Source organism: Halopseudomonas salina, from assembly GCF_008641105.1.
Map to the genome: position 1 here is coordinate 1 of NZ_VTTI01000007.1, position 115343 is coordinate 115343.

The window sequence follows — 115343 nt, forward strand, 5'->3', positions numbered from 1 at the left end:
TATCTGCACCAAGGTCAAAATGGTTTCCCGCGTTCGCGAGAATGACGAGGGAGACGGCGAGAACGGCGGGGGGTACGGCAAGAATGACGAGGGGGACGGCGAGAATGGCGAGAGGTCAGGCCCCCGCGTTAGCGGGGGCCTCTCCTTGCCGTATCACCCCTCCGCAATCAACTCCCGCAACACAAAGTGCAATATCCCACCAGCCTTGAAGTAGTCGATCTCGTTGCGTGTATCTATCCGGCACAACACGTCAAACTCGACCTTCTCGCCACCCTCTTTGGTGGCGACCATCTTCAGGGTCTGGCCGGGCTTGAGGTCGTCGTTGATGCCCAGAATATCCACTTTCTCATGCCCATCCAGCCCCAGCGGCCCAACGCCTTGGCCATCCTTGAACTGCAGCGGCAGCACGCCCATGCCGACCAGATTCGAGCGGTGGATGCGTTCGAAGCTTTCCGCGATCACGGCTTTCACGCCCAGCAGATTGGTGCCCTTGGCGGCCCAGTCGCGGCTGGAGCCGGTGCCGTATTCCTTGCCGGCAAACACCACCAGCGGCGTGTTGTCCTGCTGGTAGCGCATGGCCGCGTCGTAAATTGCCATGCGCTCGCCAGTGGGCACGTGAATGGTGTCGCCGCCCTCTTCGCCGCCCATCATCCGGTTGCGGATACGGATATTGGCGAAGGTGCCGCGCATCATTATCTCGTGATTGCCGCGACGTGAGCCGTAGGAGTTGAAATCCTCTGGCTCAACGCCCAGCTCCTGCAGATAACGCCCTGCCGGTGAACTGCCCTTGATGTTGCCCGCCGGGGAGATATGGTCGGTGGTGATCGAGTCGCCGAATACCGCCAGCACACTCGCCTGATCGACCGGCTCGAGGGGCTGCAGGGGTTGGTCTATCTGCTCGAAATAGGGTGGATTCTTCACGTAGGTGGACTCGTCCAGCCACTTGTAGGTAGCACCTTCGGCCACACTGATCGACTGCCAGTGCGCATCACCGCTGAACACGTCGGCATAACGCTCGCGATACATCGAGTCCTCGACCATCGCCACGGCCTCGGCGATCTCGGCGTTGCTCGGCCACAAATCCTTGAGGTAGACGGGCTTGTTGTCGTTGTCCAGACCCAGCGGTTCCTCAAGAAGATTCATGCGCGTATTACCCGCCAGTGCATAAGCCACCACCAGCGGCGGCGAAGCCAGCCAGTTGGCTTTGACCTGGGGATGCACGCGACCTTCAAAGTTGCGGTTACCGGACAGCACTGCCGACACCACCAGGTCATGCTCGGTCACTGCCAGCGCGACTTCCGGCGGCAACGGGCCCGAGTTACCGATACAGGTGGTGCAGCCATAACCCACCAGGTTGAAACCCAAGGCATTCAGCGGCTCGGTCAGGCCGGCCTTTTCCAGATAATCGGTCACTACCTTGGAGCCCGGCGCCAGCGACGTCTTGACCCAGGGCTTGCGCATTACGCCCCGCTCGACCGCCTTCTTTGCCAGCAGCCCCGCCGCCATCATCACACTGGGGTTGGACGTGTTGGTGCAGGAGGTAATCGCCGCAATCACCACAGCGCCGTGACTGATCTCATGCTCTTCGCCATCAATGGTGATGCTCGCGCCTGTGCTAGGGCCGCCCACGGCAACCCCACCGCCACCTTCGGTTTCCAGGCGCGATTGGGCTTCATCAGCAGGTCGCAATACCAGATCCATCAGTTTGTCGAAGGCTGAATGCACCTCACCCAGGGCCACGCGGTCCTGCGGGCGACGGGGGCCGGCCAAGCTGGGCTCGACGGTGTTCAGATCCAGCTCCAGGCTGGCGGTAAACTCAGGCTCGGCACCGGGCTCGCGCCACATGCCCTGGGCCTTGGCGTAGGCCTCCACGCGGGCGACGATCTCATCCGTGCGGCCGGTCAGACGCAGATAACGGATGGTTTCATCATCGATCGGAAAGAAGCCACAGGTAGCGCCATATTCCGGCGCCATGTTGGCAATGGTCGCGCGGTCGGCCAGGGGCAGATCGGCCAGGCCGTCGCCATAGAACTCCACAAACTTGCCGACCACACCCTGTGCGCGCAGCATCTGGGTCACGGTCAGCACCAGGTCGGTTGCGGTCATGCCTTCGCGCATCTTGCCGCTGAGCTTGAAGCCCACCACCTCGGGAATCAGCATCGACACCGGCTGGCCGAGCATTGCGGCCTCTGCCTCGATACCACCGACACCCCAGCCCAGCACACCCAGGCCGTTGATCATGGTGGTGTGCGAATCGGTGCCCACCAGCGTATCTGGATAAGCCCACTGCTCGCCATTCACCTCACTGGCCCACACGCTCTGGCCCAGATACTCCAGGTTCACCTGGTGACAGATGCCAGTACCCGGTGGTACCACACGGAAGTTGTCAAACGCCTTCTGGCCCCAGCGCAAAAACTCGTAGCGCTCGCCGTTACGCTGCATTTCGATTTCGACGTTCTCTTCAAACGCCTCAGGGTCACCAAAGTGATCGACCATCACCGAGTGGTCAATCACCAGATCCACCGGCGACAAAGGATTGATCCGTTGCGGATCGCCGCCGGCCCGCGCCACGGCATCACGCATGGCCGCCAGGTCGACAACAGCCGGCACACCGGTGAAGTCCTGCATTAGCACCCGCGCCGGACGATACTGGATCTCGCGATCAGAACTGCGGGTCTTCAGCCAGTCCGCCACGGCATGAATGTCATCGGGGGTAACGGTGACGCCGTCTTCGTGGCGCAACAGGTTTTCCAGCAGCACCTTCAGCGACACCGGCAGCCGGGTCAGATCACCGAGCTGCTCCGCCGCCTTGGGCAGCGAATGATAATGGTAGGTGGTATCGCCTACCTGCAGGGTATCGCGGGTGTTCAAACTGTTACCCGAGCTCTTGGCTTCAGACATTACATGACCTCCGTTGAGCGCGTCCGCAAATGGCAGACCGCTTTCTTTGCTATGCTTCTACCCTAGATGGCTCAAGTAAGAGACGCAAACTTGAGCCCCGCTGATTGTGCGTTATCTTTAAAGAAAACAGTCGCTGCGTCGATAACACCTATATACACCCAAGCATAGCCAAAATAAGCCCGCAAAGGGCACTCGCTCGTACCAGGACAGCCAACCATGCGTAACAACCAGCCCGTCACCCAGCGTGAAAAAACCTTCAGCGCCGACCAGAGGTTGATCTCCACCACCGACCTCAAGGGCAAGATCACCTATTGCAACGAAGCCTTTGTGGCCGTCAGCGGCTATGAACACGAGGAACTCATCGGCAGCCCGCACAATATGGTTCGCCACCCAGACACCCCCGCCGCCGTGTTCGCGCATATGTGGGCCGACATCAGTGCTGGCAGAAGCTGGATGGGGATCGTCAAGAATCGTTGCAAGAATGGTGATCACTACTGGGTCAACGCCTTTGTCACACCCATCTGGGAAGGCGGCAAGGCAGTCGGCTACGAGTCCGTGCGGGTAAAGACCACAGCCAATCAGGTACAACGTGCCGAAGCCTTATACCGCCGCCTGAATAAGGGCAAAAGCGCCACCACGCCAGACCTTGCCGGTATGGCAGCGGACGTTATCCCGGTGGTGGTCATTGCCGCTGCGGCCGGTGTTGCGGGCCTGATGTTTGGCGGTTGGGGCGTTGTTGCTGCTGCGGCCGTAGCCATACCCGCGGCATTCGCCCTGCGCGCCTGGTACGACCAGCACCTGCAACGGCTTCTCAAGGTGGCCGACAACAGCATTACCGATCCCCTGCTGGCCGTCATGTATACGCCCTACAAGGGCGCCCTTGGCCAGCTCGAGATGGCCCTGCACAGCCAGCAGGCGCGCCTGCAGACCTGTCTCACACGCGTGCTGGACAGCGCCGAGCACCTGGGCACACAGGCCCGGGAAGCGAGTCAATTGGCCGAGCAGAGTCATAGCGGCATCAACCAGCAGCGCTCGGAAACAGACATGGTGGCCACGGCGATCAACGAGATGGCCTCCGCCACCCAGGAAGTTTCCAGCAATGCCCAGCGCACCGCAGATGCTACGCGCGATGCAAACAACCTGGCCGAGGTCGGCAAATCAGTCGTCGCCAAAACCCGCGAGGCCATCGAAATCCTCTCCGAGTCGGTCAGCTCCGCCGCGAGCGTATCCTCACAGCTGGCCAGCGACACCCAGGAAATCGGCAAGGTAGTGGATGTCATCAAGGGCATTGCCGAGCAGACCAACCTGCTCGCCCTCAACGCCGCCATCGAAGCCGCACGGGCCGGTGAACAGGGCCGCGGCTTTGCGGTAGTGGCCGATGAGGTACGCGCCCTGGCCAGCCGCACCGCTGACTCGACCGGTCAGATTCACAGCCTGATTGAAAACCTGCAGACCGCCGCCAAACGCGCAGTCGACGCCATGCGTGCCGGACACGAGCAGGCCGATCACGGGGTAACGCAGGTTATCGAAGCAGACGAAGCCCTGGATGGCATCCGCGAAGCCATCGGGCGTATCAACGACATGACCGACCAGATCGCCAGCGCCGCAGAAGAACAAAGCTCTGTAGCCGAGGAGATCAACCGCAACGTCACCAACATAGCCGGCCTGTCCGACAACAACGCCACCCAGGCCCAGCGCAGCGCCTACCTGAGCGGCGAACTGGCCCATACCGCCGAGCGTCAGACGGCATTAGTGGAGCGATTCAGCAAACGTTGAGGGCGCTGCCATAAGCGCGCTGCGGTGATAGACTCCCTGCTTTGCATACATATCAAGGGAAATCACCATGTGCGGAATCGTCGGCGCTATTGCTCAGCGGAACATCACTCCAATCCTGATGGAGGGGCTGCGCCGGCTCGAGTACCGCGGCTATGATTCCGCAGGGATAGCAGTGCTTACTGACGACGGTAGCGACAAGCATGGATCAATGCTGCGAGTGCGCGCCGTCGGCAAGGTCGTGGAGCTCGAGAACGCCTTGGCGGCCACACCGGCCCATGGCCATCTCGGCATCGCCCACACCCGCTGGGCCACCCACGGCAAGCCCGCTGAACGCAATGCCCACCCGCATATTTCCGGCAGTCTGGCAGTAGTACACAACGGCATCATCGAAAACCACGGCCCGCTGCGCAAGAAGCTGGTTGCCCTGGGCTATGAATTCGTTTCAGAAACCGATACCGAAGTGGTAGCCCATCTGGTCGCCCACTACTACAGCGAAACCCAGGATCTTCTAGGCGCTTTCCGCACCGCCCTGAATGAACTGCACGGCGCTTATGCTCTGGCAATGATCCATGAAGACCAGCCGCAAACACTTTACTGCGCCCGCATGGGCAGCCCGCTGGTAATCGGTGAAGGCAGTGGCGAGCACTACGTTGCATCCGACCCCCTGGCACTGCTGCAAGTTACCGACCGATTCCGTTACCTCGAAGAGGGCGATCATGCCCGCCTGACCAACACGCAATGCGAGATCTGGGACCGTGATAACAATACGGCTGTTCGCCCGGTAAAACGCTACGAACATGCCGCATTCAGCATGGAAAAGGGTGAATATCGGCACTTTATGCTCAAGGAAATTTTCGAGCAGCCTCAAGCCATCAGCGACACCCTTAGCGGCATACTGGCTAAAGATCACGTGCTCACAGCCATCCTGGGGCCGGACGCCGAAACCCGTTTGCACGAGATAGAGAATATTCACATTGTTGCCTGCGGTACCAGTTATCACGCCGGTCTGGTCGCGCGCTACTGGATCGAAGAGCAGGCTGACATGCCATGCAGCGTTGAAGTAGCCAGCGAATACCGCTACCGCACCGTTGTCGTACCCAAAAATACCTTGCTGATCACCATCTCTCAATCCGGCGAGACCGCCGACACCCTGGCCGCCCTGCGGTTTGCCAAGGATCAGGGCTACCTGGCTACCCTCGCCATCTGCAACGTGGCCGGCAGCTCACTGGTACGCGAGGCCGACTGGCGCCTGCTGACCCACGCTGGCCCGGAGATCGGCGTTGCCTCCACCAAGGCCTTCACCACGCAACTGGTCGCGCTATTGTGGCTGACTACCGCCCTCGCCCAGGTGCGCGGCAAGGACCCGGAGAGAATCGCCAGCAATGTTGCCGCGCTGCGTAAGCTGCCGCAGATAATCGAACAGGCCCTGTTGCTGGAATCACGTATTACTACCCTGGCAGAACGATTCGCAACCAAACACCACGCCCTCTTCCTCGGCCGCGGCACGCATTACCCGATCGCCATGGAAGGCGCGCTCAAGCTCAAGGAAATCTCCTACATCCACGCCGAAGCCTACGCCGCCGGCGAGCTCAAACACGGCCCCCTGGCCCTGGTGGATGAAGACATGCCCGTGGTCAGCGTCGCCCCCAGTGATGCCCTGCTGGAAAAACTCAAGTCCAACCTGGAAGAAGTCAGCGCCCGCGGCGGCCAGCTTATTACCTTCGCGTGTGAGACCGTCGACCAGAGTGAAGACAACAACCACGAAATGATCAGCCTGCCCTGGGTAGAAGACTGCATCTCCCCGATCCTCTACACCATCCCCCTGCAACTGCTGAGCTACCACGTGGCGCTGGTCAAGGGCACAGACGTAGACAAACCACGGAACCTGGCGAAGTCGGTGACTGTGGAGTAAGAAGGGAAAAGGCTGAAACCCGCTTTTTAAAACAATGGATCCCCGCGTTCGCGAGGATGACGGTGGAGGGAGAAAGCGTCATTCCTGCCCCCAACGTCATTCCCGCGAACGCGGGAAACCATTTTGACCTTCGCCCCTAATCAATGGGGTCTATCAATGGGGTCAGTCATTGATCCGCCAATAAATATTCCGGCAAGCGCCCATTGATCAAACGACTCTGACCCCATTGATCGCATTGATCGTTGATCGGATCGCTGACCCCATTGATCGCGCCTCCGCGAGGATGACGACTTCTCCCCCCCCACGTCATCCCCGCGAAGGCGGGGATCCATTTTGACCTTCTAAGTCAGTGGCCACTAACTCTTGCTATAACCCTGCGGATTACTCGATTGCCAGTGCCAGGAATCAGCACACATGGCTTCCAGGCCCAGCCTGGCTTGCCAGCCCAGTTCATCTGCTGCTAACGCCGGATCGGCATAACAGCTGGCAACGTCACCGGGTCGCCGGTCCACGATCTTGTAGGCCAGCTCCTTGCCGCAGGCTTTTTCAAACGCCTTGAGCATATCCAGTACCGAATAACCAATCCCGGTGCCCAGGTTGAAGGCTTTGATGCCGGGCTTGTTTTCCAGCCAACGCAAAGCCTGCAGGTGGCCGTCGGCCAGATCCTGTACGTGGATGTAATCGCGCACGCCGGTACCATCGGGCGTTGGATAATCACCGCCAAATACACTCAAATACTCACGACGACCAACAGCCACCTGGGCAATGTATGGCATCAGATTATTGGGGATATCAGATGGGTCTTCACCAATCATGCCGCTGGGATGAGCTCCAACCGGATTGAAATAACGCAGCAGGGCGATGTTCCAGTCCGCATCAGACACATGCAGATCACCCAGCATCTCTTCGATCATCAGCTTGGAGCGGCCATAGGGATTGGTCGCGCTGGTCGGAAAGTCCTCACGGATCGGCAGGCTTGCCGGGTCCCCGTAAACGGTTGCAGAAGAGCTGAACACGATGTTCTTCACACCCGCGCGCTGCATCGCCTCGCACAACACAACTGTGCCGCTGACGTTATTACGGTAATAGCGCATGGGCTGCGCCACCGACTCGCCAACAGCCTTGAGACCGGCAAAGTGGATCACCGCATCAATGCTGTGGCCAGCAAAGACCTCATCCAGCAGCGCAGCATCACTGATATCACCCGTCACATAGGGCACAGCCTGACCGGAGATTTGCTCCACACGGCGCAGCGCCTCCGGGGAGCTATTGCTGAAGTTGTCCAGCACGATGACCTTGTAGCCTGCCTCAAGCAGCTTGATACAGGTGTGGGTGCCGATGTAACCGGCACCGCCGGTTACAAGGATGGTCTGTTGCATTCCTGGCATGGTTGGCCTTCCTGAGTGCGTGTGCCAGAGAGTATAGCGAGCAAGCAGTTCTCTGTGCACCCAATGCTCAACCCCGCTTTCTCAAGAGCTAAATGGATCCCCGCCTTCGCGAGGATGACGGGAGTTTGAGAGCGCGGCGTTCGCGAGGATGACTGGGAGAGGTTCTCGAGAATGACCAGCCTCTCATCTAATGCCCGCCCTCCTCCCGCATCATCGTCAGAATCTGCCGCTCCATCGCAGCATATTCCGGGTGGCTGCGCAGATCTTCCCGGGTGTTGACGCTATCACTGGATTTGAAGGGTGGATGCAGAATGGTTTTTACCCGCCCCGGATGGCGCGAAAGAAAAACGATCTGGTCACCCAACAGCAACGCCTCCTCCACATCATGGGTCACCATCACCACGGTCATGCGTTCCTTGCGGATCACATCCAGCAGTAGCTCCTGCATCTGCCAGCGGGTTTCGGCATCCAGCGCGCCAAAGGGTTCGTCCATCAGCAACACCTTGGGCGTATTCGCCAAAGCCCGAGCCAGGGCAACGCGCTGGCGCATGCCCCCGGATAGCTGGTGCGGATACACATCGGCAAAGGCGCTCAACCCCACCCGCTCCAGAAAGTAATCCACGGTGCCTTCCTGCATGGCCAACACATCCCCATTGACGCGCAGCCCATAAGCAACGTTGTCGCGTACTTTCAACCACGGGAACGAGGTATAACCCTGAAAGACCATACCTCTGTCCCGGTGCGGTCCGCGCACGATCTCGCCATCCAGGCTTACCTGCCCGCTGGACGGGCGCTCCAGCCCGGCCATCATGCGCAACACCGTCGACTTGCCGCAACCGGATGGACCCAGCAGCACGCAGACTTGCCGCGCCGGCACGTCAAAGCTCACCCCTTCCACAGCCACCACCTGGCGGCCATGGTCGGAGAACACCTTACCCAGCTCGCGTACCTGCAAACCCTGCTGATTCACGTCCAGCTGCATGGCAGTCGCGCTCATTTTGCCTCCAGAGCCGCCTTCAGCGGAGCCAACTCCACGCCGGTAGTCCAGTCGTGCTTGCCATCAGCCAGCCCAAACTTCTGCCACCAGGCGTTGGTGGTATCCCAGTGCTCCACAATCTGGCCATTGGTCATACCCAGGGGCAAGTCACCTTCGGCCACACCCATGAAACGGCTCGCCTGCTCAAGATCAAAGACCATGATGCCGCCCTTGTAGATCTCGCCATCGGAGCCGATCACCATCTCCACATCGCTCACATCAAACTGGATCGCCTCGGCAATAATGCGATTACCTTCCTCGGGATTGGCCTTCCAGAAATCCACCGCCTTGAAGTAGGCCTCCATCGCCAGATTCGCCGCCTCGGGACGCTCGCTCAAAAATCCCGAGCTCATATACATGCCGTCGCCCAACAGCGCAGTACTGATCCAATCACCCTGGCTGGAATGGGCTACAACGCGGGCACCGGGCATATTCGCCAGCAGTTGGCTGCCGAAGGGTTCCCAGAGCTCAACGGCACTGACGCTGCCGCCAAGCATCGCGCCCACGGCCTCATCCATGATCACATTGACGAACTCCACCTGGTCGATGGCCACGCCGTTCTGTTCCAACCAGATACCCATGAAGATCTGTGTAAGACCGCCTTCCATCACCGCAATCTTTTTGCCGATCAAATCCTTGGCGCCGTCGATGCCAGGAGCAAGAATGATCTTGTCGGTGCCGTAGGAAGGGTTGGTGTAAGTCACCAGTTTGACCGGCACATCCTTGTCCACCGCGATCGGGCCGTACTCGACCGTGCTTGAAGTGATGTCCAACTGCCCGGCGCTCATCAGCGCAAAGCTTTCGTAAGGATCCTCGATAATGCTGATGTTCAGATCCAGTTCCGGCACCAGGTTCTTTTCCTTGGCGATAAACCAGAAGCCATAACCCGGCCAGGAGAACAGCGACACATTGACCTGTTCCTTGGCCTGCACCACCCCCGCCGCACACATCAGCGCCGCGCCCAGCACACAGCCCTTGGCTGCCTTGCTCCAGTCACTCAATTGCATGGTCGTTCTCCTAGATGAAAAAATCGTTGCCCCCAAAACCAAAACCAAAACCAAACCCAAACCCAAACCCAAAATGGATCCCCGCCTTCGCGAGGATGACGGGCTTCTGGGACCGTCGAGTTCCACCTCGATGAGCGCGCCCTCCCGGCTATCCCCCCCGCTGCCGCAAATACGGAAACATCAACCAGTGCAGCCCCCTGAAGGCCAGATCACACAAGAGGCCCAGTACCCCGATCACCACAATCCCCGCCATGATGTCGTCCACATGCACAAAGCGCCGGGCGCGCATCATCATCGCGCCGATGCCATCAGTGGCCGCAACAATCTCGGCGATCACCAGGTAGGTCCAGCTCACCGCCAGCATCTGCCGGCAGGTGTCAACAATCCCCGGCATCGCAGCCGGCATCACCACCGTCCAGAGAATCACCCGACGCGGCGCACCCAGAGTCTTGGAGGTCTCGATAAAATCCGTCGGCACCTGGCGCACCACATCACTGATCAAAGTAATCAGAAACCACACTACCCCGAGTATCAGTAACGCCACCTTCTGCTCATCCCCAGTCCCCAGCCACATCAGCAGCAGGGGGATAAACGCCGGCGCCGGCAAATAACGAAAGGCCGACACCAGGGGGTTGAAGAATGCGGCTATCAGCGGGAAGGCACCCATCAACACCCCAAGCGGCAAGGCAATAGCCAAGGCAACCGCAAAGCTGATCGCAATACGCCGCAAACTGCTCCACACATCCGCAATAAATCCGCGTTCCAGAAACAACTCGCGCAGCGCCTCCAGAACCTGCAAGGGCCCGGGAAAAAGCGGGCTTGGCGTACCTTTACCGGTGGCCGCTACATGCCAGAGCAGCATCAGACTGGCCCAGGCTACCACCCCCAGCGTCAGTTTCAGACCGGGCGTCACCGGCTGCTTGAAATCGAATCTCTCACTCACCGCAGCCAAAAGCTCCCGCATCAAATCCCCCTCAAAATGCCGTCAGAAACGACAGGGCATTCACGCCCACTGCTTGCCCGTCACGCACACTCTCACGCACGTCGACAGTGCCGTACTCTTCCGCAAGCACCCGCTCTACCCGATGCTGATGAAAGCTCTTCAACTGCCCCCACACACCCAACTGCTGCGGACAATTACCGCTGTAAATCTGCTGATGAAACGCCGGCAGCCGGTACCAGGCCATGTTCGGCTTGGTGTGGTGGGCATTGTGATAGGAGAAATTCAGCGCCAGCAGATTGACCCAGGGCCAGCGCTCGGAGAGCAGGTTGCTGTAGGTATTGGTCTCCTCGTATTCCCTATTGCCCTTGTAAGGCGGCTTCTGGTCCGGCGTATCCAGCGTGTAGAAAATCTCATAGTTGTGCTGAAAGCTGTCCATAAAGCGCAGAAAAGTCAGAAACAGGCAGTACGCCAAGGCATAGCCCAGAGCAGCCCAGGGCGCGAACCACAGCACCAGCGCAAACAGACTGAAACGCACCAGCGTGACCCGAATCACCCGCCCGCGCTGGGCACGCTTGCTCTCATAGATGAAGGGCGCGGCGATCAGCATCCCGTGCATCAACAACTCCACCGCCGGGATGTAGCACCACTCCAGCGCCCGCACCGCCTTGTGCAGACGCGGGCGCTGCAGCAACCAGGCGCGATAGTCGAACGCCACCGGCTCGCAGTTATCCACGTGATGGCGCATATGCTTGTAGCGCATGTCCTCGTAGGTGCCGTAGTTCGACCCCGTGATCACATTCATCCAGCGTCCGAGCCAGGTGTTGTGCTCCACCTTACGGCATAGCGCGTTATGCCCGCAGTCGTGCAGCAAATAGGCGGCAATCACCATGCCATGCGCCACCGCCAGAATCCCCAGCGGCACACTCCACCAGGCCTGCAACAACAACAGCGCCCAGCCACCGACGTAGGTCAGCAGCACGTAACCGATAGCCAGCGTATTTGGCACCATGCCCTCGTCCCGCCAGATACTCTTGTAAATCTGCATTACCAATGCCTCCTGTTGAAAATGTGTGAGCCGTCACTCCCTCGTGTTCACCGTCATTCCCGCGCACGCGGGAATCCATTTTGACCTTGCCCGGCTACGCGCACTGCAACCCACCAATGCACAAACCCGCTGCTTTACACCCTCAATGGATCCCCGCGTTCGCGAGGATGACGTTTGTTTGAGAGCGCGGTGCATTGGGTAAAGCCGCCGCACTCCTCCACACACCCCGTCCTTCCCGCGCACGCGGGAATCCCTTTTGACTTTTCCCCGTTGCGCGCACTGCGACCCACTCATGCACAAACCCGCTGCTTTACACCCTCAATGGATCCCCGCGTTCGCGAGGATGACGTTTGTTTGGGAGCGCGGTGCATTGGGTAAAGCCACCGCACTCCTCCACACACCCCGTCATTCCCGCGCACGCGGGAATCCATTTTGACTTTTCCCCGTTGCGCGCACTGCGACCCACTAATGCACAAACCCGCTGCTTTACACCCTCAATGGATCCCCGCGTTCGCGAGGATGACGGGGTGGGGGGATCCCCGCGTTCGCGAGGATGACGGGGAGTGGAAATCCGAAAACCGATCCCGCTGCCGCAATCCCACCCAACGATTCATCTCCCACAGATCCGCAATCGGCATACCGGTAAACGGCAGCTTGTGCAGGTACCCGTCCGGGCCGAATTCAGGGGTCATTGTCGTCACCTCGTAACCGCGGCGCGCCTGCGCCTCCCAGATCGCGTCCCAGCAGCGCTCGTGGGACACAAGTGCCTCTGCGTACTCAGGCGCTCGCGGATGCGGCACCTGCGGCCCCTGGTCGTAGCCCACCCGGCTGTGAATGTGGTGCGCCTGCTCGGCCACCTCGATAATGGTGTCCATCTCGCTGTCCATCAGCCGCTCACACACCACCACCCAATGACTGAAGTCACAGGTAATGCGCAGCTCCGGCAGCGCACGCAACACATCACGGGTTACCCAGGGATTAAAAAAGGAACGACCACGGTGGGTCTCGAAGCTGCACAGCACGCCATGCCGCTCAGCAAGGGCATGTGCCCGGCGAAAGAAATCGATCTGCACGTCCAGCGGCCAGGCATCGCAGCCGCCCATCACATTGCAGAAGCGGGGCTTGAGTAGCAGGCTGCGCTCGATCTTGGCCTCGAGCGAGGCCAGGTGATCCTCCGGCGTGGCGTGACGGTCTGGTACATAGCTACCCGTAGTGCAGATCTCGGCCACATAATCCAGGTTGTGGGCGGCGAGCACGCTGGCGAAAGCATCCAGCGCTGCATCGTCCTGCGGCGCCGGCGCCTCGATCCCGGCAAATCCGGCATCCACCGCAAGCAAAGCGGCTTCCTCCACACTACCGTCGTGCCCCCACAGGGTCTTGAACAGATCCAACCGCATAGTGCTGCTCCTGGCAATCTAAGATGCCAGAAACAAAGCAATCGTCATGCCATATAGGTGCAACTTTGCATAGGTTACTGTTTTACATGCCAATCGACATGTATAAACCCCGCAGCCTATTACGCAAGGGCCTGAACTCGTGCACCAGAGCAGAGCAGAGCGCCCCAATACGCACCCGATGATTGCGCCCAACACCGCAATCAAGCCTAATAAGGCAAACCGGAAAGCAGGCCCCAGCATGACCAAACGCTACACCATCGCCCACCGCACCAGAGCGGCCCAGGCTATTTTCGCCATCGACAGCTTCTGGGCTCAGACCTTCGCCGACACAGGACTCAGCGACCTGAACTATTGCGACCTCTTTACCCAGATGTGGCTGCAACGCAAAGAGGCACCGCCAGCCAAGACCGACCTCTACAACCTGATGCCCAATATCAGCCGCCGCACCGCCGTCAAATACGTGCAGAACGCCATAGACCGCGGCATGCTAGCCGAACAGGAATCCACCACCGACCGCCGCCTGCGCCTGGTCACCCTCACCCCTGCTGCGGCGAGCAAGGTTGAACGCTTTCTGGATCACACTTGTAGTAGTTTCAGTGAGGTGGGGAAGTAAGGCGCAGACAAGGCGGGCTTTAACCGTTTTGGGACCAAGCACGCACCATGTAATTATTTTGGATAAATATTAATGGTAGGAGCGGCCGCCTGGCCGCGAAGCAGCATGCACGGGCCCAACCCTTCCCGGCGGGGCCGCCGGTCCTACCATGTGCGCAGAGCAGCGCTAATAGCGCCGCTTGATGTCGCGGTAAAAGTTCTCATGTAAACCTAAGGCCATGAGCTCTAGAACGAGGGCGCCATCATCAAAGCTGTATCCCAGTAACGTCAGTTGCCTGTCCATCTTGAATTTATAGACACGCAGGAAAGAGAGGTCTCCCTTTTTCTGCTCCCCCAAATCGGGGTCAGCCATCAGAACTCTGACGGCCTCGTCGAGATCTTCTTTCTGATTAGCTTTAAGCTTTTTTACTGCTCGCTTGAAGGTCGGAGTCTGTATAACCCCCGTGGCTTTAACCAAAATCGTACGGCTCTAGCTTACCGGCTTCCCGTTCTGCTTTTGCAATGATGGCCTGCTTGACAAACTCATATGGTAGATCAGGATTGTCCTCCATCATTTCACCGATCTTCGCCCAATGTTCAATTTGCTTGGGCGGCGTTCGGTTAAACGCTTTAGCCATGATAGTTGCTTTCTCAACAAGGTCTTGATCCAAGCGTATGCTGCGGGTAGTCATTCCAATACCCTCCTAATGGACGTCTTCGACTATAGCGAAACATCACAAATGAGGCAAAAAGCTACAATTGAGGCAAGAGGCTACAATTGTGACAGAGCATCCTGACCCTTCCCGGCGGGGCCGCCTCGTCAAGCGCGCTCTTCTGCAACACTTTGGCCGAGATGGAACTCGGCCCTCCCAGATGCGCGCCCCTGGGACCGTCGAGTTCCACCTCGATGAGCGTGCTTTCCTCCAACACCGCAGCCCAAGATGAATCCCCGTCATCCTCGCGAACGCGGGGATCCATTTAGACCTTAACGAGGGTCTAAATCCCCCCAATCGCCTCAACCAACTTCGCCGTCTCCCGCTCCATCAACCCCTGGTCACCACGGCTCTCAACATTCAACCGAATAACCGGCTCGGTATTCGACGCCCGCAAGTTAAACCGCCAGTCCGCAAAACACACACTCACCCCATCAGTATGATCCACATCCAGCGCATCCGGCGCATACCGCGCCTCGATCGCCTTCAACACAGTAGGCGCGTCACTCACGGTCAGGTTGATCTCACCCGAAGACGGAAAGCGTGCAATCCGCTCATCCACCAACTCGGACATCGGCTTGCCCTTCACACACAGCAGCTCTGCCACCAAAAGCCAGGGAATCATCCCACTGTCGCAGTAGGCAAAATTACGGAAGTAATGGTGCGCACTCATCTCGCCACCGTACGCGGCATCCTCCTCGCGCATACGCTGCTTGATAAACGCATGCCCAGCCTTGGTCTGCACCGCCACCCCGCCGTTCTCTTCCACCTGCTCAACGGTATTCCATACCAAGCGAGGGTCATGAACGATCTTGGCGCCGGCTTCTTTCTGCAAGAAGGCCTCAGCCAGCAGACCAACGATGTAATACCCCTCAATAAACCGGCCCTGCTCATCAAACAAAAAGCACCGGTCAAAATCCCCATCCCAGGCAATGCCCATATCCGCACCGTGCTTCAACACCGCATCACTGGTCAGACTGCGGTTCTCGATCAGGATCGGATTGGGTATACCGTTAGGGAAAGTGCCATCCGGCTCGTGGCAGATCTTGATCATTTCCACCGGAATCTGCAGCCGCTTGAATGCCGCTTCCAGCGCATCAATAGCCGGGCCTGCCGCACCGTTACCCGCGTTCATCAGTAGCTTGAGCGGCGTGAAATTGGCAGGCTCGATATAGCCCATCAAGTGTTCGACGTAATCAGCGCGGGTGTCCACACGCTTGTAGGCACCGCGCTTGTCTTCGGGCACCGACGGATCACGACCATCCACCAGATCGAAACTCATGCCCTCGGCGAGCGTACGAATTTCCTTCAGACCGGTATCAGCCGAGATCGGTCGCGAACCCTCGCGTACCAGTTTCAAGCCGTTGTAGTCGATGGGATTGTGGGAAGCCGTCACCTCAACACCACCATCTACGCCCAGGTGGAAGGTAGCGAAGTACACCTCCTCAGTCCCGGCCAGGCCCAGATCCAATACATCAACGCCCTCATCACGCAGGCCATTGGTCAGAGCCGTCTTCAACGCCTCCGAACTTGCCCGCACATCGCCACCCAGTACGATCTGCTTAGGCTTGAGCCACTGGGCAAAGGCCCGGGCGATACGGTAGGACACGTTCTCGTCCAGTTGCGTGCCCAATTGGCCACGGATGTCATAGGCTTTGAAACAGGTGATCTCAGACATAAAATTCCATATTAAATTGATTGAAATCCTTTGCGCCGCATTGGCGCTCCCAGCAGGGCGCAAGTGTAACATTCTCCCGCCCCGGTAAAACGCACCCCAAAATCACAATGGATTCCCGCCTTCGCGGGAATGACGTGGTGGGGCCGGGCTCCCGCGCCCCCCTGCCAACCGTCATCCCCGCCACTACCCTCGTCATCCTCGCGAACGCGAGGATCCATTTTCGCGGTGCCTCGGGCAAGCACCGAAACCAACCGCAAACCCCGAAAGGTCAAAATGGATTCCCGCCTGCGCGGGAATGACGGGGTGTGGGGCGGATTCCCGCCTGCGCGGGAATGACGGGAGGGGGCGGGAATGACGTTCGAGTAGAGTCGTCATCCCCGCGACGACCTCGTCATCCCCGCCACTACCCCGTCATCCTCGCGAACGCGGGGATCCATTTTGATCTCGGTTTAATCCGTCATCCTCGCGAACGCGGGGAACCATTTTGACCTTGGGTCACCCCCGCAAAATCCTCTCCACCAACCCCGCAGTAGACCCGTCCGTCGCCCCACACTCCGCCCCGCGTAATCGCGCAAGCGTATCCACCGCAATCTTCTTGCCCATCTCCACCCCCCACTGGTCAAAGGGGTTGATGTCCCAGATCACCGACTGCACAAACACCTTGTGCTCATACAAGGCAATCAGCGCACCCATACTGCGCGGAGTCAGCTCATCCAGCAGCAGCGTCGAGCTCGGTTGATTACCGCGATACCGCTTCTCTGCCGGCATACTCTCGGCATCCACCAACGCAGCATCCCCCAACGCCAACAACCGCGACTGCGCCAGACAATTAGCCAACGCCAACTCATGCTGCGCCACCAACTCAGGCGCCGCAGCGTTATGGCGTTTTTCCAGGTACCGCCGGGCCGGCATGATGAAATCACAGGTCACCGCCTCGGTCCCCTGGTGCAGCAACTGATAAAACGCATGCTGCGCATTGGGCCCCACGTTGCCCCATACAATCGGACAGGTCGCCCACTGCACCTTTTCACCCGAGCGCGTCACGCTCTTGCCATTGGACTCCATCTCCAACTGCTCAAGGTAATTGGGCAGTTCCTTCATCCGCCCGTCATAGGGCAGGATCGCGTGGGCGTTAATACCCAGCACATTGGTATTCCACACCCCCACCATACCCATCAGCACCGGCAGGTTCTCCAGCCAGGGTGCCGACTTGAAATGTTCATCCATCTCATGGGCGCCCGCGAGCAACTCCCTGAAGCCGTCCATGCCAATACTCAACGCAATCGGCAGGCCAATGGTCGACCAGAGCGAGTAGCGACCACCCACCCAGTCCCATAACTTCATCTGGTTTTGCTCGGCCACACCCCACTCGGTCATCTTGGCCACGGCAGAAGATACCGCCACAAAATGACAATCCAGCAATCCCTCCCGATTACCCAGTTCACGTTGCAGCCAGTGCCGCGCCGTCTCCGCATTGCTCAGGGTATCGATGGTAGAGAAGGACTTGGACGAAATCACAAACAGCGTCGAATGCGCACTCACCCGCCGCAGCAGCTGGGAAAGCTGGCTGCCATCCATCGTCGAGGCAAAATGCACCCGTAATGGCGATGCGGTCTGTTTACGCGAATCAGTCAAGGCTTCGGTCATCATCAGCGGCCCCAGGTCAGAGCCGCCCACACCAATATTGATGACATCGGTAACCACCTCCCCCGTCGCCCCCCGCCACTGCCCCGCTCTTATCTGATTCACAATGGCTTCCATACGGTCCAGCTCCGCATGCACCTGTGCCGCCACATCAACGCCGTCAACGTCACACTCAGCGCCAACCGGCAAACGCAACGCCCAGTGCATAGCTGCGCGCCCTTCGCTATCGTTCACCCGCTCACCGCCAAACAGCCTGGCAATCCAGCTATCCAGCCGCTGCTCCCTGGCCACATCCATCAAATAGCCAAGAGTCTGCTCTTCAATACGCTGCTTGGAGATATCCAGCACCAGGGGGCCACACTCACGGGTCAACCGCTTAAAGCGTCGCGAGTCGGCAGCAAAGATGTCAGCCAGATGCTTACCGCACATCGCATCGCCATGCGCTAACAAAGCCTGCCAGCTCTGCGACATCCCCGCCCGGTCCTGCATATCGACAATCATCAGCGCCGCCCTATGCCGTAATACTCAAACCCGCACTCCTTTATAAAGGCGGGCTCCCATACATTGCGGCCGTCCAGCAGTACCGGGGTATTCATCACTGCCTTGAGTCGAGCCAGGTCAGGGCTCCAGTAGGCCTTCCATTCGGTCACCAGCATCAGGGCGTCAGCACCATCCGCTGCTTCATAAGGATCGTCATGCAGCACCAGGTCATCACGCTCGCCCGCCCACTCGGCCAGCGCCGGCAATGCACGGGGGTCATGCACATGCACCTCCACACCCTGGGCCCAGAGCGCCTCGAGCAGTTTCAGTGAGGGCGCGTTATCGATACGGGTGGAGGTCGGCTTGAATGCCACGCCCCACATCGCCACCTTGCGGCCGCGCAAATGGGTGCCGTAGCGCTCCCACAACTTGCGAAACAGCACCTCTTTCTGGCGCTCATTGATCTGCAACACCTGATCCAGCAACTGCGGCTGCATGCCGCTGTGCTGCAGGGTACTCGCCAAACTCATCACATCACGGGAAAAGGCCTGCCCGCCAAAACCGCAACCAGGGTACAAGTAGGCATCGCCAATACGCTTGTCCGCACCCATACCCTGGCGCACCCGGTCGATATCCACATTCAGGTTATCCGCCAGGTTGGCCATATCGTTCATATAGCTCAAACGCGTTGCCAACATCCCGTTGATGGCCAACTTGGTAAACTCCGCTTCCCGCGGTTGCATCAGCATGATCGCGTTGCGGCGCCGATTGAACGGCCGCAAAAGCTCAGAGACGAGATTGCGTGCCCAATCAACGTCCGTACCCAACAACCAGCGATCCGCACGCATAAATCCGGCAATAGCATCACCTTCCGTCAGCAGGTCCGGCAGGCTGACCGCCGCACAGGTATTTTGCCCGCCAGCGCAACGGGCTTGCAGGCTAGCCTGCAATGCCTCGGTACTGCCCACAGGAAAGGTAGACTGATTGACTACCAACCAGTCACGACCTGCGTTCAGTGGCAGCTGTTGAATAATGCCGTGGGCCTCGTGCAGAAGGTCCGGACTCAATGCCAGCCAGACAACAGCGCTGCGCTCGCCGGGCAGATCAGTGATGCCCGCAAAATCCAGGCGCTTTGCCTGCACCTGTTCAGCGATCATGGCGGCCAGGCCAGGCTCGCGATAAGGGCAATTCCCTGTCCTGAGTCCGTCCGCCATTTGTGCATCTGCAAGGTGCAGTCGCACAGTATTACCGCTGGAAGCCAAAGCCGCAGCGCTAACCAGTGCACAAAGGGTGTCGCCGTAAACATCAAGATTCATTGTCAGCACCTGCAAAAAACGTGATGCCCGTCCCGGAATACCGTACTAGAGCTTCCTATCTGACCCCCGACGAAAAAACAGTTCCCTCTAAAAACCCACCCTATTACGGCAAGTTAGGCAAGTCATCCAAATTTCATCTTAACTCGGCACCCTATGTCGGCGTAGAATATGCATTGCATCACGTGACACGACAATCTGGCAGCCCGTTTTCAGGAAATCGACACTAAATCCTGGGGCGGTAGCGTGTCTGAAGCACCATTTATGTGCGCGTTATAGTCTTGACCGCACAGCGAACGACCACTACATTCAAAGCGCTACAGGCATGAAAGCGCCGCAACGCAGAGCCCGATTTCATACATGTTCAAATCCATCCTTGTTGTATGCGTTGGCAACATATGCCGTAGCCCCATGGCCGAAGCCATGCTGCTCGAGCAATGCCGTACCAAAGGCATCAAGGTCGCTTCTGCAGGTGTCGGCGCTCTGGTCGGCAAACCCATGGATGCCACAGCCCTGGAGATTCTTCAGGAAAACGGCCTGGACCACCCCACCCACCAGGCCCGTCAGTTAACACGCGAAATAGCACACCAATACGATTTAATCCTGACCATGGAGCCGCGCCATGTGCACGATATTCTGCGCATCGCACCCGAGGCGCGCGGCAAAACCTTTCTGCTCGGCAAATGGCAATCAGACAAGCCCATACCCGACCCATACCGTCAACAACGACCCGCTTTCGAGCACGTATACAAACTGATCAGCGAAGGCACTGCCAGCTGGTCAAAGCACCTGTAACCTCATTCCATATTGATCGACTGCCAAAGGGCCTACATGCAAAACAATACACCCCCGGTTCAAGACCACCGCGATGATGACGAGATTGACCTGCTCACCCTGCTGGGAGCCTTGATAGACGGCAAGTGGATAATAATAGGCTTCACGGTCCTGTTCGCAATCATTGGCGTGGCCTATGCCCTGCTGGCCACACCCATCTACCAGGCCAACGCTCTGCTGCAGATAGAAGAAAAGTCGCCCAGCATGACCGGCTTGAGTGAAATCTCAGAGATGTTCGGCAGCACACCTGTAGCCGTCACTGAAATTGAGCTGCTCAAGTCCCGCACCGTCATTGGCCAGGCAGTAGAGAACCTCAAGCTCGATATCGTCGCTGAGCCCAAATACTTCCCCGGCATTGGCAACTGGGCAGCCCGCCGCTACCAGCGCAATGAGGCTAACGAAGTCGCAGAGCCTTGGCTCGGCCTGGACTCCTTTGCCTGGGGTGGTGAAGAGCTGGATATCTTCCAACTGGAAGTACCACCCGGCTATCTGGGCAAAACCCTGATTCTCACCGCACAGGAAGCAGGCACCTTTACCCTTCAAGATCAGGACGGTGTGCTGCTGATAGAGGGCAACACCCTGGAGCAGATTGACCGGGACGGCTTCAAGATTCAGGTGCAGGCCCTGGTAGCCCGCCCGGGCACCGAGTTTCTGATTACCAAGCACCGCATGCTCAACAGCATCATCTCCTATCAACAAGAACTGGGCGCAAGCGAAAAAGGCAAGGATTCCGGCATTATCAGCCTGAGCATGCAGCATGAAAGCCCCGCCCAGGCCACACGCATCCTGAATGAAGTCAGCCGCCTGTACGTACTCCAGAACGTAGCCCGCAACTCGGCCGAGGCAGCCCAAAGCCTGGAGTTTATCCGCGAACAGCTCCCCGTCGTACGCCAGGAGCTGGAACGCTATGAACAAGCATTGAACGAATACCAGATCAGCACCCAGTCCGTAGACATCACCATCGAGACACAGGCCATACTCGACCAGATCGTCGAGCTCGACACCATGATCTCCGAACTCAATCTGCGCCGCGCCGAGATGGAGCGCCGCTTCACCCGTGAGCACCCCAACTACCAGGCCATGCTGGTACAGATGCAGCAATTGGAGCGCCAAAAGGCAGACCTGGAAGCACGCGTTGGCGACCTTCCCTCCACCCAGCAGGAGCTGCTTCGCCTCAAACGTGACGTAGCCGTAACCACGGAAATTTACACCGCCCTGCTCAACAGCTCACAGGAGCTGGACGTATTGCGGGCAGGCACAGTCGGCAACGTGCGCATCATCGATGAAGCAGCAGCCAATGTGGAAGAGCCCGTCAAGCCCAAGAAGGCATTGATCGCTATTGTCGCCACCCTGCTCGGCGGCTTTATCGGCGTCGCTCTGGTGCTACTGCGCCACGCTATGAACCGCGGCGTGGAAGACCCGGACGTGATCGAAAACCTTGGCTTGCCGGTATATGCAGCAATCCCCTTCAGCAAAGATCAGGAAGTGCTGGAGAAATACACTAAAGGCCGTAACCGCGATGCCTATAGCGGCTCCTTGCTATTGGCCATTAGCAACCCCGCAGACCTGTCCGTAGAGTCCCTGCGCAGCCTGCGTACCAGCCTGCACTTCGCGCGGCTGGAGGCCAAGAACAACATCCTGATGATCTCAGGCCCAAGTCCATCGGTGGGCAAATCATTCGTATCGGTAAACCTGGCAGCCATCATCGCCCAGGCCGGCCAAAAGGTACTGTTGATCGACGGCGACATGCGCAAAGGCTATCTGAACAAGATGTTCCGCATGGCTCCAGAGAACGGCCTGTCTGAACTGCTCTCCGCCCGCATCACCAGCAACGATGCGATCCACAGCACCGAGGTGGAAAACCTGTTCGTGGTACCACGCGGCCAGATCCCACCAAATCCATCAGAACTATTGATGCACGCCAACTTCAGCAGCTTCCTGGATAACGTCAAGGATGAGTACGACATGATCATCATCGACACCCCGCCGATACTGGCCGTGACCGACGCTGCCATCGTTGGCCGCCAGGTGGGCATGTCATTGATCGTCACCCGTTTTGGCCTCAACTCCGCCAAGGAAATAGAAGTAACCAAGCGCCGCTTTGAGCAGAACGACATCCAGCTCAAGGGCGCCATTTTCAACGCCGTGGAAAAGAAAGCCAGCGCCTATGGTTACGGCAATTACGGTTACTACAATTACGAATACAAGTCCGACAAGAGTTGAGATCTTTAACAGGGCTAGCAGGTGCTAGCTCTGTTACTTTTCATGATGCATCCCTGCAGAAGTAGCTTGGCCATTCTCCTCCTTCCAAGACAACCCCATTCTGTAACTATCTGGTAACCAGCTATGAAAATCGCAGTCGCAGGCACAGGCTACGTAGGCCTGTCCAATGCCGTACTACTAGCCCAGCATAACGAAGTCATCGCACTGGATATCGTCCAGGAAAAGGTCGATCTGATCAACCAGAAAAGTTCCCCAATAGCGGATGCGGAAATAGAAGACTATCTCGCTAACAAGACTTTGAATCTCAAAGCAACGACCAACAAAGCTGAAGCCTTCGACGGTGCGCAATTTGTTATCGTAGCAACTCCTACAGATTACGATCCTGAAACTAATTACTTCAATACCAAAAGCGTGGAAGCAGTTATTGCCGACGTAACGGCGATAAATCCGAATGCCACCATTGTGATTAAATCAACCGTACCAGTTGGCTATACCAAAGCTCTAAAAGAACAGCTAAACAATCCGAATATCATCTTCTCGCCTGAGTTCCTACGTGAGGGCAAAGCGCTTTATGACAACCTGTACCCCTCAAGAATTATCGTAGGAGAACAAAGTGAGCGGGCTCAGATCTTTGCCAACATGCTTAAGCAAGGCGCCTTGAAAACAGGCCCGCAAATACTGCTGACGAACTCAACTGAGGCTGAAGCCATCAAATTGTTTGCCAATACCTATCTAGCTATGCGGGTAGCCTATTTCAATGAATTGGACACTTATGCAGAAAGCCATGGTTTGGATACCCGTCAGATCATAGAAGGTGTGTGCTTGGACCAACGGATAGGTAGCCACTATAACAACCCATCATTTGGTTATGGCGGGTATTGCCTGCCGAAAGATACCAAGCAGTTGCTAGCGAACTATGCTGATGTACCTAGCACTATGATCAAAGCAATCGTAGAGGCTAACACAACGAGAAAAGACTTCATTGCCAACGCCATTATTAAACGAAAACCTAAAGTCGTAGGCATTTATCGCTTGGTAATGAAAAGCGGTTCAGATAATTTCAGGGCCTCCGCGATACAAGGTGTAATGAAACGCATAAAAGCCAAAGGCATAGAAGTAATTGTATTCGAACCATCACTTGAAGAAGATAATTTCTATAACTCTAGGGTTATTAATGACCTGGCATTATTCAAACAAGAAAGCGACATTATTCTGGCTAACCGCATACAATCCGAGCTAGAAGACGTAAAAGAGAAAATCTACACCCGGGACCTTTTCGGCAACGATTAGTTTTCGTTTAAAAATGATCTGCCCTAAATTGCTACTCCCAAGCATGGATAACTATTATGATTATCGAACCCAACAAGGATGTCGTCTGGCATCAGTACAAGGTCAACAAAGACCAGCGCTCCGACCAGAAGCGCCAACAACCCTGCATCATCTGGTTTACCGGGCTCAGTGGGTCGGGTAAATCCACCCTGGCCAACGCCGTAGAACAGAAATTGTTCGAACTCAACCACCATACCTACCTGCTGGACGGTGATAATGTTCGTCACGGCCTGAACAAGGATCTCGGCTTCAGCGATCAGGACCGTCAGGAAAACATCCGCCGTATCGGCGAGTTGGCGGGGCTTTTCGTTGATTCCGGCCTGCTGGTATTAGCCGCGTTTATCTCTCCATTCCGCGCTGAACGTCGCCTAGTACGCGAGTTGGTGCAACCAGGCGAGTTCATCGAAGTACACGTGGCCACACCGCTCAGTGCATGCGAACAGCGCGATCCCAAGGGCCTGTACAAGAAAGCCCGCGCCGGTGAAATCCGAAACTTCACTGGGATCGACTCGGACTATGAAGCTCCAGAAAACGCGGAGATCATAATCGACACATCCACACAGAGCCTCGAAGACTCTGTCAGCCAGATCATCGGCTATCTCAAGGCAAAGCAGATACTGAAGGAGGCCTGAGATGGAACCCCGATATGACGTATTCAACGGCGATGCTGACGGTATCTGTGCATTGCTTCAATTGAGACTCGCAAACCCGGTGCACAGTTCCCTGGTAACGGGAGTAAAACGAGATATCGAGCTACTCCAGCAAGTACCAACAGATACCCCTGCCACGGTCACGGCGCTCGATATCAGCCTGGATAAAAACCGGAATGCAGTCGACGCTCTGCTAACAGCAGGCAGCACTGTTTTTTACTGCGATCACCACCACCCTGGGGATTCGCTGCCGGATCACCCCAATTTCACGGGTTTGATTGATACCAATGCCGCCACCTGCACAAGCCTGCTGATCGATCAGCACCTGAAGGGTCAGTTTCACAACTGGGCTATCACGGCAGCCTTCGGCGACAACCTCAACTCGGTTGCCAGTAAACTGGCCGTTGAGGCAGGCCTGGATGAGCAGCAGACTGAAGGCCTGAAACAACTGGGCATCTGCATCAATTACAACGGCTATGGCTCTAGCCTGCAGGACCTGCACTTTCACCCTGCCGACCTGTACCAGGCGCTATTGGCATACCCTGACCCACTCCAACTATTGGTAGACAAGCCCGCCGCCTGGCAAAAGCTGAGTGACGGGTACCGGGAAGACATGGCAAAGGGTCTCGGAACGCCTGCACTACACCATTGCGAGCAGGCAATTGTGGTGCAACTGCCAGACGAGCCATGGGCAAGACGCGTAAGCGGCGTACTTGGCAATGATCTTGCTAATCAATATCCGGAACAGGCATGTGCAGTCGTAACCAATGCTGAGCCAGGCTTTTATCTGATAAGCATTCGCGCGCCCCTGAACAATCGCACAGGCGCCGATGAATTAGCGCGCCAGTTCCCTTCCGGCGGTGGCCGCAAGGCTGCAGCCGGCATCAACAAATTACCTAGCGATCAGTTGGACACATTTATCCAGGCCATGGTCCGGCAATGGCAGAAACAATGAATGAGGAAACTATCATGACCCTGACACCACCCCGTCGGACCCACCTGAAACAGCTGGAAGCCGAATCCATTCATATCATCCGTGAAGTAGCCGCCGAGTTCGATAACCCGGTCATGCTTTACTCCATAGGTAAAGACAGCGCAGTGATGTTGCACTTGGCGCTGAAGGCCTTTGCACCCGGCAAACCACCCTTCCCGCTTCTACACGTGGACACCACCTGGAAGTTCAAGGAAATGATCAGCTTCCGCGATCAACTGGCGGAAAACCTGGGCCTGAAACTGATTGTGCACATAAACCAGGAAGGCCTGGAGCAAGGCGTCGGCCCCTTCACCCACGGCAGTGCAAAGCATACTGATGTGATGAAGACCCAGTCACTCAAGCAAGCATTGAACAAATACGGTTTTGATGCCGCCTTTGGCGGAGCAAGACGTGACGAAGAAAAATCCCGGGCAAAGGAACGCGTGTATTCCTTCCGCGACAAATTCCATCGCTGGGATCCAAAGAACCAGCGGCCAGAGCTCTGGAATATCTATAACGGCAAGGTCAACAAGGGCGAATCCATCCGCGTATTCCCCTTGTCCAACTGGACCGAACTGGACATCTGGCAGTACATATACAAGGAGAAGATCGATATCGTCCCCCTATATTTCGCCAAGGAACGCCCCGTAGTGGAACACGACGGCACACTCATCATGGTTGATGACGAGCGTATGCCGATAGGCCCCGATGACAAGGTAGAAATGAAGTCTGTTCGCTTTCGCACCCTTGGTTGCTATCCCTTGACTGGAGCAGTCGAATCCACCGCATCCACCCTGCCCGAAATCATCCAGGAAATGCTGCTAACCCGCACATCTGAGCGCCAGGGGCGCGTCATCGATCACGATGGCGCAGGCTCCATGGAAGAAAAGAAACGCCAGGGTTATTTCTAAAAGCCAGCACAGTCATTAAGGAACATGTTATGTCTCATCAAAGCGAATTGATCTCCACCGATATCGAAGCCTACCTTAACCAGCACGAAAACAAGGACATGCTGCGTTTTCTAACCTGCGGCAACGTCGACGACGGCAAGTCCACCCTGATAGGGCGACTACTGTTCGATACCAACCTGATTTACGAAGATACATTGGCAGCAATGCACAAGGACAACGACCGGGTAGGCAACGCAGGCGAGGCCCTGGACCTAGCCCTGCTGGTCGATGGTCTGCAATCCGAGCGTGAACAAGGCATCACCATTGACGTAGCTTACCGCTACTTCTCTACCGAAAAGCGCAAGTTCATCATTGCAGATTGCCCTGGGCACGAGCAGTACACGCGCAACATGGCTACTGGCGCATCCACCTGTGACCTGGCTATCATCCTGATTGATGCCCGCCGTGGCGTACAGACTCAGACCCGCCGCCACAGCTTTATCGCTTCCCTACTGGGCATAAAGCACATTGTGGTCGCCATTAACAAAATGGACCTGAAAGAGTACTCGCGCGAAGTATTCGATAACATCCGCTTTGAATACCAGCAGCTGGCTGACAAGCTGAATCTGCACAATGTGCATTTCGTACCTGTCTCCGCCTTGAACGGTGACAACGTAGTCAACCGCAGCGAGCACATGCCCTGGTACGAGGGCCCAACGCTGATGGAAATCCTGGAAAGCGTGGAACTAGTAGAAGACGAGAACCTGACTGATCTCCGCTTCCCTGTTCAATACGTGAATCGACCCAATCTGGATTTCCGTGGGTTTTGCGGCACCTTGGCAAGTGGTGTTCTACGCCATGGCGATACCGTCATGACGCTGCCTTCTCGAAAGACAAGCAAAGTGAAAAGCATCATCACTTACGAAGGCGAACTACAAGAAGCCTTTCCTGGTGACGCAATAACGGTGACACTGGAAGACGAAATAGACGTTTCACGCGGGGACACACTGGTAGACCCGGCAACACCGGCTGTTGTTGGGAAAGCCTTTAGTGCCCACGTTGTGTGGATGAGTGAAAAACCGCTCATCACAGGAAAGGAATACGGTTTCAAGCTCGGCACCAAAGTAACAACGGGCTATTTCACTAATATTCAACATGAAATAGACGTCAATACACTTGATACAATTCCAGGAACATCCTCCCTCGATCTAAACTCAATTGGCCAAGTTGATATAGAACTTACTGAAGATGCAGTTTTTGATAGGTACTGTAAACTCCCAAACACCGGTGCATTTGCTATCATTGATACGCTTACTAATGTAACCGTTGGTGCAGGTATGATATTGAGCCCCAAACCTTCTAAAAACGAAATAAGTCACCCCCAAAAGAGCTACAACCAAGCAGAAAAGAATTTGAATCGCTTTATCAGAGAAAATTATCCCGAGTGGGAATGCCGTGAAATATAGTTTAAGCAAGGCGCTCTTGTTGACACTTCTTGCACGAGCATTATCAGCGATTGGCTCGATAACACTTGGTATATTGCTAGCTCGGCTTTATGGCGCGCCAGGCTTTGGTATTTTTGCATTAGCACAAAGTGTGATACTCGGAGCCGCCATGATTGCAAGAAGCGGAACAAATAACGCACTAATGAAATATGCCGCTCAAACGACTAACAACGCTGAGTCCATTATCTACTTGAAATGGGGCATAAAAAGAACGGCAATCCCTACAACCCTTATAACAGCAATCGTATATCTCAGTGCGACTCAAATCGAGAAACTATCATCTTTAGGCGGTGTTGGCGAAGTAATCAGAGCCATGGCATTATCAACGCCACCACTGACATTGTGTTTCGTCCTTTCAGGGTTTTTAAAAGGGCTTAGGCGCCCTGTCGCAGCAAGCATGCTAGAGAACGGTGCAATATCACTTGTTGCAACCGCAACAATTTTATGTGGTTGGTTGATATGGGGTATTTCAATAGAGGGAGCTGCTACTGCTTTCACGCTATCAACCTTTTTAGTACTATGTTACGGCTGCATTGCATTATACCTAGTATTGAAAAATACAAACAAAGAGGTACAGACAAAAATAGCACCAGTTAAAGAGCTAAACAAAGTTTCAAAGAACTTCATGGCTTTGAATCTAACACAGCTATTTCAACAAGTGGGCACGATAGTAATTGCCGGGATTCTCGTGAACGACCAAGAACTTGGATTATTCAGATCCGCAGAGCGGATAGCAATGAGTATCGGGATGATATTGATCGCCATAAACGCTATATACCCACCAAGATTTGCCACCACGCATAACTTAAAAAACTATAAAGCGCTAAAGTCACTGGTCCTGAAAAGCGCCCTCAGTGGTGTATTTTTAGCAACACCGATATACTTGATAATTATCATCTACGGAAGGGATATATTAGCTCTTTTTGGACCGGAGTTTGGAGCAGCATATCCGGTTTTGTTAATCCTCGCCACAGCTCAGTTCTTCAACGTCGCAACTGGATCCATTGGGTTTCTGCTAAACATGACCGGGCACGACAATCTAATGAAGAACGCAGCAATTATTTTGGTTCTTGTTGGATTACCATCTTATACACTACTAACGATGGGATTCGGGATTTATGGTAGCGCTATCGGCTTAGCAGGAGTAATAGTCGGACAAAACCTACTTAGCTTAGCCCTTATCTTCATTAAGCGAAAATCTATATTTGGAAACTGACAGATGTTTTTTCAAAATGCTTTTATCCGAAAGTTACTAATTTATTCCTACACATTAAAGACTCGACGAAAATTTACACCGGGAATGCCAAAGATTTTCCTAAATAGCATTCCTAAATCCGGCACACACCTAGTTACTGGCTTATTATCCAGCACACCAGGCCTCATCAACAGCGGCTCACACCTTGAAACAAGACTTGTAAATAAGAGATCCGAAGGTAACGCTCACAAAAATGAAAAATTTGATATAGACGAATCAATCTTCCAAAAACAAGTATGTAAGTTGAATGAGGGCCACTTTTTTAGTGCTCACCTACCTTATGACCCTTTAATTTGCGGCATAACAAAACAAAACAATGTTTCCACGATATTTTTAGCCCGCCATCCCGGCGCAATAATAATATCTGAGTATCACTATATAGTTAACTTGAAGCGCCATTTCTTACATCCCACATTAACAACGCAATTCAATTCCAGTAAAGACCAGATAGAAGCTCTAGCGACAGGCTTTGAATACTTGCATAATGGTACAAAATACCGACAACCATCATTCGAAGAACGAATGGCTCGCTTCAAAGACTGGAGAACAGAAGAGTCAACTTTCTATGTTCAATACGAAGAACTTATGAATGACCAAAAAAGTGTGCTTGCGGGAAATGATTCCGTAATTCTTCTTAATCTCTTTTCTCACATCGGCATGGTGGCAGATCAACACGAGATAGCAAAGATTATATCCGAATCAGTTAATAGAAAGTCGTTTACCAAACGCAAAGGGAATATATCTGGCTGGAAAAGCGAACTCGAACTATTAGCCCCGGACTCTTCTGTCGTAGAGAAAAGCATAAACCAATCAGCTACTTTATTAGGATACTAAGCACTCTAATGTTACCTCATAAGAAGTCGAGCGCACAGGTATCGTCAAGCCATTCAAAAAGAAATATGAATTTGCGCTTGATAGCACTTATATACCCAAATATTATAATATCATTATTTTTTCTGTTACTTTACACCCTAAGTAATGAGGAAGGATATTTATTCTGCTCGATTTCTTTTCTATGTCTCTGCGCATTTCTTCCGTCACAACTAAACAATAGAAAGATCGATGTCTTTGAACCAATTAATCTCATATATTTTGCAGTTTTTCTAGGGACCGCAGCCAGATCGTTACTTGTTACATTACAAGGAAGCGAAAAATTCGATTATTTAACCGAGGGCTTTTCCTTCAGCACAATTCTAGGTTTTAGCCCATTCCTTTTTTTAGGACTTCTCAGCTTAAATTTAGGATACTCGTTTCATAACAAAAGAATACCAATAGAAAGACTATTTCTTTTAAAACGAAAAATAAGCACAAATAAAATTCATGCAATTTTTCCTGTTGCGATATTTATTTCAGCAACAGGAAGCTTTCTATACCTAAAGACAATAAATCTCGACCTTAGTGATTTAACATCAATTTCAAACAAAAGAGCCATAGAGGTTGATGATGGCACTTACAGCGCATATGGTCATCTAAAGTTTCTTGCTTCTTTTGCAGAAGTGGCATTATATCTGGTGCTAGCGAGTGGACTAACAATGCTCAAACGCTCGCATAAGCTCTCAAACCAAATAATGATTTACACAGCATTCGCCTTCGCATTTATTACCCCTTTCGTATCAAGCTCCAGAATGGACATTATGCTAGTAGGCATTAACTGCTTAATTATTATCTATTATGCGAAAAATCGCTCTTTACCAAAAAAGGTATTGATAGGCACACTTGTATTTTCTGTTTCTATTGCTTCAGGAATGGGATATCTACGTGCAACAGCGCAAGGTAATGATGCATCAACTTATACCGACCCTATTCAGTCAACTGTAGGGTCAGGTAACTTCGTTGACTTAGCGCGAACCTCGATCATTATCGCTAACGTGCCTGAAAAAATGGATTATCTTTATGGTACATCCTTAATTTCTTGGATTACAGCCCCTATACCCAGAGTAATATGGCCAGAGAAGCCAAACGTCAGCCTAGGCCCTTCAGTGCGAAGTGAAATCTATGGCCTACCAACACTCAACAATGGTTTCCCCCCTGGAATTGTAGCTGAGGGATATATGAATTTTGGTTATATTGGCCTTATTATACTTCCTTTTCTTTTTGGCTCCATTCAAAAACTTTTGTATATGACCTTTAGAAATATAATAATTTCCAACCCTATTGCGCTGTTGATTTACATAAGCTTTCTATGGCGTTTTTCGTTCGGAGCAATCGGCCTGAATTTTTCACAAGCATTAGTTCAAGTAGCTACTGACATCGTCGTCATGGGCACACTATTGATACTCACAACATCCTCGGCGAGAAAAGCAAATCTGCAGAAGGCAAAGTCATTATGATAGACTTTTTAGTAATAGGTTCAATGAAAAGCGGTACTACCACACTCCATTCTGACCTTGCAACCATTGATGGGATTTACTCTCCAGCCAACAAAGAGCCCATGATATTTAATTCAGATAAAATCATGTCAAAGTCTGGCAAAAGACAGTATGAACAACTTTTTGGCGGCGCAGCACCTAATGATCTTAAAGGAGAATTCTCAACTACTTACACTATGCTTCCCAAATTCCCCGGCGTGGTAAATCGCGTGTTGTCTGTAATCGGTCCGGAGTTAAAAATAATATACTTGGTTAGAGACCCAATTGAGAGAGCACGCTCACATATCTACCACGACTTGCTCGCAGGACGCGTAAAGGGCAACATAAACGATTTAGCTAATGCCGAAACACGCTTCTGTGATGTCAGTAAATATCACTTCCAGCTTACTCCGTGGATAGAAGCGTTTGGTTATGAAAATATTAAAGTCATTCAATTCGAAAAATATATAAATTCGCGTTTAGAAACAACTTTAGACATAGCTTCTTTTCTGGGCTTAAAGTCACCAAATATATCCATTGACACCAACACCAAGTTAAACGTTTCATCCGAGAAGCTAGTTCCAATATCTTGGGTTGGCGCCATTGTAAGCAACAGAGATTGGTATAAAAATCTGGTCAAGCCATTACTTCCGGTCCAAGTCAGATCGCAACTCAAGTCTCTTTTAGCCCGGAAATCAAAAATCGATCCGGGCACATTTTCAAGCAATACTGAAACTAAGATTTTTGAACAAATTCATGACGACATCGAAAGGTTTCGCTTAGAGTGGGACATCGACATATCTTTATGGCAAACCTACAGCCGGCTTTTATCGAAATGAAAATTCTACACATAATAGAAAATTTTGATGATCGATATGGTGGGCCTGCTAAATCTATTCCGGAGCTTATACACTCCCTGCCTCATCGTACATCTTCTATGGTTACTAGCACTTTTCTCCGAGGGGACAAGCGCAATTCCCGGGCAAGACAGTTTCGCATACCTGTCCTATATTCCCGGGGAACAAAATTTCACAATTTTTATTTATCTTGTCGTTTTTACAAAACCCTCAAAGAAGCTCATATGGAAAACCATTTTGATTTAATTCATTTCCATTCCATCTGGTCTTTTCCAACCCTTGTGGGTTTTTTGTTTGCAAGGCTACATAAAATTCCGTATGTCATCTCGCCACGCTCAAGCCTGTTTCAGCAGTCTTTAGTTAAAAATCGGTTATTTAAAATAGTATTGCGGAAGATTTTTATTGATAGATTCCTGAAACAAGCCAAGGCTGTCCACGTCACATCGGAACAGGAAGCCAATGATTTCTCCTTACTTAAGCTTAATAATAATATAGAACTAATATCCAACGGTGTTTCTTCGGCAGAATTCATACCTCTAATTGAGAAACGTGCAGCACAACAAGCGCTCGGCCTATCAAGCTCACACAGATACATACTTTTTCTTTCGAGGATTGAAGCTCGGAAACAATTAGATCTACTGTTTATTGCTTATGAGAAAGCAGCACTTCCGAAAGAGTGGAAATTATTAATTTGCGGCACGGGAGAAACAAATTACGTTCAGACCCTAGTAGATTTGGCCGAAAATCTCAGGATTTCTGATCGAGTCATTTTTTGTGGGCATCTTGGTCTTGAAGCGCGCTTGATGGCCTATTGGGCATCAGAACTGTTTGTTCTTCCTAGCAAGTTTGAGAACTTTGGTATGGCAATAGCCGAAGCAATGGCTGCTCATTTGCCTGTAATTGTCTCCACTAATACACCGTGGAAAGACATTCAGAAAAAAAATTGTGGTTGGGTTATGGAGCCTACAGTAGATAAGCTTAAGGAAGCTCTGACCATCGCTTGCAATACGCCTAGCGCTGACCTTAAGAAAATGGGTGCAAACGCAGCTCAAATTATAATCTCTACCTACGACTGGTCTCAGTCTGGCGTGAAAACCACGGAGTCGTATGAAAACATTCTATACAAAAATTAAGCCATTCATTCGCCGGCACGGTCTCATACTCTCAATCTTTCGCTTACCCTTAAGATTTTTCCTTAAACTTGGAGATCGTATTAATACCCTTAGATGGCGGTTTTTAATCAAAAACATTGGTGAAGGGAGTGTAATACAACTCGGTGTAAAAATTGAAAATCCGATGCGCGTGCGCATCGGACGAAATTGTTTTCTTACTAAGGGCTGTGCACTCACCTCAGAAACAGCTATAGGGGTTTTAACCTTGAGTGAAGGGGTACAGATCAATAGCAATACCCGGATAGATCATACCGGTGATCTTCTGATTGGAGCCGGCGTATTAATTTCAGAAAACTGCGTAATTTATACTCATTCGCACGGTTATAATCCGCGTTCAGAACCTATTGCCATGCCTAAAATTATAGGTCCTGGTGTTTGGGTGGGATCGCAGTCAATCATATTAGAAAATTGTCAGCTTGTCTCTGCCAACAGTATTATCGCTGCCGGCAGTGTACTTACCAAAAGCTGCACTGACCGTGGTATTTATGGCGGCGTTCCCGCAAAATTAATTAAACGCTTAAACGAATAACTGGAGTTTCCATGATGAGCAACAAAGCATTAATAACAGGCATTACTGGCCAAGACGGTTCTTATTTGGCAGAATTCCTAATTGCAAAAGGTTATGAGGTTCATGGTATCAAAAGACGCGCATCGTCTTTTAACACACAGCGTGTGGACCATATTTATCAAGACCCACATGTCGATAATCAAAACTTTATTCTTCATTACGGTGATTTAACCGATTCTTCCAATTTAACAAGAATTATTCAAGAAATTCAGCCTGACGAGATTTATAACTTAGGCGCCCAGTCTCATGTGGCGGTAAGTTTTGATTCACCGGAATATACGGCTGATGTAGACGCGATGGGTACTTTGCGCATTCTGGAAGCCATCAGGCTGCTGGGCCTGGAAAAGAAAACACGCTTTTATCAAGCGTCTACTTCCGAACTTTATGGGCTTGTCCAAGAAACCCCTCAGAGAGAAACCACTCCTTTCTACCCTCGATCACCTTACGCAGTAGCTAAACTTTATGCTTATTGGATTACTGTAAACTATCGAGAAGCTTATGGCATGTATGCTTGCAATGGTATCTTGTTTAATCACGAGTCCCCACGCAGGGGCGAAACTTTTGTTACTCGTAAAATTACGCGTGGTTTGGCTAACATATCTCAGGGCCTAGAAAGCTGTTTGTTCATGGGCAATCTTGATGCCCTCCGTGATTGGGGACATGCGAAGGACTACGTTCGTATGCAGTGGATGATGCTGCAGCAGGACAAACCTGAGGATTTTGTTATAGCGACTGGCGTTCAGTATTCAGTACGTGAGTTTATTCGTTGGTCAGCTGCAGAGATCGGCGTGACCTTGAGATTTGAAGGCAAAGGACTAGACGAGATCGCTGTAGTCGAATCCATTACGGGAGACAATGCACCTGCGATCAAGGTCGGTGATGTTTTGGTCCGGATCGACCCACGTTACTTCCGGCCAGCTGAGGTCGAAACACTTCTCGGCGACCCGACGAAAGCTAAAGAAAAGCTGGGCTGGACTCCAGAGATCAGTGTGCAAGAAATGTGCGCGGAAATGGTACGGGAAGACCTGAAGGTAGCACAACGTCATGCCTTGTTGAAGCAGCATGGACACGAGTTGCCGGTGTCAATGGAGAATTGAAATGCAGCATGACAAGACATCAAGGGTATTTGTAGCCGGGCACCGGGGGATGGTTGGGTCAGCCATCGTCCGTCGTTTGCTCTCTGATGGCTACATCAACGTAATTACCGCTGGTCGCGATGAGCTTGATTTACTGGATCAAGGAGCGGTGCACTCCTTTTTCCAGGAGAATGAATTTGATCAGGTGTATTTGGCGGCCGCAAAGGTAGGGGGCATCCAAGCCAACAACACATTGCCTGCGGAATTCATCTACGAGAACCTGATGATTCAAGCCAATATTATCCATGCAGCTCACAGCCATGACATACAAAAGCTGCTATTTCTCGGTTCCTCCTGTATCTATCCAAAGCTTGCCGAGCAACCTATGCGCGAAGACGCCTTGTTAACGGGTGCCCTTGAGCCCACTAACGAGCCCTACGCGATAGCGAAGATTGCCGGTATCAAGCTCTGCGAAAGCTACAACCGCCAATATGGTCGTGACTACCGCAGTGTGATGCCCACCAATCTGTATGGTCCCAACGACAATTACCATCCCGACAACAGCCATGTGATCCCCGCTTTGCTCCGGCGTTTTCATGAGGCCTGCAAACGGGGCGACTCTGAAGTGGTTATCTGGGGCAGTGGTACCCCTATGCGCGAATTTCTCCATGTCGACGATATGGCGGCGGCTTCGGTGTATGTCATGAATCTGGATAACCAGACCTATCAGGCCAACACCAAACCTATGCTCAGCCATATCAATGTAGGTACTGGACAGGATTGCACTATCAAGCAGTTGGCGGAAACTGTGGCGAAGGTTACGGGTTTCAAAGGCGCGTTAACGTTTGACAGCTCCAAACCTGACGGCGCACCAAGAAAGCTTATGGACGTGTCACGACTGAAGTCCCTCGGCTGGGAGTCAAGCATCGAACTTGAGGAAGGCTTGAACAACGCATACGAGTGGTTCGTCGACAATGCTGCGAACGCACGGTCGCATTGATGAATATTGTTCTGTATGGCATCAACTATAGTCCTGAGCTAACCGGCATCGGTAAGTACTCCGGTGAAATGGGAGAATGGTTGCAGCGTTCTGGCCACCAAGTCAGCGTTATTACAGCTCCTCCGTACTACCCTGAGTGGAGAGTCAAGGAAGGTTTTACCGGTTCGAGATGGCATCAGGCAGATGAAAATGGCGTAAGAGTCACCCGATGCCCGCTTTACGTGCCCAGAGAGGTGAACTCCCTCAAACGCCTACTTCATTTATCCAGCTTTGCCTTGAGCTCTTTATTTCCATTGATAGCGCAACTCAGAAATAAACCCGATCTGGTCATTCTGGTTGCCCCTACGTTATTTTGCGCGCCGGGGGCTTGGTTGCTGTCGAAGTTAAGCGGCGCGACCTCTGTGCTGCATATCCAGGATTACGAAGTAGACGCCCTTTTTGGGCTGGGCCTAGCCAAACCAGGCATACTCAAGCGGTTTGCCTATGCCACCGAGCGCTTCCTTTTGCGTCGCTTCGACTATCTATCCACGATTTCCAGCGGCATGCTCAAGCGTGCCAAAGAAAAGGGGGTACCAGAGAACCGCCTGGTATTTTTCCCCAATTGGTCTGAAACTCACCGGTTCAAAGACATTCGTCCCTGCCCAGATTTGCTCCGCAAACTGGGTGTACCTGACGGCAGAAGGGTCCTGCTCTACTCAGGGAATATGGGTGATAAGCAAGGATTGGAACAGCTCATCGATGCAGCGGAGCGATTGCAAGGGAATGAAGATATGTTCTTCTTGCTTGTAGGTGAAGGCTCAGGCAAGCAACGCTTGCTTGAAAAAGCCAAGGGCTTGCAACTTGCGAACGTGGCGTTCGCTCCGTTACAACCTTACGAAGACCTCCCGGTCTTGCTGGCTTCTGCAGATGTACACCTGGTTGTACAGAAACGTGGTGCGGCTGATGCTGTGCTGCCGTCTAAATTAACGAATATCCTCGCAGTTGGCGGCAATGCTGTTATCACTGCTGACTCTGACACAACCCTTGGGCTGCTATGTCTAGACCATCCCGGCATTGCGGTTTGCATTGAGCCGGAGTCTGTAGACGCCTTGCTTACTGGCATCAACCAGGCCATGAAGATGCCTGCGAGGAATGCTATAGCCCAATCGTATGCCTCTGAGTATTTAGACAAGGAGAGTATTCTTCAACGCTTCATTGAGGAGGTTTCTTCTGATGTGGCTGCCAGATGACACATTTCGAACTGTAATAGCTAGCACTCCATTGTTCTCAATGGACCTGATCATCAGGAATCCAGAAGGTCGTTTGCTGCTGGGCAAACGAACCAACCGGCCAGCTCAAGGCTTCTGGTTTGTGCCCGGTGGTCGCGTAATGAAAAACGAAACTCTGGACACAGCTTTTGGGCGCTTGACCCAAACAGAACTCGGTGTGGTTATCCCTCGTAGTTCAGCAAGCCTGCTCGACCTCTATGAGCACTTCTACGATGATTGTGTTTTTGGTGAGGCTCCGGACACTCACTATGTAGTAGCAGGATACCTATTGGACCTTGCTGATCAGTCGCTGCTTGATTTACCGAAATCTCAACACAATGAATTCAAATGGTGGTCGCCGTCGGAGATGATCAACGACAACAGCGTGCACCAACACAGTCGGGATTACTTGGCTGCCCTGGCAAAGCACCCCAAAAAAGGATTATGAACATGTTGCAACCCGTTATCATGGCCGGCGGTTCCGGTTCACGTCTGTGGCCTCTATCACGCCAATTAAACCCCAAACAATTTCTCCGGCTTACCAGCGAAAAAGTCTCCATGCTGCAGCAGACCGTACAACGGTTAGAGAACATTGAAATCAGCCTACCTCTTCTTATCTGCAACGAGGAGCATCGTTTTCTGGCAGCTGAGCAGTTGAGGCAAATCGGCTATAAAAACGCTTCCATCATACTTGAGCCCGTGGGACGCAACACGGCCCCGGCTATTGCGTTGGCCGCATTACAACTGACCGCCAAGGGCGAGAACCCACTTATGCTGGTATTGGCTGCTGATCACCTCATCAGTGACACTGCTGCCTTTCACCAGAGTATTGAGCAAGCACTCCCGTTAGCTGAGAGCGGAAAATTGGTCACTTTCGGGATCGTCCCAACCAAAGCCGAAACCGGCTACGGCTATATTGAGCAGGGCGAAAGCTTGGGCAATCACGGCTATACCGTTGCCCGTTTCGTGGAGAAGCCAAACCTGGAAACGGCTGAGGAGTATCTGGCGAGCGGTAAGTTCTTCTGGAATAGTGGAATGTTCATGTTCAAGGCGCAGCGCTACCTTGATGAACTAAAAGCATTTCAGCCCGATATTCTGGAAGCATGCACTAGGGCCATGGACACGCCTTCACACGATCTCGACTTTACTCGTGTCAATGCAGAAGCTTTCGCAGCATGTCCCGACGATTCTATTGACTATGCAGTAATGGAAAGGACTGCTGACGCAGCCATGGTAAGCCTTGACGCAGGCTGGAGCGATATCGGCAGTTGGTCTGCGCTGTGGGAAGTCAGCGAGAAAGACAGCCATGGCAACAGTACTGTCGGCGATGTTATGACGTCGGATACTACCAATTCGCTCATTCGTTCTGAGAACCGTTTGATCGCTACTGTGGGTGTTAGTGACCTAGTCATTGTCGAAACCAAAGACGCCCTGCTGGTCGCTCACAAAGACCGCGTGCAGGATGTGAAAAAGATAGTTGAACGCATCAAGGCTGAGGGTAGACACGAGCACGCCAATCATCGCGAGGTCTATCGCCCATGGGGCGTCTATGATTCCATCGACAGCGGTCATCGCTATCAGGTCAAACGCATCACAGTAAAGCCTAGCGCTAAGCTTTCAGTTCAGATGCACCACCACCGCGCCGAACACTGGATTGTAGTGAGTGGCACTGCAAAGGTGACAAATGGCGAAAAGTCCTATCTCGTCACTGAGAATCAGTCCACTTACATACCCATAGGACAAGTGCACTCACTGGAAAATCCGGGAGTAATTGATCTTGAGCTAATAGAAGTGCAGTCGGGATCCTACCTCGGAGAAGATGATATTGTGCGATTCGAAGATATTTATGGGCGAAATTAAAAACTTAAAAAGCAGGCCTTAAACTTTATTAATTCTGTTTAATGACAACACAAGAGCAACGGCTATACATCCATCCTGAATGATTATACTTTTATTCTCGGTTGCAATATCTAATATTAAAAGTTCTTTATACCTCTTTTAGGCGTTAAGTTAACGGAGTCTCGACATTGGAATTGGACGCCATTTTTACCCTGATCACGGTTGGGGTGGTACTTGTTTCGCTTGCAGCAACACGCATCCCGGCTGACCTCATTCTGATGGGCGCGCTGGCTTTTCTGGTCATCAGCGGGATTCTCAGCGCCCCACAAGCTCTGGCGGGCTTTGCAAACACCGGGGTCATTACTATTGCTACGCTGTACGTAGTTGCCGCCGGACTCAAGGAGACGGGTGCCGTTCAATGGGTGGCATCACGACTGCTGGGGCAGCCGAAATCTGTACGCGGGGCGCAGGTCCGGATGCTACTGCCCACGGGTCTTCTCAGTGCCTTCATGAACAATACAACCGTTGTGGCCATGTTCATTCCTGCCATTCAGGACTGGGCTGCACGGCTGCGTATTTCACCTTCCAAGCTATTACTGCCACTCAGCTACGCCACCATTCTGGGCGGCACCTGCACGCTGATCGGTACCAGTACCAACCTGGTGGTTGATGGACTGCTGCAGAGCAAAACAGGAACGCACCTGGGGCTGTTTGAACTGGCCTGGCTGGGGGTGCCGCTGTTGGGTATAGGGGTTACTTTCCTGGTCCTTTTTGCTGACCGGCTTCTGCCCAATCGTGGTGGTGTAACAGAGCAGCTGGAGCAGGTGCGGGAATATGGCGTAGAAGTCGAAGTGGAATCGCCCGGACCGCTTGTTGGCAAGACCATAGCCCAGGCAGGCTTGCGCAGCCTGACTTACGGCTATCTGACCGAGATTGATCGCCAGGGTCGGCTTATTACCGCAGTAGAACCTGACCGTACGCTGCAAGCCGGTGACAAGCTGTATTTTATTGGCGCACCCGAGTGCGCTACCGAGCTTAGACGCATTCAGGGCTTGAAACCCGCCAATGGTAGTGTTCACAAGCTGGCCATCGCCAACCACCAGCGTTGCATTGTCGAAGTGGTCTTGGGCTCCGAGTTTCCTGCCCTGAACAAGACAGTGCGCGAATCGAAATTCCGCACTCGATTCAATGCGGTGATCCTGTCCGTTTCCCGAGAGGGTAACAGGATCCCCGGCAAACTCGGCGATATCCAATTCCGGGTAGGCGACACCTTGTTGCTGGAAGCCAGCCAGCAGTTTGCCGAACAATACCGATTCCGCAGGGACTTTCTGTTGGTCAGTGCCCTAAACGACTCTACTCCGCCCGACTTCCGCAAGGCGCCTCTGGCCCTAGGCATATTGTTGTCGATGGTACTGATCAGCGCGTTTAGTCTGCTCCCCATCATGGAAGCTGCTTTTATTGCGGCCGGCGCCATGGTGGCTACGCGCTGTATCACCGCCGGGAAGGCCAGGCGTTACATCGATCTGCCAGTACTCATAGTGATAGCAGCCTCGTTTGCGCTTGGCAACGCCATGACGGTGACCGGAGCAGCTCAGTCGATTGCGGGGCTGATCGTCTCAAGCGATAACATATCCCCTTGGCTGGCGCTGGCAGGCATTTACGCTTTAACGGTCTTCTTCACCGAGATAATTACCAATAACGCAGCTGCTGTGCTGATGTTTCCAATCGCCATGGCGGTGGCTGAACTTCTGGGAGTCAATTATCTCCCCTTCGTCATCGCTATCATGTTCGCCGCTTCTGCCAGCTTTATCACGCCACTGGGCTATCAGACCAATTTGATGGTTTATGGCCCAGGCCGCTACAAATTTACCGACTACCTGAGAATTGGCGTTCCGTTAAGCGCACTGATTGGAACTTCATCTGTAATATTGATTCCGTTCATTTGGTCGTTTTGAATTACACAAAAGCACGTTGGTCTTCTGGTCTGTTGATCATTCAATCCTGAATGCTCAGCCCGTATTGAGGGTATTCACTAAAATGCTGAACCGTGATAACGGTATAATCCGTTCAAATGAGCCTTTTCTGGCGGTCTTGCATCGGTGGCTGGACCTCTTTGTAATCGGTGCGGCCTTCCTCGCCGCCCTGTTGTGGCAAGGCACCCGGCAGCATCAAGATCACTGGATCAGCCTACTGGTCACATTGTTTCTGTTTTATCTAATCAACGACTTCAGCCGGCTCTACGGCTCCTGGCGTGGTGAGCACAGTCTGGTTGAGTTACGTAAGGTGGCTGGCAACTGGGCTGCGGCCTTCGCCGGTATGTTCGTAGCGGACTATTTCATCTTCCAAAACAGCCGGCTGCCGGATACCGACCGTATCCTGTGGTTTGTGCTCGGTTTGGCTGGGTTGCTGAGCTATCGGATCTTTTTCCGGGTGGCCATGCGCAGACTTCGTGCCAAGGGCTATAACACCCGTACTGTGGCCATCGCCGGAGCTGGTGAGCTTGGCCAGCGGCTGGCTGACAATATCATCGCCAGCCCATGGATGGGGCTCAATCTGGTCGGCTTTTACGATGATAAGTCAAATGATCCCGTGCGGTTGACCACCCATGAGCAGGATGTCGCTATAAGAGGCACTATGCAGGCCCTGGTGCGCGATGCAAGAGCTGGCATGATCGACAAGGTGTATATCACCCTGCCCATGCGCGCGGAGGAGAAGATCCGCCGCCTGCTTGATGAGCTCAGTGATACTACGGCTTCTGTATACCTGATACCTGACGTGTTTGTATTTGATCTGCTGCACGCTCGCAGTGAAAGTATTAACGGGCTGCCCAGTATCAGCATTTTTGATACGCCCATGGATGGATCGAACCGTATTATCAAGCGGATTGAGGACATCGTTTTGTCGCTGATCATTCTGGCGATTATTGCGGTGCCGATGCTGTTTATTGGATTCTGTGTGCGAATGACGTCCCGCGGGCCGGCGTTGTTCAAGCAGCAGCGCTACGGTATTGATGGCAAGCCGATTGAAGTCTGGAAATTTCGTAGCATGAAGGTGATGGAAAACGGCGCTAAGGTAATACAAGCGACCCAGGGGGATGCTCGGATTACGCCTTTTGGGGCTTTTTTGCGGCGTACTTCCTTGGATGAATTACCGCAGTTTTTGAATGTGTTGCGGGGTGAGATGTCGATTGTGGGGCCAAGACCGCATGCGGTGGCGCACAATGAGGAGTATCGGAAGTTGATCAGTGGTTACATGCTGAGGCACAAGGTAAAGCCAGGTATTACCGGGTGGGCTCAGGTGAATGGCTGGCGTGGTGAGACGGATACGCTGGACAAGATGCGTAAGCGGGTTGAGTGCGACCTGGATTATATAAGGCACTGGTCGTTGTTGTTGGATTTGAAGATTGTGTTTATGACGATTTTTAAGGGGTTTATTAATAAGAATGCTTATTGAGGGTGAGGGTCAAGGTCTAGATCAAGGTCAAGGTCAAGGTCAAGGTCAAAATGGATCCCCGCGTTCGCGAGGATGACGATTTCCTTCCACCACCTGGTCATTCCCGCGCCTCCTCGTCATTCCGGCCCCTCCCCGTCATTCCCGCGAACGCGGGAATCCATCTTTGGGCTTCAACAAAAGCGGGTTTCAGCCTTATTCAGGTGGAGCGCGGTTTCTGCGCCAAGGTCAAAATGGATTCCCGCGTGCGCGGGAATGACGGGGTGGTGGGGGGAAATGGCCGAGCGCATGCTCGGCTTTTGCGTTTGGGCTTACTGATTCTTGATGAAGTCGATCAGGCCGTTGGTGGAGCTGTCGAGGGGGTATTCGGGTTTGGCTTCGTTGCGGATGACGCCGAGGGTTTCGGTGGCGATCTTTTTGCCCATTTCTACGCCCCACTGGTCGAAGGGGTTGATGCCCCAGATGACAGATTGGGCGAATACCTTGTGCTCGTAGGCGGCGATCATGGCGCCCAGGCTGAAGGGGCTGAGCTCTTTCAGCAGGATGGTAGAGCTGGGTTGGTTGCCGCGGTAGCGTTTGTAGTCCGGTAGCTCGCCTTCGCCCTTCAGGGCATCCTCACCCAGGGCAAGCAAACGGGACTGGGCAAGGCAGTTGGCGAGGGCCAGTTCGTGTTGGCGCACCAGCTCTTCCGAATCGCTGTTGTGCATGGCCTCATGGTAACGCAAGGCCGGAGCGATAAAGTCGCAGGTCACCACCTCTGTGCCCTGGTGCAGCAACTGATAGAACGCATGCTGAGCGTTAGGGCCTACTTCACCCCATAAAACCGGGCAGGTGTGGGTCTGCACCATCTGGCCGTCGCGGGTGACGGATTTGCCATTGGATTCCATTTCCAGCTGTTCAAGGTAGGCCGGGAGTTTCTCCAGTCGGCCGTCGTAGGGCAGGATCGCCTGAGCGTTGATGTTCAGGCAGTTGGTATTCCAGATACCTATCAGTGCCATCAGCACCGGTATATTGTTTTGCCAGGGAGCGCTGCGGAAGTGGTTATCCATCAGGTGCGCCCCGGCCAGCAACTGATTGAAGCCGATCATGCCAATACGCAACGCGACCGGTAAACCGATACAGGACCAAAGTGAGTACCGGCCGCCTACCCAGTCCCATATCTGCAGTTGATTTTCCGGGTGAATACCCCAGTCGTTCATTTTCTGCTGGGCAGAAGACACACCAATGAAATGGCAGTGCATCAGCTCATCGCCGCCACCCAGGCTGCGCTCCAACCACACCTTGGCGGTGTTGGCGTTATACAGGGTATCCACAGTGGTGAAGGATTTGGACGAGACGATAAACAGGGTATTCTGTGGCTTGAGCAGCTTGAGCAACTGAGCCAGCTGACTGCCGTCCATAGAGGAAGCAAAATGGATACCCAGGGGCTTGTCACGTATCAGCGTGGAGTCGTTAAGAGCACGGCTAACCATCAGAGGGCCGAGGTCTGAGCCCCCTACCCCGATATTGACCACGTCGGTAATCACCTCACCGGTCATACCGCGCCATTGGCCATTATGAATCTTGCGGACCATGCCGCCCATTTTCTCCAGCTGGGACTGCACACTTGAGAACACGCCTGGCGCTGGATCCTGCAGAGCGGTATCGGCAGGTACGCGCAGCGCCCAGTGCATGGCTGCGCGGTTTTCTGTGCAGTTGATGGGCTCGGCACTGAACAACCGCTCTATCCACTCTTTGAGGTCGCAGGCATCGGCCAGTGAGCCGAGTTTTGCGAGTGCTGAGTTATCGAGGCGCTGCTTGCTGTAATCCAGCAGCATAGGCCCGTGCTTGACGTTCAGTCGTTTGAATCGTTCAGGGTCAGCACTGAACATCTCTGCCAGATGAGTATCCTGCAGGCGTTTGGCCTCGTCAGCCAGTTCGGCCCAGGCTTGCTGAATCGCCGCGTTGCCGGTATCCGGTATCGCTTTGAATGCATTCATCGCCCGACTCCATAATAGGTAAATCCGTATTCCCGCACCGTGGCAGGGTCGTAGACATTTCGACCATCCAGAATAACGGGTGTTCGCATAATTCGCTTGAGCCGTTCGAAATCAGGGCTGCCATATTGTGGCCAATGAGTGAGCACCATCAAACCGTCGACGCCTTCTGCCGCCGTGTAGGGATTGCTGGCGCTAACCAGGTCGGCACGGCTGCCGTAATGTTCGAGAAGCGCAGGGATGGCCTCAGGATCATGGATCTGTACCCGTGCGCCCTGGGCCCAGAGTGCCTCGAGCACGCGTAGCACCGGTGCATTGTCAATTCGGCCAGTGCCTGGCTTGAAGGCCGCGCCCCAGATGCCGATGGTGCGTCCTTGCAGGTCAGTGCGGTAATGCTTCCAGAGCTTGCGAAACAGCAGGTCCTTCTGCCGTTCGTTGATCTCCAATACTTCGTTAAGCAACTCGGAACCGACACCACTGGCTTTTAACGTATCGACCAGGTTGACCACGTTGCTGGCAAAGCCCGGCCCACCAAATCCGACCCCGGGATATAGATAGGCCGGCCCGATACGTGGATCGGCCGCCACGCCCTGGCGCACGTGCTCGATATCCACACCCAGGGAGTCGGCCAGATTGGCCATGTCGTTCATGAAACTGATGCGGGTAACCAGCATGCCGGTGATCGTGAGCTTGGTAAATTCGGCTTCACGCTCTGTCATGACCAGGAAACGATCAACTTCACGACTGAAGGGCCGGTAAATCTCCTTGACCTTGAGTTCTGCGTGGCCATCGCTGCACCCCAGTATGATTTGTGCCGGTTTGCGCAGGCCGTCGATAGCTGAACCTTCCTGCAGGAAATCGGGCAGGCAGACAACAGCGCTGGGATTATCTGGTGTTTCCAATTTGATACGTGACTGCAACAGCTCCGTGAAGCCCACCGGGAACGGTGACTGATTGATGATCAACCAGCGTCGGTCAGGTTTCTGGGTCAGTCGCTGGACGATATTCTCCGCTGCGCTTTCTTCGCCGGTATTCAGGGCTAGGAACACCGCTCGGCTATTTTCGTCCGGCAAGGTACTGAACTCGGAAAAGCTCAGGCGCCCGGCGGTGTGCTCGCCACTGATCAGCTTGCGCAGGCCCGGCTCGCTGTAGGCCGCGTGATTGGCCAATACGCGTTCGCGCACGCGGCCATAGGGTAGGCTTAGTGTCACGTCGTGGCCGACGGACGCCAGGCCGGCAGCTGTGACCAGCGCGCACAGGGTATCTCCGTATACGTCCAGATGCATGACAGTAGAGCTCCCGTTAACGGTGCGCGCGGATCAGTTGGGCAAACTCGTCACCCACCTGAGGATGGCGCAGCGCGTAGGCCAGAGTGGCCTGCAGATAGCCGATCTTGCTGCCGCAGTCGTAGGTTTTGCCCTGCATGCGGTAAGCATCTACCGGCTGCTCGCGCATCAGCGCGGCGATGGCGTCGGTCAATTGAATCTCGTTGCCGGCCCCCGGCTGGGTGGTTGCCAGCAGATCAAAAATACGGGCGGGCAGAACATAACGGCCAACCACGGCCAGGTCCGAAGGGGCATCGGCCTGCTTGGGCTTTTCTACCACACCGGTCATGGTGCAGCTCTGGCCGGCTGCAGGCGGCTTGCCGTCCAGCGCTACCACACCGTATTGCGAGACCTTGTCCATCGGTACCTGTTCGACCATGATCTGCGCGTGCTGGGTTGCACCAAAATTGCGCACCATGGTGGCCAGGTCTGGTTCACTACCGGCGGGCTGGTAGTAATCATCAACCAACACGTCAGGCAGCATTACTGCGAATGGCGAATCGCCAACGACTTCTCGTGCGCACAATACGGCATGGCCCAGACCGAGGGGTTTGCCCTGGCGCACGCTGATCACCCGAACGTCTGCTGGCAAGATCGAACGCAGCACCTTGAGAAGCTCGTCCTTGCCGCGATTGGCCAATTCGGTTTCAAGTTCGTAGTGGACGTCGAAGTGATCTTCAATCGCTCGTTTGGCCGAGTGATTGACCAGCACTATCTCCTTGATGCCGGCTGCTATGGCTTCATTCACCACATACTGAATCACCGGCTTATCCACCACGGTGATCATTTCCTTGGGAATAGCCTTGCTCGCGGGCAGAAAACGGGTGCCTAGACCGGCAACGGGGAGGATGGCTTTTCTTACTGACATTGTGCAGACCTATTGATAAATATAAGGTTTTTAATACATTTTGCAGTTTACATCAGCCAGTTCTGGTCAGACGTTCCATTGGCTCTATGGCATGCAATGGCACTTTCATGTGCTGCTGGCGATGTAACAGGTTTAATAGCAACACAGCACGTTCCATGCCATCTTGCCGGGTAAAGATGGCTTCCAGCTCGTTGAAGGGCCCTTTCACAATGCGCACACGATCACCTGGTTGCAGGATTGGCTTGATAGGTAAGCCCTCGCTGCGCGTTTTGATTGCATGGATGATTTCCGGCGCTACCGTGGTGGGCTGGTGGTCAAATCCAACCAGGCGCAAAACTCCGCGGGTGGAGCGAATGGAGTACCAGTTGTCCGAGATATAGCTCAGATGAATGAACATGTAGCCTGGAAAAAGAGACTCTTCGATACGAACCCGCTTGCCGTGACGCAGGCGCTCAACCGTATGGACCGGTCTATAGCAGGTAAAGTTCTGGTTTTTCAGATTCAGCTCTGCCCGCTCGTCTTGCCGAGCCTTGCACTGAATCAGATACCACTGGGAAACGTTGCGTTTAGGGGCTGGCATCCTGTCCTGCTTGCCGCTTAGACGGCGTTAGTGATTGGGGCAAAGAATGGAGGCGGATCGATCCTGATTCAGCAATCCAAGCGGGATGATGATAATGGGTCGTATGTGACACTTACAAGACTTGACACACAAATGAGAGCGTATAAAACCGAAAGGGTTCAACTCGGACTGCTCGGTCAAGGCACATTTACCACAAGTGTCTTTCCGGCCGAGACAGCGCGTGCCTTGAGCAGCGCGGCCAAGGTGGATTTGGCGTCTTCATCTCCATGCACCAGGCGCACCTCTTCAGGCCAGTGGCGCATATTGGTGATAAAACCAATCAGCCCTGCCTGATCGGCGTGGGCTGAGTAGCCACCCAGAGTGTAGATACCTGCTTTGATGTCATAGCGTTCTCCGTCCAGCTCTACATAACCGCCCTGGGGACCGTATTGCTGAATGATGCTGCCGGGGGTGCCGCGGGCCTGGTAGCCGACGAATACGACGTTGTGCCGTGGATCGTTGAGCATGGCTTTGAGGTAATTGATGACGCGGCCGGCGTTGCACATGCCGCTGCTGGTGATGACGATGGCGGGTTGTCTGGTTTGGGCCAGGCGGTTGACCATGGATTGGTGTTGGGCGTGGGTTTCGACTGTGAGGAGTTGTTCGAAGCCCAGGGGTTGGCGGCCGCTGGTGACACGCTTCAGGGCTTCGGCGTTCCAGTAGGGCGTTAGTTGGCGGTAGAGTTTGGTGAAGCGGGTGGCCAGGGGGGCGTCGAGGATTATCGGGATGTTTTGCCAGGTTTTTTGGCGGGTGCTGGTGATGATGTCTTCGAGTTCGTAGAGGAGCTCCTGGGTGCGACCTATGCTGAAGGCGGGGATTATAACTGTGCCGCCGTCTTGTAGGGCTTGTTCTATTACTTTTTGGAAACGGGCGCGTCTTGTGCGGCGGTTTTCGTGGAGACGGTTACCGTAGGTACTTTCGAGTACCACAACATCTGCTTTGTAAGGTGACTTTGGGGCGGGAAGCATCGGGGCGTGGGGTGCGCCGAGGTCGCCGGAGAATACGATGCGGCGGGTGCGGTTTTGCTGTGGGTAGCTTATGTCGAATTCCACGTAGGCAGAGCCGAGAATATGGCCGGCGCGTTGAAAGCGAATTCGGCAGACAAGATCTTCGCGCTCAATCAGGGTGACCCAGGTTTTATAGGGGTGGCCTTGGAGTCTGGGCTGTACCATCTCAATAAAGCGGGTGGCCAGGCGCTTGTCACGCTTGATACCTACCAGAAAAGCATCCTCCAATACCGTCGGCATCAGCATGGCTGATGGCTCGGTGCAGTGAATATCGCCCTTGTACCCTGCACCAAGCAGCCATGGGATACGCCCTATGTGATCGATGTGCACATGGGTAGCAACAAGCGCCCTGACGCTGGTCAGATCGAATTCGACTGCCAGGTTGTGCGCATCTGCGCCGTTACCGGAGCTCTCGCCGCCCTGAAAGAGCCCGCAATCAATCAGCAGGCTGTCCTGAGGGGTTAACCATAACTGGTGACAGGAGCCAGTAACGCCCTGCACTGCTCCATGGTGCTGTATGTGGGGGTATTGGGTATTCATATGCATTCCTTTGCAAATTCACTTGCTTTTTGAACGGCTATTGCCTTAACTGTGCCGCATACTAATCACATTGATCACAAATTGACGTGATCGAGCGCACACTTTTTGCTTGCACTTTCAAGCAAGGTATTGCCAGCAGGGTTTCCATTAACGGAGATCTGCGTATAATCGAATTTGAATTGCAAATCCGGGAGAATTAAATTATGAAAAAACAAATTTTTGCTCTGGTAACTAGTGGCCTGTTACTCGCTTCTGCGGGTGCCTTTGCTCAAACCCCAACAGGTGAAGCACCTGGCGCAAGCGCCAATGCTGGCCAAGGCGCTGGTAGCGGTGCTGGTGCAGCGCCAGGCGCAGCGCCCGGTGTTGGTACAGGCGGCGCAGCAGCAGGCGCAGGTGCAGCTGGCGGCCTTGGAGTTGGTACCCTAGCAGTTGGTGTAGCTGTTGCAGGGGCTGCAGCTGCTGCAGCTGCTGATGATGGCGGCGGCTCTACTGGTACCACCGGTACTACCGGCACTAACTGATAGAGTTTGTTGTCAGTGATGGAAGCCACCTGAAACATTGTTTTAGGTGGCTTTTTTATGTTCGATTCCGAAAATTCAAATAAAGACTCCATACGATGACCAGATTCCCGCTAGTCGCTTTGGGCGCTTCTGTACTACTTTTGCAGGCGTGCATGTTTTCCCCCGGTATGCACATGGACACGGACCGTTTGATCAGCGATGACTCAGCTGAAGACAGCATGGTAGAGATGGTGCAGATAACACCAAAGCTGATTGCCCAGGATCAGGCCAGCAATGCGGAAAAAACGATGATTCCACCTGAGCTGCTTTCCTATGAGCCAGAGAATTATCGCATTGGACCGAATGACGCTCTATTTATCACAGTCTGGGATCACCCTGAACTGACCACTCCTGGCGGCCCACAGCAAACAGAAGCGGCGAACGCCCGCGTCGTTCGTGACGATGGCACACTGTTTTATCCTTTTGTGGGTAACGTAGAGGTAGCAGGCCTTACGCTTGAGGAACTGCGAGAAATCATCACCAAGCGCTTGGCCCGCTACATCGAACAACCCCAGGTCGACGTCAATGTGCTGGGATATAACAGCCAGAAAATCGATATCAGCGGCGCATTTGTGAATCCGGGTTTTTTGCCAGTCGACTCAACTCAGCTCACATTATTGCAAGCTGTGGGACTCGCACAGATCGACCAGCAGCGTGCCGACCTATCCAATCTAGTATTGGTGCGTGACGGAGTCACTTACACTCTGGACTACGACCGCCTGAGCAGCAACGATAGCCGCATCGGTCAGATTTATCTGCGCGCCGGTGACAAGCTGCACATGGGCTTGAACGATAACCGTAAGATCTTTGTCATGGGTGAAGTAAGTGCACCTGAAGCCATCCCATACCGCACCAGCCGTATGACGCTGACCGAAGTGCTGGGTTCAGTTGGTGGCCCCCTGCCCACATCGGCTAGCGGCAAGGATGTGTATGTGATCCGTGGTGTCGAGAACCTCGCAACCGATAAAGCCACTGTTTTCCAGCTTAATGCTAAATCGCCCTCTGCCTTCATTCTGGCTAATCAGTTTGAAATGCAGCCACAGGATGTGGTGTTTGTTGGCGCTGCCGAGATCACACGCTGGAACCGTTTCATCAGCCAGTTGTTCCCCTCAGCTAACATCTTGCGCACCTCTGTGCTGATCAACGAAGACATCGGCAGCAACGATAACTGAGCAAGGGACTGGCCACGTAGTGAATAACCTCTTTCGTTTGGGCGCTAGCTGCCTGACGGCACTGTTGCTGTCAGGCTGTAACTCGCTGATGACCGATTCCTATGAGTCGATCAAGCTGGCAGTCAGTGGCCCTGAACCGCTGGTTACTGCCGAGTACGTCAATACTCTGGATCGACCTGGCTTGGTGGTTCAACTGGTGCAATCTGAAGCGCTACTCATCAGAGCCGCTGAAAGCCAGGGCACTGCCGAGTGGCACGGACTTGAGCAGATGCTGGTGACCCAGAACGGCCGAGTGATTCAGGCTGCGGGCCTGCCCGATGGGAGTGACGTACTGGCGCCAATGATGGCCGCTGATCCATTTCGCGGCGATCTTCGTACTATTGGGCAAGTCGAAGTTGTGCGGACCGTGGATTACCCGGATCGGTTTTTGACCGGCATTCCGCAAATCGCGTCCTATGAGTTGGGCCCAGAGGAAGCCATTCAGGTAATGGGCAGGGAAATTCAACTGCAACGCCTGGATGAAAACATAAGCATGCCTGCACTGGATTTCACCGCTACCAATTACTACTGGTTTGACCCTGCCACGGGCAAGGTAATAGCCAGCGTGCAACATGTTGCGCCAGGCCTGCCCCCCATGCGACTGACTGAAGTGCGTCCGGCGGGGTTTCAGGAATGAATCGTTCTTTTTTGAGTTTGGGGTGTTTTCTTCTTTTCAGTATTTTTTCAGTTCATGCTCTGGCTCAAACAGCAGGCAATAGTGAAGCTAGGGCCGCACTGCCTGACGAAAACAGGATAGTGGTGCAGATTGACGGTCAGGTGCTCAACCCCGGCACATTTGCGTTTCCGATGGGTGCTCGGCTGAGCCAGGCTGCTGCTACCGGCCAGGTGAGTGCCAATGCCTGGTTTCTGGGCGCCGCCCTTTTACGCAAAGACGCAGTAGAAGACCAGGTGCGACTCAAGGCTGGCGTTCTATTTGAATTGCAGGTCAACGCAGTACATGCCAAGGCAGAGGGTAACGCTCCCTTGCTGGAGCTGGCCGAGCGCCTGCATGCCCTGGTAGAGCCCATGCCTGTTACTGGCCGCGTAGTGGCTGAAATGAATCCCCTCGCTCAACTACTGCCGCAGAATAACCAATTACTGCGTGACGGTGATCAGTTGCGCTATCCGCGGCGCCCCGATCAAATTCGCGTGATAGGCGCGGTAAAACGCGAATGCGTCTTGCCTTATGTACCCGGCGAACAACCCGTTGCTTACCTGGAGAGCTGCCCGCGACATGATATGGCTGATCCCAGTCTTGTGTATTTAGTGCAGCCGGATGGAAGTGTCAGCAAGGCCTCCGTCGCCTACTGGAACGCCCAACCTGCCAATTTGGCTGTCGGGGGAATCGTTTTTGTACCGTTGCAACGGAATATCCTCTCGCCGGAAGCGACGGGCCTGAATGAAGATTTCACCGCACTGCTCGCAACACAGTATCAATTGGGAGGCCGCTTTGATGAGTAAAGCTGCTGCTTCCTCCCTTGTAGCATCACTGAGTATGGCCTGCCTTATCTTGCCAGCTCAGGCGCTCGCGGATCGTTACAGCACCACACAGCATGACTTTGGCGGTGTAGGCTTGTTGCAGACGCCGACAGCCCGTATGGCGCCCGTGGGTGAGTTTAGTTTTAATGCCAACAGAACATCACCCTACAGCCGTTACAGCGTTTCAGTACAACCGTTTTCATGGCTTGAAGGCACTATACGTTATATGGCAATCAGCAATAGGGAATACGCCGTATCTACTACTGGACAGAGCTATAAAGATAAGGCCGTAGATGTAAAGGTCCGACTACTGCAGGAAAACTATTGGTTACCTGACGTGGCCTTTGGTATGCGTGACGTCGGCGGTACCGGTTTGTTCGCCAGTGAGTACTTTGTCGCTAACAAGCGATTCTACGACCTCGACTTCAGTCTCGGTTTTGCTTGGGGCTACATCGGCAACCGCGGTGACGTGACCAACCCGCTGGCGATTTTGGGTGGTAACTTCAACGAGCGCCCCGGTCGAACCTCGGATCAAGTGGGTGATTTTAACCAGGATGCCTATTTCAAAGGCCGCCCAGGTATATTCGGTGGCGTTGAATACCAGACTCCCTGGGAACCCTTGCGACTGAAGCTCGAGCTCGACGGTAACGACTATCAATCTGAACCTCAAGAAAACAATCAGGCCCAAGACTCACCTATTAACATAGGTGCAGTCTACAAATACAGCGACGGCATCTCCTTTACTGCAGGCTGGGAGCGCGGTAATACCGCGATGATCGGTATTACCCTGCGTACCAACCTGTCTGATGCCTTGACGCCTAAAACACTGGATCCAGAGGTAGAACCGCGGCAAGCACTCCCCGCTGGTGTGAGCGCCAAAACCATAGACTGGGCTAATGTCAGCGATCGTTTGCGCGAGAATGCCGGCTTTGAAGTAGAAACCATTGAAGAAAAGAATGGCGAGCTGATCGTTACCGGTGAGCAAAAGGTTTTCCGTAACGAAGCCCAGGGCCTGGGCCGGGCCAGCCGGATTCTGGATAACAGCGCAGGCGAAGGCACCTATGACTGGTACACCCTGGTCAACAAGCCCCGCGGCATGGCGGTGACCGAGACCAGCATCGACGCGGGCAAGTTGCGCGATCTGCGTGATAACCGGATTGATGACGCTGAAATGCGCCGTTCCGTGGTAAATGCCACGCCAAGCGTTCTGAACACCGAGCTTCTGCACACCGAGCCTCTGGACAAGTTTACCTACGGCGTTTCCCTAGGCTATAACCAGAACGTGGGTGGACCTGACGGCTTTATTCTGTATCAGTTCCTGGCGCGTCTCACCAGTGAGTACCGCTTCAGTCGCAACCAGTGGATTCACACCAGCGTGGCTGCCAACTTGCTGGATAACTTCGACAAGTTCCGCTACGACGCCCCAAGCCAGTTGCCGCGGGTGCGTACCAATATCCGTGAATACCTGACCAGCTCGGATGTGGTGATCGAAAGTCTGCAATACACCCACACCAAGCGTCTTGACCGTGATCTGTATGCGTCTGCCTATGCGGGCATGCTGGAAAGTATGTTCGGCGGTGTGGGTGGTGAGCTGCTGTTCCGGCCGCATAACGATAACTGGGCTGTGGGTGTGGATGTGAACTGGGTGCGCCAGCGTGGCTTCAAGCAGGATCTGAGCTTCCGCGATTATTCCACCTTGACCGGCCACGTGACCGGCTATGTGCAGACCAGTTTCTACGATGTGCTGGCCAAGGGCAGCGTGGGCCGCTATCTGGCTGGTGATTACGGTGCAACGCTGGACCTATCGCGGCGCTACAAGAACGGTATTTCCGTGGGTGCCTGGGTAACGCGTACCAACGTGTCGGCTGAAGAGTTTGGTGAGGGTAGCTTCGACAAGGGCGTGTACTTCTCCTTCCCGTTCGATGCGTTCTTTGCCCGCTCGTCCAAGTCCAGCGGTACCATCGCCTGGAACCCCCTGACCCGTGACGGTGGCGCCCGCCTGGCGCGACGCTACCAGCTGTATGACATGACCCGTTCCGCTGACATGAGCCGTTTCAACGACGGCTACGACAGCCTGAGGGATTGACCGTGCTGATATGTGGGTAAGACTTATGCGCCAATGGGCGCGGTATCGCACGGTGTTCAAGGTTATATTTTTTACGGTACTCGGCCTGGGCATCTACCTGGGCATGAGCCCCACCCCGCCCCCGGCAACCGCTGGTTGGCACTCGTATTTCTATCACGCCGGTGGCCTATTCGCCTGCACGGTCCTCAACTTCCTCGCCTTCCCCAGGTGGTATTGGTGGGTGCGTGGACTGTTGATGTTTATGGTGGGTGTGGCTGTGGAATATGTGCAGAGTTTTCATCCGACGCGGTCGGCTGATATTACTGACATTTATGCCAATACGGCTGGGGTGGTTGTGGGGTTGGTGATGGTTTGGTTGTTTCAGTTGTGGCGTGGATCGCGCCGTCCCGCTCAGTAAGGCACAAACCCGCTTTTTTGAAACCCACAATGGATCCCCGCGTTCGCGAGGATGACAACCACTACCCGTCATTCCCGCGTCCTACCACGTTATTCCCACCCCCTCCCCGTCATTCCCGCGAAGGCGGGAATCCATTTTGACTTTAAAAAGCGGGTTTGAGCATTTGCACTCAGCTACGCTTCTTCGGCGGTGCCAATCCATCTGACGTTGTCACCACCTGCCCCTGGGGCGTGGCGGGTTTGCGTTTGGCGGCGGGTTTGCCGGTTTTGGGGCGTTTTTTGCCGTCTTTTTTCTTGTCGTCTTTCTTTTTCTTGCTACCCACCGGCTTACCCGAGGCTTTGGTTTTCTTCGGGCCTTTGTAGTTGCCGACCAGCTCCTTGATGGTGCGGCGCTCGAACTGCCTGCGCAGGTAGCGCTCGATGCTGCACATCAGGTTCCATTCGTGGGGTGCTACCAGGGAGATGGCGATACCTTCGGCCCCTGCCCTGCCGGTGCGGCCGATGCGGTGCAGGTAATCGTCGCCACTGCGCGGCATGTCAAAGTTGATGACCAGGTCCAGCTCGTCGATGTCCAGTCCGCGGGCCGCGACGTCGGTGGCGACCAGGACGCCTACATGACCCTGCTTGAGGCGCTCTATGGCCAGCTTGCGGTCTTTCTGGTCTTTCTCGCCGTGCAGCACGTATACACGCAGGTCCATGGCTCTTAGAACGCCGTTGAGGCGGTCAGCCATGATGCGGGTGTTGGTGAAGACGATGGCTTTGCCGGGGCTTTCATTAACCAACAGCCACTTGAGCAGCGCTTCCTTGTGGGCCTGGTCGTCAGCGGCGATAACCTGCTGGGTGATGGCTGGGGTGTCGTCGCGTACGGTATTGAGCTGTAACAGACGTGGTGTGCGCTGCACCTCTTCAACTACACGCCGCAGTGCTGCACTGCCCTTGGTGGCGGAGAACAGCAGCGTCTGTCGCTCCGGCGGGCAGGCGTTGGCGAGTTTCATCACGTCTTCGGTAAAGCCCATGTCGAGCATGCGGTCTGCTTCGTCGAGGACCAGTACCTGGATATCGGACAGGATCAAGCTCCCGGCGGCCAGGTGCTCGAGGGCGCGGCCGGGGGTGGCGATGATGATGTCGGGGTTCTTGCGCATCTTGGCGGATTGGACCTTGAAGTCTTCGCCACCGGTGATGAGTTCAGCCTTGATAAAGGTGAACTTGGCGAATTTCTGCACTTCGCTGATGATCTGCCGCGCGAGTTCACGCGTGGGCAGCAAGATCAACGCCCGCGGCGCCATGGCCTGGCTGTCGTCGGTCATCAGGCGCTGCAGAAGAGGCACTACAAATGCCGCTGTCTTGCCACTGCCGGTCTGGGCAATCACATGCAGGTCATCACCCGCAATCGCAGGCGGAATGGCTGCCTGTTGAACCTCGGTGGGTTTGTCGAAAGACAGTTCTTCGATGCCTTTGAGCAGACGTTCGTGCAGGGCAAATTCGCTAAACAAGGATGCTTCCCTCTGGTACGGCAGTAATCGGATTTGATGGTGGGTAGTGTAACACTAGACAGACATCGTCATCCTCGAACCTCTTAGACAACGTCATCCTCGCGAAGGCGGGGATCCATTTTGGGTTTAAAAAGCGGGTTTCAGCATTTTGTGTGCGGGTTTGCGAGCCAGAACCCAAGGTCAAAATGGGTTCCCGCGTGCGCGGGAATGACGCCCCCCCTTTCGTCATCCTCGCGTACGCGTGGATCCATTTTGGGTTTCAAGCAAGCGGGTTTCAGCATTATGTGTGCGGGTTCGCGGGCCAGAACCCAAGGTCAAAATGGGTTCCCGCCTTCGCGGGAATGACGCCCCCCCTTCGTCATCCTCGCGAAGGCGGGGATCCATTTTGGGTTTAAAAAGCGGGTTTCAGCATTATTTGGGCGAAAAGCTTGCATAAAAAAAGGGACATCCGAAGATGTCCCTTAAATCCCAAACAACTACTTGAGCAGCTTTACACCTTAACGAATACCCGAGGAGCGCAGGGCTGCCGGGGTAAACTGGTTGTAGCTTGGCTCGAAGTCGAACTGCGGTGCAGAGACTTCTTCGGTGTACATGCCCAGGGCGATGTAGCGACCGGCCAGCAGGTCATACAGGGTCTCGATGGAGTAACCCGGGATCTTCTCGTTGTAGTTGAAGGCGATATGGCCCTCGCCTACACGCCAGAGCGTGCCACGACCGTCGTAGTGATCAGCCAGGTTGATCATCCACGAGTCTTCGTCCATGAAGAAGTTACGCTGGGCGTAGATGTGGCGTTGGCCGGCTTTCACGTTGCCCTGAACTTCCCACACGCGGTGCAGCTCGAAGCGGGTGTGTTCGGGGTTGATGTGGCCTGCTTTCAGCACATCGTCATAGCTGACGTCACGCTGGGTCATCTTGTAGCTGTTGTAAGGTACAAAGACTTCCTTCTTGCCAATCATTTTCCAGTCATAACGGTCAGGTGCGCCGTTGTACATGGCGAAGTTGTCAGATGTACGCATACCATCCGATGCAGTACCCGGGCCGTCATAAGCTACCTGAGGTGCGCGACGTACGCGACGCTGGCCGGCGTTGTAAACCCACGCCATGCGTGGCTCTTTCAACTGGTCCAGGGTGTCGTGTACCAGCAGTACGTTACCTGCCAGACGCGAAGGTGCATTTACACGCTGCTTGAAGAACAGCAGGGTGTTGGGGATGCTCGCTTCGTCTACGTCATCCATCAGCTGCGGGTAACCCACTTCCTCTTCGAGCTTGATGAGGGTGTAGGAACCGTTGGTCTGCGGCATGGCCTGCATGTACCAGCGCTTGATGTTTACGCGATAGCGGGTGTTGTGGTTCCAGACGACTTCCGCACCCGACTTTGGAATCGGGAAGGCAAAGGTGCCGTGGGAGAAGTTGTCCAGACCGTCACCACCGTTTACCAGCTTAGCTTGACCGGCGGTCTGCTTGACCTGGTCGTAGACGCTTTGCGGGTAGCCTACAGAGCGGTGTGTCTCGTACACCGGCATCTGGAAGGTTTCCGGGTAGCGCTCGAACATGGCGATATGGCCAGGGGTCAGATTATCGCGGTACTGCTGGTAGTTCTGCGCGGTAATCACGAACTGCGGCTGTTCGTTGGCGTAAGGATCCGACGAGAAGTTATCGGGCAGATCCTGACCTGCGTCCGAACCGATACCGCCAGTCCACTCAGGGATGGTGCCCGCTGCGTTACCAGCCTTTTCAGCGCCAATCGGAGTCAGGTTGTTGCCCAGTTGATTGATTTCGTCCTGCGTCAGGCTTTGTGCCATGACGCTGGTTGCCAGAAGGCTCAAAGCCAGTCCGCCGGCACTCAATAGAGTTTTTTGCATACGCATCATTATTTTATCTCTCCAGTTGCCAGTCTTAGAACGTTACGCTAACGCTAGCCGATACAAAGTCACGATCAACGCTGGTGTTGTACTTGCCATCGAAGAAATCGGTGTAGCCGAGGCTGGCAGAGTACTTGTTGGCGTAATCGGCATTCAGGGTGAAGTTGATAGCCTTGGCGCCCTCGTTGAAGTTAGGGCCCCAACCTTGAACGTCGTGTGACCAGCTCAATGTCGGTGTCAGGTTGACGCCGGCAAATACGTTGGAGTAGTTGAGTGCCGCACGTGCACGGTAGCCCCAGGAGCTGCTCGAGTAGAAGCCATCGCTTTCGCACCAGCTTGCACCACGACCGGTGTTTTGCGAGAAACAGGAGCCATCAGCAACAGGAGACTGACCGAACACCGAGTCACGACCGTAGAAAGTAGAACCGTCTGCGTCGCTCAAACTCTCGATGTAGTTGTAACCAACTTCACCCACCAACGAGAGACGGCTGGCGCCGAGAACCCGCTCGATAAAGTGAATGGCCGTGACCTGAGCCTGATAGATACCATTGCGATCGTAACCCTGGATGTAGTCACCAGCCGCGTAGGTCTCGTTAGGACGACCAATGAAGGCGCCTGAGCCGGTGAGAGCCGCGACGCTCATGCTGCCGGAAGTGACCTGCATGGGCTGATTCGGGCGATAGCTGACCTCACCACTAACGGCCGTGCCGCTAATGTTGGTCGCAAAGCTCAAACCATAAATACGAATGTCTTCGGGATATTCAAAGAAATAACCCGCACCGCCGGCAAGACCGCCAATACCGACAAGAGGCCCCTGGGTGTTGCTATAAATCGGCGCGCGACTATGAATGTTCATAGCGTAGAAGCCGAATTCGGTGTCGTTCAGCTCTGCTGCGTAATAACGAAACGCCAGGCCGTACTGACCGCTATCGCTTGCATCACGATCTTTGCCGTCACGGGCAATGATACGACCGTTAAGGGTTGGATCACCCTGGGGCGAGTCAGAGCCACCTACTACAAGACGGTCGTTACAACCGGTAGCCAGCGTATCTGCACCAAAGAATGTGCCGCAGTTATCGATTGCGAAGGGAGCCCACTTGAGCTGGTAGAAAGCTTCAAGGGAAAGGTTGTCGGTCAGGCCCTGGGAGACGTACAGCATCTCGACCGGGAGCAGACCTTCCTTGATTTCAGCGCCGGGACGACGGAAAGCAGCCACGTCCACCGGGTTGATTGCGTTAACCGAATTCTGGATGAATGTACTCTCACCCCAGCTAACCACCTGGCGACCCAGGCGAACGTTACCCGGCGTGTTGCCGATGGTGTAGTTGTGATAAACGAACGCATCCAGCAGTGCTGTACCAGCACCCTTGACCAGCGGTGGACGACCGTCATCATCTACATTGTAGAATTCCTGACTGCCGTCTTTGATCTCGGCGTCGTACCAGTATTTGCCACGGAAGAACGCACCGGAATCACCGTAGGACAGTTCCAGGTCATGAACGCCGCGGAAGATCTTTGAGAAAACATCGCCTGCTTCATAATTCAAGCGACCGTCGTCTGAGGTTCGAGCTGCACCTTGACCGCCTTGATTCTCACCATCAATGACGGTGCCGACGTGGATAAATCGCTTGTCTGCGCTTTGCGTAGACATACTCGCGCCGATAGAAAGCTGCGAGTCAAACTGCGCCTGAACGTCACCAATATTGAAAGCTACTGCACCTGCTGAACCCGAGAAGCTGGCCAGACCGATTGCCAGAGGCAACGCTGCGAGCGACCAAGCATGCATTTTTTTTGTCATTGTGCTGCTCCGTTAGATTGAATCATGGATACCAGCTAGCCCGGAGGTGTCTGGCATCGGAGACAAGTCTGTCACGGAGAATGAATTTGATTTGTCCGAAAAGGACTAATTCTTGGCCCCAAGGGGACATTCATTCAATGAATGTCCTTTATTAACCGCATGCAATTATCTGTTCCATTCTTTTGCATAATCGGTCTATTTGGCTTATGTTGACGATAGAAAGACCCAGAGTGAGACAAAAAATACAAGAATAAAACTGAGAGACTCTCCCGCATGAACCAGATCCTCCATCCGCTACCCTGTGAGCGGCTGCAAGAACGGGCATTTTGGGCTCAGGGCATAGGCCAGACCCTCGCAAAAGAATATGGCAAGTCTACTGACGACTTACCCGATGACCTGCAGCAGTACTTCGAACCGACAGACCTCAGCTCGGTGCAAATCAGCCAGACTGATATGAACCGCCTGTGGCATGCCGCTGGCAATCTTGCTCAGGACGATTGTTTTGGCCTCAAAATGGGACAGAACTATCGCTCCAATACCCTCAAGGTACTGGGCCTGGCCGCCGTTTCCAGTGCCACTGTGGGCGATGCTCTGCAGCGAGTGATTCGTTTTTTCTCCGTGTTCAGTACTCAGGTTCAGCTGTATTCGGTGGAAGACGATCAGCACATAACCGTCTATTTTCAGCCCCGCGGCACCCCACATCCGATGCACATGGAAGCCCTGTTGTCCCATTGCAAGCACATATGGGATGCACTGGGGCCGGCTACCAGCTCGATGGTGCTGGAAACCCGCTTGATTGGGGACCATGAACGGACACGCACGACCTGCGAAAACATCTTTGGCAAGCGTATCCGACCGGGCAGCAAACGGGTGGCCGTCAAGTTCAACAGACACATGATGAACACGCCCCTGCCCGCCGCTGATGCTTTTCTGGTCAAGCGTCTGGATGCGACGCTGGAGGATATGCTTGGGGCCGTGCCCAATATCGATTTTGCCGAGCAGGTGAAGCAGCGGATCCGCGTGCTGGTATCAGAACGTGAGGTGTCGGAAGACCTGGTGGCCACCCCCTTCAACATGAGCCCCAGGCATTTGCGCCGCAAGCTGAGCGAGACGCAGACGACCTATGAGAAGTTGCTGGATGAAGTGCGCATGGAGTTGGCTATTCGGTTGATCCAGGACGGCAAGTTGAACCTGGGCCGTATTGCCTTCGAGCTGGGGTTTCTGGATCCGAGCAGCTTCACCCGCGCCTTCCGCCGCTGGACCGGCATGAGCCCCACCGCCTTCCGCTCCCAGTCCCGCCAGGGCGGTAGTGTTACCGCTTGACAAACCCTTAAGGTCAAAATGGATTCCCGCGTTCGCGGGAATGACGGGGTGTGGGGCGGGAATGACCTCCCCCATCGTCATGCTCGCTTCCCCAGACTGTCAACCTCGCTTCCCCCACCGTCATCCTCGCCTTCACCCACCGCTATCCTCGCTCCACCCACCGCTATCCTCGCCCCACCCACCGTCATCCTCGCTTTCCCCATCGTCATCCTCGCGAAGGCGGGGATCCAAGCGGTAAACCAGCCACAGCAACGCCCCAGACATAATACCGCCCTCCAACCAATCGTCATCCTCGCGCACGCGGGGATCCATTTTGGGGGTAAAAAAAGCGGGTTCAGCATTATGTTTACGGAAATGCAGACAAAAAAAGGGAGCCCGAAGGCTCCCTTTCTTATTGCCCGAAGGCGACCAGCTTAGCGGATACCCGAGGAGCGCAGGGCTGCCGGGGTAAACTGGTTGTAGCTTGGCTCGAAGTCGAACTGCGGTGCAGAGACTTCTTCGGTGTACATGCCCAGGGCAATGTAACGACCGGCCAACAGGTCATACAGGGTCTCGATGGAGTAACCCGGGATCTTCTCTACGTAGTTGAAGGCGATGTGACCTTCACCAACGCGCCAGAGAGTACCACGACCATCGTAGTGGTCAGCCAGGTTGATCTGCCAGGAATCCTCGTCCATGAAGAAGTTACGCTGGGCGTAGATGTGACGCTGACCAGCCTTCACGTTGCCCTGAACTTCCCACACGCGGTGCAGCTCGAAGCGTGTGTGCTCGGGGTTGATGTGACCGGCTTTCAGTACGTCGTCATACTTCACTTCGCGCTGGGTCATCTTGTAGCTGTTGTACGGAACGTAGATTTCCTTCTTGCCAATCATCTTCCAGTCATAACGATCAGGTGCACCGTTATACATGGCGAAGTTGTCAGAAGTACGCATGCCGTCCGATGCAGTACCCGGGCCGTCATAAGCTACCTGAGGTGCGCGACGTACGCGACGCTGGCCGGCGTTGTAAACCCACGCCATGCGTGGCTCTTTCAACTGGTCCAGGGTGTCGTGTACCAGCAGTACGTTACCTGCCAGACGCGAAGGCGCGTTTACACGCTGCTTGAAGAACAGCAGGGTGTTAGGAATGGTCGACTCGTCGACGTCATCCATCAGCTGCGGGTAACCCACTTCCTCTTCGAGCTTGATGAGGGTGTAGGAACCGTTGGTCTGCGGCATGGCCTGCATGTACCAGCGCTTGATGTTCACGCGGTAGCGGGTGTTGTGGTTCCAGACGACTTCCGCACCCGATTTTGGAATCGGGAAGGCAAAGGTGCCGTGGGAGAAGTTGTCCAGACCATCACCACCGTTTACCAGCTTGGCTTGACCGGCGGTCTGCTTGACCTGGTCATACACAGCTTGTGGGTAACCGACCGAGCGATGCGATTTGTAGACCGGCATCTGGTACGTCTCGGGGTAACGCTCGAACATGGCGACCTGGCCAGGAGTCAGGTTTTCGCTGTACTGCTGGTAGTTCTGAGCAGTAATCACGAACTCTGGCTGCTCGTCGGCAAAGGGGTTGGACTGGAAGTTGTCGCCAATCATCTTGCCTGCGTCTGGACCCAGACCACCAGTCCACTCGGGAATGGTGCCTGCAGCGTTACCGGCTTTTTCTGCACCGATAGGCGTCAGGTTATTACCCAGCTGATTGATTTCGTCCTGCGTCAGGCTCTGGGCCATGACGCTGGATGCCAGGAGGCTTAAAGCCAGACCACCAGCACCCAGTAGGGTTTTTTGCATCTGCATCATTATTTTTATCCTCAGTTGCCTGTCTTAGAAATTCACACTGACACTGGCGGATGCGAAGTCGCGATCCACGTTGGTGTTGTATTTGCCATCAAAGAAATCGGTGTAGCTAAGGCTGGCAGTGTACTTGTTAGCATAATCGAAGTTCAGACCGAGGCTGACAGCCTTGGCGCCTTCAGTGAAGTTTGGACCGTAACCCTCAATATCATGCGACCAGGTCAGGCTCGGGCTTACGTTCACGCCTGCGAAAACGTTGGAGTAGTCCAGAGCAGCGCGTGCGCGGTAGCCATAGGACCAGTCAGTGTAAAAGCCATCGTTCTCACACCAGCTGTTCTGAAAGCCTTCCGAGCCATCATTGCCGGTTTGAGACGCACAGGTGCCTGCAGCCAAGGGTAATCCGTTAGCACCAACTTCGCCTGCTTGATACGGGCTTTGGCCGAACAGTGAATCACGACCATAACGAGTGTCGCCAAGACCGCCAATATAGTTCACGCCGGCTTCACCAACCAGAGAGAGGCGGCTTGCACCGAGCACTCGCTCAATAAAGTGAATGGCTGTAACTTGAGCCTGGTAGAACTCTTTGCGGTCATAGCCTTTCAGGTAATCGCCTGGGGCGAGCTGACCAGCCAGATCACGGTGAGTGTTATCCTGACCAAGACTTAGAGCAGTACGGCTCATATCACCAGTATTGATCTGCATAGGCATGTTGGGACGATAGCTGAACTCGCCACCGACAGAAGCTGGGCCGACCATGGTCTGGAAGCTTACGCCGTACAGGCGGATATCTTCTGGGTACTCGAAGAAATACCCTGCGGCGCCAGGTGTGCCGTCAATACCAGCAATGGTTCCGGCTTGGAGTAGAGCCAATTGAGCGTTAAGTGCGTTCTGCAGTGCAGCGATAGTCGCCGCCGGTGCTCCGTCAGCAACTGCTTGCTGCAATTGACCACCGATGGCAGCAGCTGTACCGCCGGGAACCAGACGATTACCTACGGTATTGCTGTAGAAAGGTGTACGGCTGTGATAATTCATCGCGTAAAAGCCGAATTCGGTGTCATTCAGCTCTTGAGCAAAGTAGCGAAAGGCAACACCGAATTGACCATCATCACTCGCGTCACGATCTTTCTCTGACCTGGAGATGATTGCCGAACCAGTGGTGTTATTACCCTGAGGATAGTCTGGCCCGTTTACGACCAAACGATCGTTACAGCCGGTAGCCAGGGTATCGGAACCAAAAAAGGTACCGCAGTTATCGATAGCGAAAGGTGCCCATTTGAGCTGGTAGAATGCTTCCATGGACAGGTTGTCGGTCAGACCCTGGGAGACGTACAACATCTCGACAGGCAACAGACCTTCCTTAATTTCCGCGCCTGGGCGACGGAAAGCGGCGACGTCAACAGGGTTGATCGAGTTGATCGAGTTCTGGATAAAAGTACTTTCACCCCAGCTCACAACCTGGCGACCCAGACGTACGTTACCTGGGTTATTGCCAATAGCGTAATTGTGGTAAACGAAAGCGTCGAGCAATGCTACGCCAGCACCTTTGACCAATGGTGGGCGACCATCATCCTGAATATCGTAAAAATCCTGGCTGCCGTCTTTGGTTTCAAAGTCGTACCAGTACTTGCCACGGAAGAACGCGCCGGAATCACCATAGGTGAAGCCCAGATCATGTACGCCTCGGAAGATCTTGGAGAAGAAATCACCAGACTCGTAGTTGAGGCGGCCGTCATCAGATGTACGTGCTACGGCCTTACCGTCCTGATCCACACCATCTACAGTGGTAGCATTGTGAATAAAGCGCTTGTCGGCGTCGGTAGTCGACATGCTGGCGCCGAGGGACAGTTGCGAGTCGAACTGAGCGCGAACTTCACCGATGTTGAAAGTAACTGCGTTAGCTGAACCGGTAAAACTGGCCAGACCGATTGCCAGTGGCAAGGCCGCGAGCGACCAAGCATGCATTTTTTTTGTCATTGTGCTGCTCCGTTTGGGTGACATGAACCTGTGTATCTGAAGACACGTTCAGGACAGAGGCAGTCTGGCATGCACTCCCCGTCGAAGACTTGACTTTGCAGGCCAATTTAATTGACTCTGCCGGCCATTCAGCTGATGAATCAGAATTAAATCTGTGCTTTCATGGATTGACACCTGAGGTCATTGAGTGGCGGATGCAGCATACCGCTCTGTACGGTGCCGGACCTCGACGAGCCTTCTGGGCCGGGTGTTTCGAAAGGTAACACCTTGCGCAATCAAAGGGCAGCACCCTTTTAAAGTAGCATGCTCCAAGGGTCACCCGAATGGGTTAGAGGATCGAAACAACGATCTGCAAAATCAGCACTAGCCGTTCCGCCAAGCGGAATGCGATTTCGTATAATCTACAGGGATAATCTCGACTGTATTACTGCGCGCACCACAGCTTTTTGTTTTAGACCTTGGATCATCCATCGGGAACCAGACATGTTGGATAGCTCGAACTCACAGACAGGAACAAGAACAGGGGAACGGGCGCTTTGGGTTCCATTGATCAACCAGGCCCTGCGTCAATACGAATGTTCCCTTGCCGATTCAAGTGTGGTGCAGAGCCTGTTCGGGGGCATGCCGCCCTCCTCCGGCTTTATCGATCAGGCTTCCTGCTCGCTGCTGTGGGCAGAGGCCGCGCAACTGGCCGACGATCCCCTGTTTGGCATGCGCATCCACAGGCTGTTCAACCCTACCTCGCTTAATGCGATTGCCCTGACCAGCCAGGCCAGCCCGACGCTGGGCACGGCCTTGACCAACCTGATCCGCTTCTTTCCGATCGCCAGTACCCAGGTGAAGCTGGAGACCCGCAAGGGTGAAGACGCCATGTTGATGGTATTGCGCGCCCAGGGCGAGCCCCATCAGCAGCACCTCGAGGCGCTGGTCGGCTACCTGTGCCATCTGGTGCACAAGCTCGATCAGGACAACCTGGGATTGCTCAAGGGCGTGGCCCTGGCACGCAGCGATGCCGGCGAACTCGAGATGTGCGCGCGTCTGCTGGGCTGTCCGGTCAGCGCCAGCACCGAGGGTTGCTATCTGATGCTGGAGGAAACCCTGCTCGCCAAACCCCTGGCCAGCGCGGACTCCTTTCTGTTGCCGCGGTTTATCGAGGCCATGGAGGATCTGCTGGCCAATATGCCGAGCAATGACCTGGTTGAGCAGGTCAAGCGGCGTATTCAGGTGCTACTTGGGTCTGGGGATATGTCCGAGGAGCGGGTTGCGGTGCCGATGAATATCAGTCCGCGGCATTTGCGCCGTAAATTGAGCGCCGAGGGCACCTCTTACGAGCAGCTGGTGGATGAGGTGCGCAAGGAAGGGGCCATCCGGATGATCAGCCAGGGACAGTTGTCCCTGACCAGCATTGCCTATGAACTGGGCTTTCTGGACCCCAGCAGCTTTACCCGCGCATTTCGCCGCTGGACCGGCATGAGCCCCACGGCGTTCAGGTCAATGCAGCGCGGTGCCGACTCCCGACAACCCGCCGGGAACTGACAGCACCTGGCACCACCCGGCAGGTTATTCAGGCTTGACGAACAACAGCGTCATACGGTCGCTTTCGCCGATTCCCATGTACTGAATCCGGTTCTCATTGCCCCCGCGCAGGGTGGGCGGCAGGCTCCAGACGCCATCAGGGTGGTCACCCATGTCCTGGGGGTTCTGGTTGATCGCGCTGCGCGACACCAGCTCGAAGCCCGCTTCCAGCGCCAGCTCGGTGACAAGTTCTTCCGACACGTATCCGGTATCGATCATCTCCTGCAGCTCGACACCCGGCCGCGCGCGATGCTCAACCAGGCCCATCATGCCGCCGGGCTTGAGTACATCGAACATCTTGGCAAAGACCGTGCGGGTCTCGTCCATGCCGACGGCGAGCCAGTTGTGCACATTGCGAAAGGTCACCACACGGTCTGCAGTGCCCGACTCGGCTATCGGGTTGTTCGGATCGTAGTCGAGGGTGGCCAGATCGACATTCTCGTAGACGTCGCGGCGGCTGAGCAGGCGCTCGTAGTCCGCGCGCGATTCCTTGAAGAACTCAACATCGCTGTCTTCCGGGAAATGCGCTGCGATCAGTTTGCCTTCCTCATGCAGCAGAGGCGCGAGGATTTCGGTGTACCAGCCGCCGCCTGGCCATATCTCGACCACGGTGTGATCATCACGAATGCCGAAGAATTCCAGGGTCGGCTGCGGGTTGCGGTGGGCGTCGCGCATGATGTTGGAGATTGAGCGTGTGGTGCTGCCCACCGCATCGCGTATGGCCGCGGTGTCTTCAAAACTCAGCACGGGTGGCTGGATGGTCGACAGCGGCGCGGCGCTGGTGGGCGGGGTCTGAGCCATCACCGGTGAGACCGCAGACATGCCGAACACACACACGGCTCCGATTAAAAAATGGCGCATTGTCTTCTCCTGACTGGTTACTTGTTACATCCAGCCTAACAGTTGGATACACAAGGTTCATGTTTGCCATGGGTTTTTTGCTACCAAGCTGTAACAATCAGTCACCTGTTGAATCAAAAAAGTGACCACCCTGGCGATTCAGTGGCAACTCACTCAAATGGAGCATCCTGTGCGCGACACGCTACCGCTTCTGGACAATCTATCGTTCCCGGCGATTGCCCGTTCCAGCCTGCAGACGCTGCAGGTGAATCTGACGTACACCTGCAATCAACGTTGCCTGCATTGCCACGTGAACGCCGGCCCGACACGCACCGAAGCGATGAGCGATCAGGTGCTGGCTACCCTGTATGACGTTATCGACGCCCATTCGGTTCAAATACTGGACCTCACCGGCGGTGCGCCGGAGATGCATCCGCGGTTTCGCGAGATAGTCGCCCATGCCCGTCGGGAGGGTTTGCAGGTTATCGACCGCTGTAATCTGACCATTCTGACCGAGCCAGGTTACGAAGGTTTGGCAGAGTTTCTGGCCGAGCAGCAGGTGATCGTCTCCGCTTCCCTGCCCTGCTATTCCCGCGACAACGTTGACAAGCAGCGTGGCGATGGTGTGTTCGAGCGCAGTATTCAGGGTCTGCAGATGCTCAACGCTTTGGGTTACGGCCAGCCGGACAGCGATCTGCAGCTAAATCTTGTCTACAACCCCCAGGGCCCCAGCCTGCCACCACCCCAGGCAGCTCTGCAGGCGGACTATAAAAGCCATCTGCTGGAAGACTTCGGCATCGTGTTCGACCAGCTGCACACCATTACCAATCAGCCGATCGCACGCTTTGGCAGCACCCTGGTCAGTAAAGGCCAGTTCAACGACTACATGCAGCTGCTGCGTGACAACTTCAGTGAACAGAACATGGCGGGGTTGATGTGCCGCACGATGGTCAGTGTGGATTGGCAGGGCTATCTGTATGACTGCGATTTCAACCAGATGCTGGATCTACCCATGAATCTGCTCGCCCGGGACCGCAGCCATCTGAGCGATTTGCTGGGCAGTAATGTGGAGAACAACCCCATAGTGACCCGCGACCATTGTTTTGCCTGTACCGCCGGGCAAGGGTCCAGTTGTGGTGGGGCGTTGGGGTAGGTTTCGGAGTGGGTTTCCGGGAGTGTCGAGTTCCATCTCGACCAGCGGTGTGGCTGCTACCACTCTGCCGAGGTGGAACTCGGCCATTCCCGGGGGTGGGCTTCCGGGAGTGTCGAGTTCCATCTCGACCAAGGGTGTAGCTGCTACTACCCTGCCGAGGTGGAACTCGGCCATTCCCGGGGGTGGGCTTCTGGGAGTGTCGAGTTCCATCTCGACCAAGGGTGCGGCTGCTACTACCCTGCCGAGCTGGAACTCGGCCATTCCCAGGGGTGGGCTTCTGGGAGTGTCGAGCTCCATCTCGACCAAGGGTGTGGCTGGGACCACTCTGCCGAGCTGGAACTCGGCCATTCCCAGGGGTGGGCTTCTGGGAGTGTCGAGTTCCATCTCGACGGGTTTGAGTTTGACCGTAACAACAACTTGACGATGGAAGCAGCATGCAATTGACCAGCTGGGTGGGCGTGTTTTTTTGGGGATTTCTGGTGGTGTACGGGGCGATGATGTATTGGTTGTCGCCCCGCACCGTGACCCTTGGCGGTTTTTTCAATGGTGAAGACAGCGCTGGCCGCAAGGCGTCCCCTTTTCTGTTGACCACCAGCATCTTTATCAGCTGGATTTTCGCCAAATCGGTCACCAACGCCGCTAACCTGGGCGCCGAGTTCGGCCTGGTCGGCGGTCTGGCATATGCCACTTACTGGCTCTCCATTCCTCTGTGCGGACTGGTCATCTACCGCTTGCGCCGCCACTTTGGCGCGACCGGCATGGTGCAGTTTCTGACCTCCCACTATGGCCGGGCCGCGGCGTTGGCCTTTACCGCCGCCATCCTGATCCGCCTGTTCAACGAAGTGTGGAGCAACACGGCCGTGGTCGGTGGTTACTACGGTGAAAGTGGCAGCATCGAATTTATCGGCGCGGCCCTACTGTTTACCGCCGTCACACTGGCCTACAGCCTGCGCGGCGGGCTGCGCAGCTCCATTCTCACTGACGCGGCCCAGGCGGCCATCTTTGTGGTGGCTCTGGTCGCCGTGCTGGGCCTGGTCCTGCCGCAACACTCCCCAGCCGAACTAGCCAGCACCAGCAACTGGGCTTTGAACGCCGGCGTGGATCTGCTGCTGGTTGCCTGTCTGCAACTGGTCAGCTATCCCTTCCATGATCCGGTGCTGACCGACCGCGGTTTTATCAGCGAAGAAAAGAGCATGCTCAAGGCCTTCGGTGTGGCCGGTGTGCTGGGGTTCTTTGCGATTCTGGCCTTCAGTCTGATTGGTGTGCATGCCGACCTTGTAGGCATGGCGGCATCAGGTAACGTCCCGGCTGACCTGGCCCGCGCAATGGGCTTGGCTGCCCTGGTAGTGATGACCATTGTGATGATCTCTGCTGCCGGCTCGACCCTGGACTCGACGTTTTCCAGCCTGGCCAAACTGGTCGGCCGAGAACTCCCTGCGCTGGCTGGCAAGGATCTGGGCCGCAAGGCACTGGGAGTGGGCATGAGCACCATGGTGCTCTTTGCCCTGTTCGGCAATCTGCCGATGCTGGCCGGTACCGATATTCTCAAGGCGACGACCATCAGCGGGACCATGGTGATGGGACTGGCGCCAGTGTTTGTGCTGCACGGCTTTGTCACGCCAACCCGGGCGGGCTTTCACCTGAGTTTTTGGGCGGGCCTGGCACTGGGCATTGCCCTGACCATCGGCTGGATACCCGCGAGCTGGGCGATTGGCGATGGCAAATATGCGCTACTGTTGGGCACCAACCTGTACGGCCTGTTGCTGTGCACTGCGCTCTATCTGATTCCCGGCTGGCTACAGCGCCCGGCTGTTGGGAGCGCCGCATGACCGCCGGACGCAGCTGCCCGCTGGATTACCATCTGCCGTCAGACAGCTTTGCCGGGGCGCCGCTGTTTGACCGCCAAACGCTGTATATCGTCGGCGGCCTGTATGGCAATCGCCAGGCGCTTACGGCCCTGGAAAAACGCCTGGCCGCCGAGCCTGATGCCAAAGCCGTGTTCAATGGGGACATGCACTGGTTTGATGTGGAGCCTGCGCTGTTCAGCGAGATCGAAACGCGCCTGGCCGCACATACCCTGCTGCGGGGCAATGTCGAAACCGAATTGGGACGACCCGACGACAGCGCCGCCGGCTGCGGCTGCGCCTATCCCGACGCGGTAGACGACCACACCGTAGAGCGCTCCAATCAGATTCACGCGCGGTTGAGCAGCACCGTGAACCAGTTACCCGGCATGGCAAAGCAGCTGGCTGACCGCCCTGCGACGGCGCTGGTCAGCGTCGCCGGCAAACGCATTGCGATCACCCACGGCGATGAAACCTCCCTGGCTGGCTGGGCATGCGCGCGCTCCGTCCTTGCTGAGCCTGCCCGCCAGCAGGCATTGCAGGCTTGGGCTGCCAGCAATCACATCAGCGTTCTGGCCACCAGCCACACCTGCGCGCCAGCGGCGCTGGCCATGGCGGAACAGGCCGTACCGGGACTGGCGATTATCAACAACGGCGCCGCCGGCATGCCGAATTTCAATAATGGCCGTTACGGCCTGGTCACGCGCATAAGCACTCACGCCCATCCCTCGGCAATCTATCGCGCTCAGTGTGATGGCCTGGTGGTGGAAGCGATCCCACTGAACTATTCACACGACGGCTTTATGGACGATTTCGATCGGCAGTGGCCGGAGAATAGCCCGGCAGCCCTGTCTTATCGTGAGCGGATACTGCGTGGAACCGCGGATGCGCCAGCTGATGCGATGCTCGGCGGTTTTGTGCTGGGCCAGACGCTGTGCGCGATGACAGCGCTGGATTAACTTATGTGTCGGCCTGGTCGGGATCGACCGGGTTGCGACGCACAACGTCGTGATAAATCTGCTCGGCGGCCTGTTTCAGTTGCTGGGCCTGCTCCAGTGACATGCTGGTCATGCAAAAAAGTTTCAAGGGGATGTCGCTGGCCTGTTCACGCATCTGTGCGCCCGGGTCGGTCAGAACGATAAGCCACTGGCGCTCGTCTTCAGTGCTCTTGCGCCGCTGCACCAGCGCCTTCTGCTCCAGACGCTTGAGGATCGGCGTCAGGGTGCCGGCGTCTAGACGGGTGTCTTCGACCAGTTGCTTGATGGGCACGGCGTCGTGTTCCCAGAGCGCCAGCATGACCAGGTACTGCGGATACGTTAGCCCCAATGGCTCGAGCAGCGGCCGATAGGCCCGCACCATGGCGTTGCTGGCGCTATAGAGCGAGTGGCAGAGCTGATTGCGTAACAACAGGCGACTGCTGGCATCAGATAAGGGAGCGCTTGGGGTTGAGTCAGGCATGAAGCGTCTCGTGCTGGTGGATACGGGATTTATTTTGCGCACAAGGTATTGACCCGTCAATAGCTGTGGCCTATTGTTTTGCGCACAAGATAGTTTGCTCGCTCACTGGATCAAGGAAGCGCACTAATGAAGATATTGATGATCATTGCCCTGGTACTCATCACCCTGGTCGCCGTCGCCTTCGGTTATATCTACTGGCAGAACAGCCAGGTGCCAACGCTGGGGCATAACAGCGGGCAACTCACGCCCCTGAGTGGCAACCCCAATGGCGTGAGTACCCAGACCGACGACGGCGAGAAGGCAGTCGACCCCTGGCCGTTCAAGGCAGATCGGGCCGCTACCATGCAGGCCATCAAGGATGCTCTGGCCGCCCATGGTGGCGCCGAGGTAGTACGTGAGGAAGAGGATTACCTTCGCGTGGTGTTTGTCACCCCGAAAATGCGCTTTCGCGATGACGCCGAGTTCTATCTGGACGAAACAACCCGCCAGGTGCATTTTCGCTCGGAAAGCCGTGCGGGCAAGTCGGACCTGGGGCTCAATCGCCAGCGCCACGAGCAGTTGACCACCCTGTACGCCCGTTAAGATCAGCCGTCCTTTATTTTCGCAGTCTGGAGTATCCGCACCATGAAAACCGGCAAGATCATTGTTTTACTCGTCATCGCCGCGTTGGTCGCGGGGTTCTTCCTGCTGGACCTGAACCAGTACTTCAGTCTGGAGGCAATCAAGGCCCAGCAAGCCACGCTCAACGCCCAGGTGAGTGCCAACCCCTGGCTGGCTGGCGGCATCTTCTTCGGCATTTATGTGCTGGTCACGGCGCTGTCCCTGCCCGGTGCCGCGCTGATGACCCTGCTCGGTGGCGCACTCTTCGGTATTGGCTGGGGTCTGTTGATCGTATCCTTCGCCTCCACTATGGGTGCCACGCTGGCGATGCTGATCAGCCGTTTTCTGCTGCGTGACTGGGTGCAGGCGCGCTTTGGCAGCAAACTCAAGTCCATCGACCGCGGTATTGAGCGCGAGGGCGCCTTTTACCTGTTCGCCCTGCGTCTGGTACCGGCGTTTCCGTTCTTTGTGATCAACCTCGCCATGGGTCTGACGCGCATCAAGGTGGGCACCTATTGGGTGGTGAGCCAGATCGGCATGTTGCCGGGCACACTGGTGTATGTGAATGCCGGTCGTCAGCTGGGTGAGCTGGAGTCGCTGGGCGGCATCCTGTCGGTCGACCTGATTGGCGCCTTTGTGCTGCTGGGCCTGTTCCCGCTGGTCGCGCGCAAGATTGTCGATTTCGTCAAGGCCCGGCGGGTTTATAAAGGCTGGAACAAGCCAAAGCACTTTGACCGCAACCTGGTGGTGATTGGCGCCGGCAGTGGCGGTCTGGTCAGCGCTTATATAGCAGCGGCCGTCAAAGCCAACGTCAGCCTGATTGAAAAACACGCCATGGGCGGCGATTGCCTGAACACCGGCTGCGTGCCCTCCAAGGCGCTGATCCGCTCGGCCAAACTGGCTGCCGAGGTCAATCGTGCCCATGCGCTGGGTTACAACGAGGCCAGCGCCAGTGTGAACTTTGCGCGGGTGATGGATCGCATACAGCGGGTGATCCGCGATATTGAACCCCACGATTCGGTAGAGCGCTATACCGATCTGGGCGTAGAGGTGCATCAGGGCGCGGCGACTATTCTTTCGCCGTGGGAAGTCGAGGTGAACGGGCAGACTTTGACCACGCGAAACATCATCATCGCCGCCGGCGCCCGCCCCTTCATGCCGCCGATACCGGGACTGGATCAGGCCAATGCCTACAACTCGGACACCATCTGGGGTCTGCGTGATCAGCCCAAACGCCTGTTGATTCTGGGTGGCGGACCGATCGGCTGCGAGTTGTCCCAGGCTTTCCAGCGCTTGGGCAGCCAGGTGATTCAGGTGGAGCGTGGTGATCGATTGCTGTCGAAAGAGGATCCCGATGCCGCCGAACTGGTCATGAAAACGCTGCGCGAAGAAGGTGTGGATCTGCGCCTGCAACACAACGCCGAGCGCTTCGAGAAAATCGACGGGCAGGATCAACTGATCGCTCGTAACCTGCAGACCGATGAGGAGGTCGCCATTGCCTTTGATGCGGTGCTGGTGGCGGTCGGCCGCAAGGCCAATACCGAAGGCTATGGCATCGAGAAGCTGGAGCTGGTCAAACGCGACAACGGCACACTGGATACCGACGAGTTTTTGGCTACGCGTTATCCCAATATCTACGCCGTCGGCGATGTGACCGGGCCCTACCAGTTCACCCACGTATCGGCGCATCAGGCCTGGTATGCGGCAGTGAATGCGCTCTTTGGTACCTTCAAGCGCTTCAAGGTGGATTACCGGGTGATCCCACGGGTGACCTTTACCGATCCCGAAGTAGCGACCGTGGGCCTGACCGAGGCCGATGCCAAGGAGCAGGATGTGCAGTACGAGATCACCCGCTACGGCATCGACGATCTGGACCGCGCGATTGCCGACCAGGCTGCTGAAGGCTATGTGAAAGTGCTCACCGTGCCGGGCAAGGACACGATTCTGGGTGTGACCATTGTTGGCGCCCATGCTGGCGAGCTGCTGGCCGAATACGTGCTGGCCATGAAATACAAACTGGGTCTGAACAAGATCCTGGGCACCATACACAGCTACCCGACCATGGCCGAAGCCAACAAATTCGCCGCCGGCGAATGGAAACGCGCCCATGCACCGGAGAAACTGCTGCAATGGGTCGCCAAGTTCCACCGCTGGCGCCTGGGCAGCTGAATGCCCTGGCTGTCGGTAGTCATCCCCGTGCGCAATGAGGCACCTGGCATCGTTCAGGTGCTGGAGCCGTTGCAGGGATTGCGCGGCGAGATCGAGATTATTCTGGTGGATGGGGGGAGTGAGGACGCTACCGTTGAATTGGCGGGGCCGCTGGTGGATCAGGTGGTCGAGTCTGCGTCAGGGCGAGCGAGGCAGATGAATGCTGGAGCGGCTGTGGCGAGGGGTGCGGTGTTGTTGTTTCTGCATGCGGATACGCGGTTGCCGGAGGGGTTCTTGCGAATGATTGCGGACGTCGCCATCCCGCCTACGCAATGCACAAACCCGCTCTTTTCAAACCCGAAAGTGGATCCCCGCGTTCCCGCCCCCTCCCCCGTCATTCCCGCGCACGCGGGAAACCATTTTGACCTTCAGCCCACACCGAGCCCAGAACCCGACCACTCAGCGCACCCGAACCCGACAATGGATCCCCGCGTTCGCGAGGATGACGTTGGGGGGGAGTCCGGGGTTCCCGCCTCCAACCCCGTCATTCCCGCGCACGCGGGAATCCATTTTGACCTTGGTCCAGCATCCCACCAGGCGCCGCAATACCAATGGGGTCGGTTCGATGTGTGCCTTGTGCCCTCCTCCCCGACCCTCAAAATGGTCGCCTGGATGATGAATCATCGCTCGCGCCTCACGGGCATCTGCACGGGCGATCAGGCCATCTTCGTGCGGCGGGACCTGTTCAACAAATTGGGCGGCTATGCCGATATTCCGCTTATGGAAGACATCGAGCTGACCAGGCGCCTCAAGCGCATCTGCCCACCGGCCCGCATCCGCCACCCCCTCACCACCTCCAGCCGGCGCTGGCAGCAAAATGGCGTATTCAAAACAATCGGACTGATGTGGTGGCTGCGGCTGCAATACTGGGTGGGCGTCTCCCCTGCCAGGCTGGCGCAAAAGTATTATCCTGCCCGCGTGCCCAAACCATGAGTCCGCCATGACTGTTCGCCCGCTGATCATCTTCGCCAAGGCCCCCGTTCCCGGTCAGGTGAAGACGCGCCTGATCCCCGCGCTGGGCCCCGAGGGCGCCTGTGCCTTGTATGAAAAACTGCTGCGTCACACGCTGGAAAAGACCCGTAACTGGCCCGGCGAGCGGCTTCTGTACTGCGCCCCGGATACCACTCACCCGGTCATCCAGTCCTTGGCCCATGAACATCAATTGACCCTGCGCCAACAGCAGGGCGGAGATCTGGGCGAGCGTATGGCCAACGCCCATGCGGACCACCCCAACGGCGCCCTTCTGATCGGCACGGATTGCCCGCTGCTCGACTGCGCTCATCTGCATGCAGCCAACCAGGCCCTGGCTCAGCACGATATCGCGATCATCCCCAGCGAAGACGGTGGCTATGTTCTGATTGGCCAGCGCGTACCGCATATAACTCCTTTCAATAACATGACCTGGAGCCATGCCGATGTGCTGACTGACACGCAGGAACGCGTCACCGGTGCCGGTCTGACCCTTTGGCTGGGCGCTACCCTGTGGGATCTGGATGAGCCCGAAGACCTGCAACGGCTTGCCGCTGCGGGTATCTCGACTGAGCTCGCACTAAGCTAATACAGCGCCGAGTCATTGGTCACTGATAATACTCCCGCCGCCCCATCACATCTGTTTATGCATCTTCATTCCAGCTGCGGGACATAGTTCCGCTCTCGAATCCGTGACTATATGGTCAGGCTTTGCCGTTACGCCGAAGAGCGTGGTGGCCCACTGCCTCAGCATCCGACCAGACAAGGATTAGCATGTTTGAACTCAGCCCCCGCGTTCAGGACCTCAAAGTACAGATCGAAAGCTTTATGGACGAGCACATCTACCCCAACGAAAAGCTGTTCTACGAGCAGGTAAAACAGAACAAGTGGGGCGCGCCGCCGGTTCTGGAGGAGCTCAAGGCCAAGGCAAAAAGCATGGGGCTGTGGAATCTGTTTCTGCCGCACAGCGAGCGTGGCGCAGGGCTAAACAACGAAGAATACGGCCATCTGTGCGAGATCATGGGGCGCTCCTCTATCGCCCCCGAGGTGTTCAACTGCAGCGCGCCAGACACCGGCAACATGGAGACCATCGAGCGTTACGGCAATGAAGAGCAAAAAGAGCAGTGGCTCAAGCCGTTGCTGGCTGGCGAGATCCGCTCCTGTTTCTCCATGACCGAGCCGGATGTTGCGTCCTCCGATGCGACCAACATCCAGTGCGAGATCCGCCGCGACGGTGACGAGTACGTGATCAACGGCACCAAGTGGTGGTCCTCCGGAGCCATGGCCGACAACTGCAAGATTGCCATAGTGATGGGCAAGACCGACGCCAGCGCGCCCAAGCACCTTCAGCAGAGCATGATTCTGGTCCCCCTGGACACCCCCGGAGTGACCATCGTGCGTGACCTGCATGTATTCGGTTACGACCACGCTCCCCATGGCCATGCCGAGATCAAATACGAGAATGTGCGCGTACCGGTCGCCAACATGCTGCTCGGCGAAGGCCGCGGCTTCGAGATAGCCCAGGGTCGCCTCGGGCCAGGCCGAATCCACCATTGCATGCGCAGCATTGGCGTGGCCGAGCGTGCGCTGGAAGCCATGTGCCGCCGCGCTGCCGAGCGTACCGCTTTTGGCAAGCCGCTGTACAAGCTGGGCAGCACGCCGGAAAACATCGCCAAGTCCCGCTGCGAAATCGACCAAGCTCGCCTGTTGACCATCATGGCTGCACGCAGCATGGACCAGTTCGGCAACAAGGTAGCGCGCCAGCAGATCGCGATGATCAAGGCCGTGGCCCCGACCATGCTGTGCAACGTGCTCGACCGCGCCATCCAGGTTCACGGCGCCGCCGGCGTATGCCAGGACACCTTCCTCGCATCAGCCTACGCCAAAGCCCGCACCCTGCGCCTGGCCGACGGCCCGGATGAAGTGCATCTGGGGACGATTGCGAAGCTGGAAATGAGTCGTTATTTGTAAATCAGCGCTACCACTGGAAATCAAAATGGTTTCCCGCGTGCGCGGGAGTGACGCCCCCCTCAAACGTCATCCTCGCGAACGCGGGGATCCATTGTCGGGTTCGGTTGGGCTGAAGTTTCGCGTGATTGGCGCGGTGTGGCCTGAAGGTCAAAATGGATTCCCGCCTTCGCGGGAATGACGGGGTGGACGGCGAACGCGGAGATCCACTCTGACTTTCGGCCAAAACACGCAGGTATCAGCGCAAATTAGCAACAGCACAAACAGAGAACAATATGAGCACATTATTCGATCTCACCGGCAAAGTTGCCGTAATCACCGGCTCCACCAAGGGCATCGGTAAGGCCATTGCCGAGGAATACGCCAAGGCTGGGGCCAAGGTAGTTATCTCCAGCCGCAAGGCGGAGGCTTGCGAGCAAGTTGCCAACGAACTCAAGGCCAAGGGCTTTGATGCTCTGCCCATCGCCTGCCACGTAGGCGACAAGGCGCAACTGCAGAACTTGGTCGACAAGACCATCGAGACATGGGGCAAGATCGACATTCTGGTCTGCAACGCAGCCACCAACCCGGTTTATGGCGCGACGGCCTCGGTCAGCGATGAGGCCTTTGACAAGATCATGGGCACCAACGTCAAAGGCACCTTCTGGCTTTGCAACATGGTGATCCCGCAGATGGTCAATCTGGGCGGCGGCGCTATCGTGCTGCTGTCGAGCATCGCAGGCCTTCGCGCCAGCGCCAATATTGGCGTCTATGGCATGTCCAAGGCAGCCGAGGCCGGCCTGGCTCGCAACCTGTCGCTGGAATGGGGCCCGCATAACATTCGCGTCAATTCCATCGCTCCTGGCCTGATTCGTACCGACTTCGCCCAGGCGCTGCTGGACGATCCGGACCGTCTCAAGCGGGTGGAAGAGAAGCTGCCCCTGCGCCGTGTTGGCGAACCGGTGGATATCGCGGGCGTGGCGCTGTTTCTGGCGTCGGCTGCCGGCGCTTATGTTACCGGCCAGACCATCGTGGCCGACGGTGGCGATACCATCACCTGATAGCCGTCGCGGACACTCGGATTGCTGCGTATTCAGCGCAGCAATACCCGGACCGCAGCGCAAGACAGCCACCCTCCATTTCGGCCAGAATACCGCTACTCTTGATCCACGATTCCAATAACAGGTTCCCTGCAGATGAGCGAAGCCATCCTGATTGACGTTTTACCCGCACACCAATTCGACCAAGATCGCCTCACCCAGTACCTCACCGGACGTTTGCCGGGCGCCGAAGCCGGCATGAGCATCAAACAGTTCCAGGGCGGCCAGTCCAATCCGACCTACCTGCTGGAGATCGGCGGCAAGCGCTATGTACTGCGCAAAAAGCCGCCGGGCAAGCTGCTGCCGTCGGCGCACATGGTCGAGCGCGAGTATCAGGTAATCAACGCCCTGGGTGCGACCGATGTGCCGGTGCCCAAGGCGCGGCTGTTGTGTGAAGACCCCGAGGTGATTGGTACCGCGTTCTACATCATGGATTACGTGGAAGGCCGGGTACACACCCAGCCCCTGCTGGAAGCAGTCGAGCAAAGCCAGCGCGAGCCGATCTACCACTCGATGATCGAGACCATGGCCAAGCTGCACAATGTCGACTGGAAAGCAGTGGGCCTGGAAAGCTATGGCAAGGCCGAAGGCTACATTCCCCGCCAGATCAAACGCTGGAGCGGCCAGTTTGAAGCCAGCCGCACCGGCGATATGCCGGCCATGGATCACCTCATGGCCTGGTTACCGGAAAACATGCCCACCGAAGACGAAACCACCATCGCCCATGGGGATTTCCGGGTCGGCAACCTGATCCTGCACCCCACAGAGCCGAAGGTCGTGTCGATTCTCGACTGGGAACTGGCCACCCTGGGCCACCCGCTGTCCGACCTGGCCTACTGCTGCCTGCCCTACCACTTGCCAGCCGGCATGAATGGCGTGAAGGGCATGCTCGGCGTGGACCTCAAGAGCATGGGTCTACCCGAGGAGAAACAGGTTCTGGACTGGTACTGCCAATACACCGGCCGCAGCGAGATTCCGAACTGGAACTTCTTCGTCGCGTTCTCACTATTCCGGTTGGCGGCGATTGTGCAGGGCGTTTACCACCGCGCGTTGCAGGGTAATGCCAGTAATGCCGATGCGCTGGAAGTCGGCAAGCGGGCCGGATTGTTAGCCGAGCGTGGTTGGGAGATTGCTCAGGGGAAATAAGCAGTTTCGTCTCCGACGTCCTTGGGGACTGGAAGCGGGACCCAAGGTCAAAATGGATTCCCGCGTGCGCGGGAATGACGGAGAACGCGGGAATGACGCCCCCCCACCGTCATCCTCGCGAAGGCGGGGATCCATTGTCGGGTTCAGAAACGCTGATGTTTCGCATGCCTGACTCGGTGTTGCTGGAAAGTCAGAATGGATTCCCGCCTTCGCGGGAATGACGGGGAACGAGGGAATGGCGGGGAACCCGGGAATGACGTGGAACGCGGGAATGGCGCCCCCCCCCCACCGTCATCCTCGCGAAGGCGGGGATCCATTTTGGATTCAACACATCGCGCGTCCTGACACCGTCATCCTCGCGAAGGCGGGGATCCATTGTTGGGTCAGGAACAACACACCATATTTCAGGAGAGAGCTAGATGTCCAAACCGATCAAACGGGTCCTGCTGACCAACGACGACGGGTGGCGCGGTCCGGGGCTGAAAATACTCGAGGATATAGCCGAGCAGATCGCCGAAGAGGTCTGGATCATTTCCCCTGACCTGGACCAGAGCGGTGTGTCCATGTCGATCACGCTGCATTCGCCCCTGCGCGTCCACCAGTTCGAGGAGCGCCGTTTCAGCATCAGCGGCACGCCCAGTGACTGCGTCTTGCTGGCTGTCGGCGAGCTCATGCCCGTGCCGCCAGACCTGGTGCTCTCGGGTGTCAATGCTGGCGCCAATATCAGCGACTCGGTGGCCTACTCCGGCACCATTGGCGGCGCATTGACTGCCACCCTGATGGGCATCCCCGCGATAGCCCTGTCCCAGGCCTACCACAAGGGCAACGAGATTCACTGGGAGACGGCCAGCCAGTTCGGCGCGGGCATTGTGCGTCAGCTGCTGGAAAAGGGCTGGCCGACCGATTGCGCGATGAACGTCAACTTTCCAGCCGCGCCTCCGGGCGAGGTAACCGGTGTGGCCACCTGCCGCGCCCGTGCCGGAAGCATCGGCGGGATCAATATCGAAAGCCGCCGCGACACCCGCGACATACCCTATTACTGGCTCGGATTTCAGCGCCAGACAGAACGCATCATCGGCATGGATACCGACGTAGGCGCCCTGCGCGCCGGCCGCATCAGCATCTCGCCCCTGCGCTTCGAGCGTGACATCGCTACCTGGCAGATCGACAACCGGGCGATGTCGGAGAAGCTCGGGATCAGCTATCAGAGTGATGATGAATTGGCGGGCGCGGGTGTTGATCCGAGCATAGATCATTAAAGCCAGCGGCAAGCTTCAAGCTTCAAGCTTCAAGCTTCAAGCGACGGAGTTTGCTCCTCTCCCGGTTTTCAACACGCCCAGCGCGGATCCTGATGATCTGCTCTGGTTTATGATTTCAACTTGCCGCTTGAAGCTTGCGGCTTGCAGCTGGAGGAATCCCCATGCAACGCTATGAAAACAAAATCGTTCTGATCACCGGTGCCGGCAGCGGCATTGGCCGCGCTACCGCCAAACGTCTGGCCAGTGAAGGCGCGCGCCTGATGCTGGTGGATCGCAATGAAGAAGGCCTGAATCAGACCCGCGAAGAGCTGCCCGCCGGCACCGAGGTGCTGATGCAGGCAATGGATGTGTCCGATGAAGCCGCGGTGGAAAAATGCGTCGCCGATACCATCGCCCACTATGGTCGGCTGGATGTGCTATGCAACAACGCGGGCATCGCCGGGGGCGACTACAGCACAGCGCCTGAACAGAGCCTGGAGACCTGGCAGAAGATCATCAGCGTCAACCTGTACGGCGTGATGTTGTTCACCAAATACGCCTCGCGCCAGATGATTGAACAGGGCCAGGGCGCAATCGTTAATACGGCCTCGGTAGCCGGGATTCGTTCCGGTGCGGGCGGCAACGCCTACAGCGCCTCAAAGGCCGGCGTCATCAACTTCACCATGACTTCCGCCTGCGACCTGGGCGGCTCCAACATCCGGGTCAACGCTGTGTGCCCAGGCCTGATTGAAACCGGCATGACCAAACCGGTATTCGACTATGCCCGCTCCAACAACAAGGAGCAGAAACTCGGCGCCCGCTGCGAACTCCGCCGCTACGGCCGCCCGGACGAGATTGCAGCGGCGATCGCCTTCCTGGGCAGCGACGATGCCAGCTATGTAACTGGCCAGGCGCTGGCGGTTGATGGAGGTAATACCGCGTCGCTGAACTTGCCGGGGATGAAAGTCTGAGGCCGTAGCCAAGGTCAAAATGGATTCCCGCGTGCGCTTTCCCCCTCGTCATCCTCGCGAACGCGGGGATCCATTGTCGGATTCAGGCTGGGCAAGGCGTTACGTTTCTGAGCTCGGTACCCGCTGAGAGACCGCTTGGTTTCCCGCTTTCGCGGGAATGACGAGGTGTGGGGCGGGAATGACGGGGTATTGGTCGTCATCCTCGCGAACGCGGGGATCCATTTTCGGGTTCCGGCTACTGAGGATTCGCTGTCTGGACTCAATGGGTGCCGGCGACACGATTTGATCGCCTTTGATTTCGATAACGCCAGTTCATCGCGTTACCATGGCGTTCTATTCAGCCACTCGCCACTACCTGATGCATTCGACTCCTGACCTCTTCGCCTCCGCCCCTGCCACCCGCGAACCCATCGCCGACGGCGCCTGGCTGTTGCGCGGGTTTGTGCTGGACCGGGCAGACCAACTGCTCGATACAATCCAGCGAGTCGCTGCCCAGGCGCCCTTCCGCCATCAGGTCACGCCCGGCGGCCACACCATGTCAGCGGCCATGAGCAGCTGTGGCACTTGGGGCTGGGTCACGGACCGGCATGGCTATCGATATAGCGCACGGGATCCACTGACGGACCAACCCTGGCCCGCGATGCCCGAGCTTCTGCAGCAGCTGGCGGTAAGTGCAGCCGCGGCTGGGGGTTATGAGGGGTTCGAGCCGGATGCCTGCCTGATCAACCGCTATGAAACCGGCGCGAAGATGGGCCTGCACCAGGACAAGGATGAGGACGACATGGATGCACCCATTGTGTCGGTGTCACTCGGTGCGCCTATCCGGTTCTTGTTTGGTGGCTTGGCGCGGACGGACAAGGCTGCTGGCTGGAAACTTGAGCATGGCGACGTGGTGGTCTGGGGTGGGGCTAGTCGTTTGTTCTTTCATGGGGTGGCGCCGCTAGGCAAGCGGGCTGAGCATCCGATGACCGGGGCTGTGCGGTACAACCTGACGTTTCGGAAGGTGCGGCTTTAGACGTGGTTGGCGAGAAGGTCAAAATGGTTTCCCGCGTGCGCGAGAATGACGAGGTTTCGTTAGAGCATGGAGTCTGGACCCAGCGCCGCGATCCCCCGCCCCCGTCATCCTCGCGGACGCGGGGATCCATTGTCTGTTTTGAAAAAGCGGGTTTTTGCCTTTTGTTTGCGGATCCGAGTGTCCGAGGCCCCAGGGTCAAAATGATTTCCCGCGTGCGCCGGAATGACGGGATATTGGTCGTCATCCTCGCGAACGCGGGGATCCATTTTTGGGTTTAAAAGAGCGGGTTTGTGCCTTTTGTTTGCGGGTCCGAGTGTCCGAGGCCCCAAGGTCAAAATGGCTTCCCGCGTGCGCCGGAATGACGGGGTATTGGTCGTCATCCTCGCGGACGCGGGGATCCATTGTCTGTTTTGAAAAAGCGGGTTTTTGCCTTTTGTTTGCGGATCCGAGTGTCCGAGGCCCCAGGGTCAAAATGATTTCCCGCGTGCGCCGGAATGACGGGATATTGGTCGTCATCCTCGCGAACGCGGGGATCCATTTTTGGGTTTAAAAGAGCGGGTTTGTGCCTTTTGTTTGCGGGTCCGAGTGTCCGAGGCCCCAAGGTCAAAATGGCTTCCCGCGTGCGCCGGAATGACGGGGTGTGGGGCGGGAATGACGGCACAAGACACAAAAAACCCGGGCCTGCTGAAACAGACCCGGGTTTTCTTTCAGCTTTCAGCTTCTAGCTCACGACTGGCAGCTTGCCGCTTGCCGCTTACCGCTTACCGCTTGCCGCTTGCCGCTTGCCGCTTGAAGCTAGACCTTACAGCACCTCAAACAAACCAGCAGCACCCTGCCCACCACCAATACACATGGTGACGACAACAAACTTGGCGCCGCGGCGCTTGCCTTCGATCAGGGCGTGGCCGGTCAGGCGTGAGCCGGTCACGCCGTAGGGGTGGCCGATGGCGATGGAGCCGCCGTTGACGTTCAGCTTCTCCATGGGGATGCCCAGCTTGTCGCGGCAGTAAACCACCTGCGATGCGAAAGCTTCGTTCAGTTCCCACAGGTCGATGTCGTCCATGGTCAGGCCGTTGCGCTTGAGCAACTGCGGAATGGCATAGACCGGGCCGATGCCCATTTCGTCGGGCTCGCAACCGGCGACGCTGAAGCCGCGGAAGATGCCGATGGGCTCGACGTTCTGCTGCTCGGCTGCGGTGCTGTTCATCACAACACAGACAGAGGCGCCGTCGGAGAGCTGGCTGGCGTTGCCGGCGGTGACGAAGTGCTCTGGGCCGCGGACCGGCTGTAGGCCCTGAAGGGCTTCCAGCGTGGTGCTTGGGCGGTTGCACTCGTCCTTGACCAGGTTGACTTCCTGCTCGCTGACTTCACCGGTTTCCTTGTCCTTGACCAGCATCTTGACGGTGTAAGGCACGATTTCGTCGTCGAACTTGCCGCTTTCCTGACCGGCTGCGGTGCGCTGCTGGCTGATCAGAGAGTACTCGTCCTGGGACTCGCGGGTGACGTTGTAGCGGGCGGCTACGATGTCGGCGGTCTCGATCATGGACATGTACAGGTCGGGCTTGTTGTTCTTGATCCACTCGTTAGTGCCGTGGAACATGTTCAGCTTGTCGTTCTGGCACAGGCTGATGGACTCGACACCGCCGGCGACGATGGCCGGGATCTTCTCGCTGACGACGCGCTGGGCGGCGATGGCGATGGACTGCAGACCCGAGCTGCAGAAACGGTTGATCGACATGCCTGCGGTGGTCACGGGCAGACCGGCGCGGATGGCGGCCAGGCGGGCCATGTTCTTGCCCTGGGCGCCTTCGTGGAAGGTGGCGCCGAGAATGCAGTCTTCAACCAGCGAAGGGTCAATGCCAGCGCGCTTGACGGCGTGTTCGATGACGTAACCGGCCATGTCGACACTGTGGGTGTTGTTCAGCGCGCCGCGATAGGACTTGCCCAGCGCGGTACGGGCTGTGGATACGATAACTGCGTCAGTCATGTTGTAGCTCCTGTTTCAAAACCATCTGAAAAGCCTAACAACACATAACATAGATGGTCGAGGCTCTGGTTATTAGGCACATTCACACCGTGCTTGCTGGAAAACGGCAATTAAAAGAGATTATCAGGTTCGCACAGCGAAAGTCGATTCCGATTATGGCTATCATTGACGGGGATGCGCTTCTATCAGCATTGGCTATCAATGGGGCTGGCAAGCCTGTAAAAGCATCTTCTGACATTCATCACACATCCTTGGCGCGGCCATGACGCAACCATGACTCAATCGAACCAATCCCTCGTTCTTGCCGGTGCCGGCCATGCCCACCTGGTCGCTATTCGCCGCTGGATAAGTGACGGGTACCGCCCGCCAGCCGGCACCCTTCTGCTCAGCCCGACGCCCCAGGCCTGGTACTCGGGAATGATGCCGGGGCTAGTGGCAGCCCGTTTCGCTCCGGAGCAGTGCGCAATCGAGCTGGCGCCCCTGTGCCAGGCCTGCGGTATAGCACTGGTGATCGGCACGATAGCCGAGCTGGATGCAGACAGCCGGGTATTGCGCCTGGATGACGGGCGGGAGCTCGGCTACACGCATCTGTCCCTGAACGTGGGCTCGGTCCCGCCCCAACCCGAACACACGGACGGATCCGTACTCATGGTGCCGGCCAAACCCTTCGCGGCGTTTAACCGACACTGGCAGGCCTGGCGCGAGCGCTCTGACACGCTGCGCCTGGCAGTGCTGGGCGGCGGCCCTGCGGCCTTCGAGCTGGCAGTCGCACTGCGCCGCAGCCTGCCCATGGCCGAGTTGACCTTGATCTGCGGCGGCCGGCTGCTGGAAGGCCAAGCCGCCGGCGTCGGGAAACGCGCACGGCAATTGCTGAACAAACGGGGAATCATGTTGCTGCAGGACACGCGCATTGATCGCATCTGCGATGGCTTTCTGATGAGCGGCAAACGGCAGGTAAAGACAGCAGACGCCCTGGTGGTGGCCACAGGGGCCGGCCCCCAGCCATGGCAAGCCCCTTCGGGCCTGGCATGCGACGACCGAGGCTTCGTGCAGGTAAGTGCCACGCTGCAAAGCCGCAGCCATGCGAACGTGCTGGCCAGCGGCGATTGCGCCAGCCTGCCTGGCGCGCCCCATTCAGGTGTATATGCGGTGCGCCAGGGGGCGACCTTGGTGGATAACATTCCGGCGCTGGTGCAAGACCGCCCGCTGGAAGATTACCAGCCACAGCCCCGCGCTCTGGTACTCATGGCCACGGCCGATGGTGGCGCCCTGCTGAGCTATGGACGCTGGAGCGGCAGCGGTCGTTTGCTCGGGGCCTGGAAGGATCATCTGGACCTGGGCTTTATGCGGCGTCATCGTTTGTAGCGACTGGCGAGGAATCCTTCTTCCTGTTGAATCTTTCCTGTTGCGGGGACTCGAACGACTACGGTTCACCTATCCGTATTCATTCATACAGGAAGATGGAGACAGACCATGGTTGCAGCACACGATCTATGCCAGGACCTGGGCATAACTCAGGACGAACTCAGTCAGCACCGCAAGAACGATTCCACGCTGGACAAGCTGGTCGCCGACTACGACAACGTTGACAAGCGTACCGTCGATGCGGAGCAGACCAACGCCGCAATCATCAGTGACGAAGAGCTGCTGGCCCTCAAGGAAGAACGCCTGAAGATCAAGGACCAGATCACGCAGCGAGTGCAGAACTCTCGAGCCTGAGGGTGATCGGATCCGGGTGTGTCTCCCGGCGCAGCTCATCAAAAAGCGCCTGTGCCTGGGGATAGCCGCGGGTCAGCAGTGACAGCCACTGCTTGATTCGGCCCGGTGAGTGCCGATCCACCATACGCTCGCGGGTTTGCACAAAAAATTCCGCGAGCCACGGTTGCAGCGCTTCCCAGCTGAGGGGTTCGAGGGCCGCGCCGGCCTGAAAGCGGCGGATCTGCCGCGCCAGATCGGGTCTGACTATCAAGCCACGACCGATCATGACCGCCGTGCAGCCGCTGAGCTCACGGATGCGCTGGTAATCTTCCAGCGTCCAGACCTCGCCATTGGCTATCACCGGCACGGCAACCGCCTCGCGGATGCGGGCAATCCACTCCCAGTGGGCAGGCGGTTTGTAGCCCTCCATCTTGGTGCGTGCGTGCACGGCAATCTCTGCCGCGCCGGATTCGGCCAGGGCCTGGGCGCAGTCCAGGGTCAGGCTGGTGTCTTCGTAGCCCAGCCGCATCTTGGCGGTCACGGGGATGTGTGAAGGTGTCGCGGCGCGCACGGTGGCAACAATTCTGGCCAGCACCTCGGGCTCGCGCAGCAGGCTGGCTCCGCCGCCATGGCGATTGACTGTCTTGGCCGGGCAGCCGAAGTTCAGATCCACCGCGGGCGCGCCCCATTGGGCCAGTTGCGCGGCATTGACGCCTAGCCAGTGGGGGTCGGAGCCGAGCAACTGTGGATGGACCGGCACTCCAGCTGCGGTTTTCCAGCCACGGTGCATTTCCGGAATAAAACGTTCCACTGTCGCCAGATTGAGAGCAGTGTCGGTCACGCGGATAAATTCACTGACGCAGCGGTCTATGCCGCCAATGCGAGTCAGAATATCGCGCATGGGCGGGTCAACCAGCCCTTCCATGGGGGCCAGGATCACAGTGGCTGCGCTGGGAGTGTGTTGCGGTGTCATCCAGTCAGGCGCCATACACCATCAGCCTGTTGCGCCCCGCCTTCTTGGCCTCATAAAGCGCCTTGTCGGCATTGACCAGCAAGGTTTCGGCATCTACATCCATACCTGGTCGGTATTCGGCCAGGCCTATCGAGATGGTGACACTAAAGCTGGTGTCTTCGGAGGTAAACTGCAGGTCCTGAAAACGCTGGCGAAAGTCCTCGAGCACCACCTTTGCCGCCATCGCATCACAATTGGCCATGAGCACGGCAAATTCTTCACCGCCGTAACGGCCGAGAATGTCGGTAGCCCGCAAACGCTGGCGCAACAGGGTGGCAACGGATGCGATCACCTCATCACCTGTGGCATGCCCAAAACGGTCATTGACCTCTTTGAAGTGGTCAATATCCAGCATGGCGACGCAGAATGTGTCGCCCTTGCGTTTGGCAACGGCCCATTCACGATTGATTGAATCCTTGATGGTCGCGTGCTTGAGCAATCCGGTCAGGCTGTCCTTGGTCATCAGCTCGAGCAACTGACGGGATCGCACCACCCGGGACTTTACCGCCGTAATCAGATGAGCATCATCCACAGGCTTGGTCAGAAAGTCGTCGCCGCCCTGGTTGAGCGCCTTGAGCTGCTGGCGGGGGTCGTTTTCAGCCGACAGATAGACAATAGGCAGTCCCATCCACTGTTCATACTGACGGACTACCGCCGCGAGGTTCTGTCCACTGATGTCAGGCATCTGCAGATCCATCAGCACGATATCCGGATATTTCTGCTCCAGCACCTCAATGATACGTTCGGGCTCATGCAATATGTCGGACTCCATCCCTGCTCCACGCAAAAGCTCCTGGTAATAGCGTGCGAGCAACTCATCGTCGTCAACAATGAGCACCCGCTCGGCGGGCGCGTGCAGACGGGTCAATACCTGTTCCACCCGGGTGACCAGTTTAGGCACATCAAGCGGCTTGATAAAAAAGCCCTCTGCCCCCAGTGACGCAGCCTGCAAACGGGCGTTGAAATCGTCTCTGGCGCTGATGAATATCAGGCGCGATTGCGCCTTTTTCAGCAAGCCGCTGTATTGCAGGCGATCAACCGAGCGACCCTCTGCGCCAAGCAGCACATCCATCACAAGCACTTCGGGTTGTTCCAGAGCATAGGCTTCTGTCAGCTGGGCATAGGATGTAAACAGGCGCGCTGTAAAGTTGAACGCTTCCAGGTGTGCGAGCAGACTGGACCCCAGAAACTCGTCATCTTCCAGCAGCCAGACTTCAGCGGCCAGCCCCTCCCCTTTTGCCAGCTCCCCGGACAGTGCTGGCCGCGCGCCCGGCAACTGGTCGGGCGCGGCAAAGTGCTGCAGGTTATAGAGTTCGGTCTGCAGCAGGCGGGATTCGTTGCGGTACCAGTCAGGGTCAGCGTCTGCGGCCAGCAGGGTCTCCAGTCGTCGGTCTAGCAGTGCGGCCTGGGTGCTCAGGGCTGATAGCCCGAATGTCCCGGCGGAACCGGCGAGCTTGTGTAGCTGCTCAGCCAGGGATTCCAGTTTCTGGGTGTCATGTTTGTCGGCTACCAGAGCATCGGCAAGCCCTCGAATGTCGCTGAGGATATCTGGCAACTTGGCGCTGTACTGCCGCTGCAAGGCCAGTAACTGCTCATTAAAGCTCAAGAGTCACCTCGGGCAGCAGCGCTTTGCCACAGGCTTCTTACTTGCTGTGCCAGCGTCATTGGGTCGAAGGGTTTGGCAATGACCCCTACCGCACCCAGGCTCTTGAAGTGCTCTATTTCATGGGCCTGCACCTTTGCCGTCATAAAGGCGACTGGGACGTGTCGCAACTGTGGATGTTCTCGCAGTGCTTTCAACGTGGATGGCCCGTCCATGCCCGGCATCATGACATCCAGCAGAATCATCTGGGGATCAAAACGCTCAGCCTGGGCCAGGGCAAGATCACCCCGCTCACATAGCTCTACGGTCAATCCGCCGACAACTTCCAGGGCAAGGCGTGCAACAGCCCGGATATCCGGCTCGTCTTCCACATATAAAACTCGAACCAGCTCAGTCATATGGCTGCTCCCTATCTGAATGCAATTTGACCGTCAGTTGCTCTATTCGCCTGAGTAGATCCGGAATACTCAATGCCGATTTCAATACAGCCGCCTCGACCCGTAATCTGAGTGCCGGATCAATTCCTTCACCGGCTAATAGCATAATGCTACAGCCTGGCCAGCTTTGTCGCACCTCATCAATCAGCGCCACACCGTTGCCATCCGGTAGCTCCAGGTCGAGCAGGAGAAGGTCAAATTCCTGATTGGCAATCAAGAGTCTGGCCTGAGACATGCTAGTTGCCAACTGAAAGCTGAAACGCTCGTCAGCTGAGTGGCGAATCACCTGATGCAGATCATAGTCGTCTTCCACGTGCAAAACACGAATCCGGCGGCTGGTAACCAGGGGGCCTTTTTCTTGTTCAGGTTGAACTGTCGTCATGGGGTCAGCCGGCAACTCGACCCAGAACGTGGACCCCTCACCCTCTCTGGACTCAAAACCCAACTCGCCACCCATGTGTTCGACCAGCTCCCTGCTGATGGCAAGTCCCAGGCCAGTTCCTCCTTTTCTACGCTGGTCCGAAGAGTCCGCCTGGGCGAAACGTTGAAATATTCTGGATTTGAAGGCCTCGGCAATACCTTCTCCATGGTCGATGACCGAAATACGAACACGACCATCCTGCATGCTGGCACTGAGCTTTACGCTGCCGCCTCGGGGTGAAAACTTTACTGCGTTGGAGAGCAGGTTGCTCAGCACTTGCTGAAAACGCTGGGGGTCAACCTGGATCAATGCCTGGGGCACTGGCGCAGACGTATCGAACTTGACCTCCTGCTCGGGCGCATACTGACTGACGGATGCAACGGCCTGGATCAGTTGCTCCTCCAGGGCTACCTGCTGATAATCAAAATGCAGTTTACCCGCTGCAATTTTCTCGATATCCAGCAGATCGTTAATCAGATTTGTCAGCCGCTGACTGTTGTTATGAGCCAGATTTACCATTTCCTTTGCAGGCTCCGGCAACTCGCCCAGAACACCGGACCGGAGCATGCCCAGGGCGCCGGTTATTGAGGTCAGAGGCGTGCGCAGCTCATGGCTGACAGTGGATACAAACTCGGTTTTTACCTGCTCCAGCCGCTTGCGTTCGGAAATATCCTCTGCAATCCCCAGATAGCCTGCGATGCCGCCAACGGCATTGCGTATGACGGTTACCACCAGCAATACCGGAACGCGCTGACCGTTGCGCGTGATGTAGGTCCATTCACGGGGTTCCCGCTTACCCAGTTCGGCCTCATGCACGAAGACTCTGAAACCCTCGATGGCAACGCCGTGAGCCGACGACAGCTCATCAGCGACTTTCTTCACTTCGTCAGGATCATGCAGCAAAGCCGGTGTTTCCCGACCGACCATCTGCTGCGCGGAATAACCCAACAAACGCTGGGCGCCAGTATTGAACAAGGTGATCAAACCCTGACTGTCGGTGGCGACAATACTGAAATCTTCCGCGGCATCCAGCACTGAGGTCAGCAGTCCGTTAGTGTCCGCCAGCTCCTGTGTTCGTATCGCAACGCTTTCGGCCAACTTGCCGCGGGAATCCTCGAGTATCTTGACGCTGGAAGCTATTTCACTGCCCATGTGGTTGAGCGATGACGAGAGCTGATCAAACTCCTTCGCCACGTTGCCAGGAACCTTGGCGAAACGCCCTGTGCGCACACTCAGTTCGACATCCTCACTGGCTATGGCCAAGCGGACTACCGGCGCACTCAGAAACCGGCTGATCAGCCAGGCCAGGAAAATCGAACCCAGAAATATTCCGGCAAGCAACAGGAACTTGTTCAAGCGCTGGGCTTCTCTGATGGCTATCAGGGACTCGGCTGACTGCTCCACCACAATATAGCGCTCAGGGCTCTGACTCAGCGCTATTCGCAACCAGTAAACCCCCCTTTGCCAGCGGGCGACCGAATTGAAATCACCTGCTGGGAGCCAGATTTGCAGGTCGCTACGGGATGTTGAAACTTCCGTGGGAAAGCCCGGTGTGATGGAGCGGATTTGATGACCCTGAGTTACATACACCTGCTGATCATTCTGCACCGCAATATTTACCTGGGGGAACATGGCCTGCATACGGGACAGGTGATAATCCAGCCTGTCGCTCCCCGGCGGTTCGGCCTGCAGTCTGCCGTCAAGAACCCTGGCAATATTGCTCAGGCGCTCAAATACGGCGTCCTCCAGTGCGTCGCGCTGGGCGCGCGCATCGATGATGATTGGCGTGATCCCGGCCAGGAGAATGGCGGACAGCATGGAGTGAAAAATGATCCAGGACAGCGACAGAGAGGCAGACTGCCTGGTCCGATAGCTGATCAGCAAAACCACCAAACCTGCCAACAGGGCGTTGAAGATGCCATTCAGGGCCTGTTTGACGGCAATCAGCATCACCGCCGAGTCCGCCATTCCCCCGTAGGCGGAGTACACAAGAACTACAACGGGCAAGCCGATTACCAACCAGAACGCGAGGTCGGCAAGCACCAGATTGGTCAACCTACGCTTGTTGTACAGCCAGGCGACTACCAATCCCTCGAGAATGAAGGCGGGCATGGCCAGCGGTTGGCCCCAGAGAAACCAGGTATAGAGTGCACCGACAAGGGCGATAAAGCCCGCCGCCCAAAAACCCAGATAGACGGCGGCAAGCATCACGGCAATAGAGCCGAAGATCAGGTCGATGCCGAAGAATAACGGCAGGCTCAACCAGTTTCCTGCCAGGGAAAGCGCACACAAAGCTACAAACGCGACCCATTTGTTGTACGTCCGATCGCCTTTATCCATTAGTTTCAGAGTCCCTTAATCGTGAAAAGCGGAGCCAGAAACAGCTTCCACCTCCGGCAACAGGATCAAAACCGATCTGTCCTCCCATCTGTTCAGTCAACTCCTTGCTGATGGCCAGGCCCAAACCCGTACCGGCCTGACGACGGTTATCACTGCCATCAGCTTGGGCAAAACGCTGAAACAGGTGCGGATGAAAGCTTTCCGGAATACCCGAGCCCTGATCACTCACGGTCACTTTCAGGTCGCTAGTTGAAACATGCATCACGATTTCAACCTTTCCGCCCGTCGGAGAAAACTTGATGGCATTACTGAGCAGATTGGTAAGCACCTGCTGAAAACGGGAAGCATCAACGCGGATCCAGACGTCTGGGTCCAGGCGACAAACCAGCTCGATGCCCCGCTGGGCGGCCAACCCCTGCAGATCCTCGACACTGTCGCGGATCAGCTCGGCAGCGGCGCAGCGGGTCGGGTACAGGGTCATGCGCCCCGCCATGAGTTTTTCTATGTCGAGAAGGTCATTGACCAGCTGCATCAGGCGTTGATTATTGTTGAAGGCGATATCCAGCATCGGCTGCAAGGGCTGCGGAACAGCACCAAGGCTGCCAGACCGGACCAGCCCAAGGGCACCACTTATTGCGGTAAGAGGGGTACGCAACTCGTGGCTGACGGTGGAAATAAACTGATTTTTCAAGGTTTCATTGCGTAATCGTTCGGATACATCCTCGGCAATGCCCAGATAGCCTCTGATGTCACCTTCCTCACTTCTGATTGCGCTGACCACAACCTGTACTGGTAATACCTGCCCGTTTCGATGGGTGTAGTGCAACATCAGCACTTCTTCAATACCCTGTCGGGCGCGCAGGGTAAAGACTTCATCACCCTCCAGGGGCCGCCCGAGCTCTTGTTCCATAGCACGGACACGCTGGCGGATTTCCGTGGGCAACAGGAATATCGCCGGTTTGTGCTTGCCCACTACCTCAGAAGCCTGGTAGCCGAGCATCCGCTCGGCGCCCTTGTTGAACAGCATGATAGTGCCCTGAGGATCAGTCGCTATGATCGCGAATGACCGCGCAGCAGCCAGCACGGAATCCAGCAGATCATGACTTTGGCGTAGTTCAGCGGTGCGCGCCTTAACCTCTGAGTCAAGCTGCGCCAGCAGGTTGCGCTGCCACACCAGCCGCACCAGCAGTCCAAGCAATATGGCTAGAAACAGGGCAATCCCGACCTCCAGAACCCTGTACCACCCCATCAGGCTCTGCGAGCTGGCAGGTGCCTGAACAGCCATTTGCCACTGGGCGCCTGGCACCATGATGGTCAACAGTTCCAGGGGTTGCTGAAAGTATTTCTCTGCCCCAAAAAACACCTCGCCGGGCTCACCGTCTACATCTATGTAGCGCAACGCCAACACCGGTGCCAGATCACCCGCAACCTCGGACAGTTGATCAAAAAGGCTGTCCACATCAATGACGGTGCTGAGCAGGCCCCAATATGTGTCGTCAATAAAAATGGGGGATCGATAGATAAAACCGCGCCCACCCTGAACCAGATCAATCGGGCCACTGAGACGACCTTCGCGGGTCATCATGATTTGCTGGATAGCGGGCCACTGCCCGGGAATATCCGCATAATTCAACCCAATTGCAGCCTCGTTCCCCTTCAAGGGAAAAACCCAGGCGATACGATTGTCCGGTGCTATCCCGATATTGCGAAAATGCCGACCGCGTTCGAACACCAACGCCAGTATTTGCTGAATTTCCAGCGCATCGAGATCACCCCTGCGCGCCACAATATAGGATTCCACTCCGGTGGCGAGAAAGGCCGCACTATTGACCTCGTTCTCCAGCAGAACTCGAAGCCTGTTGGCCTCCGCCAATGTGGCCTTGAGGTCCTCACGGGCACTGGCGTCCTTGTATGTCTGCAATCCGTACTCGATCAAAACGAGGAAACCGACAAACAGGCCGGCAATGAATAGGCCGAATAGCCAAGCTCGACCGCTCGTCGGTTTCGCCGTCATTCGTCCACATTCCTGTCTGACAGATTGCGCGCCGGCAGATCAACAAAAAAACGGGCTCCCTTTCCCTTTTCGGATTCAAAGCTCACATTACCGTGCATGCTCTCTACCAGTTCCCGGGTGATAGCCAGACCCAACCCGGTACCACCTTGCTTGCGGGTATCAGATGAGTCCGCCTGAGCAAACTTCTGGAAGACGCGGTCGTGGAACTCGGAAGCGATACCCGATCCCTGATCGGAGACAGTGATTCTGATATGCGTATCGTGCCAGTCAGTACTAACGGAAACCTCTGATCCGCGGCGAGAAAACTTGATCGCATTGGACAGGAGGTTGGACATCACCTGCTGCAGCCTGGAGGCATCAGCGTTGACCTGCGCCTGGTCAACATGATTGATAAAATTCAATGTCACCTGATAGAGGCTGGCGTAGGGCTGATTCTCTTGTAGCGATGTCTGTATCAAGGGCGCGATTGCATGCCACTGCAGATCAAAAACCATCTTGCCGACCAACAGCTTTTCCATATCCAGCAGATCGTTGATAAGAAACAGGAGCCGTTGACTGTTGTTCTGTGCAACCTTGACCATGCCATCGGCATCTGCAGGAAGTGTACCCAGCGCACCCGATGTTACCAACGCCAGTGCGCCGCGAATCGCCGTAAGGGGTGTGCGCAATTCATGGCTGACCGTGGAAACAAACTCGTCCTTCATGCGCTGCATTCGTTTGCGTTCTGAAATGTCCTCGACAATTGACCAGATAAGTTTGCGACCGTTGGCATCGTTTACGACCATGCCATTGAGCAGGACCGGATAGCGGCTGCCATCCTTACGGATGTATTCCTTTTCGAAGGGCCCGTAACGCCCGGTTTCCTGCATACTGCGAAGCTGCTTCTCCTCCTGTGGAGCGTACTCCTGGGGTGTGATCTCCCAGTAACTCAGTTGGCAAAATTCTTCCCTTGTATAGCCGGTGGGCGCCAACAAAGCCGCGTTAATATCCAGAAAGTGACCGTTCTCATAGTCATTGAGCGCGATACCGTACGGAGAGAGCTCGAACAAACCACGCAGCCGCGCTTCATTCTCGCGGAGCGCCATCTGTGCGTTGACCTGAGCGCTGACGTCTGCGTGGGTGCCGGCCATCCACAGGGGTTGGCCGTCGGCGGAGCGGCTGATCAGTCGGCCCCGATCATGAACCCAAACCCAGTCACCGCCCTTGTGGCGCATGCGGCATTGCACATCGTAAAAATCGGTCTCACCACTGAAATGCGCATGCAGCGCCTGCTCGGATGCAGGCAAATCCTCCGGGTGCGCCAGACTCATCCAGGTGTCGATACTGATTGGCGCCAACTCATCGAGGGTATGACCTACGATGTTGGCCCAGCGCTCGTTGAATACCGTCTCACCGGTTTGTACGTTCCACTCCCAGGTCCCTATATTGGTACCCTCGATGACCGATGCCAGTCGTTCTTCCGCCACTTCCGCACGCGCCAGTTGCCGTTTCATGCGCGCCTGACGAATCTCGAGCTCTACCAGATCAGCCAGGTCGCGGAGCGTCTGCAGATCTTCCTTCGACAGGGTCCGGGGCTGTGAATGGATCAGACACAGCGTACCGATCTTGTGCGGCCCCTCCGCATTGTCAGGATCAGTTTGCAATGGCGCGCCGGCATAAAACCGGATTTGCGGGGCATCCAGTACCAGAGGATTATCAGAAAACCGATGGTCTTTGGTGGCGTCGGCCACCACAAAGATCTCGTTCTGCAGGATGGCATGTCCGCAGAAGGAGACGTCACGGCCAGTTTCAGCAGCATCCAGGCCCTGGCGGGACTTGAACCACTGAATGTCGTCACCCACCAGCGAGATGAGAGCGATATCCACCCCGAAAATGCGCTGCGCCAGACGGGTTATACGATCAAACCGGGGCTCAGCTGCAGAAAACAGCAATCCGCTGTCATTCAGTGCCTGCAGGCGCGAGGCTTCATTTTCCGGCTTTTCTGGTGGCTGCATTTATGCCTCATGGGCAAGATTTATTAGTGGCTTTCGAGCAGATTAAGCATAAAGAAGCCCTCTTACCAGATCACGACGGGAAACTGCGTCGCGGACAGTGATGATAACCGGACACCGGGGCATCTGCCTGCAAACTCAAAGCGTGACCCCGTGTTTAACTAGCAGTTTCAGAAGGCCCTGCTCATCCAGTACGGGCACGCTCAATTGCTCCGCCTTGGCCAGTTTACTCCCCGCGCCGGGGCCCGCTACCACGCAGTGGGTTTTCGCTGACACGCTACCGGCGACCTTGGCGCCCAGGCTTTCCAGGTGTTCCTTGGCCACATCCCGGGAGAAGGTTTCCAGGGTGCCAGTCAACACCCAGGTCTGGCCACTGAGTGGCATCCCTTCGCTCTGAGCGGCACGGGGGCTGTCCCAGTGCATACCGAAATCCTTGAGCTGCTGTTCAATCCTGAGGACGTGTTCACGTCTTGCACTGTCGGCGAAATACTCGCGCAGACCCGACTGGGCCTTTTCTGTAAAGCGCGCTACCGTTTTCAGTTCCAGCCAGTCGGCATCCATGATCGCCTGCAGGGTATTGAAACTGGCAGTCAGGCGCTCGGCACCGGTCTTGGCGACGCCAGGTATCTCCAGCCGGGTAATGAACTCAGCCAGAGTGATGCTGGCTGCCAGATCCGGACTCAGATCGCCCTCCTCCTGCAGCTGGATGCCGCGCTCGAGCAGTTGGCCTATGACGGTCTGGTTGTGCTCCTCGGCAAAGAACGCGTGAATCTCGTGGGCCACTTCAGCTCCGACATCGGGCAGGTATACCAGCACTTCGGGCAGCGCCTGGCTGATACGCGCCAGTGAACCCAGGGAGCGGGCGAGGAGCTTGGCTGTTTCCTCACCCACATCGGGAATGCCCAGGGCGTAGATGAAGCGTGCCAGCGTGGGCTCCTTACAGTCCTGGATGGCACCGAGCAGGTTTTTGCTGGAGATCTCGGCGAACCCCTCCAGAGCAATTACCTGCTCGTAGGTGAGCAGATAGAGGTCGGCGGGTGAGCTGACCAGGCCGGTATTCACCAGTTGCTCGACAATTTTCTCGCCCAGGCCATCGATATCCAGGGCGCGCCGCGATACGAAGTGGATGATTGCCTGCTTGAGCTGGGCCTGACAGGTGAGCCGGCCTACGCAGCGGTACACTGCCCCTTCGCTGACAGTTTCTCGTCCCCTGGTGCGCTTGACCAGCTGGGTACGTTCCACATCCGCGCCACAGACCGGGCATTGCTGGGGAATGTCTACCGGTTTGGCATCGGCCGGTCGCCGCTCGGCCACCACCTGCATTACCTGCGGGATGACATCACCGGCGCGCCGGATGATCACGCTGTCGCCGATCATCAGCCCCAGGCGCTTGACCTCATCCATATTGTGCAAAGAGGCATTGGATACCGTAACGCCGGCGACCTGCACCGGACGTAAACGCGCCACCGGGGTAACTGCGCCGGTGCGGCCCACCTGGAACTCGACGTCAAGGAGTTCGGTGATCTCTTCCATTGCCGGGAATTTGTGCGCTATGGCCCAGCGCGGCTCACGGGCACGAAAACCCAGCTCACGCTGGTAGGCCAGCTGGTTGACCTTGAAGACGACGCCGTCGATCTCGTAACCCAGGGCCGCACGGCGCTCACCGATGTCGCGGTAATAGTCCAGACACTGGTCGACACCCACAGCCAGTTTCAACTCCCGGCTGATGCTCAAACCCCAGTCACGCAGGCTGTGCAGAATACCAACCTGGGTGTCCGGCAGATCGCCGTCCACCTGACCGATGCCGTAGCAACAGAACTCCAGGGGGCGGGAGCGGGTGATGCTCGGGTCGAGCTGGCGCAATGAACCAGCCGCGGCGTTACGCGGATTGGCAAAGGTCTTGGTGCCAGCCTCACGGGCGCGGTCATTGAGTGCTTCGAACCCGGCCTTGCTGATAAAGACCTCGCCGCGCACTTCCAGCAATGTCGGCCAGCCCTGCCCGCGCAGTTTGAGGGGCACATTGCGGATGGTGCGCACGTTACCGGAGATATCCTCCCCGGTACTGCCATCGCCCCGGGTAGCGCCCCTGACCAACTGTCCGTTCTCATACAGCAGACTGACGGCCAGCCCGTCGAGCTTGGGCTCACAGCAGTACTCCACGTCCTGCCCCGCTTCGAACAGATCCCCGGCGGGCAGATCCAGACCTTCACGCACCCGCCGATCGAAATCGCGCATGCTCTGCTCATCAAAGGCATTGCCCAGGCTGAGCATGGGGACTTCGTGGGTCACCGTACCGAACGCCGACAGGGGCGCACCGCCGACACGCTGGGTGGGTGAGTCGGGCGTAATCAGGTCCGGGCTGGCCTCTTCGATCGCCCTGAGCTCGTTGAACAGCCGATCGTATTCCGCATCGGGAATCGAGGGCTCATCGAGCACGTAATAGCGGTGGTTATGCAGATCAATCTGCTCACGCAACTCAATGGCGCGGGCAGCCGGGTCCTGGGTCTGGGTCATGGTAGATATCGGTCGGGAAACGAATGGCGATTGTAACCAATGGCGAGTGGCACGTCAGGCAGGACGTTGAAACCAAGATGCACAAACCCGCTTTTACAAACCCCAAAATGGATCCCCGCGTTCGCGAGGATGACGATAGCAGAGAGCCCGAGCGAAACTTATAGCTGCGGATCAACTGGTACCGGGAGGGCCGAGCTCTGTCTCGGCCATGGGGTGCCTGCTGAGCTCGCTGGTCGAGATGGAACTCGAAATTCCCGGATGCACACCCCTGGGAGTGGCCGAGTTCCACCTCGGCAAGGTGATACCAACTACACCGCTGGTCGAGATGGAACTCGACATTCCCGGATGCACACCCCTGGGAGTGGCCGAGTTCCACCTCGGCAAGGTGGTACCAGCCACACCGCATGTCGAGGTGGAACTCGACATTCCCGGAAGCCACCCCTGGGAGTGGCCGAGTTCCACCTCGGCAAGGTGGTACCAGCTACACCGCTGGTCGAGATGGAACTGGACGCTCCCGGAAGGCCCCTGGGAGTGGCCGAGCTCTGCCTCGGCAGGGTGGTACAAGCTACACCGCTGGTCGAGATGGAACTCGACCTTCCCGGAGCTTAGCGTCTTACCGAATACTGCTTGCGTTCGAATTCGGCGATGCGCAGGCGGTAGTGTTCAATCGTCTGGGCGGTCAGCACGCTGCGTTGTTCGTCTTTCAGGTCACCACCGAGTTCGTGGGAGAGCTTGCGGGCGGCGGCGATCATGAGGTCGAGGGCCTGCTTGGGGTGGCGTGGGCCGGGTAGGCCCATGAAGAAGCTGACGGCGCGCACGCGGGTGTTGTCCATTTCATCCAGATCGAACACGCCGGGCTTGAGCGCGTTGGCCATGGAGAACAATACATCGCCGTTGCCGCTCATGCTTTCATGGCGGTGGAAGATGTTCATGTCGCCGTGGCGCAGGCCACTTTCCAGAATACTCTGGTGCAACGCGGAACCAGCAAAGCCCTCTTCATCGCGCGCTACGACGTTAATGACCAGCACCTCCTGAACGGGTGCGGGGTCCTTGGGAGGCTCGGCTGGTGCTGGCTGGACCTTGGGGGCTTTCTTCTCGTAGCGGCTGAATGGCTTGCGCTCGGCTTTGTCCGTGGGACGGCCATCCCTGGGGCTGGATTCCACGGAGCGGCCATCGGCCAGAGGATCAAGCAATACCGGCACCGGCTCTTCCAGATCCAGGCCTACCTGCTCGGGCTGACGACGGCTATGGGGTTCACGCACTTCGTCTTCTGCCGGGAGGATGGGCAGATCGTCGTCGAAGGAGGGCTCGGCACGTTCGTGTTTGCCCAGCACCCTTGGCGGGCCCAGCAGCTCGTTACTGTCTGGCTCGTCCGGAAGATCCTGCAGGTTGCGTTCAAGCTTGAAGCGTATCCGCGAACGGCCGCCCATACGCCGCCAGCCATCAAACAGAATACCTGCGATCACCAGAAGGCCAATAATGATAAGCCACTCACGCAAACCGAAATCCATGAATATCCTGATCCTGTCTACTAATTCTGAACTGGAGCCAACTACGCGGTTGGCCGCATGTTAACCGTTGACACTAGCATGCCCCGACGCAACATTATAGCGCTGCCAGGGCCGCGGCCTCCTCTACATCCACTGTGACAAGCCGGGAACAACCGGGTTCATGCATTGTCACGCCGAGCAATTGGTCAGCCATTTCCATCGCTATCTTGTTATGCGTAATGTAAATGAATTGTACGCGCTTAGACATCTCTTTAACTAATCGTGCATAACGCCCGACGTTGGCGTCATCCAGGGGTGCATCCACTTCGTCGAGCATGCAGAAAGGTGCCGGGTTGAGCTGGAAGATGGAAAACACCAGGGCGATGGCGGTCAGTGCCTTTTCGCCACCGGACAATAGGTGGATGGTGCTGTTCTTCTTGCCGGGCGGGCGGGCCATGATGGTCACGCCGGTGTCGAGCAGGTCGTCGCCGGTGAGCTCCAGATAGGCGTGACCGCCGCCGAATACCTTGGGGAAGAGGGACTGCAGGCCATGGTTGACCTTGTCGAAGGTTTCCTTGAAGCGGCTGCGGGTTTCCCGGTCGATCTTGCGGATGACCTGCTCCAGAGTGTTCAGCGCCTCTTCCAGATCGGCGTTCTGCGCATCCAGGTAGCGTTTGCGCTCTGACTGCTGCTGATACTCGTCGATAGCGGCCAGGTTGATCGCGCCCAGCCGCTGAATACGCGCATCCATTTGCGCCAGTTGCTGCTCCCAGGCGGCTTCGGTGGCCTCTTCTGGCAGCAAGTCCAGCACGGACTTGAGGTCATAACCCGCTTCGAGCAGCTGCTCCTGCAAACCCTGGCGGCGCGTCTGCAGATCCCGCGCGGCGAGGCGCTGCTCATCCAGCTGCGTGCGCAGTACCTGGGCCTGCTGTTCGGCCTGGGCGCGGCGGCGGTCCTGGTCGCGCATCAGTTGATCGACGCTTTCCAGCGCCTGGCGAGCATTGCCCAGCTCCTGCTCCACCTGCACGCGCTGTTCCAGCAGGCTTTCCAGCTCGATACGCTGGTCGTCCTCGGGGGCCTGGCTTTCCTCCAGGGTCATGCGCAGCTGCTCGCGGCGTTCGGACAAGCGCTCGACCTGCACGCCCAGACGCTCGAGGCCCTGGCTGGTGGAATCATGCTGGGCGCGCAGGGACTGCACGCGCAGTTCCAGCTGGTGCAGCCGGTCCTTGTGCTGGCGGGCGTGTTGACGGGCCTGATCGAGACTTTCACGTACCTGATCGCGCTGGCGCAGCAGCTCCTCGCGCTGACCGGCGTCAGCCGCCATATGATCCAGGGCGGCCTGCAGGGTCATGCGCGCCTCACCGATCTGTTCCTGCTCCTCGATGCGCTGGGCGCGGATATCCTCCAGATCATCGGTTATGCGTTGGCGCCGGGCGTTGACCTGCTCCAACCGCACCTGGCGCGCCGACCACTGGGCCTTGAGATCACCCTGCTCGCGGCTCTGGCTGGCCAGCCCCTGCTGCAGGCTGTCGCGCTGCTGCTCCAGCAACCGGATGCGTTCACGCAGCTCATCGACGCGCAGATTCTCCTGCTCGAGGCGTTGTTCCTGCTCCTCGACATTGGTCTGCAGACTGTCAATCTCCTGCTGCCTGGCAAGCACGCCGGACTGACTTTCTTCACCACGCTGATAACGCAACCAGTTGCGCCCCAACCAGTGACCGGCAGGGGTAATGATGGACTGATGATCAGCAAGCTGAGCGCGGGCAGCCAGGGCTTGATCAAGGCTGTCTGCGGTGCGGATATTGGCCAGCCAAGGTGACAGATCGACCGGGCAGCGGACCTTAGCGTACAGGGAGTCACTGTCTGCTGCAGCCGATTGACCGGCAGAGGTACCGGTTTCGATCAGCCGCAGGCTGCCCTGATCAAAACCGCCAAGACTGTCCGCCATGCTGTCGAGGCTGCCCAGGCTGACGGCTTGCAGATCATCAGCCAGCACGGTTTCTACCGCCAGCTCCCAACCGCTATCGACCTGCAACTGGCCCGCGAGCTGCGGCAGATCCTGCAGCCCCTGCTCGCGCAACCACTGCTGCACACCCTGCCCCTGATCGAGCGCGGCCTGCTGCAGCGCTTCAAGGGAGGCCAGCCGGCCACTCTGACGCTGAATTTCACCACGGCGGATGTCCCGTTCCTGGTGCAGCGCGTGCAGGGTTTCGCGTTCCTGCTGCAGGTTGTCGCTGATATCGGTCAGTTGCTGCTGTTCGGTTTCGCTGCGCAGCTCCATCTCGGCTAGTTGCTCGGTCAGCTCCGCCAGCTCTTCGTCCAGGGGGCCGGAGGTCAGACCGCTGCGCTCGTCCTCAAGACGCTGGATTCGCTCGCTGAGGCGTTCGATGGCCTGTTCCAGGTGACGAATCCGTGATTGCTCGACTTCGGCCTGCTGTCGTGGCGCGGCAGCCTGCTGGTTGAACTGGTCCCAGGCGCCCTGCCAGGCCTGCATGGCTTCTTCGGCGGTAAGCAATTGTTCGGCGGTATCTTCGTCGGCGGCGCTGGCCATCTCCAGCTCGGGCTCGACCTCGGCCAGTTCGTTCTGCAGGTCGGCAAGCAGCGCCTGGTCCTGCCCGAGGTGGCTCTGCGCTTCCTGCCAGGCCAGTTCGGTTTCGTCGATATCGTCATGCAACTGGCGCTGGCGATCACGGTTGAACTGCAGCACCTGCTCGATACGGCTGATGTCTGCGCCCACGCTGTAATACCGGGCCTGCACCTGATTGAAGGTTTCTGTCAGATCGGCGTGCTGGTCGCGCTGCTTCTCGACCTCGCTGTCGGCATTGCGCTGTTCGGCAATCAGGGCTTCCATGCCGATTTCCAGGTCGCGTACGCGGTGTTCGCGCTCGGCTGTCTGAGCGTCCAGGGTCTGCCAGCGCAGCGCCTGCAGCTGGGCCTTGAGCTGCCGCTCTTCAGCCTTGAATTCCTTGTACTTTTCAGCCGACTGGGCCTGGCGCTGCAAATGTGCCAGTTGGCGTTCGAGCTCCTCGCGCAGGTCGGTCAGGCGCGCCAGGTTGTCGTGGGTCCGGCGGATGCGATTTTCGGTCTCCCGGCGCCGCTCCTTGTATTTGGAGATGCCCGCGGCTTCTTCGATAAACAGCCGCAGCTCATCGGGCTTGGCCTCGATCAGCTTGGAGATCATGCCCTGCTCGATGATCGAGTAGCTGCGCGGGCCCAGACCGGTGCCCAGGAAAATATCGGTGATGTCGCGACGTCGGCATTTGGTGCCGTTGAGGTAATACTGATTCTGCGCCTCGCGGGTCACCCGACGGCGGATGGAGATCTCGTTGTAACCGGCGTATTCGCCCTTGAGCGTGCCGTCAGTGTTGTCGAAGATCAGTTCGATCGACGCCTGGCCAACCGGCTTGCGGCTGTTGGAGCCATTGAAGATGACATCGGTCATCGACTCGCCGCGCAGGTTCTTGGCTGAGCTTTCGCCCATTACCCAGCGCACGGCATCGATGATATTGGATTTGCCACAGCCGTTCGGCCCGACCACGGCGCCCATATTGGTCGGGAAGAAAACGGTAGTCGGGTCTACAAAGGATTTGAAACCCGCCAGCTTGATGCACTTAAGTCGCATTCAGTCGCCTGTTACACGCTCCAGCACAAGCCGCACAATCCAACAGCTCCCCTCACGGGGCCGGCCGGACTGGCTGTTTGCGCATAATAAGCAGGCATTTTTACCTGCAATGGACGCCCATGAGAAGCCCTGACCCTGAAATACTCTGTTACCTGGCTGACAGGGCCCCTCGCCTGATACTGGCCAAGCCATTGCCGGTACTGCAAAATCGCGTCCTCGACACTCGAAAACGGATAAGACCATGGCGCTGCAACCGGATATGGATCAGCTGTACGACCAGCTGGTAGAGGAAGAGGATACGCGAGTCTGCAAGGATATCCCCGAATCCGCCTGCAGCAACGTGCCGGCCAACTTCTTCCGTCAGGTCGCGGCTATCGTGCTTACCGGGCTGGGCGACACCCTGACCAACCCCAAGACCACTCTGGCCTGGCTGGTCGGTATCGTCGGAGCCCCGGCGGCCATTATTGCCTGGCTGGTACCCATCCGCGAATCCGGCTCCATGCTGCCGCAGATGTTTATTGCGGCCTTCATACGCCGCCAGGCATTGCGCAAGCCGCTCTGGGTGGCGGGCAGCCTGGTGCAGGCCCTTGCCCTGCTGGCAATGGGCGCTGCGGCCTGGTTGACCGAAGGCCTGCTGGCCGGATTGCTGATTCTCGGCTGCCTGGCCCTGTTCAGCCTGGCACGCAGTGTCTGCTCGGTGGCCATCAAGGATGTGATGGGCAAGACTATTCCAAAGACCCGCCGTGGCCGCATGCATGGCATGGCCACCACCATCTCAGGCGTTCTGGCCCTGGCGTTCGGCATTTATATGATGCTGATGCCACCGGCGGACGACGATGTGCTGTTCTATGCCCTGTTGCTGGTGGGCGCGGCGATGCTCTGGGTGGGCGCCGCCATTCTGTATCAACGGGTGGAGGAAACCCCCGGTGCAACCGAGGGCGGGGCCAATGCCATCAGCGAAGCGGTGAGCCGCATCAGCCTGCTGCGCGACGACGCCCCGTTCAGACGGTTTGTGATTACCCGGGCTCTGCTGCTGTGCTCGGCGCTGTCTGCCCCCTACTACGTCGTGTTAGGACAGGAGGTGGAGTCTTCACTGGGTATGCTGGGTGCCTTTCTGGTCGCCAACGGGCTGGCTAACAGCCTGAGTGCGATGTTCTGGGGGCGCATGGCTGATCTGTCGAGCAAGCAGGTGCTGACACGCGCCGGCCTGTTGGCCAGCCTGATTGCCGTGCCAGTGGTGGGCCTGCACTGGTGGGGCAATCTGCCTGCCGCATTGCATGCCTGGCTGTTTCCAGTTGCGTTCTTCGTTCTGGGTATCGCCCACGCGGGCGTGCGGGTAGGCCGCAAGACCTATGTGCTGGATATGGCCGGTGGCAACAAGCGCACGGATTATGTAGCACTGAGTAACAGCCTGATCGGCCTGCTGCTGTTGAGCACCGGATTCCTCGGCCTGTTGACGGCGCTTATCGGCCCCGGCGGAATGCTACTGCTGCTGTCCGGGCTGGGCCTGTGTGGTGCATTGATGTCACTTAAACTGGATGAAGTTCAGTCCTGAATCAACCTGATTACAGGGGGTCTGCATGTCAGCACCCGCTTCCAGCGATACTAACCTCGGTCTGCCCATAACCCGCCTGGCGGGCCTGATTCTGGGGCCTTTGCTGCTGGTGGCCACGGTACTGCTGCCCGCCCCGGGCGGCATGGCGAATGAAGCATGGTTGGCGTTGGGTATGTTGTTGTTCATGGCTACCTGGTGGTCAACCGAAGCCATTGCGATACCCGTCACAGCCCTGCTTCCGATCATTCTGATCCCCGCTCTGGGGCTGGATACTGTGGTTGCGGCGACGGCAGCCTATGCCAATCCGATCATTTTTCTGTTTATGGGCGGCTTTGTTCTGGGCCTGGCCCTGCAACGCTGGAATCTGCACAAGCGCATTGCGCTGCTAACCCTGCTGGCGGTGGGGAGCCAGCCAAAACGCCAGATTGGCGGATTCATGGTGGCCACGGCCTTTCTGAGCATGTGGGTGAGTAATACCGCGACCACCATCATGATGCTGCCAATCGGCCTTTCGGTAGTGAGCATGATGGCTGACGACGATCCCGAGGCAGTCCGCCGTTTTGCCACGAATCTGCTCCTGGCGATCGCCTATGCGGCCAGTGTCGGCGGTATTGCCACCCTTATCGGCACACCGCCGAACGCCCTGCTCGCCGCCTATCTGGCGCAGAACCAGGGAATCACCATTGGTTTTGCGCAATGGATGCTGGTGGGTGTGCCGGTCTCGCTGACCATGCTGGCCGCGATATGGTTCTGGCTCACGCGTAATGGCATGGGCGATGGCGATGATGCAGCGCGCAAGGCTGAGGGTCTGCGCGAGCAATTACAGGCTCTGGGGCCCATGAGTCGTGCGGAAAAGCTCGTGGCAACGGTTTTTGTTGCCACGGCTGCCGCCTGGATATGCCAACCGATGCTCGCCGCCAGCCTGTTGCCCTGGCTGAATGACACCATCATTGCAATCACCGCCGCCATCGTCCTGTTTCTGATCCCGGTCGACCTGCGATCCAAAATCTTTCTGATGGACTGGGACACCGCGCAGGGTATGCCATGGGGCGTGTTGTTACTGTTTGGCGGGGGGCTGGCGCTGGCCGGCGCAATCAGCAGCTCCGGGCTGGCCACCTGGATCGCCGAAAGCCTGGGCGTACTGAGTATGCTGCCGGCCCTGCTGATGGTGGCCCTGGTGGTGACGGTGATCATCTTCCTGACCGAGGTGACCAGTAATACCGCGACAGCGGCGGCTTTTCTGCCGCTATTGGGCGCGCTGGCCGTGGCTCAGGACCTGTCGCCACTGCTGTTCACCATTCCGGCGGCCATTGCGGCCAGTTGCGCCTTCATGATGCCGGTGGCCACGCCGCCCAACGCGATCGTTTTCGGCAGTGGCCATCTGCAGATCGGCGATATGATCCGCGCCGGATTTGCGCTCAACCTGCTCGGCATCATCGTTGTGACCTTTGCCGGATACGCGCTGGTGGGCTGGATCTTTGGCGGCCTTTAAGGCACCGCCTGATCTATCACCAGGGTGGCCTGTTGGCCATCACCGACCGTGACCTGGTCGATACGCCCTTCATGGGTGCCCTGCATCACATCCCCTGTAGGGGATAAACGGGCGTTGAGCTGCAGCGTCTGCCCTTCGGTAATTTTCACGTCCGGCAACATGGCGTCCGAGGAACTGAGCACGATATCCGCCGGCAGATCACTGACCTGCAAACGCCGTGCAATCAGCGGCATGGGTGGCCCCTGGGCATCGCGGGCAAAGATGAACACGACCGCCTCGGGACCCACTTCGTCAGCTATGCCATCAGCCAGCTCCAGACGCACACGGATGACCGCATTGCCAACCGGCTCCTGAACCTGTGGTTCACCTGAATCGCCCATGCGCTCCCGAGCACGGGCAATGCCGCCCTGTATGGCCTGAGCGCCGGCACTTTGCGGCGCCATGCCCACCAAAAGGCGTTCCCAGAAGCTGATCGCACCGGGATAATCGCCGCTTTCGAAGGCGGCAATACCCAGCAGACCCAGTGCGGTGGGCTCATTGGGATCAAGCTCCAGCGCCTTGTCCAGTGCGGCTACCGCTGCGCTGTCCAGCTGATTGCCACTGGCGAAGAAACGCGCCTGGCCCAACTGAGCCAACACCTCTGGTCGGTCACCCAGGCGTTCAAGACTTTCATCGAATGCCCGGGCCGCCTCTGCCGGGCGCTGATCAGACAGATAGGCGCGACCGAGCATGTACCAGGCTTCACCGCTTTCCGGCTGTACCTGGGTAATGCGTTCCATGCGGGTGATCATTTCTTCAAGGCTTGCCGGTTCGCCGCCCTCGGCCATATCCCTGGACAGGGCCAGGCCATCGGGATTGCCCCAGGCCAGATAGAGCACGGCGACAATCGCCGGCAGCACACCGGCAGCGCCCACCAGCACCCAGGGCGCCCCACGACGGCGCTGAAGCCGCTCGGGCTGATCGGTATCAGAGAGCAGCAGACGACTGGCCTCTTCGAGCGTCGCGTCCCGTTGATCGGGGCTGATTTCCCCTGCAACAACCTGGGCGTCCAGCTCCCTGATGCGCTCCTCATAGAGGGCAACATTCAGCGCGGTGCGGTCAACAGTCGCGTGTTGGTGGCGGCGCCACAGGGGCCAGAGAATGGACACCATGCCCAGCACGACCAGAACAATACTTGCGAACCAGAAATCAGTCATTGCGGTCTTTCTTCTCCAGCAGGGATTGCAGTCTTTGCTGCTCGTCGGGGCTCAGATGATCGTCACCGGCAGACTTGAAGGCTTTCTGACGTCGCCGCAGCATGAAAACCAGCGCCAGCAGCCCGACAAGCAGGAAAGCCGCCGGAGCAAACCAGAGAATGGCCGTTTCAGCCGTCAGAGCCGGCCGATAGCGAACGAATTCGCCATAGCGCGCGACCATGAAATCCACGATCTCTTCATTGCTGCGGTCTTCCTGCAGCATGCGGTAGATTTCCCGGCGCAGGTCGTTGGCAATCGGCGCATTGGAATCGGCGATGTTCTGGTTCTGGCACTTGGGGCAACGCAGCTCGGTGCTCAGGTAATAGAAGCGCGCACGCTGCTCTTCACTGTCGAACTCGTAGGTGTCGATGGCTGCAACACTGGCAAAGCTTGCCAGCACCAGCGCCAGTGCGGCGATAAGGCGGATCATGGCTGCGCCTCATCAACCAGGGCCTGATAGCGCGCGGCCAGATCACTTTCCCAGATGCGCTCATCTATCACGCCGATGAACTTGTAACGGATCATGCCCTGGGCATCGACAAAGAAGGTCTCCGGCGCACCGTATACGCCCAGATCCAGGCCCAGCAAGCCCTCTGGATCGCTGATATTCAGCTCGTAGGGATCATGCAGGTCGCGCAGCCATTTACGTGCGGCCTCGGTGTCGTCCTTGTAGTTGACGCCGTGAATGACTACTCCCTCGGCGGCCAGCTTGTTCAACACCGGATGCTCGACGCGACACGCCACGCACCATGTCGCCCAGACGTTGACCAGTGATGGCTGGCCGAGCAGCGCCTGCTCGGTGATAGCCGGCTCACCCTCTTCAACAGACGGCAGATTGAATACCGGGAAGCGCTGCCCCACCAGCACCGAAGGCAGGTCGTCATTGTCGAGATAGAGCCCCCGAAACAGGAAGACCAGCATCAGCAGAAAGAGCGCCAGCGGTAGCAATAACAGTGCGCGTCTCATCAGACAGACTCCCGTGCTACCGCATCGACCTTGGACTCGCGAGCCCGTAGCCGGTAGCGTTTGTCGCTGGCAGCCAGTAACCCGCCGAACATCATGAACAGCGCGCCTCCCCATATCCAGCGTACAAAGGGCTTGATGTGCACGCGCATGGCCCAGGCGTCACCTTCCAGCGGCTCACCCATGGCCACGAACAGGTCACGGGTGAGGCCTGGGTGAATCGCTGCCTCGGTCATGAGCTGGTTCTGCACTGTGTACAGACGCTTGTCCGGTCGCAGGGTGGTGATCTGCCGATCGCCGCGAAACACCACCATGGTGGCGCGATCGGCCTCCCAGTTGGAGCCCGAATAGTGCTCGGTACCTTCGAATACAAACCGGTAACCGCCGAGCTCTACCTGATCACCCGGTGCCATGCGCAGATCACGCTGGCTGTCGAACAGGCTGGCGCCGATCACGCCCACCGCACACACCGCCATACCGATATGCGCCAGGGTCATGCCCCAGTAACTGCGAGGCAACGCCTGCATACCACGGACCAGACCCTTGTTGCGGGTCTTGTGGATGATATCGCGGATGCTCATGCCTACCACCCAGAACACCAGCACCAGCATGCTGCCAACCGCCAGATGATGCTCGCCTATCCAGATCGCCAGACCAATGGCAGCGATCGCCGACAGGAGCAGAACCCATTTCAACTGACCGAACAGCCAACGGGCCGGGGTATCTTTCCAGCGGCTGACCATACCCACACCCATTGCCGCCATCAAAAGCGCCATCAGCGGTACGAACAACGCGTTGAAGTATGGAGGGCCGACCGAGACCAGGGTGCCACTGATCGCATCCAGGGCCAGGGGATACAGCGTACCCAGCAGGATCATCAGCGCAGACACCACGAGAATCACGTTATTGATCAACAGGAAGGTTTCCCGCGACCAGAGGGCGAACCCGATCTGACTCTTGACCACTGGCGCGCGCAGCGCATAGAGCGCCAGGGAGCCGCCGGTGACTACCAGCAGGAAGGCGAGGATGAACACGCCCCGCTCCGGATCGGTGGCAAAGGCGTGCACCGAGGTAAGTACGCCGGAACGCACCAGGAAGGTACCCAGCAAGCTCAGTGAAAAGGTCGCGATGGCCAGCAGCACTGTCCAGCTCTTGAATACACCGCGCTTTTCAGTCACCGCCAGCGAGTGAATCAGGGCGGTGCCGACCAACCAGGGCATGAACGAGGCGTTCTCCACCGGATCCCAGAACCACCAGCCGCCCCAACCGAGCTCGTAATAGGCCCACCAGGAGCCCAGGGCGATACCCAGAGTCAGGAAGGCCCAGGCGATGATGGTCCAGGGCCGCGACCAGCGTGCCCAGGCCGCATCCAAACGGCCGCCGAGCAGCGCGGCGATAGCAAAGGCGAAGGCCACCGAGAATCCCACATAACCCATGTAGAGCATCGGCGGATGCACGATCAGACCGAAGTCCTGGAGCAGCGGATTGAGGTCGTTGCCGTCGGCCGGATGGAACGGCAGCTGCCGGTCGAAGGGGTTGGAGGTCATCAGCATGAACAACAGGAAGCCGATGGAAATCATGCCCATGACGGCAAGCACGCGGCTGAGCATTTCCGGCGGGAGATCACGGGAAAAGATTGCCACGGCCAGGGTCCAGGCCGACAGGATCAGTGCCCAGAGCAACAGTGAACCCTCGTGCCCGCCCCAGACGGCGCTGACCCGGTAGTACCAGGGCAACGCCGAGTTGGAGTTCAGGGCGACGTAGGTCACGCTGAAGTCATTACCGACGAAGGCCTGCACCAGGCACAGGAAGGCGAAAAACACGAAGAGGCACTGGGCAATGGCGGCTGGCTGAGCAAAGCCCATCGCCAGGGTGTCGCCACGCCACGCACCATACAGCGGCACGGTTGCCTGCAGCAGTGACAGTACCAGCGCAATGATCAAGGCTACCTGGCCAAGCTCGGGAATCATTTCATCTCCTCAATAACCGGCTGCCGCATCGGCATCCCGTTTCATCTGATTGACCTTTTCCATCGCCTGGGCCACTTCCGGTGGCATGTATTCCTCGTCATGCTTGGCCAGCACCTCGTCGGCAATCAGCATGCGATTTTCGTCCAGCCGTCCCAGCGCAACGATGCCCTGCCCCTCACGGAACAGGTCGGGAAGGATCCCGTCATAGGCGATAATGATCTGTTTGTCGCCATCACTGACGGCAAACTGCGTTTCCAGGCTGTCCGGCGAGCGTTTGACGCTTCCATCTACCACCATGCCGCCAGCGCGGATGCGGGCATCCATTGGCGCTTCACCGCCGGCGATCTGACTGGGGGTGTAGAACAGGTTGATATTCTGCTGCAGGGCGCTAAGGGCCAGGCCGACGGCGATGCCAACACCCAGTACGACCAGCACGATGAGAATCAGGCGTTTCTTGCGCTGGGGGTGCATCACGCTACCTCCCGGCGCCGGCGCCGCGCTTCGACATTGATCAGGCGCCGACGTGCAACCCAGGGCTGCACCAGGTTCAGCGCCAATACCACGAATGTTATCGCATAGGCGGACCAGACGTAGGGTCCGTGGCCATCCATGGCGAGCAGTTCGGGCAGAGTATTCATCAGGTTTTCTCCAGGGCGTCGCGTACCCAGCGGGTCTTGTGCTCACGACGCAAGACTTCCAGGCGCATGCGCATCAACAGGCTGACGGTGAACAGGGCATAGAAACCCAGCACCATCAGCAACAGGGGTAACCACATCTCCACCGGCATGGCCGGCTTCTCGGTAATCTTGAAGGTGGCAGGCTGGTGCAGGGTGTTCCACCAGTCCACCGAGTATTTGATGATCGGAATATTGACCAGGCCAACGATGGCCAGCACGGCGGTTGCCTTGGCCGAGGTATCACGGTTACTGATCGCCTGGCTCAGGGCGATGATGCCGAAATACAGAAACAGCAGGATCAGCATGGAGGTCAGGCGCGCATCCCATACCCAGTAGGTGCCCCAGGTCGGTTTGCCCCAGATGGCGCCGGTAACCAACGCGATGAAGGTCATCCAGGCGCCGATAGGGGCCGCGCAACGCAGTGCAACATCAGCCAGTTTCATGCGCCACACCAGGGTGACAATGCCGGCGGCCGCAAGCATTACGTAACAGGACTGGGCGACGAAGGCCGCGGGGACGTGAATATAGATAATTCGGAAGCTGTTGCCCTGCTGGTAATCCTGCGGGGCGAAAAACAGACCCCAGACGCTACCCACGCCCAGCAGGAGCATACTGGCGACAAAGAACCAGGGCAGCCAACGACCGCTGATATCGTAGAACCACTTGGGCGAACCCAGCTTATGGAAAAAACTCCAGTTCATCGCATGCTCTCTTTGCCAGTCATTCACTCACCCCGATGCGCAAGCCTGCCGCTATTGCAACAGGTGCCAGGCTCAGGGACAGCACCGCCAGGCACCCCAGCCACAGAGCGTAGCCGGTTACCGGCATGCCCTGCACCGCCGCCTCGACTGCGCCAGTACCCAGAATCAGCACCGGAATGTACAGGGGAAGGATCAACAGGGCCAGTAATACACCACCACTTTTCAGGCCTACCGTCAGCGCCGCTCCGACTGCACCGAGCAGACTGAGCACGGGTGTGCCAAGCAGCAGGCTCATGCCCAGTACCGGCAGCACCTTGGCCGGCAACGACAACATCAGGCCGAAGAGCGGCGACAGGACAACCAGCGCCAGCCCGCAGACCATCCAGTGATGCAGTACCTTGACCAGCACCATCAGCGCCAGGGGGTGGGGTGAAAGCACCCACTGTTCCAGGGAACCGTCTTCATAGTCGCTGCGAAACAGGCCGTCGAGGGACAGCAAGGTAGCCAATAACGCGGCTACCCAGATCACTCCCGGCGCCATGGTACGCAGCATGCCCGGCTCCGGTCCCACCGCCAGCGGAAACAGGCTGATCACGATGGCAAAAAACACCAGTGGATTGAGCAGTTGCCCCGGCCGGCGCCAGGCCAGACGCCACTCCCGGGTAAAGAGTAACCAGATGATCTGCAGCATCAGGCGACCTGCCCCAGATCCAGACAACGCAGGCCGGCAAGATGCTCCAGACTGTGATGGGTGGTCAGCACCACAATGCCGCCCCGGGCAGCATGGGCCAGCACATGGGCTTCCAGCGCAGCCACGCCGCTGCGGTCGATGGCAGTAAAAGGCTCATCGAGTATCCACACCGGATGTGCTTCAAGGTAGAGCCTCGCAAGAGCCACCCGGCGCTGCTGGCCCGCTGAAAGATGATCACAGGGCACATCTTCAAAACCACGCAGGCCTACCATCTGCAGGGCCTGCCAGATCTGTTCGCGGGATACCGGCTGGCTGAGGGCGCAGAGCCAACTGAGGTTTTCTTCGGCAGTGAGGGCGCCCTTGACTGCCGGTGCGTGGCCTATGTACAACCTGTTATTACGCCAGGTATCACGACCCGTACCACTGAACACCGATGCCCCGTCGTAACACACATCGCCAGCCGCAGCTGGCAGCAAGCCGGCCAGTATGCGCAGCAGACTGGTTTTGCCGGACCCGTTAGGGCCGGCCACCTGAAGCACATCGCCAGGGGCGAGTTGGATCGACAGGTTCTCGAACAGCTCGCGCTGATCGCGCTCGCAGGCCAGATGCCGGATGTCGATAGGCTGTGATTTCACCGGTTCTCCACACAGGCTGGCGGATATCGCCGCACGGGGTTCATGTTTGTATGCTCCAGGCCGCTATACTGCATTGAGGCCTACGAGGCGGGTACGCAACCAGCGCCCAATGGGCCCTGGGCGCAACTCTCGCATTTCGTCGCCATTATACATAGCGCCCCCCGCACGGGGCCCATGATTTACATCAATATGTGACCCCATGGCATCCGATATCAGACTACCGCCAGCACTTGCTACGCCGCCAAATACGGGGCCTGCAGCCAAGCCTCAGGATCCTGCCGCAGTTGCCTTGAAGCTGCTGCGTCCGATTGACGCACTGCTGCTGCCGCCGGGCCAGACCAGCCGTGCGGAGGTGGTCAGCAGTAGCGCAAATGGGGGCCAGTTCAATCTGATTCTGCGCCTGGCGCAGCAGAACAGCAGTCAGGGCGGACAGCGTGCCGACATTGCCGCAACCAGCCCCCGTGCCATTGCCAGCGGCACTCAGGTCCTGATTCAGGCGATCAGCCAGACCCAGCTGATGGCGATCATGCAGCCAGGCGACAAGGCCCCTGCGGGCCCTGCAGCAACCCTGACGCGGCTCGATCCGGGCCAGTTTCCACCGGGCACCACGGTACAGGCCCGGGTGGTCAGCCAGCAACAGATAGATCAGACCCGTTTCGCGGTATTGGCCAAGGTCCTTCAGGGAGCTAACAGTGGCGTAAATCTGAGCCTGACCACCAACAAACCCCTGGAGCCAGGCAGCCTGCTTACCGCGCGTGTAGGCGCCCAGGGCGAACTACGGGTGCCTGATCCGGGCCGCCAGGTACTCCAGCAGGTGCTTTCCCAGGGGCTACGCGAAACGCTGCAACGCCAGGGCTCAGCTGAGCCTCTGCTCAATCGCCTGCAGCAGCTGG

At 56.7% G+C, this 115343-nt stretch carries 95 protein-coding genes (1 of these 95 running past the window's edge); 51 read left to right on the plus strand and 44 right to left on the minus strand.

What is annotated here, in order from left to right; translation table 11 throughout:
- Positions 1-153: 153 nt before the first annotated feature.
- The gene (gene acnA / locus FZF01_RS12515) at positions 154-2901 is read right to left on the minus strand and encodes an aconitate hydratase AcnA (protein ID WP_150278534.1); all 2748 of its coding nucleotides are present in this window, start codon (positions 2899-2901) and stop codon (positions 154-156) included.
- Positions 2902-3117: 216 nt separating this feature from the next.
- On the opposite strand from acnA, the gene FZF01_RS12520 reads away from it, so the two are divergent.
- Entirely contained in the window at positions 3118-4677 is a 1560-nt protein-coding gene (locus FZF01_RS12520) for a methyl-accepting chemotaxis protein (RefSeq protein WP_150278535.1), read from the plus strand.
- Between the two features lie 67 nt (positions 4678-4744).
- Positions 4745-6589 (plus strand): glutamine--fructose-6-phosphate transaminase (isomerizing), encoded by a 1845-nt coding sequence (glmS, locus tag FZF01_RS12525; protein WP_150278536.1) that lies wholly within the window; start codon positions 4745-4747, stop codon positions 6587-6589.
- Between the two features lie 356 nt (positions 6590-6945).
- Here glmS and galE read toward each other — a convergent pair whose 3' ends face one another.
- The 6 genes from galE to FZF01_RS12555 all read right to left on the minus strand — a co-directional run bounded on the left by galE (position 6946) and on the right by FZF01_RS12555 (position 13405).
- Positions 6946-7968, minus strand: a complete 1023-nt coding sequence (galE, locus tag FZF01_RS12530) for a UDP-glucose 4-epimerase GalE (protein WP_150278685.1) — start codon at positions 7966-7968, stop codon at positions 6946-6948.
- Between the two features lie 196 nt (positions 7969-8164).
- Positions 8165-8974: an ABC transporter ATP-binding protein gene (locus tag FZF01_RS12535; RefSeq protein ID WP_150278537.1), complete on the minus strand. Its 810-nt coding sequence runs from the start codon at positions 8972-8974 to the stop codon at positions 8165-8167.
- The gene (locus FZF01_RS12540; protein ID WP_223825507.1) at positions 8971-10020 is read right to left on the minus strand and encodes an ABC transporter substrate-binding protein; all 1050 of its coding nucleotides are present in this window, start codon (positions 10018-10020) and stop codon (positions 8971-8973) included. The genes FZF01_RS12535 and FZF01_RS12540 overlap by 4 nt, the downstream gene beginning before the upstream one ends.
- A gap of 148 nt (positions 10021-10168) precedes the next feature.
- Positions 10169-10984, minus strand: a complete 816-nt coding sequence (locus tag FZF01_RS12545) for an ABC transporter permease (RefSeq protein WP_150278538.1) — start codon at positions 10982-10984, stop codon at positions 10169-10171.
- A 10-nt stretch (positions 10985-10994) separates the two neighbouring features.
- Positions 10995-12008 (minus strand): fatty acid desaturase, encoded by a 1014-nt coding sequence (locus tag FZF01_RS12550; protein WP_150278539.1) that lies wholly within the window; start codon positions 12006-12008, stop codon positions 10995-10997.
- 494 nt (positions 12009-12502) lie between these two features.
- Entirely contained in the window at positions 12503-13405 is a 903-nt protein-coding gene (locus FZF01_RS12555; RefSeq protein ID WP_150278540.1) for a sugar phosphate isomerase/epimerase family protein, read from the minus strand.
- Between the two features lie 238 nt (positions 13406-13643).
- Between FZF01_RS12555 and FZF01_RS19600 the strand changes: the two genes are divergently transcribed.
- Positions 13644-14018 (plus strand): hypothetical protein, encoded by a 375-nt coding sequence (locus tag FZF01_RS19600; protein WP_223825508.1) that lies wholly within the window; start codon positions 13644-13646, stop codon positions 14016-14018.
- Positions 14019-14183: 165 nt separating this feature from the next.
- Here FZF01_RS19600 and FZF01_RS12565 read toward each other — a convergent pair whose 3' ends face one another.
- The 5 genes from FZF01_RS12565 to FZF01_RS12585 all read right to left on the minus strand — a co-directional run bounded on the left by FZF01_RS12565 (position 14184) and on the right by FZF01_RS12585 (position 19827).
- Positions 14184-14474: a type II toxin-antitoxin system RelE/ParE family toxin gene (locus FZF01_RS12565; protein WP_150278541.1), complete on the minus strand. Its 291-nt coding sequence runs from the start codon at positions 14472-14474 to the stop codon at positions 14184-14186.
- Complete coding sequence (locus tag FZF01_RS12570; RefSeq protein WP_150278542.1) at positions 14467-14688, minus strand: TA system antitoxin ParD family protein; 222 nt, start codon at positions 14686-14688, stop codon at positions 14467-14469. The genes FZF01_RS12565 and FZF01_RS12570 overlap by 8 nt, the downstream gene beginning before the upstream one ends.
- 304 nt (positions 14689-14992) lie before the next feature.
- Positions 14993-16387 carry a phosphohexomutase domain-containing protein gene (locus tag FZF01_RS12575; protein ID WP_150278543.1) on the minus strand — a complete coding sequence of 465 codons (1395 nt, stop codon included), beginning with the start codon at positions 16385-16387 and terminating at the stop codon, positions 14993-14995.
- Between the two features lie 495 nt (positions 16388-16882).
- Positions 16883-18532: a glucose-6-phosphate isomerase gene (gene pgi, locus FZF01_RS12580; protein ID WP_150278544.1), complete on the minus strand. Its 1650-nt coding sequence runs from the start codon at positions 18530-18532 to the stop codon at positions 16883-16885.
- Positions 18532-19827, minus strand: a complete 1296-nt coding sequence (locus FZF01_RS12585; RefSeq protein WP_150278545.1) for a UDP-glucose dehydrogenase family protein — start codon at positions 19825-19827, stop codon at positions 18532-18534. The genes pgi (FZF01_RS12580) and FZF01_RS12585 overlap by 1 nt, the downstream gene beginning before the upstream one ends.
- A 357-nt stretch (positions 19828-20184) precedes the next feature.
- Between FZF01_RS12585 and FZF01_RS12590 the strand changes: the two genes are divergently transcribed.
- The 20 genes from FZF01_RS12590 (at position 20185) to FZF01_RS12685 (ending at position 43043) form a co-directional block, all read left to right on the plus strand.
- Positions 20185-20619: a low molecular weight protein-tyrosine-phosphatase gene (locus FZF01_RS12590; protein ID WP_150278546.1), complete on the plus strand. Its 435-nt coding sequence runs from the start codon at positions 20185-20187 to the stop codon at positions 20617-20619.
- Positions 20620-20655: 36 nt separating this feature from the next.
- Positions 20656-22881 (plus strand): polysaccharide biosynthesis tyrosine autokinase, encoded by a 2226-nt coding sequence (locus FZF01_RS12595; protein WP_150278547.1) that lies wholly within the window; start codon positions 20656-20658, stop codon positions 22879-22881.
- A 123-nt stretch (positions 22882-23004) separates the two neighbouring features.
- Positions 23005-24171, plus strand: a complete 1167-nt coding sequence (locus FZF01_RS12600; protein WP_150278548.1) for a nucleotide sugar dehydrogenase — start codon at positions 23005-23007, stop codon at positions 24169-24171.
- Positions 24172-24227: 56 nt separating this feature from the next.
- Positions 24228-24842, plus strand: coding sequence for an adenylyl-sulfate kinase (cysC, locus tag FZF01_RS12605; RefSeq protein WP_150278549.1), 615 nt, complete (start codon positions 24228-24230; stop codon positions 24840-24842).
- 1 nt (position 24843) lies between these two features.
- Positions 24844-25815 (plus strand): DHH family phosphoesterase, encoded by a 972-nt coding sequence (locus FZF01_RS12610; protein ID WP_150278550.1) that lies wholly within the window; start codon positions 24844-24846, stop codon positions 25813-25815.
- 14 nt (positions 25816-25829) lie between these two features.
- Positions 25830-26744: a sulfate adenylyltransferase subunit CysD gene (gene cysD, locus FZF01_RS12615; protein WP_229734540.1), complete on the plus strand. Its 915-nt coding sequence runs from the start codon at positions 25830-25832 to the stop codon at positions 26742-26744.
- A 29-nt stretch (positions 26745-26773) separates the two neighbouring features.
- On the plus strand, positions 26774-28189 hold the full coding sequence (gene cysN, locus FZF01_RS12620; protein WP_150278552.1) for a sulfate adenylyltransferase subunit CysN: 1416 nt from the start codon (positions 26774-26776) through the stop codon (positions 28187-28189).
- Between the two features lie 19 nt (positions 28190-28208).
- Entirely contained in the window at positions 28209-29444 is a 1236-nt protein-coding gene (locus tag FZF01_RS12625; protein ID WP_188434363.1) for a lipopolysaccharide biosynthesis protein, read from the plus strand.
- Positions 29445-29447: 3 nt separating this feature from the next.
- Positions 29448-30317, plus strand: a complete 870-nt coding sequence (locus tag FZF01_RS12630) for a sulfotransferase domain-containing protein (RefSeq protein WP_150278554.1) — start codon at positions 29448-29450, stop codon at positions 30315-30317.
- Between the two features lie 65 nt (positions 30318-30382).
- Complete coding sequence (gene wzy, locus FZF01_RS12635; RefSeq protein WP_188434365.1) at positions 30383-31813, plus strand: O-antigen polysaccharide polymerase Wzy; 1431 nt, start codon at positions 30383-30385, stop codon at positions 31811-31813.
- Positions 31810-32670, plus strand: a complete 861-nt coding sequence (locus FZF01_RS12640; protein ID WP_150278556.1) for a sulfotransferase domain-containing protein — start codon at positions 31810-31812, stop codon at positions 32668-32670. The genes wzy and FZF01_RS12640 overlap by 4 nt, the downstream gene beginning before the upstream one ends.
- Complete coding sequence (locus FZF01_RS12645; protein ID WP_188434367.1) at positions 32667-33821, plus strand: glycosyltransferase; 1155 nt, start codon at positions 32667-32669, stop codon at positions 33819-33821. Before FZF01_RS12640 ends, FZF01_RS12645 begins: the two co-directional genes overlap by 4 nt.
- The gene (locus FZF01_RS12650; protein ID WP_150278558.1) at positions 33796-34389 is read left to right on the plus strand and encodes an acyltransferase; all 594 of its coding nucleotides are present in this window, start codon (positions 33796-33798) and stop codon (positions 34387-34389) included. The genes FZF01_RS12645 and FZF01_RS12650 overlap by 26 nt, the downstream gene beginning before the upstream one ends.
- Before the next feature lie 11 nt (positions 34390-34400).
- Positions 34401-35525, plus strand: coding sequence for a GDP-mannose 4,6-dehydratase (gene gmd, locus FZF01_RS12655; protein WP_223825509.1), 1125 nt, complete (start codon positions 34401-34403; stop codon positions 35523-35525).
- A gap of 1 nt (position 35526) precedes the next feature.
- Positions 35527-36504, plus strand: coding sequence for a GDP-L-fucose synthase (fcl, locus tag FZF01_RS12660; RefSeq protein WP_150278559.1), 978 nt, complete (start codon positions 35527-35529; stop codon positions 36502-36504).
- Positions 36504-37733 (plus strand): glycosyltransferase WbuB, encoded by a 1230-nt coding sequence (locus FZF01_RS12665; protein ID WP_150278560.1) that lies wholly within the window; start codon positions 36504-36506, stop codon positions 37731-37733. Before fcl ends, FZF01_RS12665 begins: the two co-directional genes overlap by 1 nt.
- Positions 37717-38199 (plus strand): GDP-mannose mannosyl hydrolase, encoded by a 483-nt coding sequence (locus FZF01_RS12670; RefSeq protein ID WP_150278561.1) that lies wholly within the window; start codon positions 37717-37719, stop codon positions 38197-38199. The genes FZF01_RS12665 and FZF01_RS12670 overlap by 17 nt, the downstream gene beginning before the upstream one ends.
- 2 nt (positions 38200-38201) lie before the next feature.
- Complete coding sequence (locus tag FZF01_RS12675) at positions 38202-39611, plus strand: mannose-1-phosphate guanylyltransferase/mannose-6-phosphate isomerase (protein ID WP_150278562.1); 1410 nt, start codon at positions 38202-38204, stop codon at positions 39609-39611.
- Between the two features lie 167 nt (positions 39612-39778).
- Positions 39779-41545: an SLC13 family permease gene (locus FZF01_RS12680; RefSeq protein ID WP_150278563.1), complete on the plus strand. Its 1767-nt coding sequence runs from the start codon at positions 39779-39781 to the stop codon at positions 41543-41545.
- A gap of 82 nt (positions 41546-41627) precedes the next feature.
- On the plus strand, positions 41628-43043 hold the full coding sequence (locus FZF01_RS12685; protein WP_150278564.1) for an undecaprenyl-phosphate glucose phosphotransferase: 1416 nt from the start codon (positions 41628-41630) through the stop codon (positions 43041-43043).
- 308 nt (positions 43044-43351) lie between these two features.
- Here the strand turns inward: FZF01_RS12685 and pgi (FZF01_RS12690) are convergent, their stop codons facing one another.
- The 5 genes from pgi (FZF01_RS12690) to FZF01_RS12710 form a co-directional block, all read right to left on the minus strand.
- A complete protein-coding gene (gene pgi / locus FZF01_RS12690) occupies positions 43352-45019 on the minus strand; it encodes a glucose-6-phosphate isomerase (RefSeq protein ID WP_150278565.1) in 1668 nt (555 codons plus the stop codon).
- Entirely contained in the window at positions 45016-46302 is a 1287-nt protein-coding gene (locus tag FZF01_RS12695) for a UDP-glucose dehydrogenase family protein (protein ID WP_150278566.1), read from the minus strand. The genes pgi (FZF01_RS12690) and FZF01_RS12695 overlap by 4 nt, the downstream gene beginning before the upstream one ends.
- Positions 46303-46318: 16 nt before the next feature.
- Positions 46319-47209, minus strand: a complete 891-nt coding sequence (gene galU, locus FZF01_RS12700; RefSeq protein WP_150278567.1) for a UTP--glucose-1-phosphate uridylyltransferase GalU — start codon at positions 47207-47209, stop codon at positions 46319-46321.
- 52 nt (positions 47210-47261) lie between these two features.
- Positions 47262-47789 carry a transcription/translation regulatory transformer protein RfaH gene (rfaH, locus tag FZF01_RS12705; protein WP_150278568.1) on the minus strand — a complete coding sequence of 176 codons (528 nt, stop codon included), beginning with the start codon at positions 47787-47789 and terminating at the stop codon, positions 47262-47264.
- A gap of 176 nt (positions 47790-47965) precedes the next feature.
- Positions 47966-49375, minus strand: coding sequence for an MBL fold metallo-hydrolase RNA specificity domain-containing protein (locus FZF01_RS12710; protein ID WP_150278569.1), 1410 nt, complete (start codon positions 49373-49375; stop codon positions 47966-47968).
- A 264-nt stretch (positions 49376-49639) separates the two neighbouring features.
- Between FZF01_RS12710 and FZF01_RS19415 the strand changes: the two genes are divergently transcribed.
- From FZF01_RS19415 to FZF01_RS12740, 6 genes are all read left to right on the plus strand, one after another.
- Positions 49640-49801: a hypothetical protein gene (locus FZF01_RS19415; RefSeq protein ID WP_190325448.1), complete on the plus strand. Its 162-nt coding sequence runs from the start codon at positions 49640-49642 to the stop codon at positions 49799-49801.
- Between the two features lie 268 nt (positions 49802-50069).
- The gene (locus FZF01_RS12720; protein ID WP_373286431.1) at positions 50070-51107 is read left to right on the plus strand and encodes a polysaccharide biosynthesis/export family protein; all 1038 of its coding nucleotides are present in this window, start codon (positions 50070-50072) and stop codon (positions 51105-51107) included.
- Between the two features lie 88 nt (positions 51108-51195).
- Positions 51196-51783, plus strand: coding sequence for a YjbF family lipoprotein (locus tag FZF01_RS12725; RefSeq protein ID WP_150278572.1), 588 nt, complete (start codon positions 51196-51198; stop codon positions 51781-51783).
- 122 nt (positions 51784-51905) lie between these two features.
- Complete coding sequence (locus FZF01_RS12730) at positions 51906-52607, plus strand: capsule biosynthesis GfcC family protein (RefSeq protein ID WP_188434371.1); 702 nt, start codon at positions 51906-51908, stop codon at positions 52605-52607.
- Positions 52600-54711, plus strand: coding sequence for a YjbH domain-containing protein (locus tag FZF01_RS12735; RefSeq protein WP_223825510.1), 2112 nt, complete (start codon positions 52600-52602; stop codon positions 54709-54711). The genes FZF01_RS12730 and FZF01_RS12735 overlap by 8 nt, the downstream gene beginning before the upstream one ends.
- Before the next feature lie 10 nt (positions 54712-54721).
- A complete protein-coding gene (locus FZF01_RS12740) occupies positions 54722-55108 on the plus strand; it encodes a VanZ family protein (protein WP_150278574.1) in 387 nt (128 codons plus the stop codon).
- 169 nt (positions 55109-55277) lie between these two features.
- Here FZF01_RS12740 and FZF01_RS12745 read toward each other — a convergent pair whose 3' ends face one another.
- From FZF01_RS12745 to FZF01_RS12755, 3 genes are all read right to left on the minus strand, one after another.
- Positions 55278-56600: a DEAD/DEAH box helicase gene (locus tag FZF01_RS12745; protein WP_150278575.1), complete on the minus strand. Its 1323-nt coding sequence runs from the start codon at positions 56598-56600 to the stop codon at positions 55278-55280.
- A gap of 497 nt (positions 56601-57097) precedes the next feature.
- Positions 57098-58462 carry a DUF1329 domain-containing protein gene (locus tag FZF01_RS12750; protein WP_150278690.1) on the minus strand — a complete coding sequence of 455 codons (1365 nt, stop codon included), beginning with the start codon at positions 58460-58462 and terminating at the stop codon, positions 57098-57100.
- Between the two features lie 34 nt (positions 58463-58496).
- Positions 58497-60260 carry a DUF1302 domain-containing protein gene (locus FZF01_RS12755; protein WP_150278576.1) on the minus strand — a complete coding sequence of 588 codons (1764 nt, stop codon included), beginning with the start codon at positions 60258-60260 and terminating at the stop codon, positions 58497-58499.
- Between the two features lie 273 nt (positions 60261-60533).
- Here FZF01_RS12755 and FZF01_RS12760 point away from each other — a divergent pair, with 273 nt between their 5' ends.
- Positions 60534-61583, plus strand: a complete 1050-nt coding sequence (locus FZF01_RS12760) for a helix-turn-helix domain-containing protein (protein WP_150278577.1) — start codon at positions 60534-60536, stop codon at positions 61581-61583.
- 132 nt (positions 61584-61715) lie between these two features.
- On the opposite strand, the gene FZF01_RS19420 is transcribed toward FZF01_RS12760, so the two are convergent.
- The 3 genes from FZF01_RS19420 to FZF01_RS12770 form a co-directional block, all read right to left on the minus strand.
- On the minus strand, positions 61716-61883 hold the full coding sequence (locus FZF01_RS19420) for a hypothetical protein (protein ID WP_188434376.1): 168 nt from the start codon (positions 61881-61883) through the stop codon (positions 61716-61718).
- A gap of 113 nt (positions 61884-61996) precedes the next feature.
- Positions 61997-63361 carry a DUF1329 domain-containing protein gene (locus FZF01_RS12765; protein WP_150278691.1) on the minus strand — a complete coding sequence of 455 codons (1365 nt, stop codon included), beginning with the start codon at positions 63359-63361 and terminating at the stop codon, positions 61997-61999.
- 33 nt (positions 63362-63394) lie between these two features.
- Positions 63395-65338 (minus strand): DUF1302 domain-containing protein, encoded by a 1944-nt coding sequence (locus tag FZF01_RS12770; RefSeq protein WP_150278578.1) that lies wholly within the window; start codon positions 65336-65338, stop codon positions 63395-63397.
- A gap of 483 nt (positions 65339-65821) precedes the next feature.
- On the opposite strand from FZF01_RS12770, the gene FZF01_RS12775 reads away from it, so the two are divergent.
- A complete protein-coding gene (locus tag FZF01_RS12775; protein WP_188434378.1) occupies positions 65822-66874 on the plus strand; it encodes a helix-turn-helix domain-containing protein in 1053 nt (350 codons plus the stop codon).
- A gap of 24 nt (positions 66875-66898) precedes the next feature.
- On the opposite strand, the gene FZF01_RS12780 is transcribed toward FZF01_RS12775, so the two are convergent.
- Positions 66899-67774, minus strand: a complete 876-nt coding sequence (locus FZF01_RS12780; protein WP_223825511.1) for a class I SAM-dependent methyltransferase — start codon at positions 67772-67774, stop codon at positions 66899-66901.
- Positions 67775-67943: 169 nt separating this feature from the next.
- Here FZF01_RS12780 and arsS point away from each other — a divergent pair, with 169 nt between their 5' ends.
- The 3 genes from arsS (at position 67944) to FZF01_RS12800 (ending at position 71709) form a co-directional block, all read left to right on the plus strand.
- On the plus strand, positions 67944-68906 hold the full coding sequence (arsS, locus tag FZF01_RS12785; RefSeq protein WP_150278580.1) for an arsenosugar biosynthesis radical SAM (seleno)protein ArsS: 963 nt from the start codon (positions 67944-67946) through the stop codon (positions 68904-68906).
- 434 nt (positions 68907-69340) lie between these two features.
- On the plus strand, positions 69341-70735 hold the full coding sequence (locus FZF01_RS12795) for an SLC5/6 family protein (protein WP_150278582.1): 1395 nt from the start codon (positions 69341-69343) through the stop codon (positions 70733-70735).
- Positions 70732-71709, plus strand: coding sequence for a hypothetical protein (locus tag FZF01_RS12800; protein ID WP_150278583.1), 978 nt, complete (start codon positions 70732-70734; stop codon positions 71707-71709). Before FZF01_RS12795 ends, FZF01_RS12800 begins: the two co-directional genes overlap by 4 nt.
- 1 nt (position 71710) lies before the next feature.
- Here the strand turns inward: FZF01_RS12800 and FZF01_RS12805 are convergent, their stop codons facing one another.
- Entirely contained in the window at positions 71711-72208 is a 498-nt protein-coding gene (locus tag FZF01_RS12805; RefSeq protein ID WP_150278584.1) for a MarR family winged helix-turn-helix transcriptional regulator, read from the minus strand.
- Positions 72209-72334: 126 nt separating this feature from the next.
- Here FZF01_RS12805 and FZF01_RS12810 point away from each other — a divergent pair, with 126 nt between their 5' ends.
- The 11 genes from FZF01_RS12810 to alkB all read left to right on the plus strand — a co-directional run bounded on the left by FZF01_RS12810 (position 72335) and on the right by alkB (position 83402).
- Positions 72335-72790, plus strand: coding sequence for a DUF1499 domain-containing protein (locus FZF01_RS12810; RefSeq protein ID WP_150278585.1), 456 nt, complete (start codon positions 72335-72337; stop codon positions 72788-72790).
- 42 nt (positions 72791-72832) lie between these two features.
- On the plus strand, positions 72833-74977 hold the full coding sequence (locus FZF01_RS12815; protein WP_150278586.1) for an FAD-dependent oxidoreductase: 2145 nt from the start codon (positions 72833-72835) through the stop codon (positions 74975-74977).
- A complete protein-coding gene (locus FZF01_RS19605) occupies positions 74978-75949 on the plus strand; it encodes a TIGR04283 family arsenosugar biosynthesis glycosyltransferase (RefSeq protein WP_223825512.1) in 972 nt (323 codons plus the stop codon). It abuts the gene before it with no gap.
- A 7-nt stretch (positions 75950-75956) separates the two neighbouring features.
- Positions 75957-76574 (plus strand): TIGR04282 family arsenosugar biosynthesis glycosyltransferase, encoded by a 618-nt coding sequence (locus FZF01_RS12825; RefSeq protein WP_150278587.1) that lies wholly within the window; start codon positions 75957-75959, stop codon positions 76572-76574.
- 185 nt (positions 76575-76759) lie between these two features.
- On the plus strand, positions 76760-77956 hold the full coding sequence (locus FZF01_RS12830) for an acyl-CoA dehydrogenase family protein (RefSeq protein WP_150278588.1): 1197 nt from the start codon (positions 76760-76762) through the stop codon (positions 77954-77956).
- Positions 77957-78228: 272 nt separating this feature from the next.
- The gene (locus FZF01_RS12835) at positions 78229-78993 is read left to right on the plus strand and encodes an SDR family NAD(P)-dependent oxidoreductase (protein WP_150278589.1); all 765 of its coding nucleotides are present in this window, start codon (positions 78229-78231) and stop codon (positions 78991-78993) included.
- A gap of 135 nt (positions 78994-79128) precedes the next feature.
- Positions 79129-80178, plus strand: coding sequence for a phosphotransferase (locus FZF01_RS12840; protein ID WP_150278590.1), 1050 nt, complete (start codon positions 79129-79131; stop codon positions 80176-80178).
- 92 nt (positions 80179-80270) lie between these two features.
- A complete protein-coding gene (locus tag FZF01_RS19690) occupies positions 80271-80399 on the plus strand; it encodes a hypothetical protein (protein WP_263363776.1) in 129 nt (42 codons plus the stop codon).
- A gap of 198 nt (positions 80400-80597) precedes the next feature.
- Complete coding sequence (gene surE, locus FZF01_RS12845; protein ID WP_150278591.1) at positions 80598-81437, plus strand: 5'/3'-nucleotidase SurE; 840 nt, start codon at positions 80598-80600, stop codon at positions 81435-81437.
- Between the two features lie 161 nt (positions 81438-81598).
- The gene (locus tag FZF01_RS12850; RefSeq protein ID WP_150278592.1) at positions 81599-82387 is read left to right on the plus strand and encodes an SDR family NAD(P)-dependent oxidoreductase; all 789 of its coding nucleotides are present in this window, start codon (positions 81599-81601) and stop codon (positions 82385-82387) included.
- Between the two features lie 325 nt (positions 82388-82712).
- Positions 82713-83402, plus strand: coding sequence for a DNA oxidative demethylase AlkB (alkB, locus tag FZF01_RS12855; RefSeq protein ID WP_373286432.1), 690 nt, complete (start codon positions 82713-82715; stop codon positions 83400-83402).
- 802 nt (positions 83403-84204) lie between these two features.
- Here alkB and FZF01_RS12860 read toward each other — a convergent pair.
- Positions 84205-85389, minus strand: coding sequence for an acetyl-CoA C-acyltransferase (locus FZF01_RS12860; RefSeq protein ID WP_150278593.1), 1185 nt, complete (start codon positions 85387-85389; stop codon positions 84205-84207).
- A 273-nt stretch (positions 85390-85662) separates the two neighbouring features.
- On the opposite strand from FZF01_RS12860, the gene FZF01_RS12865 reads away from it, so the two are divergent.
- Together FZF01_RS12865 and FZF01_RS12870 are read left to right on the plus strand one after the other, a co-directional pair.
- The gene (locus FZF01_RS12865) at positions 85663-86754 is read left to right on the plus strand and encodes an FAD-dependent oxidoreductase (RefSeq protein ID WP_150278594.1); all 1092 of its coding nucleotides are present in this window, start codon (positions 85663-85665) and stop codon (positions 86752-86754) included.
- A 108-nt stretch (positions 86755-86862) separates the two neighbouring features.
- Positions 86863-87108, plus strand: a complete 246-nt coding sequence (locus tag FZF01_RS12870) for a YdcH family protein (protein WP_150278595.1) — start codon at positions 86863-86865, stop codon at positions 87106-87108.
- Here FZF01_RS12870 and FZF01_RS12875 read toward each other — a convergent pair.
- The 7 genes from FZF01_RS12875 to ligA all read right to left on the minus strand — a co-directional run bounded on the left by FZF01_RS12875 (position 87077) and on the right by ligA (position 99419).
- Positions 87077-88060, minus strand: a complete 984-nt coding sequence (locus tag FZF01_RS12875; protein ID WP_150278596.1) for a tRNA dihydrouridine synthase — start codon at positions 88058-88060, stop codon at positions 87077-87079. The genes FZF01_RS12870 and FZF01_RS12875 overlap by 32 nt on opposite strands.
- Positions 88061-88064: 4 nt before the next feature.
- Positions 88065-89705, minus strand: coding sequence for a diguanylate cyclase (locus tag FZF01_RS12880; RefSeq protein WP_150278597.1), 1641 nt, complete (start codon positions 89703-89705; stop codon positions 88065-88067).
- Entirely contained in the window at positions 89702-90100 is a 399-nt protein-coding gene (locus FZF01_RS12885; protein WP_150278598.1) for a response regulator, read from the minus strand. Before FZF01_RS12885 ends, FZF01_RS12880 begins: the two co-directional genes overlap by 4 nt.
- Complete coding sequence (locus FZF01_RS12890) at positions 90093-92822, minus strand: ATP-binding protein (protein ID WP_188434380.1); 2730 nt, start codon at positions 92820-92822, stop codon at positions 90093-90095. Before FZF01_RS12890 ends, FZF01_RS12885 begins: the two co-directional genes overlap by 8 nt.
- Positions 92823-92892: 70 nt before the next feature.
- The gene (locus tag FZF01_RS12895) at positions 92893-94914 is read right to left on the minus strand and encodes an ATP-binding protein (RefSeq protein WP_150278600.1); all 2022 of its coding nucleotides are present in this window, start codon (positions 94912-94914) and stop codon (positions 92893-92895) included.
- Positions 94911-96908, minus strand: coding sequence for a PAS domain S-box protein (locus FZF01_RS12900; RefSeq protein ID WP_150278601.1), 1998 nt, complete (start codon positions 96906-96908; stop codon positions 94911-94913). Before FZF01_RS12900 ends, FZF01_RS12895 begins: the two co-directional genes overlap by 4 nt.
- Positions 96909-97043: 135 nt before the next feature.
- Positions 97044-99419 carry an NAD-dependent DNA ligase LigA gene (gene ligA / locus FZF01_RS12905; protein ID WP_150278602.1) on the minus strand — a complete coding sequence of 792 codons (2376 nt, stop codon included), beginning with the start codon at positions 99417-99419 and terminating at the stop codon, positions 97044-97046.
- A 447-nt stretch (positions 99420-99866) separates the two neighbouring features.
- Between ligA and FZF01_RS19425 the strand changes: the two genes are divergently transcribed.
- Positions 99867-100028 (plus strand): hypothetical protein, encoded by a 162-nt coding sequence (locus tag FZF01_RS19425; protein ID WP_188434382.1) that lies wholly within the window; start codon positions 99867-99869, stop codon positions 100026-100028.
- On the opposite strand, the gene zipA is transcribed toward FZF01_RS19425, so the two are convergent.
- The gene (gene zipA / locus FZF01_RS12910; protein ID WP_150278603.1) at positions 100025-100930 is read right to left on the minus strand and encodes a cell division protein ZipA; all 906 of its coding nucleotides are present in this window, start codon (positions 100928-100930) and stop codon (positions 100025-100027) included. The genes FZF01_RS19425 and zipA overlap by 4 nt on opposite strands.
- A gap of 94 nt (positions 100931-101024) precedes the next feature.
- On the minus strand, positions 101025-104531 hold the full coding sequence (gene smc, locus FZF01_RS12915; RefSeq protein ID WP_150278604.1) for a chromosome segregation protein SMC: 3507 nt from the start codon (positions 104529-104531) through the stop codon (positions 101025-101027).
- Positions 104532-104772: 241 nt separating this feature from the next.
- On the opposite strand from smc, the gene FZF01_RS12920 reads away from it, so the two are divergent.
- Together FZF01_RS12920 and FZF01_RS12925 are read left to right on the plus strand one after the other, a co-directional pair.
- Positions 104773-106086 (plus strand): MFS transporter, encoded by a 1314-nt coding sequence (locus FZF01_RS12920; protein WP_150278605.1) that lies wholly within the window; start codon positions 104773-104775, stop codon positions 106084-106086.
- A gap of 25 nt (positions 106087-106111) precedes the next feature.
- Entirely contained in the window at positions 106112-107578 is a 1467-nt protein-coding gene (locus tag FZF01_RS12925; RefSeq protein ID WP_150278606.1) for an SLC13 family permease, read from the plus strand.
- On the opposite strand, the gene ccmI is transcribed toward FZF01_RS12925, so the two are convergent.
- Genes ccmI through ccmA form a run of 9 tightly spaced genes read right to left on the minus strand, consistent with a single transcriptional unit; the run spans position 107575 to position 114450 of the window.
- Positions 107575-108774, minus strand: coding sequence for a c-type cytochrome biogenesis protein CcmI (gene ccmI, locus FZF01_RS12930; RefSeq protein WP_150278607.1), 1200 nt, complete (start codon positions 108772-108774; stop codon positions 107575-107577). The genes FZF01_RS12925 and ccmI overlap by 4 nt on opposite strands.
- The gene (locus FZF01_RS12935; RefSeq protein WP_150278608.1) at positions 108767-109243 is read right to left on the minus strand and encodes a cytochrome c-type biogenesis protein; all 477 of its coding nucleotides are present in this window, start codon (positions 109241-109243) and stop codon (positions 108767-108769) included. Before FZF01_RS12935 ends, ccmI begins: the two co-directional genes overlap by 8 nt.
- A complete protein-coding gene (locus FZF01_RS12940) occupies positions 109240-109779 on the minus strand; it encodes a DsbE family thiol:disulfide interchange protein (RefSeq protein ID WP_150278609.1) in 540 nt (179 codons plus the stop codon). Before FZF01_RS12940 ends, FZF01_RS12935 begins: the two co-directional genes overlap by 4 nt.
- Positions 109779-111746 carry a heme lyase CcmF/NrfE family subunit gene (locus tag FZF01_RS12945; RefSeq protein ID WP_150278610.1) on the minus strand — a complete coding sequence of 656 codons (1968 nt, stop codon included), beginning with the start codon at positions 111744-111746 and terminating at the stop codon, positions 109779-109781. The genes FZF01_RS12940 and FZF01_RS12945 overlap by 1 nt, the downstream gene beginning before the upstream one ends.
- 9 nt (positions 111747-111755) lie before the next feature.
- Positions 111756-112217, minus strand: a complete 462-nt coding sequence (ccmE, locus tag FZF01_RS12950; RefSeq protein ID WP_150278694.1) for a cytochrome c maturation protein CcmE — start codon at positions 112215-112217, stop codon at positions 111756-111758.
- The gene (gene ccmD / locus FZF01_RS12955) at positions 112217-112384 is read right to left on the minus strand and encodes a heme exporter protein CcmD (RefSeq protein ID WP_150278611.1); all 168 of its coding nucleotides are present in this window, start codon (positions 112382-112384) and stop codon (positions 112217-112219) included. The genes ccmE and ccmD overlap by 1 nt, the downstream gene beginning before the upstream one ends.
- Entirely contained in the window at positions 112384-113124 is a 741-nt protein-coding gene (locus FZF01_RS12960; protein WP_150278612.1) for a heme ABC transporter permease, read from the minus strand. The genes ccmD and FZF01_RS12960 overlap by 1 nt, the downstream gene beginning before the upstream one ends.
- Positions 113125-113143: 19 nt before the next feature.
- Positions 113144-113815: a heme exporter protein CcmB gene (ccmB, locus tag FZF01_RS12965; protein ID WP_150278613.1), complete on the minus strand. Its 672-nt coding sequence runs from the start codon at positions 113813-113815 to the stop codon at positions 113144-113146.
- Complete coding sequence (ccmA, locus tag FZF01_RS12970) at positions 113815-114450, minus strand: cytochrome c biogenesis heme-transporting ATPase CcmA (RefSeq protein ID WP_150278614.1); 636 nt, start codon at positions 114448-114450, stop codon at positions 113815-113817. The genes ccmB and ccmA overlap by 1 nt, the downstream gene beginning before the upstream one ends.
- Before the next feature lie 199 nt (positions 114451-114649).
- Here ccmA and FZF01_RS12975 point away from each other — a divergent pair, with 199 nt between their 5' ends.
- Positions 114650-115343, plus strand: partial view of a flagellar hook-length control protein FliK gene (locus FZF01_RS12975; RefSeq protein WP_150278615.1) — the start only. Its footprint extends 1079 nt past the window's final position; 694 of the gene's 1773 nt are visible here — the first part of the coding sequence; it begins with the start codon at positions 114650-114652; the stop codon falls past the right edge of the window.

Coding starts and splice junctions, on each gene's coding strand:
- ccmB (WP_150278613.1), bottom strand. CDS start 113,815: ATGCTGCAGATCATCTGGTTACTCTTTACCCGGGAGTGGCGTCTGGCC.
- FZF01_RS12535 (WP_150278537.1), bottom strand. CDS start 8,974: ATGAGCGCGACTGCCATGCAGCTGGACGTGAATCAGCAGGGTTTGCAG.
- galU (WP_150278567.1), bottom strand. CDS start 47,209: ATGTCAGTAAGAAAAGCCATCCTCCCCGTTGCCGGTCTAGGCACCCGT.
- FZF01_RS12630 (WP_150278554.1), top strand. CDS start 29,448: ATGTTTTTTCAAAATGCTTTTATCCGAAAGTTACTAATTTATTCCTAC.
- FZF01_RS19605 (WP_223825512.1), top strand. CDS start 74,978: ATGCCCTGGCTGTCGGTAGTCATCCCCGTGCGCAATGAGGCACCTGGC.
- FZF01_RS12740 (WP_150278574.1), top strand. CDS start 54,722: ATGTGGGTAAGACTTATGCGCCAATGGGCGCGGTATCGCACGGTGTTC.
- glmS (WP_150278536.1), top strand. CDS start 4,745: ATGTGCGGAATCGTCGGCGCTATTGCTCAGCGGAACATCACTCCAATC.
- FZF01_RS12860 (WP_150278593.1), bottom strand. CDS start 85,389: ATGACTGACGCAGTTATCGTATCCACAGCCCGTACCGCGCTGGGCAAG.
- zipA (WP_150278603.1), bottom strand. CDS start 100,930: ATGGATTTCGGTTTGCGTGAGTGGCTTATCATTATTGGCCTTCTGGTG.
- FZF01_RS12675 (WP_150278562.1), top strand. CDS start 38,202: ATGTTGCAACCCGTTATCATGGCCGGCGGTTCCGGTTCACGTCTGTGG.
- ccmE (WP_150278694.1), bottom strand. CDS start 112,217: ATGCACCCCCAGCGCAAGAAACGCCTGATTCTCATCGTGCTGGTCGTA.
- FZF01_RS12825 (WP_150278587.1), top strand. CDS start 75,957: ATGACTGTTCGCCCGCTGATCATCTTCGCCAAGGCCCCCGTTCCCGGT.
- FZF01_RS12695 (WP_150278566.1), bottom strand. CDS start 46,302: ATGCATCTGGACGTATACGGAGATACCCTGTGCGCGCTGGTCACAGCT.
- gmd (WP_223825509.1), top strand. CDS start 34,401: ATGATGAGCAACAAAGCATTAATAACAGGCATTACTGGCCAAGACGGT.
- FZF01_RS12865 (WP_150278594.1), top strand. CDS start 85,663: ATGACTCAATCGAACCAATCCCTCGTTCTTGCCGGTGCCGGCCATGCC.
- ccmI (WP_150278607.1), bottom strand. CDS start 108,774: ATGACTGATTTCTGGTTCGCAAGTATTGTTCTGGTCGTGCTGGGCATG.
- FZF01_RS12735 (WP_223825510.1), top strand. CDS start 52,600: ATGAGTAAAGCTGCTGCTTCCTCCCTTGTAGCATCACTGAGTATGGCC.
- FZF01_RS12520 (WP_150278535.1), top strand. CDS start 3,118: ATGCGTAACAACCAGCCCGTCACCCAGCGTGAAAAAACCTTCAGCGCC.
- FZF01_RS12900 (WP_150278601.1), bottom strand. CDS start 96,908: ATGCAGCCACCAGAAAAGCCGGAAAATGAAGCCTCGCGCCTGCAGGCA.
- FZF01_RS12545 (WP_150278538.1), bottom strand. CDS start 10,984: ATGCGGGAGCTTTTGGCTGCGGTGAGTGAGAGATTCGATTTCAAGCAG.
- FZF01_RS12885 (WP_150278598.1), bottom strand. CDS start 90,100: ATGACTGAGCTGGTTCGAGTTTTATATGTGGAAGACGAGCCGGATATC.
- FZF01_RS12920 (WP_150278605.1), top strand. CDS start 104,773: ATGGCGCTGCAACCGGATATGGATCAGCTGTACGACCAGCTGGTAGAG.
- cysN (WP_150278552.1), top strand. CDS start 26,774: ATGTCTCATCAAAGCGAATTGATCTCCACCGATATCGAAGCCTACCTT.
- FZF01_RS12595 (WP_150278547.1), top strand. CDS start 20,656: ATGCAAAACAATACACCCCCGGTTCAAGACCACCGCGATGATGACGAG.
- FZF01_RS12585 (WP_150278545.1), bottom strand. CDS start 19,827: ATGAATCTTGATGTTTACGGCGACACCCTTTGTGCACTGGTTAGCGCT.
- FZF01_RS19690 (WP_263363776.1), top strand. CDS start 80,271: ATGACGCCCCCCCACCGTCATCCTCGCGAAGGCGGGGATCCATTGTCG.
- FZF01_RS12710 (WP_150278569.1), bottom strand. CDS start 49,375: ATGAATACCCAATACCCCCACATACAGCACCATGGAGCAGTGCAGGGC.
- FZF01_RS12925 (WP_150278606.1), top strand. CDS start 106,112: ATGTCAGCACCCGCTTCCAGCGATACTAACCTCGGTCTGCCCATAACC.
- FZF01_RS12780 (WP_223825511.1), bottom strand. CDS start 67,774: ATGCGCCATTTTTTAATCGGAGCCGTGTGTGTGTTCGGCATGTCTGCG.
- fcl (WP_150278559.1), top strand. CDS start 35,527: ATGCAGCATGACAAGACATCAAGGGTATTTGTAGCCGGGCACCGGGGG.
- FZF01_RS12555 (WP_150278540.1), bottom strand. CDS start 13,405: ATGCGGTTGGATCTGTTCAAGACCCTGTGGGGGCACGACGGTAGTGTG.
- pgi (WP_150278544.1), bottom strand. CDS start 18,532: ATGATTGTCGATATGCAGGACCGGGCGGGGATGTCGCAGAGCTGGCAG.
- FZF01_RS12645 (WP_188434367.1), top strand. CDS start 32,667: ATGAAAATTCTACACATAATAGAAAATTTTGATGATCGATATGGTGGG.
- FZF01_RS12575 (WP_150278543.1), bottom strand. CDS start 16,387: ATGTCTGAGATCACCTGTTTCAAAGCCTATGACATCCGTGGCCAATTG.
- FZF01_RS12770 (WP_150278578.1), bottom strand. CDS start 65,338: ATGACAAAAAAAATGCATGCTTGGTCGCTCGCGGCCTTGCCACTGGCA.
- FZF01_RS12960 (WP_150278612.1), bottom strand. CDS start 113,124: ATGAACTGGAGTTTTTTCCATAAGCTGGGTTCGCCCAAGTGGTTCTAC.
- FZF01_RS12765 (WP_150278691.1), bottom strand. CDS start 63,361: ATGCAAAAAACCCTACTGGGTGCTGGTGGTCTGGCTTTAAGCCTCCTG.
- galE (WP_150278685.1), bottom strand. CDS start 7,968: ATGCAACAGACCATCCTTGTAACCGGCGGTGCCGGTTACATCGGCACC.
- rfaH (WP_150278568.1), bottom strand. CDS start 47,789: ATGCCAGCCCCTAAACGCAACGTTTCCCAGTGGTATCTGATTCAGTGC.
- FZF01_RS12805 (WP_150278584.1), bottom strand. CDS start 72,208: ATGCCTGACTCAACCCCAAGCGCTCCCTTATCTGATGCCAGCAGTCGC.
- FZF01_RS12540 (WP_223825507.1), bottom strand. CDS start 10,020: ATGCAATTGAGTGACTGGAGCAAGGCAGCCAAGGGCTGTGTGCTGGGC.
- FZF01_RS12590 (WP_150278546.1), top strand. CDS start 20,185: ATGTTCAAATCCATCCTTGTTGTATGCGTTGGCAACATATGCCGTAGC.
- FZF01_RS12755 (WP_150278576.1), bottom strand. CDS start 60,260: ATGACAAAAAAAATGCATGCTTGGTCGCTCGCAGCGTTGCCTCTGGCA.
- FZF01_RS12830 (WP_150278588.1), top strand. CDS start 76,760: ATGTTTGAACTCAGCCCCCGCGTTCAGGACCTCAAAGTACAGATCGAA.
- ccmD (WP_150278611.1), bottom strand. CDS start 112,384: ATGAATACTCTGCCCGAACTGCTCGCCATGGATGGCCACGGACCCTAC.
- FZF01_RS12850 (WP_150278592.1), top strand. CDS start 81,599: ATGCAACGCTATGAAAACAAAATCGTTCTGATCACCGGTGCCGGCAGC.
- FZF01_RS12685 (WP_150278564.1), top strand. CDS start 41,628: ATGCTGAACCGTGATAACGGTATAATCCGTTCAAATGAGCCTTTTCTG.
- smc (WP_150278604.1), bottom strand. CDS start 104,531: ATGCGACTTAAGTGCATCAAGCTGGCGGGTTTCAAATCCTTTGTAGAC.
- FZF01_RS12650 (WP_150278558.1), top strand. CDS start 33,796: ATGAAAACATTCTATACAAAAATTAAGCCATTCATTCGCCGGCACGGT.
- FZF01_RS12945 (WP_150278610.1), bottom strand. CDS start 111,746: ATGATTCCCGAGCTTGGCCAGGTAGCCTTGATCATTGCGCTGGTACTG.
- ligA (WP_150278602.1), bottom strand. CDS start 99,419: ATGACCCAGACCCAGGACCCGGCTGCCCGCGCCATTGAGTTGCGTGAG.
- FZF01_RS12775 (WP_188434378.1), top strand. CDS start 65,822: ATGTTGGATAGCTCGAACTCACAGACAGGAACAAGAACAGGGGAACGG.
- FZF01_RS12720 (WP_373286431.1), top strand. CDS start 50,070: ATGGACACGGACCGTTTGATCAGCGATGACTCAGCTGAAGACAGCATG.
- FZF01_RS19600 (WP_223825508.1), top strand. CDS start 13,644: ATGACCAAACGCTACACCATCGCCCACCGCACCAGAGCGGCCCAGGCT.
- FZF01_RS12750 (WP_150278690.1), bottom strand. CDS start 58,462: ATGCAAAAAACTCTATTGAGTGCCGGCGGACTGGCTTTGAGCCTTCTG.
- FZF01_RS12760 (WP_150278577.1), top strand. CDS start 60,534: ATGAACCAGATCCTCCATCCGCTACCCTGTGAGCGGCTGCAAGAACGG.
- FZF01_RS12550 (WP_150278539.1), bottom strand. CDS start 12,008: ATGCAGATTTACAAGAGTATCTGGCGGGACGAGGGCATGGTGCCAAAT.
- FZF01_RS12795 (WP_150278582.1), top strand. CDS start 69,341: ATGCAATTGACCAGCTGGGTGGGCGTGTTTTTTTGGGGATTTCTGGTG.
- FZF01_RS12875 (WP_150278596.1), bottom strand. CDS start 88,060: ATGACACCGCAACACACTCCCAGCGCAGCCACTGTGATCCTGGCCCCC.
- FZF01_RS12610 (WP_150278550.1), top strand. CDS start 24,844: ATGGAACCCCGATATGACGTATTCAACGGCGATGCTGACGGTATCTGT.
- FZF01_RS12725 (WP_150278572.1), top strand. CDS start 51,196: ATGACCGATTCCTATGAGTCGATCAAGCTGGCAGTCAGTGGCCCTGAA.
- wzy (WP_188434365.1), top strand. CDS start 30,383: ATGAATTTGCGCTTGATAGCACTTATATACCCAAATATTATAATATCA.
- FZF01_RS12815 (WP_150278586.1), top strand. CDS start 72,833: ATGAAAACCGGCAAGATCATTGTTTTACTCGTCATCGCCGCGTTGGTC.
- FZF01_RS12800 (WP_150278583.1), top strand. CDS start 70,732: ATGACCGCCGGACGCAGCTGCCCGCTGGATTACCATCTGCCGTCAGAC.
- FZF01_RS12570 (WP_150278542.1), bottom strand. CDS start 14,688: ATGACTACCCGCAGCATACGCTTGGATCAAGACCTTGTTGAGAAAGCA.
- FZF01_RS12895 (WP_150278600.1), bottom strand. CDS start 94,914: ATGACGGCGAAACCGACGAGCGGTCGAGCTTGGCTATTCGGCCTATTC.
- pgi (WP_150278565.1), bottom strand. CDS start 45,019: ATGAATGCATTCAAAGCGATACCGGATACCGGCAACGCGGCGATTCAG.
- FZF01_RS12670 (WP_150278561.1), top strand. CDS start 37,717: ATGTGGCTGCCAGATGACACATTTCGAACTGTAATAGCTAGCACTCCA.
- FZF01_RS12935 (WP_150278608.1), bottom strand. CDS start 109,243: ATGATCCGCCTTATCGCCGCACTGGCGCTGGTGCTGGCAAGCTTTGCC.
- FZF01_RS12640 (WP_150278556.1), top strand. CDS start 31,810: ATGATAGACTTTTTAGTAATAGGTTCAATGAAAAGCGGTACTACCACA.
- surE (WP_150278591.1), top strand. CDS start 80,598: ATGTCCAAACCGATCAAACGGGTCCTGCTGACCAACGACGACGGGTGG.
- FZF01_RS12665 (WP_150278560.1), top strand. CDS start 36,504: ATGAATATTGTTCTGTATGGCATCAACTATAGTCCTGAGCTAACCGGC.
- cysD (WP_229734540.1), top strand. CDS start 25,830: ATGACCCTGACACCACCCCGTCGGACCCACCTGAAACAGCTGGAAGCC.
- FZF01_RS12840 (WP_150278590.1), top strand. CDS start 79,129: ATGAGCGAAGCCATCCTGATTGACGTTTTACCCGCACACCAATTCGAC.
- alkB (WP_373286432.1), top strand. CDS start 82,713: ATGGCGTTCTATTCAGCCACTCGCCACTACCTGATGCATTCGACTCCT.
- FZF01_RS12940 (WP_150278609.1), bottom strand. CDS start 109,779: ATGAGACGCGCACTGTTATTGCTACCGCTGGCGCTCTTTCTGCTGATG.
- acnA (WP_150278534.1), bottom strand. CDS start 2,901: ATGTCTGAAGCCAAGAGCTCGGGTAACAGTTTGAACACCCGCGATACC.
- FZF01_RS12835 (WP_150278589.1), top strand. CDS start 78,229: ATGAGCACATTATTCGATCTCACCGGCAAAGTTGCCGTAATCACCGGC.
- cysC (WP_150278549.1), top strand. CDS start 24,228: ATGATTATCGAACCCAACAAGGATGTCGTCTGGCATCAGTACAAGGTC.
- FZF01_RS12870 (WP_150278595.1), top strand. CDS start 86,863: ATGGTTGCAGCACACGATCTATGCCAGGACCTGGGCATAACTCAGGAC.
- FZF01_RS12600 (WP_150278548.1), top strand. CDS start 23,005: ATGAAAATCGCAGTCGCAGGCACAGGCTACGTAGGCCTGTCCAATGCC.
- FZF01_RS12810 (WP_150278585.1), top strand. CDS start 72,335: ATGAAGATATTGATGATCATTGCCCTGGTACTCATCACCCTGGTCGCC.